We start from the raw sequence: 110,888 nt of genomic DNA, 5'->3' as shown, positions 1-110,888 counted from the left end.
CGAGTTCCTGCGCGCGCGCAACTTCGACTATGTGCGCGCCGCCAGGACGCTGGGCATGAGCGATGCCCGCATCATGGTCCGCCACGTCTTGCCCAACGCCATGGTGGCCACCGTGACCTTCATGCCGTTCATCCTGAATTCCTCCATCGTGTCGCTGACCGCGCTCGATTTCCTGGGCCTGGGCCTGCCGCCCGGCTCGGCCTCGCTGGGCGATTTGCTGCGCCAGGGCAAGGAGAACCTGCAGGCCCCCTGGCTGGGCCTGACCGGCTTCGTGGTGGTCGCTTGCCTGCTGTCGCTGCTGGTCTTCGTCGGCGAAGCGGTGCGCGACGCCTTTGATCCAAGGAAGACGACCTGATGAGTGAAAACGCCCCTCTCCTCGTCGTTGACGATCTGGCGGTCAATTTCGGCGCCAATCAGGCGGTCAAGGGCGTGTCCTTCACCCTTGCCAAGGGCGAGACTTTGGCCCTGGTGGGCGAAAGCGGCTCGGGCAAGTCGGTGACGGCGCTGTCCATCCTGCAATTGCTGCCCTATCCCCGCGCCTCGCACCCTAAGGGCTCCATCCGCCTGGACGGGACCGAGCTGGTGGGCGCGCCGGAGCCGGCATTGCGCAAGGTGCGCGGCGGCCGCATCGCCATGGTATTCCAGGAGCCCATGACCTCGCTCAACCCGTTGCACTCCATCGAACGGCAGGTGGGCGAGGTGCTGGAGCTGCATCTCGGCCTCAAGGTCGACGCCTTGCGGACCCGGGTGGTGGAACTGCTGACCCTGGTGGGCATTCCCGATGCGGAAAAGCGCCTGTCCGCCCTGCCCCACGAGTTGTCGGGCGGCCAGCGGCAAAGGGTGATGATCGCCATGGCGCTGGCCGGCGAGCCCGACATCCTCATCGCCGACGAGCCGACCACGGCGCTCGACGTCACCATCCAGGCCCAGATCCTGGCGCTGTTGAAGGATCTGCAGGCCCGGCTTGGCATGGCGCTGCTGTTCATCACCCACGATCTCGGCATCGTGCGTAAGATGGCCGACCGGGTCTCGGTCATGAACGGGGGCGAGATCGTCGAGGCCGGCCCCCTGCCCCAGGTGTTCGACGCCCCCCAACACCCCTACACCCAACGCCTGCTGGCCGCCGAGCCCAAGGGCAAGCCCCACCGGGCGGGCGACGGCGAGCCGGTGGTGATGGCGGCCCGCGACCTCAAGGTGTGGTTTCCCTTGAAGGCCGGAATCTGGCGCAAGACCGTCGGCCACGTCAAGGCGGTGGACGGCATCAGCCTGGAGTTGAAGCGCGGCCACACCATCGGCGTGGTGGGGGAATCGGGGTCGGGCAAGACCACGCTGGGCCTCGCTTTGCTGCGCCTGCTGGACTCGGACGGCGATATCGCCTTCGCCGGCACCCGGATCGATTCCATGAGCGCCGGCGAGTTGCGCCCGCTGCGCCGCCAGATGCAGATGGTGTTCCAGGACCCCTACGGCTCGCTGTCGCCCCGCATGTCGGTGGGCGACATCGTCGGCGAGGGTCTCGAGGTGCACGAGCCCGCCATGCCGAAATCCGAGCGCGACCGCCTGATCGCGGCCGCGCTCGATGAGGTGGGCCTCGACCCCGCCACCCGGGACCGCTACCCCCACGAATTCTCCGGCGGCCAGCGCCAGCGCATCGCCATCGCCCGCGCCCTGGTCCTGAAACCCAAATTCATCGTCCTGGACGAGCCCACCAGCGCGCTGGACGTCTCGGTCCAGGCCCAGATCGTCGACCTTTTGCGCGATCTCCAGGCCCGGCATTCCCTGGCCTATCTGTTCATCAGCCACGACCTGCGGGTGGTGCGCGCGCTCGCCGACGACCTGATCGTCATGAAGGACGGCAAGGTGGTGGAAGCCGGCCGGGCCGTGGACCTGTTCAAGGCACCCCAGACCGCCTATACCCGCGCCCTGATGGCGGCGGCCTTCGATCTGGAGGTGGCATGAGCGACGGGCGGCTCTGGCCGCCCGGAGTTGGCGCGTTGAGCGCGCGCGCCTTATGGCGCGAAAGCCAAGCCCTGCCGCAGGCGGGGCGCCCGGCGATTGAGGGACTAAAATGAATCAACGCCATACCCATCTCGACGCCCTGGCCATGACCCTGATGGTGGGCTTGTGCGCGCTGTGGGGCCTCAATCAGGTGGCGGCCAAGGTGGCCAATGCCGGCATCTCGCCGGTCTTGCAGGCCGGCTTGCGCTCGGGCGGCTCCGCCCTGCTGCTGGTGGGGTGGAGCCGGATGCGCGGCGTGCGCCTGTTCCAGCCCGACGGGTCGGGCAAGGCGGGCCTGGCCGCCGGCCTGCTGTTCGGCCTGGAATTCGCCCTGATCTACTGGGGCCTGGAATACACCCCGGCGTCGCGGGCCGTGGTGTTCCTTTATACCGCCCCCTTCGTGGTGGCCCTGGGGCTGCATTGGCTGGTCCCGGCCGAACGCCTGACCCGCAATCAGGTCCTGGGCCTCCTGTGCGCCTTCGGCGGCATCGTGCTGGCCTTCGGCGACAGCCTGTCGCTGCCCGACCGCCGCCAGCTGATCGGCGACCTGATGCTGCTGGCCTCGGCGGTGATGTGGGGGGCGACCACCGTGCTGGTGCGCACGTCCCGCCTGTCGAGCATCAGCCCCAACAAGACCCTGCTGTACCAGCTGGGGGTATCGGCGCTGGTGCTGCCGCCCGCCTCGGTCCTGCTGGGCGAGAAAGGCATCATCGGCGAGCCCTCCGCCCTGGTCTGGGCCTCGCTGGCCGGGCAGATCGTCATCGTCGCCTTCGCCTCCTACCTGACGTGGTTCTGGCTGATTTCGCGCTACCCCGCCACCCGGCTGTCGGCCTTCTCGTTCCTCACCCCCCTGTTCGGCATGATGTTCGGCGCCTTGCTGCTGGGCGAACGGCTGACCTGGGGCCTCGGCGGCGCCATGATCCTGGTGGCGGCGGGCATTTGGCTGGTGAACCGGAAATGATTCCATCCGCTTGCAATCATGGATCGCCCAAGCTATAAGCGTCCCCTTCCTGAGCGGACAAGGCTGTTAGGGCTGCCTTGCCGTTCCTCGTCGCTGAACCATTCAGACTAAGGATAAGCGCAAATGCCCAAGATGAAGACCAAGAGCTCCGCCAAGAAGCGGTTCAAGCTCACCGGCACCGGCAAGGTGAAGGGCAACGTGGCGTTCAAGCGTCACTGCCTCTCGGCGAAGTCCCAGAAGATGAAGCGCCAGGCGCGCGGCACCTTCATGCTGTTCAAGACGGACAGCGACAACGTCAAGAAGTACTTCCTGCCGAACGGAGGCTGATAAATGGCTCGCGTCAAGCGGGGCGTCACCACGCACGCCCGTCACAAGAAGATTCTCAAGCTCGCCAAGGGCTATCGCGGCCGGTCCAGCACCTGCTTCCGCGTTGCGATCCAAAAGGTCGAGAAGGCGCTCCGGTACGCCTACCGCGACCGCCGCGCCAAGAAGCGTAATTTCCGCGCCCTGTGGATTCAGCGCATCAACGCCGGCGCCCGTGCCAACGGCCTGCCGTACTCGCGTTTCATGGACGGCCTGAAGAAGGCCGGTATCGCGCTCGACCGCAAGGTGCTGTCCGATATCGCCATCCGCGAGCCCGATGCGTTTAAGTCGCTGGTGGAAAAGGCTCAGGCCGCCCTCCGGTAGGACTTCCCGCCGGGAAGCTAATGTGTTGGAGAGGGGCCGGCCCGATCGGGGCGGCCCCTTTTCCTGTCTTTGGGGAACGAGAGACATGCAGGACCTCGACAAACTCCGCGCGCAAGCCCTGGCCGATGTGGCCGCCGCCGCCACGCTCGAGCAGCTGGACGCCGCCCGCGTCGCGGCACTGGGCAAGAAGGGCGCCGTCACCGGCCTGATGAAGACTCTGGGCGCCATGGGCCCCGACGAGCGCAAGGCCGCAGGCGCGGCGCTGAACGCCGCCCGCGACGAGATCGAGGCGGCGCTCTCCGCCGCCAAGGCCAGCCTGGAGGCCAAGGCCCTGGACGAGCGCCTGGCGCGTGAACGCCTGGACGTCACCCTGCCGGCCCGGCCCGAATCCCTGGGGCGCATCCACCCCATCTCCCAGGTCATGGACGAGATGGCCGCCATCTTCGCCCAGATGGGCTTCGACGTGGCGGAAGGCCCGGACATCGAGGACGACTTCCACAATTTCAACGCGCTGAACATCCCCCCTGAGCATCCGGCGCGCCAGATGCACGACACATTCTATTTCGGCGAGAAGGCCGATGGCGGCCGCCACCTGCTGCGCACCCACACCAGCCCGGTGCAGATCCGCACCATGGTGGCCAACAAGCCCCCCATCCGCATCATCGCCCCGGGCCGCACCTATCGCTGCGACTCGGACATGACCCACACCCCGATGTTCCATCAGATCGAGGGTCTGGTCATCGACGAGATCACCCATATGGGCCACCTCAAGGGCTGCCTGCTGGAATTCGTCCGCGCCTTCTTCGAGGTGGACGACGTGCCGGTGCGGTTCCGTCCCAGCTTCTTCCCCTTCACCGAACCCTCGGCCGAGGTGGACATCGGCTGTTCGCGCGAAGGCGGCGAGCTGAAGATCGGCCCCGGCGCCGGCTGGCTGGAAATCGGCGGCTCGGGCATGGTCCATCCCAACGTGCTCAGGAATTGCGGCATCGACCCCGACCGCTACCAGGGCTTCGCCTTCGGCATGGGCGTCGAGCGCATGGCCATGCTGAAATACGGCATCCCCGATCTGCGCACCTTCTTCGATTCCGATCTCCGGTGGCTGAAGCATTACGGCTTCGTGCCCTTGGACGTTCCCACGCTGGCGGGAGGGCTGACCCGATGAAGTTCACGCTGGACTGGCTCCGGACCCATCTCGACACCACCGCCACTCTGGCCGAGATCGAAGTGGGCCTCACCGCCATCGGCCTCGAGGTCGAAGGAATCGACGATCCCTCCAAGCACCTGGGCGGCTTCGTGGTCGGCCATATTCTCGAGGCCGAGAAGCACCCCGACGCCGACAAGCTGAAGCTGTGCAAGGTGGACAGCGGCGCAGGGATTCTGCAGGTGGTGTGCGGCGCCCCCAACGCGCGCGCCGGCCTCAAGGTCATCCTGGCCCAGCCGGGCACCTATATCCCCATCACCGGCGAATTGCTGAAGAAGGGCAAGGTCCGGGGCGTGGAAAGCCAGGGCATGATGTGCTCGTGGCGCGAGCTGAAGCTGGGCGAGGACCACGAGGGCATCGCCGAGCTGGACGCGTCCGTCTCGGTCGGCGCCAAGCTGCTCGACATCATGAGCTTCGATCCCATGATCGAGATCTCGGTCACCCCCAACCGGGTCGACTGCCTGGGCGTGCGCGGCATCGCCCGCGATCTCGCCGCCTTCGGGCTGGGCAATCTCAAGCCGCTCAAGGTCGAGCCGGTGCCCGGTTCCTTCAAGAGCCCCATCGGCGTGCGCCTGGAATTCAGCCCCGAGACCGCCGACGCCTGCCCGCTGTTCGCCGGCCGCCTGATCCGGGGCGTCAGGAACGGCGATTCCCCGCAATGGCTGAAGGACCGCCTCACCGCCGTGGGCTTGCGTCCCATCTCGGCCCTGGTGGACATCACCAATTTCTTCGCCTACGACCTGTGCCGCCCGCTGCACGTCTTCGACGCCGCCAAGGTCAAGGGCGATATCCGCGCCCGGCTGGCGAAGGACGGCGAGACCCTGGCCGGCCTCAACGGCAAGACCTACACGCTGGATGCGGGCATGACGGTCATCGCCGACGAGAACGGCCCCGAGGCCCTGGCCGGCATCCTGGGCGGCGAGCATTCGGGCTGCACCGAATCCACCACCCAGGTCTTCCTGGAAGCCGCCTATTTCGATCCCATCCGCACCGCCGCCACGGGGCGCAAGCTGGACGTCCTCTCCGACGCCCGCTTCCGCTTCGAGCGCGGCGTCGATCCGGCCTTCGTGGTCGCCTCCATGGAACTGGCCACCCGCATGATCCTCGATCTGTGCGGCGGCGAGGCCTCGGAAGCGGTGATCGCCGGCACCGAGCCCGACTGGCAGAAGTCCATCGTGCTGCGCCCCAACCGCGTCTTCGAACTGGGCGGCGTCGAGGTCCCGGTCAGCCGCATGGAGACCATCCTCAACGATCTGGGCTGCGCCGTGGCCGAGCATGCCGACGGCCTGCTGGTCAATCCGCCGTCCTGGCGCGGCGACATCGCCGCCGAGCATGATCTGGTGGAGGAGGTCATCCGCATCAACGGCTACGACAACATCCCCGCCACCCCCATGCCGCGCCCGGCCATGCCCAAGCCCGTGCTGACGCCGGGCCAGCGCCGGTCCGGCTGGGTGCGCCGCCAGCTGGCGACGCGCGGGCTGGTGGAGACGGTGACCTGGTCGTTCCTGCCCGAGGCCCAGGCCGTGATGTTCGGTGGCGGCGCCCCGGAGATGCATCTGGCCAATCCCATCTCGTCGGACCTCGACGTCATGCGTCCCTCGGTGCTGCCCAATCTGGTGACGGCGGCGGGCCGCAACGCCGACCGCGGCATGAAGGATCTGGGCCTGTTCGAGCTGGGGCCGCAATTCGACGGCCCCGAGCCGGGCCAGCAGCGTCTGGTGGCCGCCGGCATCCGTGCCGGACGAGCGCGCGGCCGCCATTGGGCCGAGCCGGCGCGTGCCGTGGACGCCTTCGACGCCAAGGCCGACATCCTGGCCGCCGTGGCGGCCGCCGGGGCCAATCCCGACAGCTTGCAGGTGGTGGCCGAGGCCCCCGCCTGGTACCACCCCGGCCGCTCCGGCGCGCTGAAGCTGGGCAACAAGCCGGTGGGCTTCTTCGGCGAGATCCATCCCGGCATCCTGGGCCAGCTCGACGTCAAGGGACCGGTGGTCGGATTCGAGCTGTTCCTGGAAGCCCTGCCGCCGCAAAAGGCCAAGGCCACCAAGGCCAAGCCGCTGCTCAAGGCCTCGGCCCTGCAGCCCTTGGACCGCGACTTCGCCTTCACCCTGGATTCGGGCGTGGCGGCCGATGCGGTGGTGCGCGCCGCGAAGAACGCCGACAAGGCGCTGATCTCCGACGTGGCGGTGTTCGACCTCTACGAGGGCGACAAGATGGCCGCCGGCAAGAAGTCGCTGGCCATCACCGTGACGTTGCAGCCCAGCGACAAGACGCTGACCGACGAGGAGATCGAGGCGGTGGGCGCGAAGATCGTCGCGGCGGTGGCCAAGGCCACCGGCGGCGAGCTTCGGGGCTGACCAAAGGCGGTGCCGACCATCATCCTGGTCCGCCACGGGGAAACCCGCTGGAACCGCGAGGGCCGCGTCCAGGGCCACGGCGATTCGCCGCTGACGCCTGAGGGCGCGGCCCAGGCGCGGGCCTACGGACTGCGCCTGCGCGACATTCTCGGTGACCGGGGACAATGGCGGGTGGTGTCCAGCCCGCTGGGACGCTGCGTCCAGACCACCGGCATCCTGTGCGAGGTGGCCGACCTGGACTTCCGCGCCATCACCTTCGACCAGCGCCTGCGCGAGGTTCATACCGGCCAATGGTCGGGCCTTCCCAAGGCCGAACTGGCGGCCAAACATCCCGGCATGATGGACAACGAGGGCCTGGATCACTGGGTGTTCCGCTGCCCCGGCGGCGAAAGCCACCAGGCGGTGACGGCCCGGCTCGGCGACTGGCTGGCCGACTTGCAGCCCGGCGACAAGGTGGTGGCGGTCAGCCACGGCATCGCCGGGCGGGTGCTGCGCGGCCTCTATTCGGGTGACGACCCCGACCGGGCCATGCGCGGCGATTCGCCCCAGGATGCTTTGTTCCTTATGTCAAAAGGGTGCATCGAACGAATTAGCGTTCAATAACCTCTCGCTCCGTTGCGCCGCACAAATGCCCGTGCGATGATGAACTATGATGGATGGTAACACTCGGTTACGCTTCTCGGCCCGCGCGGCCGCCGAGGCCATGGCGCAGATCGTGCGGCTGGCCAACGGGGCGGCTTTCGCCGGCGGCCTGAACCCCGCCCAGTGGAGCGCCTTGCGCTATCTCTCCGACGCGGTCCCCGAATCCCGCACCGTCACCGCCTTCGCCCATTACCACGCCACCACCAGCGGCACCGCCAGCCAGACGGTGGCCGCCCTGGTGCGCAAGGGATTGGTGGATCGTCTGCCCGAACCGGGCGACCGCCGCCGCAACCGCCTGGAACTCACCTCGGCGGGCCATGAATTGCTGCACGACGATCCCCTGGGCGGCATCGCCGCCGCCATCGCCGCCCAACCGGCCGAGGTGCAGGCCGCCCTCGTCCTGGGTCTCGACGCGACGCTGCGCACCCTGATCCAGCCCGGAAACGGGCGGGGCTGAGACCCGCCCGCCCTTAATTCCCGTCCTCGATCACACCCCGTTGGCCTTGAACCAGGCCAGGGCCTTGGCCCAACCGTCCTTGGCCGGCGCCTCGCGGTAGGAGGGGCGGTAATCGGCGTGGAAGGCGTGCGGCGCGTCCGGGAAGACCACGATGTCCACCTTGACCCGCGCCGGCTTGACCGCCGCCCTCATCTTCTCGACGCTGTCCTGGGGAATGCCCTGGTCGGCGCCGCCGTAAAGACCCAACACCGGCGCCATCAGGCCGGCGGCCACATCGATCGGCTGCTTCGGCGTTTCGGGCGTGGGGTTGCCCACCAGCCTGCCGTACCAGGCCACCGCCGCCTTCAGTTTCGGGTTATGGGCGGCGTACAGCCAGACGGCGCGCCCGCCCCAGCAGAAGCCGGTGACGCCCAGCCTGTCCGCATCGCCGCCATTGGCCGCCGCCCAGGCGGCGGCGGCGTCCAGGTCCGAGATCACCTGGGCGTCGGGCACCCGCGCCACGATGGAGGACAAGATGGTGGGGATGTCGGTCAGCACCGAAGGATCGCCCTGGCGGAAATACAGTTCCGGCGCGATGGCCAGATAGCCCAGCTTGGCGAAGCGGCGGCAGACGTCGCGGATATGCTCGTGAACGCCGAAGATCTCCTGAATCACCAGAATAGTGGGAAACGGCCCCTTGCCCGCCGGCATGGCGGCATAGGCCGGCATGGGATGGCCGCCCGGGGTGGGGATCATCACCGCGCCGGCGGACAGGCCTTGCACGTCGGTGCTGATGGCCCCGGCCGCGGCGGGACTGACCGCCAGGGCGTAGCCGGTGGCCAGCACGGCGGCCGACACGAAGCCGCGTCGCGTCATGTCGGCGTTGGGCATCAGGCTCTTGACGTCGTCGTTCATGCTTACCCCTCCCTGAATAGAGTCCTTCCAAGATGGCATCGCCAGCCTTGCGCGACAAGGCCGCCTTGGATAGGTTTGGGCGCCATTGGAACCGCCCGCGCAGGTGCCGCCCATGCATGTGATCCTGAATACGCTGATCGAAGTCATTCTGATCGCGCTGAACCTGTACTGGTACGTCATCCTGGCGTCGGTGATCGTCAGCTGGCTGGTCGCCTTCGGGGTGATCAACACCTACAACTCGGCGGTCCGCACCATCCTGGACGTGATCTACCGCCTGACCGAACCGGCGCTGCGGCCGCTTCGCCGCGTCCTGCCCGATTTCGGCAATGTGGACCTGTCGCCCATCGCGCTGTGGCTGATCCTGTATTTCATCATCCGGGTGCTGGAGCAGGTGCGGTTCAGCCTTTGAGCCGCTCGCCCTTCACCCCTTGCGCCGGCGGCCTGAAGGTCGCCTTGCGCCTCACCCCCAAGGCGTCGCGCGACCGCATCATGGGTCCGGCGGACGAGGCGGACGGTTCGGTGGTACTGAAGGCGCAAGTGACCACGGTGCCCGAGGACGGCAAGGCCAACGCGGCGCTGTTGAAGCTTTTGTCCAAGGCTTGGAAGATCCCCAAGTCGGACATGGACATCGTCCTGGGCGCCACCGACCGGCGCAAGGTGATCATGATTTCCGGCGATTCCGAGGATCTGCGGCATCGCCTCGACGAGTGGATGGCAAGCAACCATGACTGACGCGAAGCTGATCGACGGCAACCTGTTTTCCGGCAAACTGCGCGAGACCATCGCCGCCCGCGTGGCCGAGATGAAGGAAAAGCACCGCATCACCCCCGGCCTCGCGGTGGTGCTGGTGGGCGAGGACCCGGCCAGCCAGGTCTATGTGCGCACCAAGGGCAAGCGCACGCTGGAAGCCGGCATGAACTCATTCGAGCACAAGCTGCCCGCCGACACGCCGGAAGACGCGCTGCTGCTCCTGATCGAAAGCCTGAACAAGGACCCGGCGGTCCACGGCATCCTGGTGCAGCTGCCGGTGCCGAAGCACATCGACACCCAGAAGGTGATCGAGGCCATCGACCCGGCCAAGGACGTGGACGGCTTCCATCCCGTCAACGTGGGCCGGCTGGCGGCGGGCATGGACGCCATGGTGCCCTGCACCCCCTTGGGCTCGCTGCTGCTGCTGAAGGACAATCTGGGCAAGCTGGGCGGCCTGGACGCCGTGGTGATCGGGCGCTCCAACATCGTCGGCAAGCCCATGGCCCAGCTGCTGATCAAGGAAAGCTGCACCGTCACGATCGCCCATTCCCAGACCAAGGACCTTCCTGACGTGGTGCGCCGCGCCGACATCGTCGTCGCCGCCGTGGGACGGCCCGAGATGGTCAAGGGCGACTGGATCAAGCCGGGCGCCACGGTGATCGATGTCGGCATCAACCGCATCGATCTGCCCGACGGCAAGACCAGGCTGGTGGGCGACGTGGACTTCGCCTCGGCGGTCAAGGTGGCGGGCGCCATCACTCCCGTTCCCGGCGGCGTCGGCCCCATGACCATCGCCTGCCTGCTCAGGAACACGGTGGTGGCCTGCGCCCGCCTGCACAACCTGCCCGAGGTGGAGTTCTAGCACCATGAGCCTGACCGGCGAGGTGGGCCATCTCATCCTGTCGGTGGCGGCATTCCTGGGGGCGCATTCGCTGTCCAACTGGAAGCCGGTGCGCGGGCCGATCGAGGCGAGGTACGGCCGCGCCGTCTTCTATGCCGGCTATTCGGTGGTCTCCACCATCCTGCTGGTCTGGGTGATCGCCGCCGCGCTTGCCTCCCCCACCGTTGTGGTGTGGGAGCAGCAGCCCTGGATGCGCTGGGTTCCCCCCCTGGCCATGCCCGCCGCGTGCCTGTTCTGGGTGCTGGGCCTGACCCAAAAGAACCCCTTCTCCATCGGCCCCGGCGGGGCGGGCTATGACCCGGCGCGGCCGGGCGTCGTGCGCCTGACGCGCCATCCCATCATCTGGGGATTGGGCATCTGGAGCGCCGCCCACATCGTGCCCAACGGCCATCTGGCCGGATTGCTGCTGTTCGTGCCCCTGTTCCTGCTGTGCCTGGTGGGGCCGCGCATTCTCGACGCCAAGCGCCGCAAATCCTTGGGCGAGGACCGCTGGCGGGAGATGGACGGACAAGCGGTGTTCGGCGCCCGCGCCCTGCTGGCCGAACTGGGCTGGGTCCGCATCCTGGGCGGGCTGGCGCTCTATCCCGTGCTGCTGTGGCTGCATCCCATGGTGATCGGGCTGTCGCCCCTGCCCTGATCCCCCCTTTACGCCGCTCCGGAATCAAGGCAGCCTGAATGCCCCCTTTTCGGAGCCGCCGCCATGTCCGGGATTGCCCCCCTCGATCTGCTGAGTGATCTGGTCGCCGACGCCCGCAAGGCCGGAGCCGAGGCCGCCGACGCCGTACTGATCGATTCCGCCTCGCTGTCGGTGGGATTGCGGCTTGGCGCGCTGGAGCGCCTCGAGCGGGCCGAATCCGGCGACGTCGGCCTGCGCGTGCTGATCGGCAAGCGCCAGGCCTTCGTCTCATCCTCGGACCGCTCGAAGGCCGCCCTGGCCGAACTGGTGGAACGCGCCGTGGCCATGGCGCGCTCGATCCCCGAGGACCCCTATTGCGGCCTGGCCGAGCCGGCCGAACTGGCCCGCGACTTTCCCGATCTCGACGTCTGCGACCCCGGGGAGCCTTCGGCGGAAAAGCTGATCGACATGGTGCGCGCCGCCGAGGATTCCGCCCGCTCGGTGACCGGCGTCACCAATTCCGAGGGCGCCGAGGCCGGCTGGGGCCGCTCGGGCGTCGCCATCGTCGCCTCCAACGGCTTTGCCCATTCCTATGCCGTGACCTCGTCGTCGCTGTCGGTGTCGGTGCTGGCCGGCACCAACGAACAGGGCATGGAGCGCGACTACGACTATTCCTCGGCGGTGTTCCTGGCCGACCTGCGGGAAGCCGAGGAAATCGGCTTCGAGGCGGGCCGCCGCGCCGTCCGCCGCTTAGGAGCCCGCAAGGTGGCGACCAAACAGGTGCCGGTGATCTTCGACCCCCGCGTGGCGCGCGGCCTGGTGTCCAGCCTAGCCGGAGCCATCAACGGCGCCGGGGTGGCGCGCGGCACCAGCTTCCTCAAGGACAAGCTGGGCCAGGCCATCTTCGCCCGCGGCGTGCGCGTGGTGGACGATCCCCACCGCCGGCGCGGCCTGCGCTCGCGCCCCTGCGACGGCGAGGGCATCGCCACCCAAACACGGGCCATCGTCGAGGACGGGGTGCTGACCACCTGGCTGCTGGATCTGCGCTCGGCCCGCCAACTGGGCATGCGCTCCACCGGCCACGCCAGCCGGGGCACCTCGTCGCCGCCCTCGCCGTCGGCCAGCAACTTCTATCTGGAAGCCGGCCACATCACGCCGGGCGAGATGATCCACGACATCTCGGAAGGCTTCTACGTCACCGACCTGTCGGGCCAGGGAGTCAACGGCGTCACCGGCGATTACTCGCGCGGGGCCTCGGGCTTCTGGATCAAGGGCGGCGAGCTGGTCTTCCCGGTCAACGAGGTGACGGTGGCGGGGAATCTCAAGGACATGTTCCTCAACCTCACCCCGGCCAGCGACCTCAGCTTGCGCCACGGCATCGACGCGCCGACCTGCCGCATCGACGGGCTGATGGTGGCGGGGCGGTAGAGCCTGGAGGGAGCCCCCCTCCACCCGTCATGGCCGGGCTTGACCCGGCCATCCATAGACCCCCGGATCAAGTCCGGGGGTGACGGTGAGGGAAGTGGGGTTCAGCCTAAGTCGGACAAACTTAGGCCCTTAAGGCTCCACCCCGATATTGTCGATCAGACGGGTGGCGCCCAGGCGGGCGGCGGCCAGGATGCGCAGGGGGCGGTCCAAGGTCTCGGCCGGGGCCAGCGAGGCGGCGTCCCGGACCTCGATGTAATCCACCGAATCGAAGCCGGCCTTCAGCAGGCCCGAGGCCGCCATGGGGCAGAGGTCCGAGGCCTTGGCCCCGGCGCGAAGGCCGTCGGCCACGCCGGTCAGCGCGCGGATCAGCCAGGGGGCGACGGCCCGCTGTTCGGGCGTCATGTAGGCGTTGCGCGACGACATGGCCAGGCCGTCGTCTTCCCGCAGCGTCGGCACGCCCTCGATGCGCACCGGAATATCCAGGTCGCGGGCGAAGCGGCGGATCACCGCCAGCTGCTGGTAGTCCTTCTCGCCGAACAGGGCGACGTCGGGCAGGCATTGCAGCAGCAGCTTGGTCACCACCGTGGCGACGCCGGCGAAATGGCCGGGGCGCACCGCGCCGCATAAGCCCTCCGACACGCCGGTGACACTGACCGTGGTGGCGAAGCCGTCGGGGTACATCTCGGGCACCGTGGGGGCGAACAGCACATGGCAGCCGGCCGAGGAGAGCGCGGCGGCGTCCTTCTCCTCCTGGCGGGGATAGCGGGCAAAATCCTCGTTGGGGCCGAACTGGGTGGGATTGACGAACACCGAGGCGACACAGCGGTCGGCCAGTTCCAGCCCGCGCCGCACCAGCGACAGATGGCCGTCATGCAGCGCCCCCATGGTGGGCACCAGGGCGACGGACAGCTTGGCGTCGCGCCAGTCGCCCACCTGGGCGCGCAAGGCCGCGACGGAGCGGACAATAACGACGGGAGCGCTCATTTCTTCGCCACCCCGAAGCAATGTTCCGGACCGGGGAAGGTGCGGGCCTTGACCTCGGCGGCGTAATCCTCGGCCGCCTTGGTGATGATGGGGCGCAGGTCGGCGTAGCGCTTGACGAATTTGGGGGTGAAGTCGTCGAACAGCCCGACCAGGTCGTCGATCACCAGCACCTGGCCGTCGCAGGCGGCGGACGCGCCGATGCCGATGGTGGGAATGCTGATTTCCGCCGAAAGGGCCTTGGCCACCGGCTCCACCGTGCCCTCGACCACCACCGAGAAGGCGCCGGCCTCGGTGATGGCGCGGGCGTCGGCGCGGATGGCCTCGGCCTCCGCATCCAGGCGGCCCTGGGCGCGGAAGCCGCCGGCGGCGTGCACCGCCTGGGGCTTCAGGCCGATATGGGCCATCACCGGAATGCCCCGGTCCACCAGAAAGCGGATGGTCTCGGCCAGTTCGCGGCCGCCTTCCAGCTTGACGGCGGCGCAGCCCGTTTCGGCCATCACCCGGGCGCAGTTGCGGAAGGCCTGCTCCTTGCTTTCCTGGTAGGAGCCGAACGGCATGTCCACCACCACGCAGGCCTTCGACGACGAGCGCACCACGGCGGCGCCATGGTTGATCATCATGTCCAGCGTCACGCCCAGGGTGGTCTCCATGCCGTAGACCACCATGCCGAGCGAATCACCCACCAGCAGGATGTCGCAGACGGGATCGAGCAGCCGGGCGATGGGCGCGGTATAGGCGGTCAGCACCACCAGCGGCTCGGCCCCCTTGCGGGCGCGGATGTCGCGCGTGGTGATGCGTTTGATCCTGACTTCGGTGCTCACCGGAGGGCCTCTTTCGCTTTGGGACGCTGATGGATAGATGGGGGCTCAGGCGCCTTCGGCCAGCTCTCTGAGCGCGTCCCAGTCATTGACGATGCAATGACCCGACGCCGGCAACCCGATGATGCCGTCGCGCTTGAGCTGGGTGAAGGTGCGGCTGACCGTCTCGATGGTCAGGCCGAGATAATCGGCGATGTCGGCGCGGCTCATGGGCAGCGCCACCGGGCTGGCCGAGCCGCCCGCCTGGGTCGAGCGCTGGGACAGGCGCAGCAGGAAGGTGGCGACCTTTTCGCGCGCCGTCTTGCGGCCCAGCAGCAGCATCTGGTCCTGGGCCGACACCAGGTCCTTGACCGCCATGGTGAACATGCGGCGCTCCAGCCGCGGAATCTCGCTGATCAGGCTGTCCAGCTTGCGATGGGTGAAGCGGCACAGATGGGTCGGCGTGATGGTCTCGGCCGTGTAGCAATAGCCGCCGTCGATGCCCAACCCGAACAGGTCGCCCGAGAACAGGAAGCCGATGATCTGGCGCCGTCCGTCGGGCATCAGCTTGTACAGCTTCACCGCGCCGTTGGAGATGGAATAGACGTTGTCCACCTCGTCGCCTTCGCGGAACACCGTGAAATTGGCGGGCAGCGCCGCGTGGCAGCGCACGGTGGCCAGGCGCTTGACCTCGTCGTGGGACAGGTCGGCGCAGAAGGCGATCTCGCGCACGATGTCGCAGTTGCGGCACTGGGGCGAGCGCAGATCGGCGATGTGCGGCGTCTTGTGGGCGTCGTAATCAAGGGGCGGCATGTGCAGGCTACCCATCCCCTCAGGCCCCGGTCTTGGGCTGTTCGTCGTCGTCAAAGAGGATGCGATGCGCCGCCCCGTCGAGGTCATCGAACTGACCCGACTTCAACGCCCACAGGAACCCTAGCAATCCCACGAAGCCCAAACCGAGGGCCACCGGGATCAGCATCAACAGATTGTCCACTACCCTCTCCGGCGCGATAGACGCAGAGCGTTCCCAATTACTACCAGCGACGAGGTGGACATGGCAATCGCGGCGATGAGGGGGGTGACCATTCCGGCTATGGCCAGCGGCACCGTGAACAGGTTGTAGCCGAGCGCCAGGACGAAATTCTGCTTCACCAGGACGCGCGACAGCCGCGCCACGTCCAGCGTTTCGGTGACGGGGGCGAGGCGGGCCCCCTGGAACACCACGTCGGCGGCGGTCTGGCTGACATCCACCGCGGTGGACGGCGACATGGAGACGTGGGCGGCGGCCAGCGCCGGGGCGTCGTTGAGGCCGTCGCCGATCATCAGCACCTTGCGGCCCTGGGCGGCCAGCTCGGCCAGACGGGCGCATTTCTCCGCCGGAGTGCAGCCGGCACGCCATTCGGAGATGCCCAGCGCCTCGGCCACCTTGGCGGCGGCGGCGGGGCGGTCGCCCGACAGTAATTCCACGGCAAGCCCCATGCGGCGCAGTTCCGCCACCACTGGAACGGCGTCGGCGCGCAGCGCGTCGGTGAAGCAAAACCGCACCGGCCCATGGCCGGGGCGCGACAGCCACAATTCCGGCCCGTCGCCGCTGGCATCGTCGGCAACGCCGACGAACTTGCGGCTGCCCAGGCGGATGCCCTGGGACGGACTCTCCAGGCCCATGCCCGGCACCTCGACCACGCCCTCGGCCACGGTGGCGGCGGGGCAGGCGGCGGTGACGGCGCGGGCCAGGGGATGGCGCGACGCGGGCGACAGGCCGGCGGCGACCATCAGGTCGTCCTTGGTCCAGCCCCCATCCTCGGCCAGGACGGGCTTGCCCAGGGTCAGGGTGCCGGTCTTGTCGAACACCACGGTATCGGCGTCGGCGAAGCGTTCCAGCGCGGTTGCCGACTTGACCAGCACACCCTGGCGCATCAGCCGGCCCGAGGCGATGACCTGCACCACCGGTACGGCCAGCGCCAGGGCGCAGGGGCAGGTGATGATCAGCACGGCGACGGCGTAAAGCAGCGCCTCCTGCCAGGCCGTCGCCGTGAAGAACGTCCAGCCGCAGAAGGTGGCCAGCGCCGCCACGTGCACCACGGGGGCGTACCAGCGCGACACCCGGTCGGCCAGGGCGACATAGCGGGCGCGGCCCTGTTCAGCCACCTCCATCATGCGCACGATCTCGGCCAGCAGGGTGCGCTCGCCCACCGCCGCCACCTCCAGGCGCAGCGGCGCCGACAGGTTGATGGTGCCGGCGAAGACCTGGGCGCCGGGCGCCACCTGGACCGGCAGGCTTTCCCCGGTCAGCAGGCTGGTGTCCACGTCGGAGCGGCCGTCAATGATGCGGCCATCGACGCCGATGCGCTCGCCCGCCGCCACCAGCACCTTCGCGCCGGGCGCCACCTTGTGGGGCGGCAGCATGCGCTGCGAGCCGTCGTCCTCCAGCACGGTGACCGCCACGGCGTCCAGCGCCAGCAGATGCTCCACCGTGGTGCGCGCCCGGCCCCGGGCCCGCGAATCCAGGTAGCGGCCGATCAGCAGGAAGAACAGCAGGGTGATGGCCGAATCGAAATAGGCGTATTCGCCCCCGTTGATGGTCTCCCACAGGCTCATCAGGCTGGCCAGCGTCACGCCGATGGTGATGGGCACGTCCATGTTGGTGCGCCCGGCCCGCAGCGCCGAGACGGCCGAACGGGCGAAGGGCCGCACGCACCACGCCACGGCGGGCAACACGATCAGGGCGGAGATCCAGTGCATCAGGCCGCGGGTCGCCGGCCCCATATAGGAAAAATGCCCGGCCCACACCGAGACCGACAGCAGCATGACGTTGCCGGCGGCGAAGCCGGCAATAGCCATGGCGCGCAGCAATTCCTTTTCCTGGCGATGGGTCTCGGCGCTCAGGCGCTCGGGATCATAGGGCACCAGGCGGTAGCCGACACTGATCACCGGGGCGAGCAGGGCGCCGGGCTCGGTCTCTTCGGGCTTCCAGCGCACCACCAGCCGGCGCGTGGTCATGTTGACCCGGGCCCAGGTGACGCCCTTCTGCTTGTTCAGAAGCGATTCGATCAGCCAGATGCAGGCGCCGCAATGCAGCCCCTCGATCATCAGGTGCAGGCTGGCCTCGCCCTTGTCGTCGACGCTCACATGGGCGGAAAAGTCGTGATAGCTCTCGGCGTCCTCGTCGGGCCTGAGCGGCCGCGCCGCCGGATCGGTGGTGCGCCGGGCGTAATACTGCTCCAGGCCCAGGCCTTCGACGAGATGGTAGGCCCCCTCGCAGCCCTTGCAGCAGAACGCGCCGCCCATCTCGGCCGGCACCGGACCTGCGCAATGGCGGCAGAGCGTGGCTGCGCTCACGGCACCACGATGCGGCGGTTGACCGAATAGGGCAGGTCCTTGCCCGTGGCCACCAGGCCCAGGTCCCAGACGCCGGCCATGGGCAGTTCCTGCAAGGTGGCGTAGGCGCCGGGGCCGATGGGGGCCAGCAGCACCTCGCGGTCATGGCCCTTGGCGGTGGGCCGCACGAACTGGGCCTTGACCTGCATGCCGTCCACCGGCTTGCCGGCGGCATCCTTGTAGGTGACGGTGACGTGGGCGCCGTGATTGGCGGCGGGGTCCACCTGCAGGTCCACGGACCAGTTCAGCGCTTCCTGCTTGCGGGCCGCCTCGATGGTCTGGTTGAAGGCCAGGCCCTTCTCGTAGGGACGCTCGGTGGACACACCGGAGAAGGTGGAATTGGCGAAGTACGCCATGGTGAAATTCACCGCCAGCACCACCATGAAGCCGCCGACGAAGATGTAGGGATACCACCAGCCGGGCTTGCGCTGTTCGGTCATGTGCATTTACCTCTCCGGTCCGGCGAACAGGGATTCGAGACGGTTGCTTCCGCCCTTGGCCGTCTCGCGCAGGGTAAAGTACAGCGGCGTGCGCTTGCTCTGCAACTTGTCGGCGGGGGCGGTGACGAAGACATTGTAGGTGCCCACCGCGTCGGGTTCGACCGGCAGCGAGGCCTTGGCCCCGCTGGCCTGGCCGCCCACCACGGCGAGGCCGACGCCGTCGATGCCCGACACGGAAAGCTCGAACTCGCGGTTCTCGCGCACCATGTTGAGGATCTTGACGGTATAGCCGTTGCGGATGCTGCCGTCGGACAACTGGACGAACAGGGGCGAGCGCTCGTGCTGCACGGCGAGGTCGAAGCTCTTGCGCGACGACAGGCCGAACACCATCAGCCCGCTCACCGCGGTGATGATCGCCACGTAGACGATGGTCCGGGCGCGGACCAGCTTGATGCTGGTCTTCTCGCCCTTCTCGCGCGCGGCGAGATTGGCCGAGGAATCCCAGGTGATCAGGCCGCGCGGCAGGTTGAACTTGTCCATCATGGTGTTGCAGGCGTCGATGCACAGCGCGCAGCCGATGCAGCCCATCTGCATGCCGTCGCGGATGTCGATGCCGGTGGGGCACGAGGTGACGCACATCTTGCAGTCGATGCAGTGGCCGCGATCCTCGAAGCCCTCGCCCTTGCGGGCGGGCTTCCTGGGCTCGCCGCGCCATTCCTCGTAGGTGACGATCAGCGAATGCTCGTCGAACATGGCCGACTGGAAGCGCGAATAGGGGCACATGTAGAGGCAGACCTGCTCGCGGGCATAGCCGGCCAGCAGGAAGCAGCAGCCGCCCACCACGGCGATGGTGCCGTAGACGGCGCTGTCTTCACGCCCCAGGAAGATGTCCTTCAGCATGGTCGGCGCGTCGCCGAAATACAGCGTGAAGCCGATGCCGCACGAGGCCGAGATCACCAGCCAGATGATGTTGACCACGGCCTTCTTGACCAGCTTGTCGCCGGTCCACTTGGCGCGGTCCAGCGCCATGCGCTTGGCGCGGTCACCCACCACCAGGCGCTCCACGTACATGAACAGGTCGGTATAGACGGTCTGGAAGCAGAAGAAGCCGCACCAGATGCGCCCCGCCAGCGAGCTCATGAAGAACAGGGCGATGGCGGCCAGGAACAAGAGGCCGGTGATGTAGTAGACCTCCTGCGGCCAGATCTCCAGGAAGAAGAAATAGCCGCGCCGCCCGGTCATGTCGGCCAGGATGGCCTGGCTGGGGGCGTCCGGGCCACGGTCCCAGCGCAGGAACGGCGCGATGTGATAGATGGCCAGCAGGACGATCAGCGCCGCCCATTTCCAATTGCGGAAGGTGCCCTTCACCGTGCGCGGGTGAATCATCACGGTCTCGGCGTAAAGCGGACCATCACCGTCGCCGGCGGGCTTCTTCAGGGTCGGGTCAATCTTCGGGGTGGCCATGATTTGCGGACGCTCTGCTGCGAAAGGGGGCCAAAAACCAAGGCGGGGAGCCGTCCCCGCCGTGCCGGCTGTGATACTCCAAAATCGACGAATCTAGAATGCTTCTTTCGTCGTGCCCGCCCTGCATGGGAACAAGGGAGGGTTGATGGATCGGGGGGCTTGAAATCGGCCCCAGATATGCCGATGGGGTGCGCCCCTGTCGCCAGGCACGCACCCCACCGGGTCCCCCCACTTACACTCTTACTTGCCGCCGCCCAGATTGTGGACGTAGACGGCCAGCATCTTGACGGTGCTCGCGTCCAGACGCTCGGACCAGGCCGGCATGGAGCCGTGCTTGGGCTTGGCGACCTGGGCGGCGATGGCGTCCTTGGTGCCCTTGTACAGCCAGATCTGGTTGTTCAGGGCCGGAGCGCCGAGGTCCTTGTTGCCGGCGCCGTCGTCGGCGTGGCAAGCCGCGCAGTTCTCGGCGTAGACGGTCTCGCCCGCCGAACCCTTGGCCGGAGCCTTGGAGGCCAGCGACACCACGTAGTCGGAGACCGCGGCGATCTGCTCGGGCTTGAGCAGGCCGTCGGCGCCGAACTTCGGCATCTCGCTGGCGCGCGAGTTGGCGTTGGCGTTACGGACACCGAACTTGATGCTCTGCTCGATGTCGGCCAGCGCACCGCCCCACAGCCATTCGTCGTCGGCCAGGCTGGGATAGCCGAAGGCGCCGACGCCGCCCACACCGTGGCAAGGAGCGCAGTTCTCGTTGAACGCGATCTTGCCGCCGGCCATGGCATAGCGCAGCAGGTCCTTGTCCTTCTCGATGGCGGCCACGTCGGACGCCTCGATCTTGGACAGCCAGGCCGAACGGGCCTTCTTCTGGGCGGCCAGCTCGTTGTCCAGCTCCCCGCGGGACGAATAGCCCAGGCTGCCCTTGGTGTAACCGTTGACCAGCGGCCACGCCGGATACGCGATCCAGTAGCCGATTGCCCACAGGGTGGTGGCCCAGAAAACGTAGACCCACCACTTCGGCAGAGGAGTATTCAGCTCCTTGATGCCGTCCCACTCGTGACCGGTAGTGTTCTGACCGGACACCGAGTCCTTTTCAATGGTCGCCATTGTTAGCGCTCCTCATTGTCGTCCCTCAGCGGGATGTTTCCGTAGTCTTCCAGCCGCGACTTGTTCTTGGGCCAGTAGGCGTAGAAAACGACCCCGGTGAAGATCATCATCACCCACAGAACCCAGAAGGGCCGGAGTACACTGTCGACGAAGGCGACGAACATACTCCGTACTCCTTCTAGCGGCGGATCGCTTCGGGCTTCACGGTCGAGAAGTCGACCATGGTTCCCAGCACCTGCAGATAGGCGACCAGGGCATCCATTTCGGTGACCTTGTCCTTGCCCGACGCCGAGCCGACATGGGCCTTGGGATAGCTGGCGGCGACGGCCGGCTTGGCAGCCGGATCACCGAACACCTGCTCTTCCAGGTCCTTCTTGGCATTGGCGATCTGCGCATCCGTGTAGGGCACGCCGACAACCTTGAGGGCCTTCATGTTGGCCTGGATGTCGGAGTAGTCCAGCGGACGCAACAGGTGCTTGTAGCCCGGCATGATGGATCCGGGGACCACGTCACGCGGGTTGACGAGGTGGCGAACCTGCCAATCGTCGGTGTACTTGCCACCCACGCGGGCCAGGTCGGGACCGGTACGCTTCGAGCCCCACTGGAAGGGGTGATCGTACTTGGACTCGGCCGCGAGGCTGTAATGGCCATAGCGCTCGACCTCGTCCTTGAAGGGACGGATCATCTGGCTGTGGCAGTTGTAGCAGCCTTCGCGGATGTAGATGTCGCGGCCCTTCTGCTCCAGCGGAGAATAGGGACGGACGCCATCCACCTTCTCGATCGTCGATTCGATCGAGAACAGCGGCACGACTTCCACCAGGCCACCGACGACGATCGTGAGAAGGATGCCGACGGCCAGGAAGAAGATGTTGGTTTCGAGCTTAGCGTGATGCTTGAACATGGGTCGGTCTCCTTAGCGCGCCGCGCCAGCTGCGGGAGCCATGGCCTCGTCAGCGACGTCGCCCTTGATGGTCTTCCACACGTTGTAGACCATCACCAGCGAGCCGAGGACGAAGAGGAAGCCGCCCAGAGCACGGATCATGTAGTACGGACGCATGGCCTCGACAGTCTCGATGAACGAGTACTGCAGGAAGCCCAGGCTGTCGTACGCGCGCCACATGAGGCCCTGCATGATGCCGGAGATCCACATGGCGGTGATGTAGAAGACGATACCCACGGTGGCGATCCAGAAATGGACGCCCACCAGCTTCAGCGAGTACAGCTCCTTGCGGCCCCACAGCTTGGGAACCAGGTAGTACAGAGCGCCGAAGGAGACGAAGGCCACCCAGCCCAGAGCGCCGGAGTGAACGTGGCCGATACCCCAGTCGGTGTAGTGCGACAGCGAGTTCACCGCCTTGATCGACATCATCGGACCTTCGAAGGTCGACATGCCGTAGAACGCCACCGACGAGACCAGGAAGCGCATGACCGGGTCGGTCCGGAGCTTGTCCCAGGCGCCCGACAGGGTCATCAGGCCGTTGATCATGCCGCCCCAGGACGGCATCCACAGCATCACCGAGAAGGTCATGCCCAGCGTCTGCGCCCAATCCGGCAGAGCGGTGTAGTGCAGGTGGTGCGGACCGGCCCAGATGTACAGGAAGATCAGCGCCCAGAAGTGCACGATCGACAGACGGTAGGAGTACACCGGACGCTCGGCCCGCTTCGGCACGAAGTAGTACATGATGCCGAGGAAGCCGGCGGTCAGGAAGAAGCCCACCGCGTTGTGGCCGTACCACCACTGGGTCATGGCGTTCTGCACGCCGCCGAACACGTTGTAGCTCTTCATCCAGCTGCCGCCGAAGAAGGCGGCCGGCACGGCAATGTTGTTGCCGAGATGCAGCATCGCGATGGTCAGGATCATGGCGAAGAAGAACCAGTTGGCCACATAGATGTGGGGTTCCTTACGCTTCATGATGGTACCGGCGAAGGCGATCAGATAGGCCACCCAGATGACGGTGAGCCACAGATCGATCCACCATTCCGGCTCCGCGTATTCCTGGCCCTGGGAGAAGCCCAGGACGTAGGACAGCGCGGCGACGACGATCAGCGCCTGGAAGTTCCAGAAGATGAAGCCGCCCAGGCCCGAGCCGCCGAACAGGCTGGCACGGCTGGTGCGCTGCACGATGTACAGCGACGTGGAGAAAAGAACGTTGCCGCCGAACGCGAAGATCACCGCGGAGGTGTGAACGGGACGCAGGCGCCCGAACGAAGTCCACTCGAGATCGAGGTTCAGAACGGGAAAGGCCAACTGCAGGGCGATGAAGTCGCCCGCCAGGAAGCCCACGACGCCCCAGAAAATCGCGGCGATCGTGAACTTCTTGATCACGTCTTCGCAATAGGGCGTGGCTTCGGTGTTGATGCTCATGCCGAACTCCTGTTTCGACCGGAAAAGGGTCCACCTGAAGCATCCGGCCGGATCCATGGCGACACCATGCCCCCGGGGCCGATGGCGGCCGGGTGGTTCTTTGCTTCAAGTGTGGGCACTATGACGAGCGCGTGGATCGCCGCCATTGATATATATCAAAGTATGAGGATTTTTAAGCGTTTCAGGCCCTTGGCGGGAGCGATTCCCGGACGTAGAGTGCCCGGCATGACACAGATTCATCCCGACACGCCCGCCGCCCGCCCCGTGATCCGCCTGGCCAAGGGGCGCTCGAAGCGCCTTCGCGCCGGCCATCCCTGGGTCTTTTCCAACGAGATCGAGATGGGGGCCGAAGCCAAGGCGTTGCCGCCGGGCAGTCTGGTTACCCTTATGGATGCTGGCGACGAGCGCCTGGGGGTCGCCACCTTCAATCCCCATTCGCTGATCGCCGCCCGCGTCCTGTCGCGCCGGGCCGCCGACACGGTGGACGCGGATTTCCTGGCCGAGCGCCTGCGCGCCGCCCTTTCCCTGCGCGACGCGCTGTTCCCCACCCCCCATTACCGTCTGGTCCATTCCGAGGCCGACCGGCTGCCCGGCCTGATCGTCGACCGCTACGGCGACGTGCTGGCGGTGCAGACCAACACGGCGGGCATGGAGCGTCTGCTGCCCGTCCTGCTCGACGCGCTGAAGGCTGTGCTGGACCCGCGGGCGGTGGTGCTGGTCAACGACAGCCCGGTGCGCAAGCTGGAGGGCCTGGAGCAACGCCACGAAACCGTCCTCGGCCAAGTGGACGGGCCGGTGGAGCTGGTGGAAAACGCCACCCGCTTCGTCGCCGACCTGACCGGCGGCCAGAAGACCGGCTGGTTCTTCGACCAGCGCGACAACCGCGCCTTCGTGGCGCGTCTGGCCAAGGGACGCCGTGTCCTCGACGTCTACACCTATGCCGGCGGCTTCGCCGTGCAGGCCGCCTTGGCCGGCGCCGCCGAGACCTGGGCGGTGGACCGCTCGGAACATTCCCTGGCCCTGGCGGACCGGGCGGCGGAACTGAACGGCGTCGCCGTGCGCACGGTCCGGGCCGAAGCCTTCGCCGAAATGGAGCGCCTGGCCCTGGCCGGCGAGCGCTTCGGCGTGGTGGTCGCCGACCCGCCGGCCTTCGTCAAGTCCCGGAAGGATTTGGGCGCCGGCGCCAAGGGCTACCGCAAGATGGCCCGCCTGGCCGCCGCCCTGGTGGAGCCCGGCGGGTTCCTGCTGTGCGCGTCGTGCTCCCATCACATGCCCGCCGATACCTTCGCCGAGGAGATCGGCCACGGCCTGCATCTGGCCGGACGTTCGGGGCGCATCCTCAGAAGCGCGGGCGCCGCTCCCGACCATCCGGTCCATCCCTGGCTGCCGGAAAGCGCCTATCTCAAGGCCCTGGTCTTCCAGCTGGATTGAATTCCAGCGACACAAAGCAAATATCGCTACAGACCTAACCTTTAGAGCAATTCGCGATCACACTGGTTCATATCCGGCAGCCTTGAAGAAATTTCGGCACTCTTGAGGTTCGTAGAGATCGCAGATTCGGCCGATGGCGTCCCATAGGTCCTGAATGGTCCTGGCAGCCGTTTTTCTGAGGTGTGCCTTGAGCTTCGAGAAGGCCATTTCGATGGGATTGAGGTCGGGGGAATACGGCGGCAAGAACAGCATGAAGGCACCACGATCTTGGATGATCCGTTCTGCCCGAGGACTTTTGTGAGCTGAGAGATTGTCGAGGATCACGACGTCGCCCGGCTCCAGGGTTGGGGCCAGTTGGGTCTCGATATAGGCCTCGAACATCTTCCGGTTCATCGGGCAATTGATGACAAAGGGCGCCACCAAGCCATCATGACGCAGCCCGGCGATGAATGTTTCCGTCTTCCAATGTCCGAAGGGCACAGCGGCTTTCAACCGCGCCCCTTTGGGTGAGCGGCCCCGCAGACGGGTCATTTTGGTATTGGTTCCGGTCTCGTCGAGGAACACCAGGCGATGGGCCTGACGCCGCATCAGCGGTTGGCGGCCTTTAATCCACTCCTCGCGCAGCAACCGGACGTCCGGCCTCATCTGCTCGGACGCGACCAAAGTTTTTTTTATAGGTCAGCCCCTGTGCCCGGAGAAACCGGGCAAGGTTGGAAAGATGGATTTGAACGCCCCGCTCGGCCAGTTCTTTGGTTAAATCGGCCAGCGAGATATCCGGAACCTGCTTAACACGCAGCAGCACATAGGCCCGATGGTCGCCCAATTTACTGCGCCGATCACCGCCTTGCCGCTTTGGCGCCACCGTCCCACTCGACAGATATTGCGCCACATAGCGTACCGCCGAGCTCACCGAGATATTGAAGACACTGGCCGCCTGTCGGCGCGAATGGCCAGCCAGAACATATCGCGCAACACGGTCGCGCAGATCTACGGATAAAGGTCGAGTCATCGTGGGCCACCTCCACAGGAAGTGAATCACGATTAGCCGCGCCTGTGAATCCCCTGCGATTCCGTTAGATCGCGAACCGCTCTAGCTTGTTGATGTGTCTGTTCCATTGAATGTCTGCCATTTGCGTTTTCCTCCCAATGCGTTTTCAGTTGAAACGCTGGGGCGGCCTGGAAAACGCTGATGAAAGAGGCTGTCACTGTTCCCGTCGGATGCAGTTAAGCCCCAGCGTTGTATTTATCCCGATCAGCGGCGCTGCGAATGCGATTTGGGAAAGAATTTTTTTCGGCTTGTCACGTCACGCCATATTGCTGCACGGCAGCAATCACGTCATTTGCAAGCCATTGACTATATTGATAAAATTCAGCGGATTATCGCGTTGTCGTGTTACACGACACCCGTGTCCGTAGGTTTAACCTACGCATGGCCCACTTCGCTCCTGGCCATGCCGTCCATTTGTCGGCTTTCCAACAACAGCGACCTGTCGTGTAACACGACATGTATGTCGCCGAGTGCGGCGCAACAATACGTCATAAATTGAAAAACTCTGTGGGTGTCCACGCCTTGCAGATGAGGTGCAAAGTGATCATAGAAGGCACGCAAAGTCGGAATTCATCCGTCTGGTAAATGCCCGAGGTGAACATGGCATTTGGCACTGAACGGCGCGAACGCCATTGCATCGCCAAAAGAGTAGCGGCGATGGTCAGTTTGCAGCGGTCATCGAGCAACCCGCTGCTACAGGAACTCGTTGATGTTGGCTGCCGTTGCGCCGACCTGCACCACTGCGAATTGGCCGATGCTTGCGGGGCAATTCATCGTGCATTTGCCCCGATAAATGCAGCATCTCATGCCCAACCAAATGTCGTGTAACACGACAGCCAGCGGCCATTGGCTATTCGCCTTCGTCCAATAAGGCATTTAGCTTTGCAATTGTATCGGCTTGAAGGAACCCAGTGTTTCTCACCGCCTCAATCGATGTCCTATATGCATCATCGGCCTGCTCGAGTAAGGCTCGGCAGGTTGGCGTTAATTTACCTGCGGTCTGAAGTCGGTCACGTAGCAAAATAATACCTCGCCGAGCTTCGGCAAGCTTGTTCAGGAGGGTTTCGCTGCTTTTGGCGACTTTCTCCATAGGGCTAATGTCATTCATATCCATGAGATGGCCCATTTAGCGCCCGCAATACCAAAGCCATAATCTTTCTGTGGTGAAAGACATTCAATCCCTATTTGTGGCCGACCTCGAATTTTTGGTCTGCGTCGCTCCTGGCCACGTCGTCCCATGCCCATAAATAGCGTCGGAAAAACCGACAGCAGGGAGGCGGCAAATGCGGGCATGGGAATTCATGAGAGAAGATGCGACGGCCAACAGCTTCGCGGACAATCTGAAACGACAGGCCGACGCCAAGGCCGATCAGGCCAAAAAGCTAAAGCAAGCCGCATCCGTGCAGAAAAAGCGCGAACAGGTGAACAGCGCCAGAGCGTCCTTGACGAAGAAGCAAGGTGAATTAAGCAAGCTCGCCACCGTATGAGCAAAACATAAGAAAATCAACATTTCATTATGTTTGCCGTTAACCGCTTGATTATCAACGCAAATAATTGCGGTCGGCTCTTTTGCGCTTTTGATCATATAATGATTTGCCTAATGCGATAACTTTTCATTAGGTAAAGCGATGAAACAGGCCAAGGTACTCAGCGAAGCGGAACTCAAGCGCGTGCTGTCCGTTGTCGCAAATCAGCGTCATGCAGCACGTAACCGCGTTGCGCTCATGCTCAGCTTCTATGCTGGGATGCGCGTTGGCGAGATTGCCCATTTGAAACTTGGCGATGTGATTGACGGCGATGGTCGCGTGAAGGACCAAATCGTGCTGCCTGCCAGCTACACCAAAACAGCGGAGGCCAGGACGGTGTTCGTTAGCGGCAAGCTGCGCCGCGAACTGGAACGCTTCCTGTCGTGTAACACGACAACTGATCGCGCCGCGCCGTTCCTCGTGACGCAAAAGGCCACGGCGTTCTCGGCTAACACCCTCTGCCAGCTATTCGGACAGATATATGCTCTGGCAGGCATTGATGGAGCGAGCAGCCACAGCGGTCGGCGCTGGTTTATCACGCAGATGGCTCACAAGGGCGTTTCGGCCAAGGTCATCATGACGCTGGCTGGTCATCGCCACCTGTCCACCACGCAGCGCTATATCGAGGTCAACGACCAGATGATGACGGCTGCGGTTGAAGATCTTTAGCATGTAGAAAAGCTACACTTCAAGTTCATTGCCATCTTCATCAGACAGATAAATTAAGGGCCGACTATCTACATTTTCGTTTGTCAGATACCCGCAGTATTGCTTGTCAATTGTTTGAATATGCCCCACGATCCATCGCTCGACGAGGCCGCTTATTGTTCCTGCAATATCCTTATTTCCACCTCTGTAATCTTGTGCGATTTGATGTGCTTTCGCGGCAAAAGCTTCATGCGCAGCAAGATGTTCGCCCAAAAAGGGGTAGTTCACGGCGGCCATTGCCATCTCTTCACGTAGGAAATGGCCTTCTACGTATTCTTCAAGTACGTTAATCGCCGTTTCGATCAGGTAATCATTCCCTTCCTCTGGACCTTCAATAACATCGCGGAGCAGTTCGGCCAGTCTAAAGAAGGCTTGGTGGTCCTCGTCAATGATGTCCACTCCAACAGACAGGTCTGGGGACCACCCATTGGGTGTAGTTTCCTTTTCAGTGCCTTCAGTCATATGCGCCACCTTGAAGATCAGAAAACAAATAGAAATTCATGCAACCTGTTTTCGGTCAAGCTGGCCCAAGAATTTTGACTATTCCAGAATGAAGTTTTTTGATCGAAAAAGGCTTTTCTAGGAACAAGTCCACTCCTGCCCCGTATGCCCTTTTTTCAGCATCTGTGCCCACCATCCCAGTCAGTAGGACGATTGGAATTTTTTGATCAATGCCATCAATCCCTGAGCGAATGCGTTGAGTGCATTCAAGCCCGTCCATCACGTCCATCTTCCAGTCCATAATGACTAAGTGCGGAGACGTTTCACGGATCTTGGCAATCGCATCTTCGCCATTGATTGCCTGGACGATATCCTTGATGCCGATACCTTTAAGGACCTCGAAAATCAAAGTGCGTGTGGGCGGATTGTCGTCAACAATCACCGCAGTCTTTACCTTGTTCATCTGCCGCCCTCGAAAAATTGCGGGAGCCAAAAATGCCCGCTCTGTGGTCATTGATTCGCGCAAACTCTAAAAGATTTTTGCTGTCTTTTCCACACCAAGGCATAGACGCAAGCGCATCGCCGTGATGTCCAGCTTCTAAGCTGGAATGCGCGTCGGTGAGATCGCAACTTGAAGGGCAAAGACCAGATGATGGAAGCTGCGGTTGAAGTGCTGTAGCTGGCGATGAGTAAATGCGGTCAAATCTGATGTTTTAGAGCTAAACGAAATTATATTGCGGTTCATTCGCAATAATTGTTCTTTGATTACCCCCCCTGTTCGTGTAAGAAGATGTGACAAAACCACGCATAATGTATGGGTATTTGAGAGGCGGGAATGCTGGCAAGCAACGTGGCGGGAACCAAGGCGGCAGCAATGGCGCCGATGGTCGGAAAGACAGTGGCCGTTGGAATTGGTGCGACCGTCGGATGGGGTGTTTTATCCGTCCTGGCCGTGGCCGCTGTGGGCAGCGTCTATTTCGCGAGGAAATTCGCAGGCCCAATTGATGTGCCTGTTACCGATCTTGAGGCATAGGCCGTCGCCTTTTCGCTCGGCCACGCTGTGCGTGACGATGATCTGGCCGAACTCGCCAAACAAATTGCTCAAGCTTGGGCACGCGGTAACGGTCGATCTGAAATTCAGGGACAGGCGGCCGTAGCGTCTATTTTCATGACGCTCCGCGAAATCCACGATCATGGCCATCCGCAAAATGTGTCCTTCGTTGAAAATCCCAAGCCCAAACAGTCAGTCAAGCTTGTCTGCTGCCCCGATTGCGAACGGGTGATGCGCGACTATTCTGCACTCGGACGTCACGGCAAGTTCTGCACGGCCAATCTGCGCAATTTCCGCATAAAGTGAGCCAGACAGCTTGTCGTGTTACACGACAGCCGCCTTCTCCACCAGCAAGTCAGCTTCCATGGCCGCCGCAATCACAGCATCGCCCATTGGCCCACGCACCTCGTCGGGCAATGTGACAGCGGTTCGCCATGAACCGTCTGGCGCTCGGTAATTGGGAAGGGTAATTTCAGTCTTGCTGGCATCGGCGCGAACCTGAACGCCATGGATGACCAGAGACACGCCGTCGAGGATCAACTCCACGTCGGCCAACGCCAGCACGCGGCCAGCATTGATGGGAGTGACCTGTAGGACGCTGATGGTGGCCGTGCTGGTTTCCATTTCGGCAGCATAGCATGTTGAATTTGCGGCAGTCAGCCAGCGCGGCGTGAACTTGTCGGGTTTCCCGACAAGTTGAGCAGTCTCAACATACAGCATGTATGTTCATCTGGCTGTCGTGTTACACGACACCGCATCAGTCGGTTTATCCCACATGAGCCTCTTGTCGGGAAACCCGACAAGTTATGCACGTCCCTCTGTCGTGTAACACGACACGGCCTTCCGTAGGTTAAACCTACACCTGCCTTTCGGTTGTCCTGTTCGGCCATCAGGCCATAGCATGTTCGTCATGTGTTCCTATTGGAGGATGTGATGATGAGTGCATTGGACAAGCTGAAGCTGAGCGAAAAGACCCGACGCGCTGTTGCGGCAAGCCGAAGAAGACGGCCATTGAGATCGGCGACGTGGCGGAACTGGTGCCCACGCTGACACTGGTGCGCGACGCGGTGGTCGCTGGCGAACTGGACAAGCAATTGGCCGCGATGAAGGGACGCTTCGGCAAGAAGCTCGCTTAAACGCCAAACAGCCCCGTACAAGCGGGGCTGTTTCCATGAGTGCCGTACTGCTGGGCGCTAAAATTGGCGGAGTGTACGACGCGCAAAGGGCCAAAGCGGCGGCGGCCTATATATGGCGGCCTATATATAAGGTGCGCCTGTCGTGTAACACGACACTCACTCGGGGTCTGTCGGGTGTTGTCGAACTCACCGTAAGGCATAGCCGATGAGGCCAAAAATTTATCAAAAATTTTCGCGCTCCAATCCCATTTGGGAGTGATGCTGGGCCTTTATATAGCTCTATATTTATTGATGGGGAGTGGCGTTCTGCGAACCATATTATGGAATGCTACAATGGACAAAATTAAAAAGTTTGATGAGAACTATGTGTGCGCCCTTGTTATCGATGATGATGTAACCACGCGAACAATACTCAGTAAGTTGCTCTCAGCAATGGGCGCGGCTCGGGTTTTAGAGGCCGCAGATGGCCTAGAAGGGTTGAGAATTGCCTTCGGCGACTTAACCCCTGATTTGATAATTTGCGATTTGTCTATGGAGCCCCTAGACGGCCTAGCAGTGATTGGCGCAATCCGCTGCACCAGCAAGCCGCAAGTTGCCAAAATTCCGCTGGTCGTATTCACAGCGTCCCGCGATGAGGCAATTTTACGAGCTACGCTTGCTGCTGGTGCTACAGGAGCCATCCCAAAGCCGCATAATCCCGGGGATATGTCTGAGTATCTATGTGCGATTGCGCAGAAGCACCCTCGTGCTGCCGACAAGTTAAATGAATTTCGCGCTGCCGCGCAAATTAAACAATAGCCAATATATTTTTTGATTGGAGGTGCGTTCGTCTGTGAGATATTAAGTCGCGCGACAACTCACTGCTTCTTGCCTTCCTGTTCGCTTGCGTCATCGCCTTTCCCTTTCTTTGACTTATGCGGGAATAGGGCGTGATGAAAAACAAACAAGGCAATGAGTGGGATCAGCATGTAGAGCGCTTTGAAGCGCGGCTCCAGATACTCGTCGAATAGCCAACTTGTGGCGAACATCACCGACAGTGCCAGAACGATAAAGCGGACCTTCGTCAATTATGCGCTCCGATGGTATCCTGCCCATCCCATCCTTGCTGCCGATCAGCTTAACATACTGCGCTGAAGGTGCGCCCGTCGTGTAACACGACAGGTCAGGGCTTCTTTTTCGGATCGCGCTGTCGCTTGACCTTCTTCAACTTCTCCCCATCCAGCGTCAGCCAGTCAATGTCTGTGTTGAATTCGTTGGCCCTGCTTACCGACGTGTCGTGCCCGTAATAAAGGTGGATCATGTCGGGGCTGGTGCCCATGTTGATACCGACCAACCGCTCTGGAACGCCCTCGTTCAGCTTTAGCGTGGCATAGGTATGGCGCAAGCTGTACGGCGTGAAGTGGTCGCCATGCACGTCAGTTTCCATGTCCAGCGCCTTCAACATGGTGTTGAACTGCCGCTTGAACGACGCAACCGCCTCGCCCGTTTCCTGATTGGCCAAGACGAAATCCTCTTCGCCATTGAACTTGCTGACATAGCGAAAGCCCGACAGCATCGGCCAAACAAAGCTGTCGCAGCGCACTGGCCTCGATCCCGTTTTCGTATTTTTCACGATGGTCAAATAGGCGTGTTCCACGCCCTCAACGACCTTGACGGAAAAGTGCTTCCACTTGATCGGTTGATGCTCTTTCCCTGGCCGAAGCCCCGTGCCGAGAACGAGGTGAATGAACGCGCTGAACACCATCCGCTCGTTGGTCAGCTTTTCCGAAGGATCGTCGGGGAAGCTGTTGCAGTAATCCAAGATGGCCTTGGCCTGCTCCTTCGTGAACGCTGGGCGTCGGTTCACAGCGCCATTATCGCCCCGTGTCGTCTTTTGCCCGATGATCGGCATTCGCGAACCATCAAGGTAGTCGTTGGCGACGGCAAATTTGAAGATTTGCCTCAGCACGGTGTCTTCCGCGTCGCCCTTGCCCTTGCTCGTGACCGTCTTTTCCCGCGTGTATGATGTGCCGTCGCGCTTGCGGATTGTCTCTTCGCGCTGCTCAGCACCAGGACCAGTCTGCCAAAACGCCGTTCGCCAAATCTCGTATTCGCCCAAGGTCTTTTGCGTGATCTGCGTGATCTTGTGCTTGCCGAAATATGGGATGTGGTAGCGCTTCACGATCTTCGTGTAGTCGCTGATCTTGCGAGGCTTGTTGGACGGATCGCGGCCAATCGCAGCAAGCCAAAGCTCGGCCACCGATTTGAAGGACTTGGTGTTGGGATCAAGCCCTTGCTCCGTCAGCACCTCGGCCCGCATCTTCTCCTTGCGTGCCCAAGCCAAAGCCTTGTCAAAATTGCGCTCGCCTGTGCTGCGGACAAATGCCTTGCCGTCTTCTTTGACGATCCGCGTCTGCCACAAGGTGCTGTTTGGCCGCTGGTAGAGCGCTATCGCCTTGTCATCATAGTAGAAATATTCTGTCTTTTTTTCTCGGGGCATTTCGCACCAAAACAACTATTAATTGTAGCAATTCCATTCTCACTCGCTCTGAGCTTATGTGAAAAGAGTGTGAAATGCAAAAGGCCGCTTTTCAGCGACCCTGCATCATTGATTTTATTGGGAAAAATGGTGCCGGCGAGAGGACTCGAACCCCCGGCCCGCGCATTACGAATGAACGGGCATGTCTTACAATAAATTGATTATAAAGCATTATATTTTAGACGAATCAACCATGTGAGTACTGTGTGAGTCAAATTCGGCTACGCGACCCTCGCATTTTTAATGCGATGCTCGACCCGTTCGTGGATCGTGAGGAGGTCTATTCGACCTTAATCCCCACTGCCGCCAGTGATGCCGCGATATCAGCGATAGACCGGAATAGCACCAACTGATCGTCCTTCGAAGGAAGGAATCCTCGTCGCCGCCAGAACGATGCTGCATCGGGGTCAATGGCATTCACTATCAATGCACGACCACCGATCAGCCGTGCCCCCTGAACACAGCGGGTCAGGGCGTGGGCCAGAAGCCCGGTGCCGATGCCCTGACCGGCCCATTCCAGATCGGTCGCCAGTTGCCCCAAGAGTAGACAGGGTACCGGGTTCGGTGGTTGCCCGGTCTTGATCGACCTGGGCATGGCGGTCGGGACCACCGCCGTGGGGGCTAATCCATAATAGCCAATCATGTCAACGCCGGAGAGAAAGGGAGCCACCACGCCGGAGCAAAAGGGAGCCACCCGGTGGTTGGGATGGGGGAAATGCGAAGGGGGGCCGATCGGCCCCCCTTCGCATTTTCGGCCGCTGATTTCGCGTGGTGGTCAGGGGGTGATGATCTCGCCGGTGTCTGGATTGATGATGTCCGGTGGTGTGGTTGATCCGGGCGAAGCGGCCTTCCGTCGCCGTGCCTTGGAATGCGCAAGACGGTAGCTCTCGCCGTTCATCTCCAGAATGTGGACGTGATGGGTGAGACGGTCGAGCAGTGCGCCGGTCAGACGTTCCGAGCCAAACACCGAAGTCCACTCGTCGAATGGCAGGTTCGAGGTGACGATGGTGGAGCCGCGTTCGTAGCGTTGGCTGAACGCCTCGAACAGCAGTTCGGCGCCGGTGGGCGACAGTGGCACGTAGCCCAGTTCATCAATGATGAGCAGCTTGTATGCTTGGATCTGGCTCTGGAGCTTGAGCAGACGCTTCTCATCGCGGGCCTCCATCATCTGGCTGACCAGTCCGGCCGCAGTGGTGAAGCCGACCGAGAAGCCGTGTTGGCAGGCCGCCAGCCCAAGGGCTAGGGCCGTGTGCGTCTTGCCGGTGCCGGAATTGCCCAGCGCGATGACGTTTTCGCGCCGGGTGATGTAGTCGCAACGCGCCAGATCGAGCACCAGCATCTTGTTGAGCGACGGGATGGCGGTGAAGTCGAAGCTGTCGAGCGATTTGACCGCTGGGAACCGGGCCTCTCGGATGCGGCGCTCGACCGTCCGTCGTTCCCGCTCGATCAGCTCCAGTTCAGCCAGCCGCAGCAGATAGCGGGGATGGTCGACGCCCTCGGCGGCGCAGAGCTGGGCCAGCTTGTCGTATTCGCGCAGAAAGGTCGGCAGCTTGAGGGTTTTCAGGTGATGGGCCAGCAGAACCTGCGGCAGAGCCGTCTCGGCGGATGTCGTCATGCCGCTTCTCCCAGCAAGGCCATGTAATCGGCGGCGGCCGTGGTCTTGACCTCCGTGCCAGGCAGGAAGGGATAGGCCGACAGATCCAGTCGCGGCGGACGCCGCTCGATCCGGCATAAGGTCAGGTGCTTGATGGCATCGAAGGCGATGGCGCCGCGCTCGATGGCATCCCTGATCGCCGCCGTCACCGGCGCCAGCGGGAAGACCTCCAGCAGTCGCAGAACCTGAACGAACTCCCGTCGGCCACGTTTGTCCATGCGGGCTTCCAGCAGGCGGCGCAACTCGGCGAACACATCGGGCAATTGCCATCCTTGGAGTGGAGCGGCTTGGTCCAGTGCGCCGGTCTTCTGCTCCAGCAGGGCGAGATAATGCAGGGGATCGAACACGAAGTCGGCACTGTCGTATGACCGGGGATGACGGGCGATCACCTCGTTGCCGTGGGCAATCACCACCTCATCGACAAACCCCTTCACCAGCACCTCGCGGTGACCGAACTGGGTCGGCACCGAATAGTCGTTACAGCGGTAGCGCACCAGGCTGAGCGAACTGACCCGGCCGGGGCGTTTGTCGCACGGCTCGAAGGGGGCGGCAGGCAATGGACGGAAGACAGCAAGATCAGCGGCCAGCCGCTCACCTATGGTCTGGTGGTGGCCCCGCAGCACATCGCCGTGGTGCTCCAGACTGCGAGCCAGCAACATGGCATTGAACGCGTCAAAATCAGCGGCCACCGGCTTGGGCACCATCCAGTTACGCCGGGCGTAGCCCACCAACCCCTCGACCTTGCCTTTGTCATTGCCCTTGCCGGGACGGCCGAAGCGATCCGTGAACAGGTAGTGGGACTGCAGCTCGGTGAAGGCCCTCGTCCGCTTCCGCTTGCCGTCGCCGAGAATCTTGGCCACCGCCAGCGTCGTGTTGTCGTAGAGGATCGACACCGGCAGGCCGCCGAAACGGTCGAACGCGGCCACGTGACCATCCAGAAACGCCTCGGTGGTCTCCGCCGGATACGCCTTTACGAAGGTCGCATCAGAGTGCGGCAGGTCCATGCAGAAGAAGTGGATCTTGCACTCCACCCCGCCGATTACGGCCAGCGCCTCGCCGAAATCCACCTGCGCATGGCCGGGCGGATGGTATAGCGGCACGAACATCTCCTTCGATCGAAGCCGCTGCTCGGCCACATATTCCTTGATGATGGTGTAGCCGCCGGTGAACCCGTGCTCGGCCTTGAGACGCTCGAAGATCCGCTTTGCCGTATGTCGCTGCTTCACCGGCATCTTGGGGTCATTGGCCAGAATTTGGTCGATGATCCCGGTGAACCTGTCCAGCTTCGGCCGTGCGGCTGGCTCCTTCCGCCGATACCCCGGCGGCACCGAAAACGCGCACATCTTGTCTACCGTCTTGCGCGCAATGCCGAATAAACGCGCAGTCTCTCGCCGGGACCGGCCTTCAACGAAGACCGATTGCCGCACCAACAGATAAAGATCCACGGGCTTCATGCTCCCGCCCTTCGTCATCATCAGAAACGAAGGGCATATCACTGGCCGACTTTTACGCCGCCCTCAGCACCACAACGGCGCCGATCCGTGGCCTACTTTCTCTCCGGCGCGCACACAATCACCCGGCCAGCATCATGGACGACCATGACAACGGTGAATCCCTTCTCCTGATTGGACAAGGCCCGAGTCTTGAGCCAATGATCCAAGGCGGGTTTGCCACAGGAAAATTGCGATACGTCGCGGCCTGCGTTTAAAGGCTCTGGAGCGGACAAAGCCATGGCAGCTATCAACCCTGCCCCTTGCCTTGCTCCCAAGGTGCTGGACGCCGTAAAATCTCTACCATGGGTGCCACTGCGGTAGCCGGTGCGGATAACACCACCATGAATTCGGCGAACCCTTCCTCGGACATTCGCACCAACCCCGACTCCATCAGGACTTCTTCCGCCGCACGAACCGCTGCGTCACGGACAAAATCAGTCCGTGATCGACCGCGTAGAGCGGCAGCCCGGTCAATCAGGGCGATGTCGCTGTCTGGCATACGCATGGACAGCGGATGATCTTTGCGATGAGCGGTGGCGGACATGATCAGACTCCTGTGGACCGATCACCAAAATGATCCAATGTAGTGCATTTTGCAATACACCACTGCGTTCAACTGCCTACGTCGCCGCGTCAAGCACGTACAAAATCAGAAGTCACCAAATATATTTTGTAACTTATTCTTAAGTGTAGCCTTGGAAAATGGCTTAACTATATAATCACTAACTCCGCTCTTGACGGTCTCAATAATGCTATTTCGATCAGACTCCGCAGATATCATAATAAATGGCAACTGATTTAATTTTTTATCACGCCGAATCCATCTCAATAGATCAAGTCCGCTGATAGGCTCCATCCTCCAGTCTGAAATCACAAGAGAATACTCATGCAAATAAAGCTCCTCCATCGCAGACTTACCATTTACGGCGACGGAGACGCTTGAAAAGCCAAGCATTACAAGAATATTGCAGATTATTCTCCGCATGGTTGCGGAATCGTCAACAACCAGTATTTTCATTTTCATATCAATCATTTCAGGCCAGCCACATCGGCAGTTAAAACGTGAACATCACGCAAAAACCGCAAAATTAAATTTGATTGAATGAGCTATGAATATGGCTACAAGCATGCCCTAACGAACAATACTGCCTGTTCTCACACAATGAACTTTCAGAAATAATATCATCAATAAGCTCACGTCCACCGCCACATGCCAGAATGCGGACCATTTCCCGCACTCTTATTGGCAGACAATCGCTTGGTGGAATCACGCGTAGCTCAACCATTTTGTCCCCTTGCAAACTTTTACAGTTTGCGAATCAAGAAATCATGGTCTCAGCTTGCATGTCTTGAAGCCTGGGAATACCCCCAAATGGGATGGGATTTAAAAAAACCGCGATTCTTGATGTTCCATAGATCCAAAGCGATGGCAGGTATGACTTTAAAGAAATTCTAAAAACCTACTATTTGGCACCACCCAAAGCCTTCGCCATCGACAGAACCTGATCCCGCACCTTGGGGTCACTGATGCTGAAATAGGCTCGGACCAATTCAAGAGTTTCCCGCCGAGTCATGGGATTGTCGTCAGCGACATCGATTGCCTTGGTGACATTGCCACGGATCACCTCGACCGGCGATGCTGCCTGGGCAGTCGAAGAGATTTCCTCAAAAAAGTAGCCAACCCGGACATCCAGAACACGGGATAGATCGAACAGCCTGGATGCTCCGACCCGATTGGCTCCACGTTCGTATTTTTGCACCTGCTGGAAGGTCAGCCCCAGGCATTCGCCAAGCTTCTCCTGGCTCATGCCAAGCAGGGTCCGACGAAGCCGAATGCGGGCACCAACATGAACATCAATGGGATTGGCACTGCCGTCGTCCAATCGGCCACGGGTGGACCGGCCAGCCTTCTTGGCGACCTTGGCAGGCTTGGGGGCGGTTCCGGGCTTGGCACTCTTACGTGGCGGCATGGTGGTCTTTTCCTTACGAGGATGGCTTCGCCCATCTTGATGTCGGATAAACATGAGCAGGAGCCGCTTCATGAGCGACGCCCGTGTCGCTACTGGCATCGGGAATCGTTTCTGATTTTGGTTTATGCCGAGAAATTCCAAGCCCAAATTTTACGGCCATTCTTGATCGGTGAGCAGCATAGTTTGGAGCAACCATGGGATAATCAGCAGGCAAATCCCACTTCATGCGGTATCCCTCTATGGATAATCCATGCCCCCGATTCAGGTGACGCTTCATCAATTTTTGATGACTTCCACATTCAAGGCAGATCACAGATTCCTCCGTTACCGACCTTTTAATCGATACGGCAGGCTTCTGGCTTACAGTCGGTGCAGCAACCGGTGTGATGGTTGCTTTCAAAGACGAATAAACGGACTTGATCAGGCTTGGGATTTCAGTGGCAGCCAAGGTGCTGCTGCCCAGGTAGGCAGAAACGATCTTGGTGGTCAGTGCCTTGATGTCATCGGCCATTGATGGTGTCCTTGAGGCTCTTTCCGGCGGTGAATTTGGCTGACTTGCTGGCCGCGATGGTGAGGGTCTTGCCAGTTTGCGGATTCCTGCCTTGACGGGCAGGACGGGCAGAAACCGAGAAGGTTCCAAAGCCAACAAGACGCACGTCATCGCCCGATTTCATGGCGGCGGTGATGGCTTCGAATACGGCGTCGATAGCACTTGCCGCGTCGGCCTTGGTCATGTTGGCACCATCGGCGACGGCGGCGATCAATTCGGACTTGTTCATGTGCCCCTCCCTACCAAACAAAAACGGAATGACTAACAGCCATCATTTATCAAACGGATTCACTCAGGCGTCGGCAAGGTAAACAGGAAAGTCGAGCCGCCTGAAGGTGATTGCTCGACCCAAATCTCGCCCCCGTGCCGCTCGACAATCTTCTTGCAGACAGAAAGACCGATCCCTGTTCCCTCGTATATCTCTCGGGTATGAAGTCGCTTGAAAAGCAGAAAAATTCGGTCGAAGTATTCTGGTGCGATCCCGATACCATTATCTTGAACAGAGAAGGTCGCCTTCTCATTATCGAGATGAACAGACACGACAACGTGTGGTCTTATCCCCTCTTTTCGATATTTGATGGCATTCCCAATTAGGTTTTGGAAAAGCCGATCTAATTGGTGGCCATCCCCAACCACCATGAGCGAAGCATCCACATCGACGACCACGTGTGCATCACACTCGGAAATGGCTGTCCCAAGATTTCTCACGGCACGGGAAATGGCATCACCGATCCGCATCGGAACCAGTGGTTCTCCCTGTCTATCAATTCTGGAGAATGCAAGCAGGTCCAGAACCATCGCATCCATTCGCCGGGCACCGTCGCGGACGAAGCCAATAAATTCATGCCCATCTGCGTCAAAGTGATGTCCGTAGCGGCGTTCAATCAGGTCAACATAGCTGCTGATCATACGGAGTGGCTCACGAAGATCATGGGATGCGACGTAGGCAAATTGCTCAAGTTCAGCGTTGGATGCCGCCAAATCCTTACAGGCAATTCCCAGTTTTTCTTCGCTCTCCCGTCTGACAGAGACATCAAAACAATAGCCGACATACCCGAGAAATTCGCCGGACTGGTTTTGAATTGGGATTCCGTAATCTACGATCCAACCGTATTCGCCACAGGCACGCTTGATGCGGTATTCCATGTCGAACGGCTGACGAAGTGCGAAGGCATCAAGATAAATTTTCAAGCAGCGATCAAAATCATCAGGATGGACACCTTCCGCCCATCCGTTCCCCATCTCTTGCTCCATTGTCCTGCCGGTATAGGCGAGCCAAGCGGGGTTGAACCAATTGCATTTGGCATCAAGACCAGCACGCCAGATCAGAATCGGGGCAGCTTTTAGGAGTTCGAGATCAGGCCAGCCTGTGTTTGCAACAATCATGGCCGTCCTCCGCCTTCACGCCGATCAAATGCTACCAAAGATTTATATCTTTCATCAACCTCAAGCAAAATGGTCCGGAGATTTAGCACCTTCCATTGTGCACCGATCCCCAACGGACTCCTCCTTCAACCGGAGGATTCCTGCCTCCAATCCCGCAGCAATCACCGTATCCGAAATGGCATCCTTGATTTCATCAGGCAGAATTATTGCGGCCCTCCATGAGCCATCTGGTGCCCGATATGTTGGCAAGGAAACCTCGGTACTTTTGTCATCAGCCCTCACCTTGACTCCTTGGATGATCATCTCGATGCCATCAAAGACGACCTCAACATCAGCCAAGGCACGTAGCTTACCGGCATTCTTCACTTCGGTGATGCCGATTGCCGATACAGTAATCGATGCAGTGTCCATGGTCGGATTTACCTTCATCATCTCCGCCTTGATGGCATAAGCCGAATGCGATAACCTTTTCTGGTGGCATCCCCCCGATGCGGCCACATCTGGATAGATCACCCCCGTAAACTTGATCCATCCAGCACGATCCGGCGGTGGAGTTCTTACCAGTTCTCCACCGCCGACCTGTTTTACGGCTCGTTCCGAATCACAGGCACAGCCACAAAGTACTCCGGGTCTTCCAGGGTGCGAATCGACACCATTAGTGTCTCGTGCCGGTTCACCATCCGGGCATGCGGAACCCCATCAACGGCCGTCCAAAGCCGTGACACCTCCCACACCTTTCTGGTCGGATCGTTGGCTTTCATGAACAAGTCACCGACTTGGATGGGGGGAGGTTTTCGTCCGAATATTGCCATGTTCGCCCAACCTGCCTGCCCGAAATTATACCGCCGTGTCGCGAACTGCCTGGATGTGCCCAAAGAACTTTCGATCTTCGGACAGCATGTGCTTTGCCACCACGTCATAGGCCAGAAAATTGAACAGGTCGCCCAAGGCCAGTTCGCCGGATGTGAAAATCGCCACCAATTCCCCGGCACGGTCGATTAGACCCTGGTGGGTTTGGGCATGTTCATCAGCACCGGAATATCCTATCGAGCGGAAAACTGCTTCTTCATCCCGGAAATGATCCAGAAGGTCCGAAACAAGTGCTTCGATCTGAGGTGCCACCTCATCGGTTGGTCGCTCTCCGATGACTGCTATCAGCAAATTATTTGCGTGTTCGAATAGATTTCGGTGCTGCGTATCGAGCAAAGCATGGCCGGACTCGTAGGTGCTCCTCCAGACCAGACGTAGAAACGAGAGATCGAGAAGCTCTGCCTCATCGGCTTCATCAGCCTCGCAGGCATCGGTTACGACTCGGTTCCTCCCACCTTCCTTTGCCGCGTAAAGGGCTGCATCAGAACGGCATAGCCAAGATTCCCATGTTTCATCTTCACGGTATTCGGCGACGCCGAAGCTGGCGGTAACACGGCCAACACCAGGAAAATCGTAGGCCATAACCGCCTTGCGGATTCGTTCTGCAAGCAGGATTGCTATCATCAGCCCACTGTTGGGGGTAACGATCACAAACTCTTCACCGCCCCAACGTCCCAGTAGATCGGTGGAACGCATACATTTTTGGGCGATATCGCAAAATGACTTGAGAACTTCATCGCCGACAGCATGTCCGTAGCCGTCATTGACCCTCTTGAAGTGGTCCAGATCGATGAAGATCAATGAGACAGGGTGCCCATATCGCGAATTTCGGAGCATTTCCTGTTGGACAGATTCTTCGATTCTGATGCGGCTCCAAGCTCCCGTCAGAGCGTCATGTCGGGCCAAATGCTCCAGTTTCTCGCGTGCCTCAACAAGTTCGGCATTTGAGGCTGCAAGGGCTGCGACAGTGTTGGTAAGTTCCTGGTTAAGAATTTCAAGTTCGCCACTGCGTTCGGCCAAATGCTGTTCCGCAATTTTGCGTTCAGTGATGTCGGAGAGCACGCAGACCAGACCAGCACGTCCGTCTTTGTATGCTGGCATGTGGCGGGCCGTCAGTTGGCCCCAGAACGCCGTGCCGTTTGAACGCCAATAATGGCGTTCCAAACTTACATTTTGTTGCCCCGATGCCAAATGTTCCGCCACATTCCGCCGGGCAATGTCCTGATCGACGGGATCGACCAGATCGACATACTCCTTGCCAATCAGCGTCTCCACAGGAATCAGAAATAATTCGGCCATCCGTTGGTTCGCGGTCCCAATTCGACCACTGGAATCTATGCTGAAGATGGCGACACTGGAATTGTTAAAGACAAGCCGAAGCAGACCTTCCTGCTCACGAAATGTTGCTTCAGGAATCCGCCGTTCGGTCATGTCAGATCCATGCCAACAACTTCTATCGTGATTATCTCCATGATTCTCGCCCATCACGGTTTCCAGCCATGAGTCGTGTTCACACAAAAACTATCAAAAGGATTATAACTCTGGGGCCTGAAGGTCAATCCGTAGCGATCTCCGACAACGGAAAAATTACAAATCGTTGAAATGTAAAACAACAATGTAAACAGCTTGCGGGCTATGCGTCTCGCTGCCAGAACACATTTTAAATATAAATTACTTGAAATCATGTAGTTTTTAATTAAAAATTACAAATATTCTACATTTCTTAATACTTATTGATTGTTTATACGATGACTCCACGTCGTGCTGCACATTAAAAACATGTTTTCTTTGCCAGTCTAGCGTCTCTGTCGTTGTGATGTTAGTGCGACAATCTCGCCACGCCAAAACATTCTTGAGATATGTATGATTTGACACCCGCATCTAATTCTTATGAAATTAGGGCTCACCCAATTTTGGGGAAACCGTCATGGGTCTTTTGAAAAATTTCAAAGAAAATAACGTTTGCCTAATGCGGCAGCCTGCGTCACCTCAGATGATTTTGTTGGAAAGCTGCCATTTGCAGCATCTATTTTCGTCGATGACCTTAGCATCCAGGGGTAGTCGCCTTTTTCACGAGGGCGATCAAATTACTGGTGTATTTAAACTAGTTGGGGGCTTGGTTGCTCTTGAGCGTGTGGATGAAGATGGAAACCTGATCATCCTCAAAATCCTCAGACCGGGGGCTCTTTTTCCATGCTCGGGCTTGCTTTGTGACGGCCTCCACAATTTAGCCGCTCGGGCAATCACTGACATCTCAACTCAGTTCATTCCAATGGATCGCATTGTGGAAGCAATTAGAAATGACCCTTCAATAGGTTTGGGGTTAATCAAACTTAGTGCCACTGAAATACAGGAAAATGAGAATGCTATTTTCAGAATGTGTACCGTGGGTTTGTCTGAACGGGTTCTGGATATACTAACTATTCTGGCTGAGGAATTGGGAGACCGAGATTCAGATGGCGACTTACATCTCACGCTACCTATGGCTTGGAGCGACGTTGCCGCTATGGTCGGTAGTGGGCCTGAAGTAATGTCACGCATACTACGAGTTTTAGCAAAAGGCGGTCGCTTATCGTTCAAAAGACGGCATATTATTATTTATCAAACTCCAAGACATTCTGGTGCCGAGAATGCAAACGCTGCCGCCATCACTTAAGAGTTAACGCAAGCGTTGCTACAGCACACGAAAAATAAGTTGTTTATTGGTGAATAATTCCGCCTATGACAGCGACATAGCTTTCCAGTGACGGCAACAAAATGACCGCATACAGCCGCTAAGGCAGACGTATGACATTTGGTATTGAATGGCATTTGACGCCAAAACTTCGCATGTTACCATCAGGAACGATTTGCCCGTCTTGGTGGTGACGTGAGGTGCGGCGATGCGGACAACTACCTATTTTCGTGGCCCATTTGAAGAAACCATGGCTCTGCTTGATGAAGCACGGACCTTCATGATGGAGACCGAATGGCGGGATCGGCAAAAAGTCGATGGTGTTAAGGGGCTTCGGATAACCAATGAGGCTTTTCGGCTAACAAGCCGCCTGACACAAGTTATGTCGTGGTTGATGTTCCAGCGTGCAGTTTATGACGGCGAGATTTCCGCAGAATACGCGATGGAAGAACGATTTAGGCTATCTGGGCACGATGTGTGCTTGGACACATCGCATTGTAATGATTCCGTGATTTCTGATGATTTACGATCACTGTTGAATCGTTCGCACAAACTTTTTCTGCGGATCGAGCGGCTTGAATCAAGTTTTGTTCGTACTGCATTGCGTCAATACACATCATCTAACAACGACGAAGTAGGCGATGCCCTATCTGGTCAGTAACCTTCGTGAACCGGCCACCGACTTGGCGTCGGAGTTTTTCGTCCGAATATCGCCATGTTCGCCTGATCAGCCTACCTGCGTTCATTCCGCTGTATCGTGGAACGCCCGGAGATCATAAATCAACTTTTCAACGCTGAAGCCAAGGCCGTGTCCTCCTGGTGCAGCCGGATGATCATGTCGGGAATCAACCCGTCCAGAATAGTCCGAGCTTCGCTCAGATCAGCGTTATCGCAGATCGCAGTATGCAGCCGCATAAAGGTTCGGCGAGCTTCATTGTGGGTGTTCAAATGGCGGGAAGAATCATGGAATTCAGCCACGCGGTCGAACAGACTTTCTTCGCTGGCAAGGTGCTGTAACGCTGCCTCCAGAAATTCACCCGCTGAAATTTGAGCAGCCTCCAGCATCCGAGCTTCAACAGCAGCCGCAACGGCATCGAGCAGATGAAATAGGTGCCGGTGACCGGCATCTATCTCGGCCACGCCCAGGTTCATCGTGTCCTGCCAACGTAATCGCATGGCATTGTGCCCTTAGAAATTCTATCGAAAGTATAATAGACCTGCTGATCAACGGGTCAATCGGTCGAACACTGGATATTGCCCGATCCCGTGCCCACGGTGTAATGTTCTTGCCATGTTCTCGCAGAATCAAAATACGCCGCTACCCCCAGGCACATGTCAGCCATCGTCCCGTGGCTTCGCACCATCGGATGCCACGGCCCCCATTTATTCCGCCCTGGTGGCCGCTGGGTTTCCGTCCCCCGCCGACGACCACCTGGAGGGCAAGCTCGATCTCCATGAGTTGATGGTCAAGCGGCCAGCAGCGACGTTCTTCTGCAAGGCCGATGGCGACAGCATGACCGGTGCAGGCATCCACAGTGGCGACCTGCTGGTGGTAGATCGTTCTGTTCAGCCCCATGACGGGGATATTGTCGTCGCCACCCTGGACGGCGGCTTGACGGTGAAGACCCTACGAAAGACCGAGGATGGTTGGGAACTTGCTTCGGCCAACCCGGACTATCCCAGCTTCCCGGTTAACGATGAAGAAGGTGTTCAGATATGGGGGGTCGTCACCTTCGCCGTGTCGTCCCTGACCAAGCGGTGATCGGTCATGGCGGTCTACGCCCTGGTGGACTGCAACAATTTTTACGTCTCGTGCGAGCGGGCATTCAACCCTGCTCTTGAAGGCAAGCCGGTCATCGTCATGTCCAACAATGATGGCTGTGCCGTGGCTCGTTCCGCCGAAGCCAAGGCCATTGGCGTCGGCATGGGCGAACCTGCCTTCAAATTGAGGCATCTGGTCGATAGCCATGGCTTGATCATGTTGTCGTCCAACTATGCCCTGTACGGGGACATGTCGGAACGGGTCATGTCTGTGCTGGCAACCTTTTCGCCGGGGGCAGAGGTCTATTCCATCGACGAATGCTTCCTTGATCTGGACGGTCTGCCGGTAAACGACTTGACCGCATGGAGCCAGCAAATTCGAGCCACCGTTCGGCGATGGACCGGCATTCCGGTGTCGGTCGGGATCGGCACCACCAAGACCTTGGCAAAACTGGCCAACAGACTCGCAAAGAAGTCCAAGAAGGCAAACGGCGTGCTCGATCTGAGCCGTGATGCTCGATGGATAGAGGCCGCTCTCAAGCAAACGCCGGTCGGGGATGTTTGGGGGATTGGCCGCCAGTATGCAGCCCACTGTGGCGTGAATGGCATCCGAACCGCCTATGACCTGACTTTGCAGTCAGATGGATGGATCAAGAAGACCATGGGAGCGGTCGGCCTTCGCACCGTGATGGAACTGCGAGGAACGCCGGTTCACACCCTGGACACCGCCCCATCGGACAAACACACCACCTGCTGCTCCAGGTCATTTGGAGATTCCGTCACCGAATTCCAGCAGGTACATGATGCTGTGCTGACCTTCGCCAGCCGGGCAGCAGAGAAAATTCGTGGAGAAGGGCTGGTGGCAGGTGCTGTGCAGGTATTCGCCTATACCGACAGGTTCCGTCCCGACCAGCCACAATTTTCCCTGAATGCCATGATCCGTCTTTCGCCGCCGACTTCATCCACGCCGCACATCATTGGGGCAGCACTGAAGGGATTGAAATCGGCATGGAGGGATGGCTATGGCTACAAAAAGGCCGGGGTGATCATGCTGGATTTGATCCGACCCGAGGACATTCCACGTGACCTATTTTCACCACCGCCTGAGTCAGATGTACGGCCAAAAGCATTGATGGCTGCGGTGGATGGGATCAACAGCAAGTTGGGCAAAGGGGCTGTTGGGTTTGGGGTGGTTCCCGGTGATGCACCATGGAAGATGCGATGTGGGAACCGAACCCCGAGCTACACGACCAGTTGGGACGACATCCCGGTGGTGAAAGCTTGAACCCAGATGTTACCTGGGATGACCATAATGACTCCACTACCGGACGGACAGCCCCCCGCCACCTAATGAACCACCCACCACACTTCCAATTGCAGTCGGGTCAGGCCAACCATTGGCCGATACCGCTCCACGCAAAATCTAGCTCCCTCGCAGCAACGCCACCAAGCAACTTGCTGATGGATTTGTGAACCATAATCATTCCCTGGAACCCATATTCAGCGTTAATGTCTTCACCAACCTTCTTGGCTTCCTCTCGCTTCTTGCCTCTGACCAGGAATAAGGAGCCACGCTCTTCGGTCCAAGGCTGCCACCCATTGTTTATTGTCAGAAGCCTCATAACGAACGGCGTTAAGTCCGCTATAAAATTTCCGTCATCTCCTTCCCATATGAACACGCCACTTGATGGGTTTTCATTCATGATTTCGCACACGAGTTCCTTGCTCATTTTCCAATGCTCCTGCTTTTAGCGATTAGCTTGATCAACTGGGTTGGCCGCATCACCTGGGTACTGATGCCAGATTTGACCGTCCAGAACTGGGGGGTAAGGGGTCTGCGTCTTGGGTCTGACGCCGCTCCACTGCTTGAAAAAGAACGCCACACCGTACCGCTGGCAGTCGTCCTTGATCTTCTTCACCCATGAAATCTTCAGCCGATGCTGGGGGGCCGTCGCACCGCTCTGGCCGCCGACCACGACCCATTGCAGAGTTCCGTCCGCCAGCCACGGCGAAAGGTCCAATTCCTCAAGGAGCGGTTCAACCGACACCCATCTGGTTTTGGCATTCACCCGACGAAGGTCATCAAGACGGTATAGTGAAGCCTTGCAGCCGCAGGTAACCCCCATCCAGATGTTCTTGTGCACGGGGATGTTCATTTCGGCCATTCGAGCAGAACGCTTCGTCAAAATCTGGAAGATCACATCTGGGCGGCTGTTCATACCGTCAAAAAGCTTGGTGAGTTCATCAGATGGCACTTCCTTATGAAAGGTGTCGCTCATCGAGTTGACAAACACCATCATGCCGGATTTGAACTTCCTGATTTTCCCATACTCTTTTGGCACGACATTTACGCGGCCCGTGAACTCAGAAACACCCGTGATCGCGTTCCGTGTCACAACGTTTTCATACCCATCTGTGCCCATGCATGTATGTCGCCAAGCCCAGAGTGGCGAGTAGCAGCCACCTTTCTTCCCTACAGGCCCGCATTCTGGGCTGCACTTTGTGCAGCCTTTCATTGGATTGAGACGGCATTCTGACCATGCAATTGAATTTACATGGTCAACATTATTCAATGCGGCTTCATAGGCATATTCTGGGTCGGAACTCATTTTGAAATCCCCTTACCATTTTTATTGCTGGAATAAACTCCAGGCAAGATTGCAACGTCACATATGGTAAGAAGCTAATTGCACATTCGTCAAACAAAAAACGACAATGTAAAACATTGTTATAATCAAGACGATTAATACAAAATCTGCCGCTTGATCATGAAAATATTTTTATACAAACAGCCTTTGAGATCGCCCATTGCAACCTGAATGATATGTGCGGCATATAGTTAAGCAGTATTTGCGGCTTGAAAAAATATTTTCAAGCCGAAATTCTAGATTGCTTGTCGTGATGGCGGTGCGGCAGACCGCCGCATCATGAATGAAAACATGACTTTCCGTGCAATCTTCCGACATTTTCTCTGAATTACTAGATCGCACAATTTAATGCGACAAATGCCCCGAGCTAAACATGATTGAAATGCGTTAACGCACCCTGATATGTTTTGAATGAAGATTGCGTATTAATTTATGTCGCAGGCGTATCATGGAAAGCCACTACGAAGCACACAAACCATCAGTTGCCTCGAAACAAAGCTCCAAAATGTCTCCCGGTAGACATTTTGAAGAAGACCCGCCACGCATCGATAACGATGAAGAATGGGAAGAACTGATTGAAGATATGGTGCTTCAGTTTGAGCCGTTTTATGAGGCCAAAACAAACACCGATGAAAACGCGATTAATCGCGTCATGTCAGCCTATCGCATCGTGTTGAAGGCGTTGAGCGACCCGGAAGGATTTGATGCTCGCTGCACCCATATCAAGGTCAAGGTTCCGAAGGCGGATGTTCAGAACCCCGTCTTTCACCGAGCCATCGAGTTCAACCTTGCCACCATTGCCAAACGCAAGAGCGTCCCCTTCAACAAGCGGGCGGTCAAAGACACCATCACCTGTTATTCGCGGGTGTGCCACTGGCTCCACACCCGGCAGCCGCCGTTGCTGGAAAACTCAGCACGGGACCAACTCACAACCATCGGCATCAACGCGATTGAAAAGCTGTGGCTCCAAGAGAACAAGAAGGCCGACGCCCCTAAGCCCAGGAAGCCCACCTTGCCCAAGAAGGTGGTTCAAGAGGTATGGGATGCGATCAAGGATTTGCCACCGCCCAGCCCTGGTCATCGGTCCATCAGCTTTGCCGCCAAGCAAGCTGTGCGGAATTATCTCGACGGGGTAGCCAGCGACGAAGAGACAATCGGTGAGGAAGGGAAGCCGAATGAAGTGGCTGGCGAAGTTTTCTTCGTGCCAATTGGAAATCCGCCGCCGTCAGGTGGTGAGGATGTCCCGACCGATGATCACCAGGAAGGCGACGGGGATACCGTAGACGGTCAGTCGGACGAATTCACCCTGACCATGGTGGCCGTCCATCAATTGAACGACCTTCTGGAAATGCAGATAGCCGAGATTCACCAGTTGGACCTGCGAGACGCTTCACCCAAGTTGGTCATGTCGATCCGTGACCGGATCACCAATGAGACGGACGAACTTCTTCACAAGAAGCTTGAGACGCTGTGGGTGATGATCCAGGCCCAGCAGAAGACTGCTGACGACGATACTGACCCTGATGACGATCCGCCGCCGTCAGGTGGTGAACCTGTTCCGGCTGATGACGTTGGGTCGGATGGCTACCACCAGGAAGCCGATACGGAAGCCACCGAAGCGGAAGCGGCGGCGGCGGCGGTCTGTGCCGACGATGCGATCTACGCCCCCCCAATCCCGACCACTCAGGAAGCGATTGACGCACTTGCCGATGCCTACACCACGGTTGCCGTTCCAGGCGGCGAGAACCGGACTTGGTTCGTCCATAGTGGCATGCGGGGACCAGATAGCGATAATCGCTATATCGGTGCGTTTCATATGTTCACCCGCAAATCCGAAGCTAATGATTATTTCAATAAACTAATTGCCACTAATTCTATGTGGGAAGGAGCCGTCTACAAAAAGAAGAAAGTCGGCGGATGCAAGCCGCTTGGCAAATATAAAGACATTGTTGAGTATGACGATGGAGTGCCAACAACGCATTATGCTTATGATCAGTGGCTTGACGAAAACTATGAACAGTTTGACGCGTGGGTTAGGCCAAGTTAAACCTTATCGGCATCCGCCATAAGCCTCTGACAACGATTGTTGCCCGTATATCTCGTTCTTGCGATGCGAGATATCAACAAGGTACTGGACGGAAAACGCCGCGTTGCGGCCAGAAATAAATTGAAAAATATGGGAAATCTGATTGTCCTTAACCGTGATATCGGCATAGCTGAAGCGGTTGATCAGATTTTACGCCACGCCGTTTCTTGCTAAACAAGATGTGTGGGCAAAAATCAGATACATAGTCGCCGCTTGTTTCGAATGCCTTGGCTGCGTTAAAGTGCGTCACGAGATTCGCGTCCATTAAGAACGCCGCATCTAGGAGTTAATTCATGTCGTTTCTGGACAAACTGAAAGCCGCACCGGCCCCGACCCGCGTCCCTACCGCTTCAAAAAGCACCCCCGTCACGCGGTTTGTCAAAAAGGTGCGTGAGCAGCAGGAGGCGGTCCAGGCTGCCATTGACGGTGGTGAGATCAATTCCCGCACCGCTTGGTTCGTGAGGTCCGGTGAAGGCTACAAGTTCAAGATTTTGCGGTCCCCCCTGATTATCAATGACACAGAATGGTTCGAAGCTGCGAACCTCGCCGATTTGAAGGCCATCTATCAGGGGCTGATCGACGCTGCTAATGGCGGCGACGAAAAGTTGGTCAAGTTGATCTACGAGCGTTCTGAGCTTGATAAAGTGGCCGCTGAAAAGAAGGGAATCGGTCGCAAAAAGAAGTAATTGGCCAATTCACAAATTAGCCCCGGCGGAGAAATTCGCCGGGGTTTTTTCATGCGTGGCATTCACGCGGTTTAAAAACAGAATCACGCCATCAAACTGATAAATACCAGTTTGATGGTGACATTTGATGGCAATTTTTCGATATCCAGGTGGCAAAGAGAGAGGCAAGCAGACAATTATTTCCTTCATCCCTGATGACGTGGATGAAGTTTGCTCTCCCTTCCTCGGGGGTGGTGCCGTCGAACTGGACTTGGGTCAACGCGGCATCCGAGTGCATGGATACGATCTGTTTGAACCACTGGTGAACTGCTGGCAGCAGATTGGGATTGATGCAGGTGCTGTCGCCGATGCTGCCCGCCAATATCATCCATTGGATCGGGATGGGTTCTATCGGTTCCAGCAGTCGTACTTCGACATCCCCGACCCTGTGACCCAGGCCGCCGCATTCTTCGCACTCAATCGATCATCGTTCAGCGGCCTAACCTTCAGCGGTGGATATTCCGGCACCGACAATCGGTTCACCCTGTCATCCATCGACAAACTGGCAAGAACCGCGATCCCCAACATCATCGTCGAGGAGGCCGACTTCGCAACCAGCCTATCGCGGCACCCCGGCACCTTCGTATACGCCGATCCGCCCTACCTTCTACCCCCTGCGAAGGCCACACTCTATGGATTCAAAGGTGATGCCCATAGGGATTTCGACCATCGTCGGCTGGCTGATGTCCTTCGGTCGCGACCAGGGTGCTGGCTGTTGTCATATAACGACGCCCCGGCAGTACGTCGTCTCTATGAAGGGTTCGCAATGGTCGCTGCTTCCTGGACCTATGGAACCGGCAAGGTCGGTGCCGAATTGCTGATCTTCTCGAACGAACTGGCCGATGCAGTTGGCATGACCCCATTGGGCCGCCGGTTCGGAAGTTCATGGCAACGTGACGATGACCAGATAATCCAGGTCGCATGAAGTCGCGTCGATGATGTGCATTCCAGCATCTGTGGTTTCGCCCCAGGGCAATAAAACGAGATCGGAAAAATCGACAGAATACGAACTCATCATGAAATAGGTATTTCATGATGAGTTGCTATTTACTGCATATTTTTCAATGGGGTGGCATTGGCCGATTTATTCGCGGATGCTATACTCGTTTTAAAGTTATCTACTGCTTTAATTTTATGATGAGTTGGCGATCATGGCAGGCAAGCAGGCGAAGGTTCTTACAGCGACCCAAATCTCGACCGTTTTGCTTCACCTCGGATCAACCCGTCATGGCGTCCGTGATCGGGTCATGTTCTTGTTGTCGGCCAAGGCCGGGATGAGGGCCAAGGAAATTGCGTGCGTTCGCTGGTCGATGCTGCTGACCGCTACCGGCGAAGTGGGCGACATGATCCACCTGGAGGATAAAGCCACCAAAAGGTCGTCTGGCCGTTCGATCCCAATAAACCGCGAATTAAGGTCGGCACTGGTCGAACTGCATGCCCGAGGAATTCGCAGTGCAGACCATCCCGTAATCTTTTCCGAACGCGGTGTGGGGATGACGGCGAACACCGTCGTCGCGTGGTTCGCTCGTCTCTATAGCCGACTTGGGTTCCAGGGTTGCTCATCGCATAGTGGACGAAGGACGTTCGTCACCAACGCTGCGAGGAAGGTCGGACAGGCCGGTGGCTCTCTCCGTGATGTCCAGCAGCTTGCCGGGCATCGCAGCCTGACTATGACCGCCCGATACATCGAATCCGATTCCGATTCACAGCGGCGTCTGGTCAACATGATCTGACAGCCTTTGTCGGCACCACGGAAGTGTGCAGGAAAGGTTGATCTCCAATCAGCCTGCTGAGCCACGAGACAGAACCCGATTTGGGCGTGTCCCCCTCCAAAAACCTGACGCAACAGAGTGATATTGCTTTGGTGCAGGAAAAATTTGGCGTGTTGGCGAGATAAACTCAATGCGACAAAATTTAGTTTTCCCAACGACTAATCCCATATGGGCCTACCAAGGCAGTGGATTGCGATGCGAAACTTTTCACGCATAGAGTGTCCTGTTTGCCTTAAACACTCCAAATATAAATATCACTGACCATCACCATCGCTCAAACTTTGCGACCCAGCTACGTTATTTTCAGCCCTACGAACAGTCAGTTTTTAATACAGAACCAAAACAGCCGCTTGGTACTGCCGATGGAGATTTGGCAATGAAATACGAATACTTCGTGTGGACAGACAGCTTGCTAATTGGGAACGAAACAATTGATAACGACCATAAGGTATTTTTCGACATAGCCAATCTCATTGTAGATTTGGCCAACTCCGGCGAAGCAGATGCACGATCCTTCAGAGACTCCGTAAAGCTTCTAAAAAATTACGCCAGAGCACACTTTGATCGTGAAGAGCTATTCATGAGGCGGATTGGATACGCTCAATGGATAGATAACCATATTGAAAGACATAAACAATTTGTTGCAATTATTAATGAACAAGCACTAAGCGTTTGCGTCGATGATCGGAAGGCTATTTATTTTCTTGCCAATACAATTAAAGATTGGATAAATTCGCACATCAAAGAAGAAGATCAAAAACTAAAAAAATACATTGATGAGATGGGGATTGATGACGGCACAATCGCTAATTATATGAAATTTGATTAGCCTAACTATTTAGCATTTACATAACTTGTTGAAAAATTAACAAGACAAGCATGCGTGAATGCACGGGTGAGCAGAGTGGGCTCAAGATTCCAGCCAATAAAATTATGCCACGTCATAGTCGAGCCACAAAGGCATGAGATAGATTGTGATGCTTAAAGCTTGATCATAAATTTAAGGCAAATTATATAAACACTAACTGCATTGACCAACTGCGTAAAATTTAGCGATTTTGATGCTGTCAAAAGAAAGCCTTGGCTCCTCTGGCACCCATCGTGTTCTGAGTGAATCCCAACGTGAGCAGAAAAATTGGGCAGGCCGATGAATCATTGCGGAGGGTTAAGCGATTTGCTGGTCATCGCATTTTGCCGATGACATCCCCCTAATTGATCACCAACCTGCCCCGGTAACGCAATCCGATGATGATCTGCTACTCGGACTTGCCGCGACGATGCTTCGCCTTGATGCGGGCAGCCTCCAGAGGTTCATCGAGTTCCCCGGCCTTCACGGCAGTAGCGATCTGCTCCAGCACTTTGATTGCATCCGCCGGGGTCTTGCCCGCAATCACGGTGTTGGCCATCCCCTGTCCCTGGAGTTCGACAGGCGTCCTGCCGTAACGAATTTCCAGCAGCAGGTTACCGTCTTTAGCCGACCGCCAGAACCAGGGCTGGGGCGGACGACTGATGCTCTGCCGCGTGTTGCCGTTTTCGGCACCCTTGGAATAGCGAACCCGTTCGACGGTGAAGCCGGGATTCTTCAGCAGTTCGACCTGATTCTGGATGCCATCCAGCACAACCTGCCGGGGGGTCTTTTTCCGGGCTTCGGAAACCAGAATCTTCTTTTCGTCGGAAAACTTAAGCTGCAACATAATAGCCTCCATACGTTAACCTTGAAAGCATGATAAGGCCGTAATTAATAAAGGCCAATATAGCGGCATTAATATATTTCATGATATGGCCGCACGGCCACATGATGCCAATTAATCAAATCACACATACAGACATACGGCGATGCGTTGCTGCATTGACGCATCAGTGCTGGACTTCGCTGGAGATTGTTAGGTCTGACAGGTGACCGCATTTAGCGTCACATTAAGATGATGACAAGCCACGTGCAGTAAATTGCCAGATTAATCTGACATCAATCATGATGGATATAAGCTGGATATTCAGGGGACTACTTGCTATCAGCAAATAACAAACAAATTGCCGATTCATGTTAGCCCATTCGAAAATGGCTTCGTCGAGGCCATGAAACGCCTTCGGCTACTCCATATGAACCGGCTTGAGCCGCCATAGGCGTAGTCGATCTGATCCCCTGCCGGGGGCAGGGTGGTGTTGTGACGGAACGAAGTGACGAGTTGTCGGTGTTGGACCTGAACCACATGAGTTGAAATCCATGATGACGCCGAAGGCGTCTTGGTTTTGGGACCAACGAAGGAAATGAGTTGTTCATTTTGTCATGACGCCGCAGGCGTCTTGGTCTTGGACAGACGAAAGGAGTGAGTTGTCGGTGTTGGATATGGCTAATCCGTGATTAGCTAAAGTGCGACTTAGTCTATATTGGATACCAACATAGACTAAGTCTAACTTTTTAGTCAACAATATAGACTAACTCAGGAGAGAACCAGAAACAAAGGACACATCATAACCATGTTTGAACTCGACTATTTTTGCGTATTTCGGGAAGAACCAAGAGATATCCCGAAAAAAGGACATAAATCACTGGCATTCAGTTCAAGATACCAGTTCAGCGGACTTATCGAAATTGATGGCGTTGAATACACCGTCAAATTCAGCAGCTACGATGACCTCCATAAACTGATAGACGGAACCTACAAATCAAAGGCATCATTTGTGGAAATATATAGAATATACACAAAAGCTATCAGCCTGAATGCCAGAACATATTTCAGCCCAGTTATCACCAAGCCCAAGGGTCGCTGTGGAAATTGGACCTTGCTTGGTCAAGACGATACTGCTTGCGTGCCCTATTTAGTTATGTCGATCCCAAGCCCAGGTCGGATCGAGGTGGATTTGATGGCGATGGACGTCAATGGAGAATTCACCCTCATCAAGACCCTCACCACCAAGCCGGGGGGAATCGTAATGCGAATGGGGTCGAAGATGCGTTGGGTCTGGCGTCGGGCCAAGGCGGTTCCAGAGACCAGTACTACGCCGGAAGCTGCGTGATCATGGTGTGGTGTGGCAGGGTGGGGTGCTTCCTGCCACATTACGCATCACCTCACCCGACGCCAGATTTCGGTCCATGCTTCATTCTCAAGAATCTTGAGTGCCTTGATACCTTCTTGAAATTCCATGATTTGGCTTTTATCTGAACAAAGAACTGATGCTTCATTTGTCGAATCAATCACCTCAGACACATTTGAAACCAACGCCAAAAGTGCTTCTGTCGAAATTCGTCTGCCTCTTGATTTTGAGCTACTAAGGTAGCTTTCGCTTCTGTTTAACCATTCACCAAATTCGCGGCCAGAAGTTACAATTCCCAACAAATGAATCTCTTTATATATCTCTTCTAATTTTCGCATGAACGACTCCTGCTGTTGCAGGTGTATTTATCCAAGCTGCGAACGCCTTCATATGGGAGCACTTATTTTGATCGCCCAAATTGGCCGACACATTCAAACCTGATATTGTTCACGGCCATGAACAGGGGGAGCATCATGACCAAGGGAAAATTGCCATTCATGATGTCGATCTGCGGACTGGACGAACTGGCTGACGAGTTGGAATCGCTTCGCCCGTCGCACGTCATCTCGATACTCGACCCTGGCGATGACCAAGACGATCCACTGGTTTTCCCTGGATCGATCAAGGTGCTGAGCCTCAGATTTTTCGACCTGCATGCCATGGGGGGAGCCGTCGGAAGGTCTCTTGATCGACAGGGACGGAACGAACACCCCAGCGTGGACCATGCCCAGGCCATCATCGATTTTGGTCGTGAGATACCCAGCGGTGGCCGGGTTTTGTGCCATTGTTGGGCTGGGATCAGCAGGTCAACGTCAGCGGCATATGTACTGGCTTGCATGCACGTACCTGCGGCAGAAGCCATGGAACTGATCATGGAGCTACGGCCCGGAGCGATGCCAAACAGGCTCATCGTAAAATTCGCAGACCGGATTCTTCGTGCTGAAGGCCGAATGGTTGCTGCGGTTGACGGTCACAAACGCGATGTTGGAACTCGGTCAATCAAGTCGAGAAGACGTTGAGCATCATGTAAAGCACCTCGGAGTAGGTCAAGGACGGCCATCACCTCAAATCTAACGAGATTTTCATCATAAACCGGCGGCAATCGTCCCGGAGCAACAGAAACAGCATTTTCTGGAGAAATCGTAAAGTCATTTAATCGCATAGCTTACCCCGCATATATTGATACTATGTATTTATGTGGTTATATTGTAACAAGCACAAACATCAGATTGCTTGGAGGGCATTATGCGTTCGCAAGTCATGCTGCTATCAGTCTGCTTGCTGTTAACTGCGACATTTGCCGCAAATGCACAGGAAGGCGTCTTCTATATGACGGACAAAGGTGTTGCCGGTGTGGTTAAGGCCGCTCCTCCGCCGATCTATCCACGCGATCCTGGCCTGCCGAATTATTACTCCCTCGGCTCGAAGCCATCGCCGCCACCTCTCACATATGACGAGATCAACATCCCAGGTTACTGGCAAATGGAGCAAGCGGCTGTCCTTGGACGAGACAGCAACGGCATGACCTTGCATGATCGTGGGGTGTACTGCTCAAACCTTGAGAGAAAGATCAGCCGGTATGCAGAGATTTCGATGGCATGGTTGAACGATCATGATCTGTGGTTCGCCCCATCGGTCGGCTTCATATCTCATGGTATCGTGATGTCTGAGTCGCGTGACATTTTGACCTACGCACAGGTTGCATTCCGCGACATGCGATATGTGAAAAACAATGGGTCGCTTATTCAGCATTGTGATGACATCGCAAATTTTGCGATCAGTCGGATGTCGAAATTGCTGGAAAAATATCCGGAAGACCCCGGCTGGTTGGAGCGGGTCCGAAACTGACGGACATTGTTTCCCTCTGCCCCATGCAGAACTACACTATGGCCATGACCACCGATCTCGACAATCTGAAGACCCGGCTCCAGGCACTTCGGGCCAAGACCATCGCGAATGGCTGCACCGAGGAAGAAGCCTTGGCGGCGGCGGCGAAAGTGGCCGAGCTATTGGATCGCCATGACCTGTCCATGACGGACCTGGAAATCCGTGAAGAGCAGTGTGAAAAGTCCACCATCGAAACCAACCGCAAGCAGCGACAGCCGATCTCCGCCTGCATCCCGGCCATCGCCGAATATTGCGATTGCAAGGTCTGGCGGGAGAAGGACGACAAGGGCATCCGGTACGTCTTCTTCGGACTTCGTCCCAGCATCGAGATGACCCATTACGTCTACGACGTGATCGCCACCGCCATGCAGACTGCCTGGGTCCAGTATGCGGTCAGTAAGCGGATCATTCGCTACGGCAAGGACGAAAAGGGATCGTTCTTGTTCGGTATGGCGGTGTCGATTGGTGAGAAGCTGGTCGCCATGAAGGCCGAACGCGACGAAGCCAATCGGGTCGGCAGTGGCCGTGATCTGGTGGTGGTCCGCCACGCCATCGTGGAATCTGAATTCGCCAAGCTGGACCTGAATCTGCGTCGTGGCCGGGCATCAGGGAAGAAGGTCGCGGCTGATGCATTTGAAGCCGGTCATGCCGCAGGCCAAAGCCTTGCCTTACATCCTGGCGTTGTCGGCAAATAGATTGCGAGAATTCGATAATTTCCTGCCTACGTCGCCTACACGTCCGTCAGCGAAGAAGAATTTTACAACCTTCATTCACGTACATTATGAAGTCATTTGTATCGGAAAAATAGTTTCTAAACGCAACTCTAATATCTTCAGAGGTGTCAGCCCTGACGAGAACTATATCCGTGAGAGTCCCTGCGTATTCTTTCTCTAGCTGCTCGTAGCGAGATATGGCCTTATTTACGCTTTCAAAAGTTTCCACAGAGAGACTTTCAGCATCATCAACAACGTCTCCTTTGAAAATTAGTATTGTGTTCATTTTAAATGATATTCTGTCCTTTGATTGCTTTAGATTTTCAAATGTCAGCATTAGGCCGATTCTCCGGTCAACCTGATTAAATTCCATCACCACGTCGCGATCGGACATATCAGGCAAACATGATTTCCGACCTTCTTGCGACCTTGCAATTATCTCACTTGCAAGCTGAAAGAATCTTTTGTGGTTGAAATCGGCATCGCTAAATTTAATTCTCGATGTAGAAATTAGGTCGGCCACCTCAACCGCAGTAGCCCAAGCATGCTGATATTTTGTTCTGTACTGTATCTCAATATGTAGCCCGTTCCACTTAACACCCTGAACGCTTCTTACATCGTATTCATATACATCATGTATTCCACGATACCCGCTATCCTTGGGATGAGCTATATAATTGTATCTATCATCATCTTTGCTGTTGCACTTGTGCCGGAATGAAGCTTTATGCATCTTCCGCCGAAACGCCATAAGCTGATTTTCATCATCAAAAATCAGCCTGCACCCCGCAATATCATGCATGGTTGGTAACTGCATGTGCGGCTCTCGTCTGAGCTTATCGAATATCGTATGTCGTCGTTTTAAACGTTGAGCAACAACTATATTTGTTCCACGCGTGCGTTTCCTCAAGTTAGCCTGGAATGTGTTGAGTACATAAGAGTGGCAAGCTCGCCAATTTTCGACAACAACTAGATCGTCAACATCCTCACTCCCATCTCTAATACTCTTTCCTGCGTTCCTCACGCGTGTTTTTGAATTTTGTGGCTCGATCCAATTGACCATCAAACACGCTCCAACCTTTAGCCAAGGATAGCTGATCTATCTTTCACCCTGCCAGCTTGCATTGTCCATCTGCTGGCATGAATCGCTTGATCAGGTCGTCACACCGAGTTCACCTGCCTCGACCATTATAGGCGTCTGGCTCCCCAGCTTACTGATCTCCAAAGCTCATGTAGCGTGTGTCGTCCTGGACGAAGCCGCCAGCCATCTTCATGAAGGCTTCTGCCGTCAGAAGGGCATCGAGTAGAGCACCATGATGCTCGAATCTATCGGATCGGTCGATCCACAGCCGGTCGCACAGAACGTCCAACGATCCCGGCACGCCAGGGAAAAATTGCCGTGATAGCTCTTGGGTGCAGACGAAATCATTGTCCGAGAAAATGACTTCATCGAAGCCGCACCGGCCTACCCTGGCGTACTCGAAATTCAGAAACTCGATCTCATTTTCGGCACTGTGGGCGAGCAGAACGTCCTGACCAATGAACGTCTCGAACTCGTCCAGCACATCGCGGAACTGGGGGGCGTCTTTCAGGTCGGCGGGGTTGATCCCATGAACCGCGATGGAGGCTTTGGCGATTGGGCCGCCCGGCTGAATGCGGCGGTGCCAGCTTTCACCGGTTTTCCACCCGTCTTCACCACGCAGCAATTCGATGCAGCCAATTTCGATCATGATGCCGGGCAACCGCAGCCCCTTGGGCATCTTCTTGATCTCGGCAGCGGTTGGCACCCGAAAGCCCGTGGTTTCCGCATCAATGGCAACCAGACGACCAACATCGGATAGATCATCAAGGGTGTCGTCTTCCTGGGATTTGGAATAGACGCAGGCCGACATGGCGGCGGCCTGATCGTGGGCATCGGATTCCGACAGCCCCTGGTTGATCAGATCATCGGCGATCACCGCGTCCATGGCCTGCTTGTAAAGGATCACCGCTTCGCGGTCGAACGCCACGATCTGGGCCTTGAATCCATCGGGCAAGGCATAGGCTTTGAAGTGGGTCCAGATGTCATAGGCGATCAATCCAATCCGGCGGGGGTGCTTGACCAGATCGGCCATGGTGACGCCGCGTTTCTTCAACTCGGCCAGTTTGTCGTCGGGCAGGTCGGCGAACCAGTTGTCGAACAGGATATCGATCTTGGCATCGTCGATGTGCCAATCGGTCTTCCGCCCGGTGTAGTGAATTGGGACCGTCGCCCCATCGGCCACGGCGTCGTCGATGCCGTATTTGTCGAGGTAACCTTCACCCTCGATCCCAAAATTGGCGTAGGTGTCCTTGTCGTTCTTTTTTACCGGTGTGCCGGTGAACCCGAAGAAGCGGGCATCGGGCAGGGTGGCACGCAGGTACGCCCCCAAATCTTTTTCCTGGGTGCGATGGCATTCGTCCACCATCACGATCCAAGACCCTGAATCCGGAATGGCCTGCTGTGATCCGGCGAACTTGAAAATGGTGGACAGCACCGTCAGTCCGTTCAGCCCCTTGCCAATGACTGACCGAAGATCACCCATGGATTCGATCCGCACCGGATTGGGCAGGCCGCAAGCCTGGAAGGTGCGGCTGATCTGATCATCCAGATCGATGCGGTCGGTCAGCACCATGATATTGGGATTGGTAAGTGCCGGATCGTTGACCGTCAGATGGGTTTTCAGCTTCAACGCGGCGAACACCATGGTCAGCGATTTACCCGACCCTTGGGTGTGCCAGATCAGGCCACGGCGGTGCTTTCCATCGACGATGCGATTGACGATCTTGTTGACCGCCCGGAACTGCTGATAGCGGCAGACCTTCTTGACCTTGCCGGATCGGGTCGCCTCGAACACCACGAAGTGGGCGATCAGATCGAGCAGACGCCCCGGCTCCAGCAGGCTCCACATTCCCTTGGAAAGTTCATCGGTGAACTCATCGGCCTTTCGCGGCCAAGGGTCGCCCCAAGAGCCATAGAACTTCGAGGGGCTGCCGGTGGCCCCATACAGGCAGTTGGTGCCGTCGCTGACGATGTTGAACACATTGGAGAAAAACAGCCGGGGAATGTCCCGTTCGTATTGCCTGATTTGGTCGAACGCCTCGCCGGTCTTGTCCTTGTTGTTCAAGGGAGACTTAAGCTCGATCACCACCAGCGGGATACCGTTAACGTGGACCACCACGTCGGGGATGCGGGATTTCTCGGCCTTGACGTAAAGCTGGTTGGTGACGGTGAAGACGTTATTGGCGGGGTTCTGGAAGTCGATGACCCGAAGGGTCTGCTTGGTCGTCTTGCCCTGGACCGTGCGGCTGTAATTGCCGCGAAGGATGCCCAGCCAGTCCTCGTTGTCGTCCTTCGCCAGCAGTTCCACATAGACCGCCCGAGCATCGGCCTCGTTCAGACCATTGATGCGGCGGATGGCATCGACCAGAAGGGGGCGGAACAAGACGTGGTTTTCGCCGTCACGCAGCGATGGGTGATCGGCGGGTGAAATGAAGCGATAGCCCATCCCCTGAAGGCACTCGATTGTTGGCCTTTCCGCCAGTGTCCATTCCGATCCCATCACCCCCCCCGGTTCGCTCGTTGCTCTTCATGTCGCCACTCGAACGTGACCAGTAAGGAGGTCAAACATAAGGGCTGACTTAACGTTTCTAAGATGATTTAAGTGGAGAAGATTTTCATTATCCGCTTCATTGATTGACCGAAACGCGGATGCAATTTTTTCTTGCTCAACGAAGTCTGGAAGCCCGATTTTTTGCCCTGTAATTTCTGATTTGTGAACATGTAGGAGGCTGTCTTTGAACCCATGAGCCTTTGATTCAATCATTGAAGTTACAAACTTTAACGCAAGAAACAGCCACTCTTTCTCGACATTGCAAGCAGGGTGAACCTTGAAAATATGTTGGTTCAGAACCCCCCGAGGACCATTCCAGAGGCATGGTCCGAACGATACGCCCCGAACCCCAGCCCAGGAGAAAAGCAAGTCCCCAGGCTCAATAATCCATTTATTCTGTGGCGTTCCAGCAAAATAGTTAAAGTTTTTTGAGCCATTTAAGTTCTGTATTCTGATAATTGGCAAGCCATGATCTGACCAGTCCGGCGGACGGAATCCATTGCCGTTGGTTAGGCTGCAAAGATCTCCAATTGAAACAACTCTCCATCTATCCGGGATTTCTCCAATCTCCGTGTGCTTGAACCGGCTGTGACCGATGCCTTTGGTCAGCAGGTGCTTCAAAACCCCCTGCTTGACGGTGCGGGTCTGATCGATGACCGCCTGCGTGGCAGCAATGGCTTCATCCACGCTGGACAGAATTTCAGCAATGCGGCGTTGTTCGCGGAGCGGTGGAAGGAGAATTTGTAACTGTTTATATGCGGCGTAGTCTAAATTACGGATTCCTGTTGTGGCCTTCTGAAGTGCTTCTGTCCCACCATTTATGTAGATGAAATCTAAAGTGAGCAGCAGGAAATCCCCGCAGACCACATCATCATTTGCCCTAAGAATCTGCATGAAGTTTGACGCAGAATAAATGCCATTGGCGTCAAATTTCCGAACTCGACCAACTGGTTGGGTTGGGCTCCCGCCTGACCTCTCAAGCAAGATGTCTCCCGGGACAAGCCGCTTCTGATCTATCTTTCTAGGAGGAAAGAGTCTTGATGCTGCAGTATCATAATTTAGTCCAGATTTCACAAAGTTAGTTGAACGTAATACGTTGACATTTCCTTCATCGCCTTCGGGCGTTTCGCCCCAAAATCCAGGGGTGTCGATGGAAAGCAGCCCCCCAATCGTATTCGTTTGCCACCCTTCAGGCACCTTCTGGGACATAGCCAAGCTCCTTCAGAAACCCCATCATCTTGGCTTCGGATTCTTCACGCTGCTTTCGAAGTTCGATCAGCTTTTCCACCTCCTCCGCCACATCCAATTCCACTTCGTCCTCGTTCAGATGGACATAACGGGTGATGTTCAAGTTGTGGTCGTTAGCGGCGATTTCTGTCATCGGCACCACCCGAGATAGGCGGTCGATGTCGGCATAGTCATGGAACGCCTTGGCAAGGGCGGCGACATTGGCATCAGACAGGTGGTTCTGGGCCTTGCCCTCGACAAACTGCTCTGCACCGTTGATGAACAGCACCTTACCCTTGTGGGCGGCGGGCTTGGATTTCCGCAGGATCAGAATGCAGGCAGGAATACCCGCACCATAGAATAGGTTGGGGGCCAACCCGATCACCGCCTCGATCAGATCATCCTTCAACATGCCTTCGCGGATTTTGCCCTCGGTACCACTGCGAAAAAGGACACCATGGGGCAGGACGACCCCCAGCACACCGTCGCCCTTCAAGCTGGCAATCATGTGTTGGACAAAGGCCAGATCACCGTAGGACTTGGGCGGGCAGCCGTATTTATCCCGACCGAACTTGTCGCCGCTGCTCCATTCCTCATGGCCCCAATTTTTCAGTGAAAACGGCGGGTTCGCCAGCACCCGGTCAAAGGTGCGGATGGCCTTCACGCCATCACCAACCAGATGCTTGGGATCAATCAGGGTGTCGCCACGTTCGATGAAGGCGTCGTCGATGTCGTGCAGGAACAGATTCATCTGGGCAATGGCCCAGGTGTTGAGGTTCCTTTCCTGCCCATACAGCGACAGGGTCTTGGGGTTCTTGCCCTGGCGTTCCAGGTAATGGATCGCTTCCAGCAGCATGCCGCCGCTGCCGCATGTGGGATCGTAGATGCTCATGCCCTCGTCGGGTCGCAGGCATTCCACGATCAACCGCACCACCATCTTTGGGGTATAAAATTCTCCGCCTTTCTTGCCTGCATCATCAGCAAACTGGCTGATCAGGTATTCATAGGCGTTGCCCAACATGTCGGGTTCCACATCCGACCGGCGGAGGCGATATGCCTCGAAATGCTGGAGCAGCTTCTCCAGCATGGCGTCGGGGAACCGTTCCTTGTTGTTGAAGTCCACGTCCTGGAACACACCGCGAAGGCGGGTGTTGGAATCTTCGATGGCGTGGAAGGCGGTATTCAGGTGTTCGCCGATGTTGGTGGCGTGCTTTCGCACATCCTTCCAGAAATGACCTTCGGGGATATGGAACCGATGTTCGTCGCGGTGGGCGGCGAGCTTGGTGTCCTTATAGGTCGCCATCCGCTCGTCGAACTCCTCCTCCCACACATCGCACAGCCGTTTGTAGAACAGCAGCCCAAAGATGTAGTGCTTGTAATCCGCCGCATCGATGGACCCACGCAGGATATCTGCGGCCCCCCACAGGTGGCTCTCAAGCTGCTGAAGCGTCAGAACTGACATGTCTTCCCCTGAACAATGGACGCAACAGCCTATCCATCAACGAGCGAATGGGCAACCTGGAGTCAGGCAGGAATCACAGAGATTTCAGGATGGGTGACCGAAGCTGTCACTGAAGCATGGCAGGCGATCAGATCGAACGCTACCGGAAGCCCATGAAGTCCGTTTTGCGGACAATTGGTTCTCACATCAAGTGACGACGAACGGGCTGATGATGCAGGCACCGAAATCTATTGTTTATGCACCATTTCCGATGGCCAGAACGCAGGACTGCACTCGCAGCATAAATAGATATGAAAGCGAGGTGCATTATGGCAGAACAATTGAATAACGTAATTTTGTTTCCAGAAACTCAGGAAAACGACCCAGACCACTATGCAAAGCCGTGTCAAAATTGTGGAGGAATATTTTACTTCATATCGCTAACAGACAAGATTATATGCGAAAACTGCTTTGTGCCTGCTGAGTTTCATGATGATGAGGTCTGAAGCCGAGAAAACTCTGGTTGCCGCCATCGAGCGTCGATTAGAGGAACTGTCTTCCCGATACCCATCATCGATCATGCTGGCGGTCGATGACGAGGGCCGTTCCTACCTGGAATCAGCCCTGATTGGGCGGCATGGGGATGTGCTGTTCACCGATAACGGCGGCGGCGATCTGACCGAGATTCATTGGCAAACGGTCCTGCACCATATCGGCTACGTAGCCGTCATCGTATGGTTGAGCGATCCCCGTGACTTGGCATTGGTCAGGAAGGCATGTCGTGATGTGGAGGGCAATTGCCAATAGGAATATACGGGAGAAAATGCCGATCAAAGTTCAAATGGAGGCAGGCCAAATAGGTCGTTTATGTTGTCCATCAACTTATCTGAAGCTGAATTTCGATGCACACGCTTCAATTCGTCTTTGCGATGGAGCGGTTCCAGATGGCCATAATATTTTTCTATCATCTGCACGCTGGTTCCCATGTTCTGGGCAAGCAAATAGACGTCATTAACGCCGCCATAAACAATTCTAAAATGGGCATATGTGTGCCTGAGTGAATAAATTGTTATTTTTCCATTTTGGTGTTCGTCATGTGTTATTCCGCAATATGCGAGTAGCTCATTGAAGCTTCTTTTGAAATCGTGAATCGGCTCATCCTTTTGATAATCCCTCCACAGATAATCCGTTGGCCTTGGAAATGGATTTTCTTCTTCATCACTAACATCTCTCCCATATAGTGCTTGATGGACATCGTGAAGAAAGGAAATAATCCCGCTGAAACCGGCTACGCCGACAACCTTTCTTACTTTTGTTTTGCTTTCTTGAAGGACAACGTATCCGTCCTTTATGTCCATAAACCGTAATCGCCGTGCCTCGCCAGGGCGAAGACCGGTCATCACCAAGAACTGTATATAGACGGCTAAAAGTTGGCGGTAGTATAGGGTCTGGCCATTTGGGACAAGCATGCTTCGCTCCCATGATGCTGCGACCAGTTTTTGGTACTGCTCGCGGGATAAAGCACCACGGGATTTCCCATCAGGGCGGACTGATTTGAACTGAAGAATTTCGTGGTTGTTGGCGTAACCCATTGAGAGGGCTGACTGAAGCACACCACGAAGGACTACATCCTCACGTGCCAATGTGGCTGCACTGGGAATGCACCGCTTAACGGGCCTTTTAAATGTCCGATCACCACGCTGATAAACGATGTGGGTAATATCTTTGCCAGGGCCATCAGTCCAATATGAAATCCTCCATTTTCGATATTCCGCTATATCTTTGAGTTTAATAAGGGAGACTGATTTCTGTCCAAAGAACGGGACTAAATAACGGTCGAGGATAGCCCGAAAATCGCTTTTATTTTTGTCGCATATCGATTTACCAAGAACCTCCGCATACCAGTGATCTGAGACCTGCTTGAAGTTCTTTTGATCGAGTGGGATTCCGAACTCCTCCGCAAATCGGAGGCGATCAAAATGGCGTTCTGCCACACGACCAGCTTCAACCGGGTCAGGGGTTTTGGTTGAGAATCTGTCTACCTTCCGATCCGGGCGGGTGACAGATGCGTGCCAAATTTCAGATTTGCTATCGCCACGCCTATAAAGACGTATAGCCCCGCCCTTGATCGAAAAACCGTCACGCTCAAACTTGCCCATGATGCCGTTCCAAGTGCGGATTTAGACGGTCCATCGTGTGAGTCTGTGAGTGAGATGTGAGTCACGCCACGCCGTCTACAGACGATATTCATGGATTGTACTCAGATTCGCCCCCTTTGGGAAGGCGTGTGAGTGGCTGTGAGTCGTCCAAAACGCAGCCGCCCAGCCATTGCTGGTTGGCTTAGTACGTTGATTTTACTGGAGAAAAATGGTGCCGGCGAGAGGAGTCGAACCCCCGACCTTCGCATTACGAATGCGCTGCTCTACCAACTGAGCTACGCCGGCACTTGGCGTTCGGCCGGCCCCAACGGGCGGCCGCGGGGCGGAAAGTAGCGCCGCGTCCGGGGATTTGCAAGACCCTGTCGCCGGTCTCGCTTTTCGGTCAGGCGTGGACCGGCAGGACGGCGAAGCGGGCCATGGCGCCGCGCTCGATGGCGGCGGCCGCCAAGCGGTCGATGTCCAGGCGGTGGCGGAACAGTTCCAAAAGGCGCATGACCTCCTTATGGGGGTCGCCATCGGCGGCGGCCACGTCGCAGGCCAGGGCGTAGGCGGTCTCGCGCAGCTTGATGGGAAGCGACGCCTTGATCACGTCCAGGATGCGGTTCAGCCCGTCGTCGGAATCGAGGATTTCGGCGCAGGCGGCGGTGGTCCGCGTCAGCAGGTCGGGGTCGTAGTCGCGGAAGATGGGCAGGAAATTGACGATCTCGCCAATCATGCGCAATTCGGGGTCGGTCATGTCGCCGTCGGCGGCCGAGACCATGACCATGACGTAGATAAGGGCCGCGTGGTGGCTGATCATCATTTCATTCTCCCGCGCCAAGCCTTGACCAGGACTTTACCCTTGCGGCGCGGCAAGGCGTCAAGCATAGATTTGTAAGACCCCCTCGCGTCTCTTGCCGGAGTACAGTCATGACGAGCCGCAGCGTGCTACTGGTTGACGACAGCCGGGTCGCCCGCATGATGACCCGTTCGGTGGTCGAGAAATTCTGTCCCGGCTGGACCATCCAGGAAGCCGCCACCGGCGAGGAGGCGCTGGACATGGCCGCCGCCGCCGCCCCCGATTTCGTCCTGATGGACGTCAACATGCCCGGCATGGGCGGGCTGGAGACCGCCCGGCTGTTCCGCGAGCGTTTTCCCGCGGCGGCCTTGTCGCTGCTGACCGCCAACATCCAGGATTCCGTCCGCGAGGACGCGGCGCGCCTGGGCATCGGCTATATCGCCAAGCCGCTCAGGGACGAGCTTCTGGTGCGCTTCCTGACCGGCGGAGGCAGGGCGCCATGACGGAGATCATCGGCGCGCTGGAACGCGACGCCGTCGAGGAAATCCTGAATGTCGCCATCGGCCAGGCGGCGGCCTCGCTGTCGCGCATGGTGCGCGACCAGATTTCGCTGTCCGTGCCGTTCGTGGAGTTCCTGTCGCCGGCGACGGCGGGGGAGCGGCTGGACGGGACGACCGGCGGCGCCGATTCCGTCGCGGTGCGCCAGCATTTTTCCAGCAGCTTCTCCGGCGACATCCTGCTGATCTTCCCCGAACGCCGCAGCCTGGATCTGGTGCGGTCCATGCTGGGCGACACGGTCTCCATGGATTCGCTCACCGAGCTGGAGCAGGAGGCGCTGCTGGAGGTGGGCAACGTCATCCTCAATGCCTGCCTGGGCAGCCTGGCCAACCAGCTGGGGCTCGCCATCGAAAGCTCGCTGCCCATCTATCTGCGCGGTCGGGGGGCCCAGATCCTGGCCACCAAGCATCCCGACACCGAACTGGTGATGTTCCTGCAGGTCGACTTCTCGCTGGCCGCCAAGGGGGTTAAGGGTTACCTCGCCTTCGTCATGGACATCGTCTCGGCGCGGCAATTCTCCGATGCGGTCTCGGCCTATGTCTCCAGGGTCATCGGGGGCTAGATGGGCAAGGAGCTCTCCGACGCCTTCCTGAAATCCCTGACCGACGCCACCGAGATGGGCTTCGTCCTGCTGGACGGGGACGGCCGGACGGTCCTGTGGAACGCCTGGGTCGTGGAGGCGTCGGGCATCGCGGCGGCCGAGGCGCTGGGCCGGACCATTGCCGAGATCTTTCCCGCCCTGGCCGATAGCCGCATCGCCGAGGCCATCGACCAGGCGCTGAACGGCGGCCTCTCGGCCATGCTGTCGTCGTCCCTGAACCGCGCCCTGTTCCCCCTGGAGCGCAAGGGCAGCCGCCCCGGCCGGCGTGAGGCCATGCACCAGATCGTGGTGATCAAGCCCCTGGATTACGGCGGGCGGCGCACCGGCCTGATCCAGATCTTCGACGTCACGTCCATGGCATCGCGCGAGGCGCTGCTGCGCCAGCAGGCCCGCACCATGGAAGCGCTGGCCGAGAATTACCGCCTGTCCGAGCTGCACAACCGGGCCATCGTCGACAACACCGCCGACGCCATCGTCACCTTCGGCGACGACGGGGCCATCGGCACCTACAACCCTTCGGCCGAGCGCATCTTCGGCTACGCGCCGCCCGAGATCGTGGGCAAGCCGGTGACCCTGCTGATCCCCGAGCTGACCGAGCCCGATTCCTATCTCGACCACCGCACCGAGGTGACGGGGGTGCGCAAGATCCGCGCCCGCTTCCCGCTGGAACTGTCGCTGGCGGCCATGGAGTTGGGCGGCCAGCGCCTGTTCGTCGCCATCGGCCACGACATCACGCTGCGCAAGGCCAACGAGGCGGAGCTGCGCAATCAGAAGGAATGGCTGACCACCCTGATCAACGCCATGCCCGACCTGATCTGTTTCAAGGACGGCAAGGGGCGCTGGCTGGTGGCCAACCAGTTCTACCTGGATCTGGTGGGGCTGTCGGGGGTGGATTACGTCGGGCGCACCGGCCAGGAGCTGGCGCGGCTGTCGCACAATTTCCAGGAATTCCTCACCACCGCCAAGGAGACCGACGAGCGCGCCTGGAAGGACGGCAAGCCGCTCAGCTACGAGAAGGCCATGGAGACCCCGTCTCGGGGCACCAAGGTCTTCGACATGCTGAAGATTCCTCTGTTCAACGCCGATGGCGGCCGCCGGGGTCTGGTGCTGGTCGGCCGCGACGTCACCGAGCGCAAGCTGGCCGCCGCCCGCATCCAGCATCTGGCCCACCACGATTCGCTGACCGACCTGCCCAACCGGGTGCTGTTCCAGGAGCGCCTGCGCCAGAACCTGGCCCAGGCCAAGCGCTCGGGCTGGAAGCTGGCGCTGATGTTCCTCGACCTCGACAAGTTCAAGGACATCAACGACACGCTGGGCCACCATGTGGGCGACATGCTGTTGCGCGCCGTGGCCAAGCGCCTGACCCGCTGCGTGCGCGAGACCGACACGGTGGCGCGCCTGGGCGGCGACGAATTCGCGGTGATCCTGACCAATCTCGACGATCTGGAAGGGGCGTCGCGGGTGGCGGAAAGCATCATCGCCGGCATCGCCGACCCCTTCGGCCTGGACGAGCACGAGGTGCGCACCAGCACCTCCATCGGCATCACCTTGTTCCCCGACGACGCTTCCGACGCCGACCAGCTGCTGAAGAACGCCGACCTCGCCATGTTCCGCTCCAAGGCCGAGGGCCGGAACAACTACCATTTCTACGTGGCGCAGATGGACGCCGAGGTCCGCGCCCGCAAGATCATCGAGCACGATTTGCGCCAGGCGCTGGGTACCGACCAGCTGGAGCTGCACTACCAGCCGCTGATCGAGATGACCACCCGGCGCATCGTCGGCTGCGAGGCGCTGTTGCGCTGGAACCACCCGACACGGGGCTGGGTGCCTCCGGGCGAGTTCATCCCCATCATCGAGCGCTCGGACCTGATCGGCCCCTTGGGCCGTTGGATCTTGCACCGCGCCTGTCTTCAGGGCCGCGAGTGGCTCAAAGACGGGCTGGAGCCCATGAAGATCGCCGTCAACCTGTCGCCGGCCCAGTTCAAGCAGACCCAGAGCATCATGAGCATGGTGGCCGACATCCTGGCCCAGACCGGCCTGCCGGCCGACCAGCTGCAGCTGGAGATCACCGAGGGCATCGCCATGCAGAACGTGGACGCCACCATCGAGGTGCTGCAGTCCCTGCGCGCCATGGGGGTGGTGATCTCCATCGACGATTTCGGCACCGGCTATTCCTCGCTCAACTACCTGAAGCGCTTCCCGGTGGACAAGCTGAAGATCGACCGCTCCTTCGTGGTGGATATAGGCCTGCACCCCGATAACGCCGCCGTGGTCGAAGCCATCGTCAACCTGGGCCACTCGCTGGGAACCCGGGTCAACGTGGAAGGCATCGAGACCCAGGAGCAGCTGGACTTCCTCGAGGCCCACAACGTCGACGAGGCCCAGGGCTTCTACTTCAGCAAGGCGGTTCCCGGCGACCAGTTCGCCGAACTGGTCCGCACCAAGAGCCCCTGGCCGCGGTAAACGACCACATTCCATCCGTCCGTCATGGCCGGGCTTGACCCGGCCATCCATGGACCCTCGGGTCAAGCCCGAGGGTGACGAAGATGAAATGCTGATTCCACCAAACTCAGGCGGGCATCAAACCAGCGGCTCTACTCCGCCTTGTGGTTCAGCGCCTTCCGCAATCGCCGCACCCCCAGCCATACCGCGCCGGCCACCACCGGCAGGCCGATCAGCCCGGCCAGGTCGTAATCCACCGGCAGGCCCACCGATTTCAGCCCCTTGGCGAGATAGCCGATCAGGCCCAGCAGGTAGTAGCTGATGGCCACCACCGACAGGCCCTCCACCGTCTCCTGCAGGCGCAGCTGCAACTCGGCGCGGCGGTTCATGGAGGCCAGCACGTCGCGGTTCTTCTCCTCCAGGGCGATGTCGACCCTTGTGCGCAGCAGGTCGCCGGCCCGCGACACGCGGGTGGCCAGCAATTGCTGGCGATCCGACACCGATTCGCAGGTCTTCATGGCGGGGCCCAATCGCCGGTCGATGAACTCGGCGAAGGTCTGCAGGCCGGGGATGCGGTCTTCGCGCAATTCCTCGATGCGGCGGCAGACGATGGCGTAATAGGCCTTGGCCGCCGACAGGCGGAAGCTGGTGGCGGCGTCCAGACGCTCGGCCTCGGCGGCCAGGCGGGTCAGGTGCTCCAGCAGCTCGCGGTCGTTCTGCTCGACCTTGGGATCGGCCAACTGGCTGACGATGCCGGCCAGCTCACGATCGATGCGGGCGATCTCGGGCGCCGACTGGCGGGCCAGGGGAAAGGCCAGCAGCGCCATCATGCGATAGGTCTCGATCTCCAAGAGGCGCTGGACCAGCCGTCCGGTCTGGCCCCGGCTGAGGCCGCAATCCTTGAGCACCACGCGGGAAAAGCCGTCGGCGTGCAGGCGGAAATCGGTCCAGGCCTCGCCGGCGCCCCACAGCACCTTGGACCCCACCAGGGAATTGCCGTCGAACAGCGGGCCCAGGTCGGCGGGCAGCTCCCTGGCCACCAGCACGTGAACGGCGGTCATGGCCTCGCCCGGCATGGCTTCCAGCCAGTCGGCGGGAATGAGGTCCAGCGCGGTGGCGGCGAAACCGTCGTCGAACGGGTCGAAGCGCATCACCGTGTAGGTGGAGAACTCGGAATGCCGCTCCCAGCGTAGGCGGAAGCCGCCCAGGTCGCGGATGAAGTACCCCGCGCCGTCGCCCGGCGGCTCGGCGCCGTGGCTGGCCAGCAGGCGGGCCAGATGCTCGCGCTCGGCCGTCGGGTCGGCATGGACCATGGCCAGCTGCGAGGCCCGCACCGGGGCGGACAGCATCTCGTAGGGCCGGGCATGGACCTCGCCGGCCAGGCCGCGACGCTGGGCGTGTTCGTTGAGCCGGATTGGCAAGCCTTCGGCCATTGCCCATATGTCTCCGATAAGAGATGCTTGGGTTTCAAGGTTTACACCAACCCGTCCCCTTCCGTCAGGAGCCTTTATGTCCAACCTCGCCGTGGCCCAGGACCTGTTCTTCACCCAAACCGGGCTCGACGCGGACGGGTTGCGCCGCATCGTCGCCGAGGCGCTGGAGGGTGCCGACGACGGGGAATTGTTCCTGGAATACCGCCAGTCGGAATCCCTGGTCCTCGACGACGGCCAGATCAAGAGCGCCAGCTTCGACACCACCCAGGGCTTCGGCCTGCGCGCCGTGGCGGGCGAGGCCCACGGCTATGCCCACGGCTCCGAACTGTCCGAGGCGGCCATCCGCCGCGCCGCCGGGACGGTGCGCGCCGTGCGCTCCGGCCATTCGGGCGTCATGGCGGCCCCGCCGGTGGCCGGCACCCGGGCGCTCTACACCGAAATCAATCCGCTGGCCCAGGTGCCCTTCGAGGACAAGGTGCGGCTGCTCGAAGAGATCGATTCCTACACCCGCGCCAAGGACAACCGGGTGCGCCAGGTGACCGCCTCGCTGGCCGGGTCGTGGCAGGCGGTGACCATCCTCAGGGCCGACGGCACGCTTGCCGCCGACATCCGCCCCATGGTGCGGCTCGGCGTCAACGTGGTGCTGGGCGATGGCGAGCGCATGGAGACCGGCGGCCACGGCATGGGCGGTCGCATCGGCTATGGCGGGGTGATGGGGCTGGCCGACTGGCATCACTGCGCCGACGAGGCGTTGCGCCAGGCCTCGGTCAACCTGGGCTCGGTGCCCGCCCCGGCCGGCGAGATGCCGGTGGTGCTGGGCAACGGCTGGCCCGGCGTCATGCTGCACGAGGCGGTGGGCCATGGGCTGGAAGGCGACTTCAACCGCAAGGCCACCTCGGCCTTCACCGGCAAGATCGGCGCCCGCGTCGCCTCGCCCGGCGTCACCGTGGTGGACGACGGCACCATTCCCGACCGGCGCGGCTCGCTGTCCATCGACGACGAGGGCACGCCCACGTCGCGCACCGTGCTGATCGAGGACGGCATCCTGGTGGGCTACCTCCAGGACCGCATGAACGCGCGGCTGATGGGCGTGGCGGCCACCGGCAACGGACGGCGGCAATCCTACGCCCACGCCCCCATCCCGCGCATGACCAACACCTTCATGCTGGCCGGGACTTTGGACCCGGCCGAGATCATCGCCTCGGTGCCCAGGGGCATTTATGCCGTCAATTTCGGCGGCGGCCAGGTGGACATCACCAACGGCAAGTTCGTGTTCTCGGCGTCAGAGGCCTATCTGATCGAGAACGGCAAGCTCGGCCCGGCGGTCAAGGGCGCCACCCTGATCGGCAACGGTCCCGACGCGCTGACCCGCGTGACCATGATCGGCAACGATCTGGCGCTCGATCCCGGCATCGGCACCTGCGGCAAGGACGGCCAGGGCGTGCCGGTGGGCGTGGGCCAGCCGACGCTGCGCATGGACGGCCTGACGGTGGGCGGCACGGCGGCCTAGGGTGCGGACACTAACCCTTCCGTCGAAGAACCGATTGTAAATGGCCGTTCTCAATGCATTTTTCATATACGCATGCCCCAATGCCCATATCATTTTCATGGGATAACCTGAACTGGGTGGAAGAGAAGGGGAGGCGCCATTGGCGGTCTCCCCTTTATTGTCCGGTGAGGTTGTTTGATGGTCAAAATCGGCCCCAAAGAAGGCCCCTGCGGTTGGGAACGGCGTCCGGTCCCACTCGACGTCGATGAGCTGCATCAGGTGTTGAACTGCGCCGCGGCGCGCGGCTGCAATCAGTGCGTGAAGTGCAGCGAGCTGGCTTTGGAGCAGATGTTGAGGCAGGCCCGCCAGAAGGGCCGCCCCGTGGTGACCGGCCTCGAGCGGCTGGAAGCCGACATGGAATTCGTTGGCGCCTTCGGGCTATGACCGGGCGGCCATGAGCTCGCGCAGCTTGTCCAGGCACTGGGCGCGGTCCGGGCGGTAATCCAGATCCTCCCACCAGGCGTCCAGGGCGGCCAGAAGGCCGCCGATTTCGGGGCCGTGCGGCACCCCCATTTCCATCAGATCGCGTCCCTTGACCGGCAGGTCCACCGGCACCCAGTCGCGGGCGGCGTCCAGCATGGCGGTCCAGCGCTCCGACTCGGCGGCGTCGGGCCGCGCATCGAGCGCGCGCCGCGCCGCCCAGGCCACCATGACCAGATCGCGGAACTCGTCCGCGCCCACCTTGCGCAGCGCCCGGCGGATGGCGGGGCCGTCCATGTCGGAATCCACCTGGACTCTGGGCGCCGCCACCGCCGCCACCCGCTTGGCCTGAAGGCTCGACAGCTTGAGCCGTTCGCCAAGCGCCAGGGCGCCGGGACGGTCGGCGATGATCAGGGCGGCCAGGCGGCGGATGGCGTCGGGGTGGATCTCGGGCCGCGCCAGTCCCCGGCGCTCCAGCCAGGCCAGGGTGCGCAGCCGTCCGAACTCCTTCGCCTCGGGCAGGATGTGGGCCAGGATGCCGTGGCTGTGCATGACCAGCAGCGACGGCGTGGGGTCGTCGGCCAGCAGCAGGCGCACCAATTCGCCCGCCACCCGCTCGCCCGACAGGTTTTCCAGGCGGCCCGCCATGCGGCGGCAGGCGTTGAGCGCCCGGGCCTCCATGGCGGTGCCCCGGCCGTAATGGGCGTGGAAGCGGAAGAAGCGAAGCAGGCGCAGCGCATCCTCCTCGATGCGCTTTTCCGGTTCGCCCACGAAACGCACCCGTCCGGCCGCCATGTCGGCGATGCCGTCGAAGGGGTCGTAGACGTTGCCCTCGGGGTCGGCGGACAGGGCGTTCATGGTGAAGTCGCGGCGCGACGCGTCGGCCCGCCAGTCATCGGTGTATTCGATGCGGGCGTGGCGGCCGAAGGTCTCCACGTCGACCCTGAGCGTGGTGATCTCGTAATGGGCCTTGCCGATCACCGCCGTCACCGTGCCGTGGTCGATGCCGGTGGGAATGGCGTGGATGCCCGCGTCGTCCAAGAGGGCCAGCACCCGTTCGGGCGGGTCGGGGGTGGCGATGTCGATGTCGCGGATGGGCCGCTTCAGAAGCGCGTCGCGCACGCAGCCGCCGACGAAGCGCACCTGGGCGCCGTCGGCCTGGAGCGCGGCCACCACGGCACGGGTCTCGGGCGCGTCCATCCAGTCTTGTGGTCCCAAAAGGCCGATGGGATCGCCGGGATTGAGGTGGAGGCGGGTGCTACTCATATCGGGACCCGGCGGCCAAGCTCGCGGAGGCGAGCGCCCGGCGAGGGACAATGATGTCCCTCATTCCGGCGATACGCCGGAATGAGGGGAAACCAGCACTTCGAACAGGTTGACCAGGATGCCGGCGGTGGCGCCCCAGATCAGCCTCTCCTGCCAGGTCAGCGCCCAGAAGGGCCGCTGCATGCCCCGAACCTCGCGGCTTTGCAGCTGGTGGTTGGCCTGGTCGAGGATGAAGGAAAGCGGCACCTCGAACACCTCGGCCACCTCGAAGGAATCGGGCGACAGGGTGAAGGGCGGGTCGATGATTCCCACCAGCGGCGTGATGACGAAGCCGGTGCCGGTGACGTAATCGTCCAGGCGGCCCAGCAGACGCACCTTGCGCCGCTCCAGGCCGGTCTCCTCCTCGGTCTCGCGCAGCGCGCAGGTGGCGAAGTCGCCCTTGTCCTCGGGTTCGAGGCGTCCGCCGGGAAAGCTGATCTGGCCGGGATGGTGGGCCAGATGGGCGGTGCGCTTGGTCAGCATCACCGTCATTCCCCCGTCGCGCTCGACCAGGGGCACCAGCACCGCCGCCGGGGTCAGGGTGTCGTCGTCGATGGGGGCGCCGGGGCGGACGGCGCCGCCCTGGACCAGGGCTTCCAGGGCCGAATCCCCCCGTCCGCGCGGGTTGAACCCGTCGGCCAGCTTGCGCGCGATCACCTCGCGCGTCATTGGGGAAGGTCCAGCCTCCCCAAGGGAAAAAAGCTCCCGCTGCTCCATAGGCCGTAAACCGTTTCTCCCTTTCCCGATTCGCCCGGGAGCTCTTCCTCCCAGCCCAGGGCGACCAGTTCGTAATAGACCGAGCGGCTGAGGCGCGCCTCGATCCCATCCCGCACGGTGACGTAGGGCGACGGCTCCCCCGAGCCCTCGGCCTCCGCGATGCGGAGCGGATGGTCCCTGTCCACCGTGACCATCTCGTCCATGTTGGTGCGGAAGCTGACCACCATCTCGCGGCCCGATCCGCACGTATACATCTCCACCGCCAGGAAGGGGACGTCGTCGACCTCGATGCGGCCCATCTCGCCCGGCGTGATCAGGAGATAGCCGCCGTCCTTGGCGCGGTACAACACCGAGGCGAACAGGCAGACCATCTCTTTGCGGTTGATCGGCGAGCCATGGTAGAACCAACGTCCCTGCCGGTCGATGCGGATACCCAGGTCGCCGCAATATTGGGGCAACCGCCCCGGGTAATCCACGTCGGGAGGGGCATCGGTCAAAGGCTGGTTCACTCGGCCGCTCCTGCGTTCTTTATCCCGTGCGAGGCGCCACCCCATGACACCCCACACCAGCTCTGCCGCCCCGCCCGACGACATCGCCGTCCTCGACGCCCGTCTGTCCGAGGCCCGCGCCGCCATCGGCCGCGTCATCTTCGGTCAGGACGAGGTCATAGATCAGAGTCTTATCACGCTGCTGGCGGGGGGTCACGCCCTGTTGATCGGCCTGCCCGGACTGGCCAAGACCCGGCTGGTCCACACGCTGGGCGTGGTGCTGGGCCTGGACGACAAGCGGGTGCAGTTCACCCCCGACCTGATGCCCGCCGACATCCTGGGCTCCGAGGTGCTGGAGGAGGGCGCAGGCGGCGCGCGCGCCTTCCGCTTCATCCAGGGCCCGGTGTTCTGCCAGCTGCTGATGGCCGACGAGATCAACCGCGCGGGACCGCGCACCCAGTCGGCGCTGCTGCAAGCCATGCAGGAGCATCACGTCAGCGTGGCCGGCGCCCGCCTCGACCTGCCCCGGCCGTTCCACGTGCTGGCCACCCAGAATCCGCTGGAGCAGGAGGGCACCTACCCCCTGCCCGAGGCGCAGCTGGACCGCTTTTTGATGCAGATCGACGTGGGCTATCCCGATCTGGCCGCCGAGCGCCGCATGCTGATCGACACCACCGGGGCGCAATCGGCCGAGCCGGTGCGCGTCATGACCGCCGCCGACCTGCTGGCCGCCCAGGCGCTGGTGCGGCGCATTCCGGTGGGTGACGCGGTGGTGGATGCCATCCTCAATCTGGTGCGCCAGGGCCGCCCGGAAAGCACGTCGCTGGATCTGGTGCGGCGCGCCGTGGCCTGGGGACCGGGGCCGCGCGCCGCCCAGGCGCTGATGCTGGCCACCAGGGCGCGGGCCCTGCTGCAGGGCCGCCTCGCCCCTTCGGTGGACGACATCCGGGCGCTGGCCGCGCCGGTGCTGCGCCACCGCATGGCGCTGGGCTTCGCGGCGCGGGCCGACGGAATCACCCTGGCCCAGGTGATCGAGGCCCTGGAAGGCACTCTATGACGGAGGCTTCGGCCCTTTCCCAGGACGCCGACCGGCGCCAGCGCCGCGCCGCCGACGCGACGGCCAGCGTCTGGGTGGCGGCCAGCGCCGGCACCGGCAAGACCAAGGTGCTGACCGACCGGGTGCTGACCCTGCTGCTGGCCGGCACGCCCCCTCACAAGATCCTGTGCCTGACCTTCACCAAGGCCGCCGCCGCCGAGATGTCCAACCGCATCGCCGGGCGGCTGGGCCAGTGGGCGACGGCGCGCGACCAGGATCTGGCCGCCGATCTGGAGCGCCTGCTGGGTCGCCTGCCCTCGGGCCAAGAGATGACCGGGGCGCGCCGCCTGTTCGCCGCCCTGCTGGACGCGCCCGGCGGCATGCACATGGAGACCATCCACGCCTTCTGCCAGTCGCTACTGCGCCGCTTTCCCCTGGAGGCGGGCATCGCGCCCCACTTCCAGGTGATGGACGACCGCGACGCGGGCGAATTGCTGGAGGCCGCCAAGCTGGACGTCCTGGCCCGCGCACGGCAAGGCGATGGCGAGCTGGGCCGCGCCCTGGCCCTGGTGACCGGTCGGGTCCACGAAACGGCCTTTCCCGAGCTGATGGGTGAGCTGACCGCCGAGCGCGGCCGGCTGGAGCGGCTGCTGGACCGCCACGGCGGGGTGGAGGGCGCGCTGGCGGCGCTCGGCGCCCGGCTGGGGCTGGAGGAGGGCGACACTCCGGAAACCCTGCTGGAATGGGCGGCGGACGAGGCCCATTTCGACGGCGAGGCCTTGCGCGCCGCCGTGTCCGCCCTGCTCACCGGCTCGGAGTCCGACGCCAAGCGGGGCGAGGCCATGGCCCGCTGGCTGGCCGACCCGGCGGGGCGGCAAGACGGCTTCGCCCTGTGGTCCGCCCAGTTCCTGACGGCCGAGGGCTCGATCCGCAAGACCCTGGCCACCAAGGCGGTGCGCGACGGCTTTGCCGGTGTGGAGGCGGCCATGCTGGCCGAGGCCGAGCGGCTGCTCCGCCTGGGCGAGAAGCTCAAGGCCGCCCGCATCCTGGAGGCCACGGGAGCGCTGCTGACGCTGGGCGGCGCCCTGCTGGATTCCTATCGCCGGGCCAAGGGTAGCCGCGCCCTGATGGATTACGACGACCTGATCTTGAGCGCCCGCGACCTGCTGGCCCGGCCCGGCGTGGCGCCCTGGGTGCTCTTCAAGCTGGACGGCGGCATCGACCACGTGCTGATCGACGAGGCCCAGGACACCAATCCCGACCAGTGGGCGGTGGTGGAGAAGCTGACCGAGGAATTCTTCGCCGGACGGGGCGCGCGGGACACCTTGCGCACCGTCTTCGCGGTGGGCGACGCCAAGCAGTCCATCTATTCCTTCCAGCGCGCCGACCCGCGCGAGTTCGAGCGCATGCGCGAAGCCTTCGCCGCCCACGTGCCCGCCAGCGGCGGCATCTGGGACGAGGTGGCGCTCAACCTGTCGTTCCGCTCGGCGCCCGCCGTGCTCGACGCGGTCAACGCCGTGTTCGCGCCCGGACGGCCGGGTCGCGACGGGGTGGCCGGCGACGAGGACATCACCCATCTGGCCCACCGTTCCGGCCAGGGCGGGCGGGTGGAGGTGTGGCCCGCCGTGGAGCCGCGCCCGGCCGACGAGGTCCCCGCCTGGAAGCCGCCGGTGGAGCGCATCCGGGGCGATTCGCCCCGCACCCGGCTGGCCCGTCTGGTGGCGGCGCGCATCCGCGCCATGATCGACGGCGAGATTCTGGAGTCCAAGGGCCGCCCGGTGCGGGCCGGCGACGTGCTGGTGCTGGTGCGCCGCCGGGGCGGCTTCGTCGAGGATCTGGTGCGTGAACTCAAGACCCGCAAGGTCGAGGTGGCGGGCGCCGACCGCATGGTGCTGACCGAGCAGATGGCGGTGATGGACCTGATGGCGCTGGGGCAGTTTCTGCTGCTGCCCGACGACGATTTGACGCTGGCCACCGTGCTGAAGGGGCCGCTGGTGGGCTTGACCGAGGAGCAGCTGTTCACCCTGGCCCATCATCGCGGCAAGGACGTGGGGCTGTGGGAGGCGCTGCGCCAGGGCGTGGCCGACGAGGGCGGCGCGTTCGAAGCCGCTTTCCGCCAGCTCTCCGACCTGCTGGCCCAGGCCGACCGCGTTTCGCCCCACACCCTTTACGCCCGCATCCTGGGGCCGCTGGGCGGGCGCAAGCGGCTGCTGGCCCGCCTGGGGCTCGAGGCCGAGGATGCCATCGACGAGTTCATGGCGCTGTCGCTGGCCTTCGAGCGCGCCCATCCACCGTCGCTGCAGGGCTTCCTCCACTGGCTGGAGGCGGGCGCGCTGGAGATCAAGCGCGACCTGGAGCAAGGGGGGCGCGACGCCGTGCGCATCATGACCGTGCATGGCTCCAAGGGATTGCAGGCCCCCATCGTCTTCCTGCCCGACACCATGCAGGTTCCCACCCGTTCGTCCCGGCTGCTGTGGCTGGGCGACGGCGAGGACGAACTGCCGGCCTGGCCGCCCCGGGCCGAGGACATGGATTCCGTCTGCCGCCAGGGCGCCGAGGCGCGCAAGCTGGCGCGCGAGCGGGAATACCGCCGCCTGCTTTACGTCGCCATGACCAGGGCGGAGGACCGGCTGGTCGTCTGCGGCTGGCGGGGCCTGAAGGCGGCGCCCGAGACCTGCTGGCACGCTTTGGTGCAGGACGCCCTGGCCCCCATCGCCGCCGAGTTCGCCGATCCCTTCCTGGCCGGAACCGGCGAGACGGCGGACGGGCCGGTGCTGGTCCTGGCCAATGCCCAGGGCGCTCCCACCGAAAAGAGCCGGGCCGCCGGGCCGGGCGAGCGTCCGCCCTCGCCGCTGCCCGACTGGGCGCTGGTCGCCGCCGAGGCCGAGCCGGTGCCGCCCCGGCCGCTGGCGCCGTCCCGGCCCGAGGGCGAGGAGCCGACCGTGCGCTCGCCCCTGGCCGAGTTGGACGGAAAGCCGCGCTGGCAGCGGGGCAAGCTGATCCACCGTCTGCTGCAGACCATGCCCGACCTGCCGCAATCGGAGCGCTCGCGTTCCATGCTGCGCTTCCTGTCGCGCCCGGCCTTCGGCCTGGAGACCGCCGAGCGGCTGGACATCGCCAACGAGGTCTCGGACATCCTCGACCATCCCGGCCTGACCAGCCTGTTCGGCCCCGGCTCGCGCGCCGAGGTGCCGCTGGTCGGGCGGATCGGCAACCGGGTGGTCTCGGGCCGGGTCGACCGGCTGAGCGTGAGCGAGACCGAGGTGATCGTCGCCGATTACAAGACCAACCGCCGCCCCCCCGCTAGCGCAGACGAGGTGCCGGAGCTTTATGTGCGGCAGATGGCCGCCTACCGTCTGGCCCTGGCCTGCATCTATCCCCGCCATCGGGTGCGCTGCGTGCTGGTGTGGACCGACGGCCCCCGCCTCACCGAGATCGAACCCGCCCGCCTGGACGACGCCCTGGCCGGGCTGGTGGAATAGCCCCAAGTTTTTCCTTCCCAAAACTGAACCGGGTGGTTTAGTTTTTCCCCATGGAAGCCACCGTGACCAAAACCCGGACCCGATCCAAGCCCTCGGCCAAGCGCGAGGCCATCCTCGACGCCGCCCAGCGCCTGTTCCTGGACGAGGGCTACGCCGCCACCAGCATGGATGCGGTGGCCGCCCGCGCCGGCGTGTCCAAGGCGACCATCTACGCCCATTTCGAGGGCAAGGACCAGCTGTTCGCCGCCATCATGCACCGCCGATGCGAGGCGTCCTTCGTCTTCGCCACGCCCGACGACAGCTTCGACGCGGCCAAGACCTTCACCACCTATGGCGAGCGCCTGCTGACCCTGCTGATGACGCCCGACGCCCTGGCGCTGTACCGGGTGGTGGTGGCGGAATCGGTCCGTACGCCGGAACTGGCCCAGGCCTTCTACGATACCGGCCCGACCCGGGGCAAGGCGGCCATCTCCGCTTCGGTGGTCCGGCTGCAGGACCGGGGCGAACTGGTGGCCGAGGTGGAACCCATGGTGATCGCCGACCAGTTCATCGGCATGCTGCGGGCCGAAACCTATCACCGCGCCCTGCTGGGCCTGCCGGTGGGCCGCCCCCTGGCCGAGACCGTCGCCGCGGCGGTCCAGACCCTGCTGCGCGCCTACGGCACGCGGTAAAACTCCCTATTCCATTCGACGTGATACACCCTCCAAAGAATAGTGCGTGACATTATTGTTGTTATAAACAACAGTTATATGTAACAACATATGCAACGATGCCGCCCGGATCAACCAGGGACGGCCGAAGAGAACAAACGGGAATCAGGCTTCATGGCCCGCCGGCGCGTCCGGGTGGGCAGGGGAGGAGTCATGCGTCTGGCAGATGTGAGAATCGGCGTGCGTCTGTTCGCCGGGTTCGGGCTGATGATCGCCGTCACCGGGGCGCTCGGCCTGTTTTCGAGCCTGCAGCTGCGGTCCATTTCCGGGCATACCGAGCTGCTGTACCGCCATCCCTTCACCGTCTCGACGGCCTTGTCCGAGGCCGACGGCGGCATCATCGCCATGCACCGGGCCATGAAGGACCTGGCCCTGGCCTTCGAGGACAGCGACATCGCCAAGGCCGAAGCCGCCATCGACGCGGCGGAAGGCCGCGTGGTGAAGAAGCTGGAGGCGGCGCGCGAGCGCTTCCTGGCTGACCGCGCCGTCTTCGACCAGCTGGGCAAGGCCCTGGCGGCGTGGAAGCCGATCCGCGCCGAGATCGTCGAGATGATGAAGCAGGGCCGCAGCGTCGAGGCCGCCGACCTGACCAAGGGCGCGGCGGCCAAGCAGGCCGAGGTGATCCAGGGCCTGATGGCCTCGGCCATCGCGCTGGCCGCCGAGGACGCCGCCCGCTTCCGCGAGCGCGCCGAAAGCGAGCAGCGCAGCGCCGGCTTTTCCCTGCTGGCGTCGTTCCTGGCCTGCGCGGTGTTCGGCCTGTGGCTGGCCTTTTGGGTGACCCGCTCGCTGACCCGGCCGCTGGAGGCCTTGCGGGCCTGCATGGCCACCATGGCCACCGGCGATTACGGGGTCATGGTGCCGGGCGGCGAGCGCAAGGACGAGATCGGCGCCATGGCCCGCACGCTGGACGTCTTCGCCGAGAACGGCCGCCAGATGGGGCAATTGGCCGAGGAGCGCCGGCAGGCCGATTCCCGCGCCTCGGTGGAGCGCCGCGAATCCCGCCTGGCGCTCGCCTCCGAGTTCGAGGAGAAGGTCACCACCGTCATGACCCGGCTGTCCGAGGCGGCGGCCGAGATGAGCCGCGCCGCCCAATCCATGTCGGGCGTGGCCACCGAGGCCTCGGGGCAGGCCGGCTCGGCCCAAAGCGCCGCCGGCACCGCCTCGGACAACGTGCGGCAGGTGGCCGAGGCGGCCGAGGACCTGTCCCACTCCATCGCCGCCATCGAGCGGCAGGTGGCGGCCTCGTCCACCACCACCGCCGAGGCGGTGGGCAAGGCCGAGCGCGCCTCGGCCAACGTCGCCGGGCTGGCCAGCGCCGCCGGGCGCATCGGCCAGGTGGTGGAACTGATCACCACCATCGCCAAGCAGACCAACCTGCTGGCCTTGAACGCCACCATCGAGGCGGCCCGCGCCGGCGAGGCGGGCAAGGGCTTCGCCGTCGTGGCGGGCGAGGTCAAGAACCTCGCCAACCAGACGGCCAGGGCCACCGACGAGATCTCGTCGCAGATCGCCCAGGTCCAGGCGGCTACCGACGAGGCGGTGGGGGCCATCGGCGACATCGTGCGCACCATCGGCGAGATCAGCCGGGCGGTCGAATCCATCACCCAGGCGGTGGCCGAGCAGCAAAGCGCCACCCATCGCATCGCCGACAGCGTCGGACGGGCGGTGGGTGGCACCGAGGAGGTGGTGGGCAGCGTCGGCCGCGTCTCCGCCGCCGCCGCCCAGGCCGGCGACGCCGCCGCCCTGGTGCTGGGTCAGGCCGACGGCGTGGCGCGCCGCACCGACGACCTGATGGGCGAGGTGGGAGCCTTCATCGCCGGAATACGGAAGGGATGAGCCCGGGCGGCCTCTCCAGCCGCCTCTCGCCGTCACGCGCCTCCTCGGGATCGCTCCGGGGAGGCGGCCGTGCTTGATGGAAATCAACTGATAAATATCAAGAAATATGCCGGATCGACTCGTCTATGCCGGGGCGTGGCCGGGCTCTGTCGATTCCAGGCCGTGGCGTTATGATGTTAGTCAATATGGAATAACTGGAATTATACAAAATTACTTGCGCAGCACTTGGTTGAATATTGACGTTTGTCATTTGATGTTCATCAAATACTTATCGTTTGCTTGATTCATTCCCACATGGCGAATATGGTCTCCCCCGCCGGGATTGCCGGTGACGATGATTTGCCCAGGGGAAACCGATGAAGGCAGCGACTTGGATGATGGCGGCACTGGCGGCCGCCTGGGCCGGAACGGCCGTGGCGGCGGAGAAGCCCGCCCATGGTGCCGGCGAGCATTACGAAACCAGCGGCGACCAGCTCCGCGGCGCCCCCATGACCCAGCCTGGGGCCCAGCCCGGGCCGCAGCTGACCGCGGACGAGTTCGCCAAGGCCAAGCAGATCTATTTCGAGCGCTGCGCCGGCTGCCATGGCGTGCTGCGCAAGGGCGCCACCGGCAAGCCGCTGACCACCGACATCACCCGCGAGCGGGGCTTCGACGCGCTCAAGGCCTTCATCACCTACGGTTCCGCCGCCGGCATGCCCAACTGGGGTTCGTCGGGCCAGCTGTCCGAGGCCGAAGTTGACCTGATGGCCAAGTACCTGCTGAACGAGCCGCCCCAGCCGCCGGAATTCGGCATGGACGAGATCAAGGGCACCTGGAAGCTGGTGATCCCGGCCGACAAGCGTCCCACCAAGAAGATGAACAATCTGGACCTGTCGAACCTGTTCTCGGTGACGCTGCGCGATTCGGGCGAGATCGCCCTGATCGACGGCGCGTCCAAGAACATCGTCAGCATCATCAAGACCGGCTACGCGGTCCACATCTCGCGCATTTCGGCCTCGGGCCGCTATCTCTACGTCATCGGCCGCGACGCCAAGATCAACCTGATCGATCTGTGGATGGAAAAGCCCGAGACCGTGGCCGAGATCAAGATCGGCATGGAGGCCCGCTCGGTGGAGACCTCCAAGTTCAAGGGCTTCGAGGACAAGTACGCCATCGCCGGCGCCTACTGGCCGCCCCAGTTCGTGATCATGGACGGCAACACGCTCGAGCCGAAGAAGATCGTGTCGACCCGTGGCATGACCTCGGACAAGCAGGAATATCACCCCGAGCCGCGCGTCGCCTCCATCGTGGCGTCGCACTACAAGCCGGAATTCGTGGTCAACGTGAAGGAAACCGGCCTGATCCTGCTGGTGGACTATTCCGACATCAAGAACCTGAAGGTCACCTCCATCGAGGCCGAGCGGTTCTTGCATGACGGCGGCTTCGACGCCTCCAAGCGCTACTTCCTGGTGGCCGCCAACGCGCGCAACAAGATCGCCGTGGTCGACACCAAGGAAGACAAGCTGGTTGGTCTGGTCGACGTGGGTGCCACGCCGCACCCGGGCCGCGGCACCAACTTCGTCCATCCCAAGTTCGGTCCCGTCTGGGCCACCGGCCATCTGGGCGACGACAGCGTGGCGCTGATCGGCACCGATCCCAAGGGCCATCCCAAGCAGGCCTGGACCAAGGTGGCCTCGCTCACCGGCCAGGGCGGCGGCTCGCTGTTCCTGAAGACCCACCCCAAGTCCAAGAACCTGTGGGTCGACACCACCTTGAACCCCGATGCCGACGTGGCGGCCTCCATCGCCGTGTTCGACATCAACAACCTGGACAAGCCCGCCGAGGTGCTGCCCATCGCCAAGTGGGCCGGCATCACCGACGGCGCGCCCCGCGTCGTGCAGCCGGAATACAACAAGGCCGGCGACGAGGTGTGGATCTCGGTGTGGAACGCCAAGGACAAGGTCTCGGCCATCGTGGTGGTCGACGACAAGACCCGCAAGCTGAAGTCGGTGATCAAGGACCAGCGCCTGATCACGCCGACCGGCAAGTTCAACGTCACCAACACGCTTCACGACGTGTACTAGGTTTATGTTTGTCCCTCGGCCTAAGCGCGCGCTTCCAGCGCGCTTGGCCGCCGCCTCAATGGCGGCTGTCGCGGCGCACCTCATAATTGAGGTGCGCCGCTCCAAAAGTCCCTTGAAACAGGATGGGGCGGCTCTCCAAATGGGGGGAGCCGCCCTTTGCCGTTTCAGGGGAGAGAACCATGCCCGCCTATCTGATCGTCGACACCCAGCTGGACGATCCCGACGCTTACGAGGAATACAAGGCCAAGGCCCGCCCCCACATCGAGCGCTGGGGCGGCGAATATCTGGCCCGGGGGGGTGAGTTGACGCTCCGCGAGAGCGATCTGTGGTCGCCCACCCGCATGGTGCTGATGCGCTTTCCCGACGTCGAGACGGCCAAGGCGTGCCTGGACAGCCCGGAATACCAGGAGATCGTCAAGATCAGCCGGGCCTCGGCCCGGCGTACGGTGGTGATCCTGGACGGGCTGTGAGCTACTCCGCCCCGGCGGCGGCCTTCATGCGGAAGGGATGCCGGGGATAGACGCCCAGGATGCGGACCTCGTGGCTGAAGAAGTCCAGCTCCTCCAGGGCCAGGCGCAGGTTGCGCTGGGTGGGGTGGCCCTCCACGTCGGCGAAGAACTGGGTGGCGGCAAACTCGCCGCCCACCATGTAGCTTTCCAGCCGGGTCATGTTGATGCCGTTGGTGGCGAAGCCGCCCATGGCCTTGTACAGCGCTGCCGGACGGTTGCGCACCCTGAAGACGAAGGTGGTGACGCAAGGCAGGTTGGGGTTGGGCTCGAGCGCCTCGCGCGCCAGCACCACGAAGCGGGTGGTGTTGTGCTCGGCGTCCTCGATCCCCGCCTTGAGCGACACCAGGCCATAGGCCTCGGCCGCCAGTTCCGAGGCGATGGCGGCCAGCGTCGGGTCGCCCTTCTGGGCCACCTCGGCGGCGGCGCCGGCGGTGTCGGAGCCGACAATCACCTTAAGCCCCATCTGGCCGATCAGGTTGCGGCACTGGCCCAGGGCGTGGACATGGCTTTTGACCGACTTGATGGTCTCGAGCGTGGCGCCCTTGACCGCCAGCAGGTGGTGGCTGATGCGCTCGAAATGCTCGGCGATGATGTGCAGGCCGGCATAGGGCATCAGGTGATGCACGTCGGCCACGCGGCCCGCCACCGAGTTCTCGATGGGGATCATGGCGTAGCGGGCGCGGCCCTCGCGCACGGCGGCGAAGGTGTCCTCGAAGGTGGCGCAAGGCAGCGGCTGCATGCCGGGATAGGCGTTGCGGCAGGCCAGATGCGAATAGGCGCCGGGCTCGCCCTGGAAGGCGATGGCGGTTTCGGGATGCGGAGCGTCGGTCATGGCGGGCTTCAGGCTTTCAGGAGGGCGCGCGCCCGTTCCAGGTCGGCGGGAGTATCGACACCCAGCGGAACCGTGTCAACCAAGGCGCAGTCGATGCGCATGCCGTTTTCCAGGGCGCGCAGCTGCTCCAGCTTCTCGCGCCGCTCCAACACGCCCTGGGGCAGGCTGACGAAACGCTCCAGCGCCGCCCGGCGATAGGCGTAGAGCCCGATATGATGGTAGTGCGGACCCTCGTTGGCCGGCACGGTGGCGCGGCTGAAATACAGCGCCCGGCCGACCCTCTGGCCCGGCTCCAGGCCCACCACCGCCTTGACCACGTTGGGGTTGGTCCGCTCCTCCTCCACCGTAATCTCGGCGATCAGGGTGGAAAGGTCGACACCCGGCTCGGCCAGGGGGGCGAAGACGTCGCGCACCACCGCCGGATCCAGGGTGGGCAGGTCGCCCTGGACGTTGACCACCGCGTCGTACTTGCCCGCCGGGTCCACCTTGCGCACCGCCTCCCACACCCGGTCCGAGCCGGACGGGTGGTCGGGGTCGGTCAGCACCGCCTTGCCGCCATGGGCCTCGACCGCATCGAGAATCTCCTTCTCGGCGCAGGCCACCACCACCGGCCCCAGCCCCGCCTCCATGGAGCGCCGCCACACCTGGACGATCATCGGCAGGCCATGGATGTCGGCCAGCGGCTTGCCGGGCAGGCGGGTGGCGTGCATGCGGGCGGGAATGACGATGATGGGGTTCAGCGCGGCCATGGCGGGGTTCCATAAGGAAGATTGCGCCTACACCCTATCCACAACGGCCGTTTCGCGCCACACTCGGGCGGCTTCAACGGGACGGAAAAAAGAGACCATGACCGCCTGCGCCCCCGAATTCATCGCCCTGGCCGAGAAACTGGCCGACGCCGCCCGCCCGGTGGTAGCCAAGTACTTCCGCACCCCCGTCGCGGTGGACGACAAGGCCGATGCCAGCCCGGTGACCATCGCCGACCGCGAGGTGGAGGCCGCCATGCGCGCCATCCTGGCCGCCGAGGCGCCCGCCCACGGCATCCTGGGCGAGGAGCACGGGCGGGAGAATTGCGACGCCGAATACGTCTGGGTGCTGGACCCCATCGACGGCACGGCGGCCTTCATCACCGGCAAGCCCAGCTTTGGTACCCTGATCAGCCTGGCCCGGAATGGAACGCCGATCCTGGGCGTGATCGACCAGGCCTTCACCGACGAGCGCTGGCTGGGCGCTGCGGGCCGCCCCACCACCTTGAACGGCCGGCCGGCGCGGGTGCGCGCCTGTCCCGATCTGGCCCACGCTTACGCCTTCACCACCGCGCCGGAACTGTTCTGCGAGAAGACCCGCCCGGCCTGGGACCGCATCGCGGCTTCGTGCAAGCGGCCCCGTTACGGCTGCGACTGCTACGCCTATGCCCTGCTGTCGTCGGGCTTCTGCGATCTCGTGGTGGAGGCGGGGCTCAAGCCCTACGACTTCTCCGCCCTGGTGCCGGTGATCGAGGGAGCGGGTGGAATTATGACCGACTGGTCGGGTAAGCCGCTCACCATTCATTCCGACGGCAAGGTCTGCGCCGCCGGCGACAAGCGGCTGCACGCCGAGGCGCTGCGGGTTCTCAACCAATGACGCCCAAGCAGGCCGACCGCTTCTACGCCCTTTTGGCCGAGCGCAATCCCGATCCCAAGAGCGATCTGGAATATTCCGATCCCTACACCCTGCTGGTGGCGGTGGTGCTGTCCGCCCAGGCCACCGACGCGGGCGTCAACAAGGCGACGCGGCCGCTGTTCGCCAAGGTGAATACCCCCCAGGCCATGGTGGCACTGGGCGAGGAAGGGCTGGCCGAAGCCATCCGCACCATCGGCCTCTACAAGACCAAGGCGAAGAACGTCATCGAACTGTCGCGCCGGCTGCTGAACCTGCATGGCGGCCGGGTTCCCCATGACCGCGAGGCGCTGGAGGCGCTGCCCGGCGTGGGGCGCAAGACCGCCAACGTGGTGCTCAACATCGCCTTCAATGAGCCCACCATCGCGGTGGACACCCATTGCTTCCGCGTCGCCAACCGCACCGGTCTGGCGCCGGGTAAGACGGTCGAGGCGGTGGAGCAGGGATTGATGAAGGCGACGCCGGCCAAGTGGCTGCAGCATGCCCACCACTGGCTGATCCTGCACGGCCGCTACGTCTGCAAGGCCAGGAAGCCCGACTGCCCGTCCTGCGTGGTGCGCGATCTGTGTGCCTTCGAGGGCAAGGACGCCCTTTAGCCGGCCGTCGCCACGTAGGGCTTGAATTCCATGTCGTTGTTGACGATGTGGCTGACCAGCCAGGTGGCCAGCGAATCGCCCAGGGTGCGCACGATGCCGGTCCGCACCTCGTCGCCGCCCTCGGAATAATGGGCCAGCACGGAATCGAGGCGCTTCAGCAGCATGTCGTGGGCGGTGCGATGGGCCTCGGTTTCGGGAAAGCCGACGGCCTGCTGCAAGGCCTCCTCGCGGGCGAAGTGCTCGCGGCACAGGGCGGCCAGGTCCCGCAAGGTCCGGCCGATTGCGGCGCAGTCGATCTCTCCGCCCGCCGCTGCCTCGAGCTCGGCGATCAGCACGATCATCCGCCGGTGGTCGGCATCGATGCTCGGATCGCCGACCGCCAGCGCCTCGTCCCAGGCGATTGACATCTGACCCCTCCCGGCCGATATCCGAACCCCGCCGGGACTCTACCCGAGGTGGGCCTGGGGGAAAAGCCGGATGATGGTCGTATCCCGGGCGGCTTTGCCCCGGCTACAGATGAATCAGGGTCGGCGCCAGCCAGCCCAACAATCCGAAGGCGATACCCACCGCGCCCAGGCCGCCCGCCACGAAGGACAGGGCCAGCATGCCGGTCACCACCGAGGCCGAGGCCAGGACGATGGCGATCTGCAGGGCGGCGGCGCCGTATTCGAACATGTGATAGGCCGACAGGGCCTTGTCGCGCTTGGCTTCCTCGGCCTTGGCCTTGGCGGCCAGCTCCTTGCGGCCCTCGCCGGTCTCCGGCTCGGAATCGTAGCGGGCCGCGGTGGCGCGCCAGTCGCCGGCCTTCTTGGCGATGGCCTCGGACGGGGGCGCCGCCAGTTCCAGCATGTCCGCCGAAGTCCGCAGCATGGTCGAGCGGATGTGCTTGGCCTGGTAGAAGGCCCACAGGTCGTTGGCGTGGATATTGGCGGCCAGCGAGGTGTTCTGGGCGCTCTTGCCGCTGGCCTCGATGATGGCCAGCAGGGCGGCGAGAACGCTGATCAGCACCGCGATCTTCTTGTTGCGGCTGGTCTTGCCCTCCTTGTGGGCGTGTTCCGCATGATGCTCGTGGTGCGCCACCTCGTGGATGGTCTCGTGCGTCTCGTGGGCTTCCATGATCGACCTTTTTTCCGTTACCCTGGCGGCTTTCTATCCGAATCCGGAGTGCCAGAGTATGTTCATGGTCCAGTGTAAGGACAAGCCCGGTCATCTTCAGACCCGCCTCGACAACCGTCCCGCCCATCTGGAATACGTGAAGGGCTTTCTCGACAAGATCGTGGTCGGCGGCCCGCTGCTGTCCGACGACGGCCAGGCCATGATCGGCAGCGCCTTCGTCATCGACTTCGACGACCGCGCCGAGCTGGACGCCTTCCTGGCCAATGACCCTTATGCCAAGGCCGGCCTGTTCGAGAGCGTCATCGTCAACCGCTACAAGAAGGTCCTGCCCTGATGGCCTTCTGGCTGGTCAAGTCCGAGCCCGGCGCCTGGTCGTGGGACGATCAGGTGCGCGACGGCGTGACCGCCTGGACCGGAGTGCGCAACTTCCAGGCCTGCAACAACCTGAAGGCCATGAAGCTGGGCGACCGGGCGTTCTTCTACCACTCGGTGGACGAGAAGCGCATCGTCGGCATCGTCGAGGTGGCGCGCGAAGCCTATCCCGACCCCACCGCCGAGGATCCCCGCTGGATGTGCCCCGATTTGAAGGCGGTGACGCCCCTGGTCCGGCCGGTGACCCTGGCCGAGATCAAGGCCGACCCCCGTCTGGCCGACCTGGCCCTGGTGCGCCAGAGCCGGCTGTCGGTGACGCCGGTGGACGAAACCTCCTGGGGCATTCTCTGCGGCCTGGGCGGGGTAAAGGCGTGACCGTTCTCTGCCCCCTGGACGCCATCCCCGACCCCGGGGCGCGGGAGTTCCGCGCCATGGTGGACGGGGAGGCGCGCCGGGTCTTCGTGGTCAGGAAGGACGGGCAGGTGTTCGGCTACGTCAATTCCTGCCCACATGTGGGGGCGCCGCTCAACCTGGAGGACGACAAGTTCCTGGACCTGTTCCAGACCTCCATCCTGTGCGCCAATCATTTCGCCCTGTTCGACATCGAGAGCGGGGCCTGCACCCGCGGCCCCTGCCAGGGGCGCTCGCTCCAGCCGTTTCCCGTCGAGGTTCGGGACGGCGACGTGGTGCGAAAGGCTTAATTGCAATTCGGCGCAGGCATGGCACCTACCCCTTTGAGCGGGCTTGTGTCGCCATGGCGAGTCGAACATAATCGTTGCCTGCTTTACCGGGGAAACATCCCGCGCCAACCAAAAAATGGACGCGGGTCAATCAGAAAAGGGAGACACCCCCAAGATGTCCGAGGTCTATCCTGTTCCCGCTGAGACGGCGAAAAACGCTCTCATCGACGACAAGAAGTACAATGAGTGGTACGAGCGCTCGGTGAAGGACCCCGACGGGTTCTGGGGCGAGCACGGCAAGCGTATCGACTGGATCAAGCCCTTCACCAAGGTGAAGAACGTCTCCTATTCCGGCGACGTCAGCATCAAGTGGTTCGAGGACGGCACGCTGAACGTGGCCGCCAACTGCCTGGACCGCCACCTGGCGACCCGCAAGGACCAGACCGCCATCATCTGGGAGGGCGACGACCCGGGCGAGTCCGCCCACATCACCTATGGCGACCTGCATGAACGGGTGTGCCGCCTGTCCAACGCCATGACCGACCTGGGCGTCAAGAAGGGTGACCGCGTCACCATCTACCTGCCCATGATCCCCGAGGCCGCCGTCGCCATGCTGGCCTGTGCCCGCATCGGCGCCGTCCATTCCATCGTGTTCGGCGGCTTCTCGCCCGACGCCCTGGGCGGCCGCATCCAGGATTGCGATTCCTCGCTGCTGATCACCGCCGACGAAGGTCTGCGCGGCGGCCGCAAGGTGCCGCTGAAGGCCAATGCCGACAAGGCGCTGGAGACCTGCTGGTCGTGCAAGAACGTCATCGTCGTCAAGCGCACCGGCGGCAACGTCCACATGGTCTCGGGCCGTGACCACTGGTACCACGAACTGGTGGAGAAGGCCGCTCCGACCCACACCCCGGTGGAGATGAGCGCCGAGGATCCGCTGTTCATCCTCTACACCTCGGGCTCCACCGGCAAGCCCAAGGGCGTGCTGCACACCTCGGGCGGCTACCTGGTGTACGCCTCCATGACCCACCAGTACGTCTTCGACTACCACGAGGGCGAGATCTACTGGTGCACCGCCGACGTGGGCTGGGTGACCGGCCACTCCTACATCGTCTACGGCCCGCTGGCCAACGGCGCCATCACCCTGATGTTCGAGGGCATCCCCAACTACCCGACCGTGTCGCGGTTCTGGGACGTGGTGGACAAGCACAAGGTCAACATCTTCTACACCGCGCCGACCGCCATCCGCTCGCTGATGCGCGAAGGCGAGGAGCCGGTGAAGAAGACCAGCCGCAAGTCGCTGCGCCTGCTGGGTTCGGTGGGCGAGCCCATCAACCCCGAGGCCTGGACCTGGTATCACCGCGTGGTGGGTGACGGCCGTTGCCCCATCGTCGACACCTGGTGGCAGACCGAGACCGGCGGCATCCTGATCACTCCGCTGCCGGGCGCCACGCCGCTGAAGCCCGGTTCGGCCACCCGTCCGTTCTTCGGCGTCAAGCCGGTGATGGTCGACGCCGAGGGCAAGGTCCTGGAAGGCAAGGTCGAGGGCAACCTCTGCCTGGCCGAGCCCGGCTGGCCCGGCCAGATGCGTACCGTCTACGGCGACCACGAGCGTTTCATCCAGACGTACTTCGCCACCTACAAGGGCATGTACTTCACCGGTGACGGCGCGCGACGCGACGAGGACGGCTATTACTGGATCACCGGCCGCGTGGACGACGTGATCAACGTCTCCGGTCACCGCATGGGCACCGCCGAGGTGGAATCCGCCCTGGTCGCCCATCCCAAGGTGGCCGAGGCCGCCGTGGTCGGCTATCCGCACGACATCAAGGGCCAGGGCATCTACGCCTACGTCACCCTGGTGTCGGGCGAAGAGCCCTCCGAGGATCTGCGCAAGGAACTGGTCAACTGGGTCCGCAAGGAAATCGGCCCCATCGCCAGCCCCGACCTGATCCAGTGGTCGCCGGGCCTGCCCAAGACCCGTTCGGGCAAGATCATGCGCCGCATCCTGCGCAAGATCGCCGAGAACGACTTCGGCTCGCTGGGCGACACCTCGACGCTGGCCGATCCCAGCGTGGTCGACGACCTCATCGACAGCCGCATGAATCGCGGTTAAGACTCCCAGCCAAGTGGGAAGACCGGGGCCCGCGGAGCAATTCGCGGGCCCCACCCTTTTGGAAAGGATCGTTTCCGTGCTGATGATCATGGCCAAGACGGTGCTGGGCCTGGGCGGGGTGTACCTGCTTCTGGTCGGTTTCGTCGCCCTGACCCAGCGCGGCATGATCTATCACCCCGATTCCACCCGCGTGCGGCCGGACGAGGCGGGCCTGCCCGAAATGGTGCCGGTGCCCATCAAGTCGGCCGACGGCTGGATCGCCACCAGCTGGTATGCGCCGCCCAAGGGCGCCAACCGGCCGACCATCGTGTTCTTTCACGGCAATTCCGGCGCCCAGGCCGACCGCGCCCATAAGGCCCGCGCCTTCCTCGACGCCGGGTTCGGCGTGCTGATGGCCGGCTATCGGGGCTTTGGCGGCAATGGCGGCCGCCCCAGCGAGAAAGGCCTCTACGCCGACGCCGAGGCGGTGGTCCGTTGGCTGACCGGCCAGGGCTTGGCTTCGCGCCGCCTGGTGCTCTACGGCGAATCGCTGGGCTCGGGGATAGCCATGGAAATGGCCATCCGCCACGAGGTGATGATGGTGGTGCTGGAAAGCCCGTTCACCTCGCTGGCCGACCTGGCGCCCGCCTATGTGCTGCCGCCGCTCGCCCAGTTGCTGACGCGCGACCGCTACGACAACCTGATCAAGGCGCCCAGCCTGCGGGTGCCGCTCCTGGTGGTTCACGGTGACAAGGACGGCCTGGTGCCGGTCACCATGGGCCACGCGGTGCTCAACGCCGCCGATACCGTCAAGGAAGGCCTGTTCCTGCCCGAGGCCCATCACAACGACCTGTGGGAGCACGGCGCCGGCAAGCGGATCATCGACTTCATCACGCGGCGGCTGTTGTAACGGTTTGAGGCCCTTGCCCCGAAACGCCTTCGGCTGTATGAGTTTCCCCCATGCATATCCTTGAATTCGAAAAGCCCATCGCCGAGCTCGAGGGCAAGATTGAGGAGCTGCGGCACCTGTCCGATGGCGGCGACGTCAACATCGCCGACGAGGTGTCCAAGCTTCAGGCCAAGGTCGACAAGCTGCTGCGTTCGACCTACGCCAAGCTCACGCCGTGGCAGAAGACGCAGGTGGCCCGCCACCCCGAGCGTCCGCACACGCTGGCCTACATCTCTGCGCTGGTCGAGGACTTCACGCCGCTGGCCGGCGACCGCGCCTTCGCCGAGGATCAGGCGATCATCGGCGGCCTGGGCCGGTTCCGGGGCCGCTCGGTGATGGTCATCGGCCACGAGAAGGGCCACGACACCGAAAGCCGCCTGAAGCATAATTTCGGCATGGCCAAGCCCGAGGGCTACCGCAAGGCGCGTCGCCTGATGGAGATGGCCGACCATTTCCAGGTGCCGATCCTCACCCTGGTGGACACCGCCGGCGCCTATCCCGGCGTCGACGCCGAGGCCCGCGGCCAGGCCGAGGCCATCGCGCGCTCCATCGAGACCTGCCTGGACGTGCGCGTCCCGCTGGTTTCGGTGATCATCGGCGAGGGCGGTTCGGGCGGCGCCATCGCGCTGGCCACCGGCAACACCGTTCTGATGCTCGAACACGCCATCTATTCGGTGATCAGCCCCGAGGGCTGCGCCTCGATCCTGTGGCGCTCGGCCGAGAACGCCAAGGACGCCGCCGAGCAGCTGCGCCTCACCGCCCAGGACCTGCACAAGCTGGGCATCATCGATTCCGTGGTGCCCGAGCCCATGGGCGGAGCGCACCGCAATACCGACCTGATGATGCAGACCCTGGCCATGGCCGTGGATTCGGCGCTGCGCGACCTTGCGGGCGTGGAAGGCGGCATCCTGCGGGCCCGCCGGCGCGAGAAATTCCTGGAGATGGGGCGGGCGGGCCTGTCGTGACCAGCCTTGCCGTTCCTGAGCTGTCGGTGGTCGTCCCGGTCAAGAACGAGGCCGAGAACATCCGTCCGCTGCTGGACGAGATCCACATGGCGCTTCAGGGCAAGGTGGAGTTCGAGGTCGTCTACGTCGACGACGGTTCCGACGACGACACTCCGGCCGCTCTGGAACAGGCCCGGGTCATCCACCCCCGCCTTCGGGTGGTCCGCCACAAGGCCAGCTGCGGCCAGAGCCAGGCGGTCGCCACCGGTGTGCGCCATGCCGCCGGCAAGCTGATCGCCACCCTGGACGGCGACGGCCAGAACGATCCCGCCGACCTTCCCGCCATGCTGGACCACTGGCGCTCGCAGCCCGACGACGTCCGGCCCCGGCTGATGATCACCGGCTGGCGCGCCAACCGCCGCGACGACGGAATCCGCCGGCTGTCCTCGAAAGTGGCCAATTCCATCCGTTCCAAGCTGCTTCGCGACCGGACCCCGGATTCGGGCAGCGGCATCAAGCTGTTGCCGCGCGAGCTGTTCCTGGACCTGCCCCGCTTCGACCACATGCACCGCTTCATGGCCGCCCTGGTGATCCGGGCCGGCGGCTCGGTCGAGGTGGTCAAGGTCAACCACCGCCCGCGCGAGCGCGGCACCTCCAAGTACGGAGTGTGGAACCGCCTGTGGGTGGGCATCGTCGATCTGTTCGGCGTCATGTGGCTGATGCGCCGGGCCCGGAACCCGGTCGTCGAGAGCAAAGAGTGACGGCCCGCCATCACCCTTTTCTCAATCCCCGGGCCATGGCCAAGGGGCTGGTGCTGATCATCACCTTCGTCGCCATCGGCTTTCTGCTGGAAGGCCTCGGCCTCAAGGACGCGCTCGACACCCATTGGATCGATTCCGAGGTCCGGGGCAAGGGCCTGAGTGGCGACGCCCTGTTTGTCCTGATCGGGGCGCTGGCGGTCTGCGTCGGCCTGCCGCGTCAGGGGGTGTGCTTCCTGGCCGGCTACGCCTTCGGCTTCGCCGAGGGGCTTTTGTGGTCCACCCTGGCCTCCATGCTGGGCTGCGTCGCCACGTTCTTCTACGCCCGCTTCATGGGGCGCAGCTTCATCGTCAGGCGCTTTCCCGAGCGCATTGCCCGCATCGACGCCTTCCTGGCCGGCAACACCTTCGCCATGACCTTGCTGATCCGCCTGTTGCCGGTGGGCAGCAACGTCATCACCAATCTGGCGGCCGGCGTGTCGGGCAGCCGGGCGTTGCCGTTCTTCGCCGGCTCCCTGCTGGGCTATCTGCCGCAAAGCATCGTCTTTGCGCTGCTGGGCAGCGGCATTCAGGTTGATCCGGTCTTTCGCATCGGCGCCAGCGTGGTATTGTTCGTCGCCTCCGGGGCGATGGGCGTGTGGCTGTTCCGCCGCTTCCGCCACGGCCGGCATCTGGACGCCGCCACCGAGGCGGTCATCGAAGAAGACGGCGACGAAAATCATGAAGAGATCCGCTAAAGCCCTCTGCCTTTGCCTCGCTTTGCTCGGCCTGGCCGCCTGCGCGCCCGACCAGTCGGCGCCGACGCTCACCGCTCCGCCGCGCGCCAAGGATTTGAGCTTCGACGACCAGGGCCGCGTGGTCCGTGCGCGGGGCGAGCGCAATTGGGACGACGCGGTGGGCAAGCGGGCCCAGGCCATGCTGATCCAGGCCGACCGCGAGGCCTTCAAGGGGGTCTCCGTCCGCGCCTGGGATGGCGGCGTCCTGCTGACCGGCGCCGTCACCAAGCCGGAATTGCGCCGCCGCGCCGGCGAGATCGTCCAGACCGTCGAAGGGGTGACCCAGGTGTTCGACGATCTGGCGCTGTCCGAGAATCCCGCCCATCCCATGTATCTGCCCGACGCCCATCTGGAACAGCGGATCTATGCCGGTCTGCTGGGCAACGATCTGGTCAACGGCGCCTATGTGGTGCGCGTGGTCAACGGCGTCGCCTACCTGCAGGGCACCACCCGCACCAAGGCCGACGTGGAGAAGGCGGCCGAATTCGCGCGCAGCTTCGACGGCGTGAAGTGGGTGGTGGACCGGGTCTCCGTCCGCTGACCATGGTTTAGCCGCATTCCGGGTCCAGGGTTGGCTGACTAGCCCTGGAGTCCCGGTTCATGTCCTCGCGCCTTGCCCTGCTGATTCTGCTGGCCGTGCCCGCCGCCGCGGCCGCCGGCGAGATTTCCGTTCCCGCCGACACCCGCTCCGCCCTGTCGCTCACCCTGCACCAGGACGGCCCGGCCCTGATCCGCGACCGCCGTCCGGCGATTCTGGACAAGGGCGTCACCTCCCTCAGCCTGGACGGCATTCCCCGCACCATCCGCCCCGGCAGCGCCGCCCTCGATGGCGCGGGGCTGAACGTGGCCGAACGCTGGGTCGATGCCGGGCTTCTGTCGGCGGACCGGCAACTGGCCGCCCATCTCGGCCGCACCGTCTCGGTGGTGTGGGATGCCGGCGCCTCGGCGCAGAAGGCCAAGGTGCTGGCCGCCGAGGGCACGCCGCTGTTCGAGGCCGACGGCAAGGTGGTGGCGGGCCAGCCGTCGCGCATCGTCTACGATTCCCTGGCGCCGGGACTGGCGCCGCGCCCGTCCTTCCGGGCGCAGGTGGAGGCGGAGAGCGCCGGACGGCGCGAACTGGAGCTGTCCTATGCCGCCGATGGCCTGGCCTGGACGTCGCTGGCCAGCGGCGAGCTCAGGGGCGACACCCTGGCGCTCGCGGTCTGGGCCGATGTCAGCAATGCCAGCGGCGCCGATTTCACCGACGCTACGGTGCGCTTGGTGGCCGGCGCCACCCAGGCCGGGGGCGGAGCCCCCAAGATGATGATGGCGGCCCGTTCCGGCATGGCCGATTCCGCCGCGCCGCCACAGCGCGAGGCGGTGGGGCTTTACCACGTCTACACCCTGCCTCGGCCGGTGACCCTGCGCGACGGGGAAAGCCGGCAGGTGCCGCTGCTGCCGCCCGCCCAGGTGTCGGTGAGCCGGGAACTGGCCCTCGATCCCCAGGGGGTTCACCTCTTCTTGTCGCGGGTCCAGGATTTTCGGCCGCAGCATCCGGTGCTGCGCCTCGTCTTCGCCAATACCGCCAAGGCGGGACTGGGCAAGCCGCTGCCTGCCGGCCCCATCCGGGTGACCATGCGCGGCCCGGGCGGCGAGCCCGTCCTGCTGGGCGAGGATCATCTGCCCTCCCTGCCCGAAGGCGCCGAGGCCCGGTTGACCCTGGGCCAGTCCTTCGACGTCACCGCCCGGCGGGTGCAGACCGATTTCCAGAAGGTCTCGGCCGAGGTCAGCGAATCCGCCTGGGAGGTTCGCCTCGCCAATGGCGGCGAGCAGCCGGCCGTGGTCACCGTGCGCGAAGCCTTCCGCTCCGACTGGCTGGTGCTGGAGGAAAGCGTCGCCCACGCCAAGGAGAGCGCCACCCAGGTCCGCTGGACGGTTCCGGTCCCGGCCAAGGGCGAGGCAATCCTACGCTACCGCGTGCGGATGAAGTAGGAGAGGATAGGGGAAGGAGGCTCAGGCCACCTGCTGGCGGAGCGCGTCCAATTGCTCGCGGATCTCGTCGAGCCGCATCACGATGGTGACGATGCCCAGCTGTTCCTCGACCTGATTGCGCTCGTCCATCAAGGCCTGGCGGGCGGCGGGGTCGGCGGTCTGCCAGCGGACGTTCATGCCTTCCTCGTATTCAGCGAAGGTATGCAGCGCCGCGTCCAGCTCGAAGTCGAGCCGGTTCTTTTCTTCGGTCAGAGTCTCGATCATGGCTTTGATATCATCCACGAAACCACCGTCGCCGTTCTTTAGGCGGCGAGCCTCTGTCTGGGATCAAGCGCCTCGACCTCGGCCCGGGCGGCGGAATCCTCCACCCCGGTGACGGCCGCCAGCAGCATGGCCGCCGCGGTCAATCCTTCCGCATGGGCGACGCCGTCGCCGCGTCCGGCTGCCAGGGCATCCTGAACCGTTTCGTCGTAGGCGGTCAACACCATCTCCAACGTCGCTGCGTCCATGTGGCTTCCCCTTCAGGTCCGCTGCCTTATCCCAGTGACAAGGGCCTTAATAGGGCGATGGTATGTCCTCGAGTCATTGCTTCGCAACCAAATAATGTCTGCATTACAAATATGTGTATTGTAATACTTCGCCCGTTATTGCGTTCACTTATTAAATGGCATGTAAACAGGATGTAACTTTGGAATTTGCATAATCGACGTTTCGCCCGCAAGTTATCATTGCGAAGGTATGTGCTCGCAAAGGCTGTCATGGGCGGGAAGGGGGAGGGGCGAAGGGGCGGGCCCCTTCGCTTTTAGTGCGCGGCGTCCCAGCTGTCGGCGACGCCGGCTTCCACCAGCAGGGGGACGGACAGGGCGGCGGCGGATTCCATGACGCTTTTCACCACCTGGACGGTGGCCTCGGCCTCGGCCTCGGGGGCTTCGAGGACCAGTTCGTCATGGACCTGGAGCAGCAGGCGGGCCGCCAGGCCGGCATCGGCCAGGGCGGCGGGCAGGCGGATCATGGCGCGCTTGATGATGTCGGCGGCGCCGCCCTGGATCGGGCCGTTGATGGCGGCGCGCTCGGCGAAGGCGCGCATGGCGCCGTTCTTGTCCTTGATGCCCGGCGTGAAGACCTTGCGTCCGAACAAGGTGGTGACGAAGCCGTTTTCCCGCGCCTCCTCCTTGGTCCGCTCCATATAGGCGCGGATTTCGGGATAGCGGGCGAAATAGGCCTCGATATAGGCCTTGGCCTCGCCCTGGGGGATGCCCAGCTGGGCGGCCAGGCCAAAGGCGCTGATGCCGTAGATGATGCCGAAATTGATGGCCTTGGCCCGGCGGCGCAAGCCCGGATCGATGCCGTCCAGCGGCACGCCGAACACCTGGGACGCGGTGATGGCGTGGATGTCCTGGTTACGGGCGAAGGCGTCGCGCAGGCCCTCGATCTCCGCCACATGGGCGACCAGGCGCAGCTCGATCTGCGAATAGTCGGCGCTGATCAGCTTCTTGCCCGGTTCGGCCACGAAGGCGTGGCGAATCTTGCGCCCTTCCTCGGTGCGGATGGGGATGTTCTGCAGATTGGGGTCGGAAGACGACAGCCGTCCGGTGGTGGTGGCGGCCAGCGCGTAGGAGGTGTGGACGCGTCCCGTGGCCGGATTGATCTGGGCCACCAGGGCGTCGGTGTAGGTGCCCTTCAGCTTGGACAGCATGCGCCAGTCCAGCAGGCGGGCGGGCAGGGGATGCAAGGGCGCCAGTTCCTCCAGCACGTCGGCGCCGGTGGCCCACTGGCCGGTCTTGGTCTTCTTGCCGCCGGGGAGGTTCAGGGTTTCGAACAGCACCTTGCCCAATTGCTGCGGCGAACCCAGGTTGAAGGCCTCGCCGTTGTTCAAGGCCACCACCTCGGTCTCCAGCTCGCCCAGGCGGCGGCCGAAATCCTCGGAAAGCGCCATCAGCTGGGCGCGGTCCACCTTGATGCCGTCCCGCTCCATGGCGCTGATCACCGGCACCAGCGGGCGTTCCAGCGTCTCGTAGACGCTGACCATGCGTTCGGCCAACAGGCGGGGTTTCAGCAGGCCATGCAGGCGCAGCGTCATGTCCGCGTCCTCGGCGGCGTAGGCGCAGGCCTTGTCCAGCGGCACGCGGTCGAAGGTCACCTGGTTGCGGCCCGTGCCGCAGACCTCGGAGAAGGGAATGTTGGTGTGGCCGAGATGGAGCAGGCACAGCTCGTCCAGCCCATGGCCGTGGCTGGCCCCGTCCAGCACGTAGGACAGCAGCATGGTGTCGTCGAAGGCCTGGACGGCAAGGCCCAGTCCGGTCATCACCTGCATGTCGTACTTGATGTTGTGTCCGACCTTCAGCACCGAAGGATCGGCCAGCAGCGGAGCAAGCCGCGCCAGGGTCTGGGCGGCGGGCAGGATCTTCGGGGCGTCGGCCGATGGCCCGCCCAGAAGGTCACCCTGGGCCTGGGCCGGGGAATGCATCACCGGGATGTAGCAGGCCCGGCCCGGCGCCACGGCCAGGGAGATGCCCACCAGCTTGGCGCGCAAGGGGTCGAGGCCGGTGGTCTCGGTGTCGAAGCCCACCAATCCTGTCTCGGTGGCCTTGGTGATCCAGCGATCCAGGGCGGCCAGATCGGTGACCAGCTCGTAGGCGGTCTCCACCGTCGGCGGCAGGGAGGGGGCTTCGGCCGGAGCGGCGGCGACGATGGCCCGCGTGGCGGTGGGGGCGGTGGGAATCTTGGCGTTGAGGCGGCCCATCAGGGACCGGAAGCCCTGGGCGGCGCAGAAGGCGGCCAGCTTTTCCGGGGCCGGCGGCTTGACGTCCAGGTCGGCCAGCGGCACCGGCACCGGCGCGTCGGCGCGCAGGCGGACCAATTCGCGCGAGATGCGGGCCAGATCGGCGTTCTGTTGCAGGGTCTCGCGGCGCTTGGGCTGCTTGATCTCGCCGGCGCGGGCCAGCAGGGTGTCGAGATCGCCGTATTCCTCGATCAGCTGGGCGGCGGTCTTGACGCCGATGCCCGGCACGCCCGGCACGTTGTCGGACGAATCGCCGCACAGCGCCTGGACGTCCACCACCTTATCCGGCGGCACGCCGAACTTTTCTCTGACCTCGGCCTCGCCGATGGCGCGGTTCTTCATGGGGTCGTACATCTCGACCCCCGGCCCCACCAGCTGCATCAGGTCCTTGTCGGACGAGACGATGGTGACCCTGGCCCCGGCCTCGACGGCCAGACGGGCATAGGTGGCGATCAGGTCGTCGGCCTCGAATCCTTCCAGCTCGACGGCCGGCAGGTCGAAGGCCCGCGTGGCTTCGCGCACCAGGGGGAACTGGGGCACCAGCTCCTCGGGCGCCGGCGGGCGGTGGGCCTTGTATTCGGGGTAGATGTCGCTGCGGAAGGTCTTGCGCGAGGAATCGAAGATCACCGCCACGTGGTCGGCGTCGCTGTCGGACAGCAGCTTCATCAGCATGGTGGTGAAGCCGTAGACGGCGTTCACCGGCGTGCCGTCGGCCCGCGTCATGGGCGGCAGGCCGTGGAAGGCCCGGAAGATGAAGCCCGAGCCGTCGATCAGAGTGACGTGGCGGGGTGCGGCCACCTCAGTGGTGGCCGACCTTGGCGCCTTCGGCCAGCACGTAGGTGCGCGAGCAATAGGGGCACACGATCTTGCCCTCGGCGGTCAGGTCGAGGAAGACGCGGGGATGGCCGAGACCCTTGGCCACGTCGCCGTCGCAGGCGACGGAGGCGGTGGACACGGTGACGGTTTCGAAGGCGGCGGCGGGCTGGGTGGAAGCGGACGACATGGGTGCTCCGTTGACCGGGGTGTTGGCCGGATGATACCCATTGGCGGCCATGGTTCAATCACTCTCTCACGCCACCCTGCCCGAATCGGCGGTTGAAGCCCACTCCCTGGTCAAGGTCTATCGCGGCCGGGGCGTGGAAAAGCGGGCGCTCGACGCGGTCAGCCTGTCGGTCCCCCGCGGCTCGTTCTTCGGCCTGCTCGGCCCCAACGGGGCGGGCAAGAGCACCTTCATCAACATCCTGGCCGGTCTGGTGCTGAAGACCGAGGGCCGGGTCACGATCTGGGACCGCGACATCGACGTGGACGGGCGCGGCGCCAAGGCCGCCATCGGCGTGGTGCCGCAGGAACTGAACCTGGACCCCTTCTTCACGCCGCGGGAACTGCTCGACGTGCAGGCCGGCATGTACGGTGTGCCGAAGCCTGAGCGCCGCACCATGGAGATCCTGGAAGCGGTGGGGCTGGCCGACAAGGCCGGCGCCTACGCCCGCACGCTGTCGGGCGGCATGCGCCGCCGCCTGCTGGTGGCCAAGGCCATGGTCCACACGCCGCCGGTGCTGATCCTCGACGAACCCACCGCCGGCGTCGACATCGAGCTGCGCCAGCAATTGTGGGCCTATGTGCGCGAGCTGAACGCGCGCGGCACCACCGTCATCCTCACCACCCACTACCTGGAGGAGGCGGAGGAGCTGTGCGACCGCATCGCCATCATCAACCATGGCAAGCTGGTGGCCTGCGATTCCACGCCCAACCTCTTGAAGCGCATCGACGGCAAGGCGCTGACCATCACGCTGGAAGCCGATCTGGCCGAGATTCCGCCGGCGCTGGCGCCGTTCGGGCCCGAGCGCCTGGATGCCCGGCGTCTGCTGCTGCGCTACCGCCCCTCGGCCACCCCCATGGGCCGCATCCTCGGCGCCTTCGCCGCCGCCAATCTCGCCATTGCCGACCTGTCCACCGAGGAAACCGACCTCGAGGACATCTTCCTGCAACTGACCTCGTCGAAATGATCCGTGGACTGGGAGGGCTGCTGATGAGTCTGCTGCTCTCCGCCTGCGCCGCCGCCACCCATCCCGCCGGCCCCGAAATCCAGGCGCCGGTCCTGGAGACCGATGCCATCGTCACCGCCGACGGGGCGCGGCTGCCACTACGCTCGTGGTTGCCGGCGGCCGGGCCCAAGGCGGTGGTGGTCGCCATCCACGGCATGAACGACTATTCCAACGCCTTCCTTGGTCCGGGCAAGGCGCTGGCGGCCAAGGGCATCGCCGTCTACGCCTATGACCAGCGGGGCTTCGGCCAGGGCCCCCATCCCGGCTGGTGGTCGTCGACCGCGACCATGGCCGCCGACCTCAGCACCGCCGCCCGCCTGCTCGCCGCCCGTCATCCGGGGACGCCGCTCTACCTGCTGGGCGAGAGCATGGGGGGTGCGGTGACCATCGAAGCCGCCGCCCATGCCCCCATGCCCGAGGTGAGAGGCGTGATCCTGTCGGCCCCGGCGGTGTGGGGGCGGGGCAGCATGCCCTGGTACCAGCGGGCCGCCCTGTGGCTGGCCTATCAGGTGGCGCCGGGTTGGACGCTGACCGGACGGGGACTGAAGATCCAGCCCTCCGACAACATCGAGATGCTGCGCGCCTTGTCCAAGGACCCCCTGGTCATCAAGCAGACCCGGGTGGACGCCATCCACGGAATGGTGGACCTGATGGATGCGGCGCAGGCCGACGCTCACCGCCTGGACCTGCCCACCTTGCTGCTCTATGGCGCGCGTGACGAGATCATCCCGCCCGAGCCCACCTGGGAGGCGGTGGCGGCCCTGCCCCGCTTGGGGAGCGGCCAGCGGGCCGCCCTTTACGCCAACGGCTGGCACATGCTGTTGCGCGACCTTCAGGCCCAGGTGGTGATCGACGACATCGCCGCCTGGATCGCCGACCCTTCCGCGCCGCTGCCGTCGGGCGCTGACAGGGCGGCGTCAGAAAAGCTTGCGACCCTTGCGTCTGAGAGCCGGTGACGGGGTGCCGTCCCCCATGCCATACTTCGCAGTCGCGAAATGATCGGGTGAGCGCGCATGACGGTTCGATCTCGGTTCTGGACACTGGCGGCGGCGGCGATTGCCGCTTCGGGACCCGCTTGGGCCGACCAGAAGGTGGTCCGCGCCCTGGGCGACGGGCTGCCCCAGCCCGGCATGGTCTTCGAGGACGTGCGCGCCATGAAGCTGGCGCCCGGCCGGCGCATCGTCTGCGAATCCGACACCGACAAGCCCCGGCTGGCCAATCCCGGCCTGATGAAGGTCCAGCGTTCGCGTGGCGCCGACCATGTCAGGCGTTGCGCGGTGTTCGCCGACGACGGAACCGACACCTGGTCCATCGCCGGCGTGCCCACCGCGCTCGGCGAGGCGCGGCTGTGGCTGATCTTCGTCGAGCAGGGCGCCCAGGGGCGCTATCGCCTGGCCCAGTTCAGCCTGTGGGGCCGCAATGCCGAATGGGACAAGGCGGCCGGACTGCTGGGCGCCATGCTGGGCGAGCCCTCGACTCGTGGCCACCAGCTTCTCGGCTGGCAGGACGAGCAGCACGAGACCCTGATGTTCGTCGACGAGAAATATCCCGATGAATTCGCCGTCGCGGTGGGCGATGTCCGCCTGCGCAAGCTGATGAGATCCCCCGGAACCGCCATCCGCGAGTAGTCGCCATGCGTCTTGCCGTTGTTGTTTGCCTGCTGTTGCTGTCCGCCCTGCCGGCTTGGGCTGCCGACACCACCCGGCCGTTGGAATTGGGGCCGGCTCAATTGGGCATGCGCGCCAACCAGCTGCGCTTCTCCGCCCTGCCCGCCAATACCAAGATGGTGTGCGGCTGGGATGCCGAGAAGCCGCCGGGGGTCGAGAAGACTCCGCTGATGATGGTCGGCGCCATGGTCACCGCCAAGGTGGACCGTTGCGCCCTGTTCCAGGACGACGGCAAGAACAACTGGAGCCCGCGTCCCACCCAGGTGGGCGGCGTGCCCACCGAATTATGGTTCATGACCATCGAGGACGAGGCGGGCACCCAGCGCATCTTCCAGATCGTCGGGCGCCAGGAGCCGGACAAGTTCCCGACCACCTTCACCTTCCTGGCTGACCGCTGGGGCGCGCCGGTGCAGAAGGTGCCCTATTTCGTCCGCTGGCTGAACGGCACCAACGAAGGCCAGATGAAGGAAAGCGAAGACGGCGTCATGATCTGGCTGTTCGATACCAAGCTGCATGCGCTGATGGAATCGCGCATGCCCAAGGGCAAGAGCAAGAAATAGCCATTCCCCTCAGGGGCAGCCGCGCAGCGAGCTTTGCCGGTTGATGGACATCAGCCGCTTTTCGCCCAGGTCCAGCGCCTTGGCCGTGGCGCGCCGGTGGTCGAGCAATTCGCATTCGGCGGCGACCAGCGCCTTCTGGTCCGATTTGGTGAGAATGGCGTGGTAGCGCCTGGCGGCCGGATCGCCGTTCCGCTTGGCTGCCAGATAGGCCTGATGCCAGCGGGCGTACTGGCCGTTGCCCACCAGCGACATCACCACCTCGGCGGCGGACAGGTTGCCCGGCTTCAAGGGAAACCGGATATAGCCGCCCGGCGTGTCGGGCGAGGTCATGGTGTAGATGCCGATCGTGTTGTCGGCGACCGCGTTGGTCCGGCTTTCGTCCGGCATGGGGAGGCAGCGCAGGTCCTTGACCTCGGCGGCGAGCGAGCGCTCCTTGGGCTGCAGTTCGGCGGTCATGTCGATGGCCTTGCGGAGCAGGGTCACGCATTCCGCGCTCCGCTCGCCGTCGCCCATCTGGATCTTCCGCCCCTTGTAGTCGATGGATTGCGGCGCCGCCGCCGCGCCCGACGCCATCAGGGCGGCGAAGGCGGCCGCCAGAATTGGAAGTCTCATTTTCCCTCCGCCAAGACGCCGCCGCGATCAGATCGGGCAGCCGCGAACATCCATCCGCTTGCCGATATAGGCGGCGCGGTCGACCCCCAGACCAAGCGCCATGATCGCGGCATGGTCGTTTTCCAGCATCTCGCATTCGGCCATCAGCAGCGCCTTGACGTCGCTCTTGGTCAGGAGGGTGTGATACTTGCGGGCGACCGGGTCGCCGCTGCCTCCCCTCTGCTTGGCCGCCAGATAGGTCCGGTGCCAGCGGGCGTAAGTGCCGTTGCCCAGCAGCGACAGGACCGTGTCCGCCGCCGAGGCTTCGCCCGGCTTCAGGGGGAAGCGGATGTAGCCGCCCGGAACATCCGGCGATTCCATGGTGTAGACGCCGACGGTGTTGTGGGCGACGGCGTTGGTCCGGTTTTCCTTGGGGATGGGCGAGCAGCGCAGATCCCTGATTTCCGCCGTCAGGGCACGCAGCCTGGGCGGCAGTTCGGCGGTCATGTCGATGGCCCGGCGCAACAGGGCCATGCATTCGGAGCCGGAACCGTCGGCGGCGTATTGAATCTGGCGGCCCTTGTATTCCTGAACCTGAATCGGGGCGGCCATGCCCGACCCCGCCTGGGCGACAAGCCCGGCGGCAATCAACAGAACCCGCAGCTTCATGTCCCCCCCTCCCCGGCGGAACGCCCCGGCCCCCCGGCCGGCGCGGCATTGCAACCAAATGGTGACAAATGCTGATTGGGAGATCAATCCATACCAATGATCAATTGGTAATTGTCCAGGCGGCATAGTCGCGCCTTGAGTCCGCCGCAATCGGTCCCCATCATCAGGGGCATGTCCAAGGAAGCCGCCCTTTTCGCCCTGACCCGTTTCGGTATGGGAGTCGCCCCCGGCGAGGTCGCCGGCCTTAGTGCCGACCCGCGCGGCTGGGTGCTGGAACAGCTCGACCGCCCGGCGGCGCCGCCGGAATTGGCCGGCCTGCCCGACCATGCCTCGACCCTTCGCCGCATGGCCGAGATCAAGAAGGCGCGCAAGCGCGATCCCGATTTGGGCCCCGATTCGGGCAAGGACGAGATGCGCCGCCTGGCCGTCGCCGAGGCCGCCGCCCGCACCCGCGCCGCCATCACTTCGCCCACCCCCCTGGTGGAGCGCCTGGTGCGGTTCTGGAGCAACCATTTCACCGTTTCGGCACAGCGCCATCAGGTGGCGCCCATCGCCGGCACCTTCGAGCGCGAAGCAATCCGCCCCCATGTCCTTGGCCGCTTCCACGACATGCTGCGCGCCGTGACCCGTCATCCCGCCATGCTGGCCTATCTCGACAACGCCCAATCCATCGGCCCCAACTCGCCCGCCGGGCAGAAGCGGGGCAAGGGATTGAACGAAAACCTGGCCCGCGAGATCCTCGAACTTCACACGCTCGGGGTCGAAGGCGGCTATGGCCAGGGCGACGTGGAGGCCTTCGCCGGCATCCTCACCGGATGGACCATCGATCCCGAGGGCGGCTTCTTCCGCTACGTCCCCAACCGCCACGAGCCGGGAGCCAAGATGCTGCTGGGCCAGCGTTTCGAAGGCGGAGAGGTCGAGGCCGAGCGCGCCCTGCTGACGCTGTCGCGCCATCCGTCCACCGCCCGCTTCGTGGCAGCCAAGCTGGCCCGGCATTTTGCCGCCGACGACCCGCCGCCGGCCCTGGTGGAGGTGCTGGCCCGCACCTTCCTCGACACCGACGGCGACCTGCTGGCGGTGACGCGCCTCCTGGCCACCCGGGCCGAGAGCTGGAGCCAGCCGTTGGCCAAGATGCGCAGTCCCGACGATCTGGTCATCGCCACCGGGCGGCTGATCGGGTTGGATGCGGGCGAGGATTCCGACCGTCGTCTGGTGCAGTCCCTGGCCGTTCTCGGCCAGCCCGTGTGGTCGGCCCCGTCCCCGGCCGGCTGGCCCGACCGGGCGGAAAGCTGGATGGCGCCCGAAGCCCTGATGCGCCGCCTGGAATGGGCCAGGACCCTGGCCGACCGCAGGGGACGGAACTTCGCCGCCCAAGGCGCCCAGCAGGTGATCGCCGCCGGCCCGGCCACCCGTCAGGCCCTGGAGGGCGCCAAGGGGGCGGAGGCGCTGTTCCTGCTGCTGGCCAGCCGCGAATTCCAGAGGAGATGAGCATGCATCTCTCCCGCCGCACCTTCCTTGGCTGCTCCGCCGCTTTCGGGATCATTCCCGGCGCCCTGGCCGCCCCGCCCGGTGACCGCCGGCTGGTGGTGGTGGTCCTGCGCGGTGGCATGGACGGGCTGCACGCGGTACCGCCGCTGGGCGACCCCGACTATGCTTCGGCGCGGGGCGGGCTGGCGCTTGATCCCGGCGGTGGGGCGATCCGCCTGGATTCCACCTTCGCCCTGCATCCCGCCCTGGCTCCGTTGCAGCCCCTGTGGCAGGACCGCGAACTCGCCGTGGTGCATGCGGTGGCCTCGCCCTATCGCGAACGCTCCCATTTCGACGGGCAGGACGTGCTGGAAAGCGGCGGCATCCGTCCCCATGCCCTCAACGACGGCTGGCTCAACCGCGCCGTGGCGGCGAAGGGCAATCCCTCCGCCCTGGCGGTGGGCCAGGCGGTGCCGCTGCTGCTGCGCGGCGCGGCCAAGGTCGCGTCCTGGGCGCCGTCGCCGCTGCCCGGCCTGCCGCAATCCCGTGTCGCGGCGCTCCGTGCGCTCTATGACGGCGATCCCCTGCTCGCCATGGCCTTCGAGGAAGGGATGCAGATGGAGGCCTTCGCCGATTCGGCGCTGACGGCGGAGCCGGAGATGGCGGGAAACAAGCGCAAGGGCGCGTCCGCCTTTCCCGCCCTGGCCGGAGCTGCTGGCAGCCTGATGGCCGCCGCCGAGGGTCCCCGCCTGATGGTCATGGAATTGGGCGGCTGGGACACCCACAGCGGCCAGTTGGGCCGCATGAGCCAGCCCTTGGGCCAACTGGCGGAGGGCATCAACGCCCTGGCCCGCGCTCTGGGTCCCGCCTGGAAGACCACCCTGGTGGTCGCCGTCTCGGAATTCGGCCGCACCGTGGCCGAGAACGGCACCGGCGGCAGCGACCACGGCACCGGCGGAGCCATGATCCTGGCGGGCGGCGCGGTGGCGGGCGCAAAGGTGTTCGCCGACTGGCCGGGGCTGGCCAGGGCGCGGCTTCACCAGGGCCGCGACCTGCGCCCCACCCTGGACGGCCGCGCCGTGTTCAAGACCATCCTGCGCGACCATCTGGGCGTTCCGTCCAAGGCACTGGACGGAACGATCTTTCCCGACAGCGCCGGGGTGCGTCCGGTGGAGGGATTGGTCAGGGGCTGATGTTATTACCAGTCATAAACGAAGGCATCCAGCAACGCGGCACGGGCATCCCATAACTGTGCCTCGATAAGGTCCGTCCCCGGCGGCCGGGGGCCTTTCCACCAATCGCGAGTCTGAATTTCCGTCAGTAGAGTGGCGTAATTGCTCCCATCCTTCAGATTCACCTTTTTGCCAGGGAAGAAGAGGTGAGCTAAGCCCTTTCTGGATTTGGTGTTGCTCGACACGCAGACATCTGGCCGGGTCAAGGTCAGCAGGCGGGATGACAGGGCCGGGACAATCTTGAA

General features: G+C 62.0%; 118 protein-coding genes, 1 tRNA gene and 2 pseudogenes (2 of these 121 only partly in view). 63 read left to right on the top strand and 58 right to left on the bottom strand.

All coding sequences use genetic code 11. The features are described 5' to 3' along the window. The 9 genes from XM1_RS02435 to XM1_RS02395 form a co-directional block, all read left to right on the top strand. Positions 1-355: the 3' portion of an ABC transporter permease gene (locus tag XM1_RS02435; protein WP_068429156.1), read on the top strand. The gene continues 674 nt to the left of window position 1, outside the view; only the last 355 of its 1,029 coding nucleotides appear in the window; its start codon lies off the left edge, out of view; it ends in the stop codon at positions 353-355. Beyond that, positions 355-1,956: an ABC transporter ATP-binding protein gene (locus XM1_RS02430; protein WP_068429153.1), complete on the top strand. Its 1,602-nt coding sequence runs from the start codon at positions 355-357 to the stop codon at positions 1,954-1,956. The genes XM1_RS02435 and XM1_RS02430 overlap by 1 nt, the downstream gene beginning before the upstream one ends. Positions 1,957-2,065: 109 nt before the next feature. Beyond that, positions 2,066-2,956 (top strand): DMT family transporter, encoded by an 891-nt coding sequence (locus XM1_RS02425; RefSeq protein WP_068429151.1) that lies wholly within the window; start codon positions 2,066-2,068, stop codon positions 2,954-2,956. A 123-nt stretch (positions 2,957-3,079) separates the two neighbouring features. Further along, a complete protein-coding gene (gene rpmI / locus XM1_RS02420; RefSeq protein ID WP_009869561.1) occupies positions 3,080-3,283 on the top strand; it encodes a 50S ribosomal protein L35 in 204 nt (67 codons plus the stop codon). A gap of 3 nt (positions 3,284-3,286) precedes the next feature. Further along, positions 3,287-3,643, top strand: coding sequence for a 50S ribosomal protein L20 (gene rplT / locus XM1_RS02415; protein ID WP_068429145.1), 357 nt, complete (start codon positions 3,287-3,289; stop codon positions 3,641-3,643). Positions 3,644-3,728: 85 nt separating this feature from the next. Beyond that, the gene (gene pheS / locus XM1_RS02410) at positions 3,729-4,805 is read left to right on the top strand and encodes a phenylalanine--tRNA ligase subunit alpha (RefSeq protein ID WP_068429142.1); all 1,077 of its coding nucleotides are present in this window, start codon (positions 3,729-3,731) and stop codon (positions 4,803-4,805) included. Next, positions 4,802-7,198: a phenylalanine--tRNA ligase subunit beta gene (gene pheT / locus XM1_RS02405; protein ID WP_068429140.1), complete on the top strand. Its 2,397-nt coding sequence runs from the start codon at positions 4,802-4,804 to the stop codon at positions 7,196-7,198. Before pheS ends, pheT begins: the two co-directional genes overlap by 4 nt. Before the next feature lie 9 nt (positions 7,199-7,207). Then, complete coding sequence (locus XM1_RS02400; protein ID WP_068429133.1) at positions 7,208-7,801, top strand: histidine phosphatase family protein; 594 nt, start codon at positions 7,208-7,210, stop codon at positions 7,799-7,801. Positions 7,802-7,850: 49 nt separating this feature from the next. Then, entirely contained in the window at positions 7,851-8,297 is a 447-nt protein-coding gene (locus tag XM1_RS02395; RefSeq protein ID WP_231920670.1) for a MarR family winged helix-turn-helix transcriptional regulator, read from the top strand. Between the two features lie 30 nt (positions 8,298-8,327). Here the strand turns inward: XM1_RS02395 and XM1_RS02390 are convergent, their stop codons facing one another. Next, positions 8,328-9,191 (bottom strand): dienelactone hydrolase family protein, encoded by an 864-nt coding sequence (locus XM1_RS02390; RefSeq protein ID WP_068429127.1) that lies wholly within the window; start codon positions 9,189-9,191, stop codon positions 8,328-8,330. A gap of 112 nt (positions 9,192-9,303) precedes the next feature. Here XM1_RS02390 and XM1_RS02385 point away from each other — a divergent pair, with 112 nt between their 5' ends. The 5 genes from XM1_RS02385 (at position 9,304) to XM1_RS23820 (ending at position 12,886) form a co-directional block, all read left to right on the top strand. Then, entirely contained in the window at positions 9,304-9,600 is a 297-nt protein-coding gene (locus XM1_RS02385) for a YggT family protein (RefSeq protein WP_068429121.1), read from the top strand. Then, positions 9,597-9,923, top strand: coding sequence for a DUF167 family protein (locus XM1_RS02380; protein ID WP_068429118.1), 327 nt, complete (start codon positions 9,597-9,599; stop codon positions 9,921-9,923). Before XM1_RS02385 ends, XM1_RS02380 begins: the two co-directional genes overlap by 4 nt. Then, positions 9,916-10,803: a bifunctional methylenetetrahydrofolate dehydrogenase/methenyltetrahydrofolate cyclohydrolase FolD gene (folD, locus tag XM1_RS02375; RefSeq protein WP_068429115.1), complete on the top strand. Its 888-nt coding sequence runs from the start codon at positions 9,916-9,918 to the stop codon at positions 10,801-10,803. The genes XM1_RS02380 and folD overlap by 8 nt, the downstream gene beginning before the upstream one ends. Before the next feature lie 4 nt (positions 10,804-10,807). Beyond that, positions 10,808-11,479: an NnrU family protein gene (locus XM1_RS23825; RefSeq protein WP_068429111.1), complete on the top strand. Its 672-nt coding sequence runs from the start codon at positions 10,808-10,810 to the stop codon at positions 11,477-11,479. Between the two features lie 63 nt (positions 11,480-11,542). After that, a complete protein-coding gene (locus XM1_RS23820; RefSeq protein ID WP_068429108.1) occupies positions 11,543-12,886 on the top strand; it encodes a TldD/PmbA family protein in 1,344 nt (447 codons plus the stop codon). Between the two features lie 129 nt (positions 12,887-13,015). Here XM1_RS23820 and panC read toward each other — a convergent pair whose 3' ends face one another. The 11 genes from panC to ccoN form a co-directional block, all read right to left on the bottom strand. After that, positions 13,016-13,870: a pantoate--beta-alanine ligase gene (gene panC, locus XM1_RS02360; RefSeq protein ID WP_068429105.1), complete on the bottom strand. Its 855-nt coding sequence runs from the start codon at positions 13,868-13,870 to the stop codon at positions 13,016-13,018. Next, complete coding sequence (panB, locus tag XM1_RS02355; protein WP_068429103.1) at positions 13,867-14,691, bottom strand: 3-methyl-2-oxobutanoate hydroxymethyltransferase; 825 nt, start codon at positions 14,689-14,691, stop codon at positions 13,867-13,869. Before panB ends, panC begins: the two co-directional genes overlap by 4 nt. A 45-nt stretch (positions 14,692-14,736) precedes the next feature. Continuing rightward, complete coding sequence (locus XM1_RS02350; protein ID WP_068429099.1) at positions 14,737-15,480, bottom strand: helix-turn-helix domain-containing protein; 744 nt, start codon at positions 15,478-15,480, stop codon at positions 14,737-14,739. 19 nt (positions 15,481-15,499) lie between these two features. Beyond that, positions 15,500-15,661 carry a cbb3-type cytochrome oxidase assembly protein CcoS gene (gene ccoS / locus XM1_RS02345; RefSeq protein ID WP_009870367.1) on the bottom strand — a complete coding sequence of 54 codons (162 nt, stop codon included), beginning with the start codon at positions 15,659-15,661 and terminating at the stop codon, positions 15,500-15,502. Further along, complete coding sequence (locus XM1_RS02340; RefSeq protein ID WP_068429096.1) at positions 15,661-18,006, bottom strand: heavy metal translocating P-type ATPase metal-binding domain-containing protein; 2,346 nt, start codon at positions 18,004-18,006, stop codon at positions 15,661-15,663. The genes ccoS and XM1_RS02340 overlap by 1 nt, the downstream gene beginning before the upstream one ends. Further along, on the bottom strand, positions 18,003-18,491 hold the full coding sequence (locus XM1_RS02335) for a FixH family protein (RefSeq protein ID WP_068429093.1): 489 nt from the start codon (positions 18,489-18,491) through the stop codon (positions 18,003-18,005). Before XM1_RS02335 ends, XM1_RS02340 begins: the two co-directional genes overlap by 4 nt. Next, on the bottom strand, positions 18,492-19,949 hold the full coding sequence (ccoG, locus tag XM1_RS02330) for a cytochrome c oxidase accessory protein CcoG (protein WP_068429089.1): 1,458 nt from the start codon (positions 19,947-19,949) through the stop codon (positions 18,492-18,494). It lies immediately after the preceding gene. Between the two features lie 240 nt (positions 19,950-20,189). After that, positions 20,190-21,050: a cytochrome-c oxidase, cbb3-type subunit III gene (ccoP, locus tag XM1_RS02325; RefSeq protein ID WP_068429087.1), complete on the bottom strand. Its 861-nt coding sequence runs from the start codon at positions 21,048-21,050 to the stop codon at positions 20,190-20,192. Between the two features lie 2 nt (positions 21,051-21,052). After that, a complete protein-coding gene (locus tag XM1_RS23060) occupies positions 21,053-21,214 on the bottom strand; it encodes a cbb3-type cytochrome c oxidase subunit 3 (protein ID WP_082700341.1) in 162 nt (53 codons plus the stop codon). 14 nt (positions 21,215-21,228) lie between these two features. Next, a complete protein-coding gene (gene ccoO / locus XM1_RS02320) occupies positions 21,229-21,951 on the bottom strand; it encodes a cytochrome-c oxidase, cbb3-type subunit II (RefSeq protein ID WP_068429085.1) in 723 nt (240 codons plus the stop codon). A gap of 12 nt (positions 21,952-21,963) precedes the next feature. After that, entirely contained in the window at positions 21,964-23,415 is a 1,452-nt protein-coding gene (ccoN, locus tag XM1_RS02315) for a cytochrome-c oxidase, cbb3-type subunit I (RefSeq protein WP_068429082.1), read from the bottom strand. A 225-nt stretch (positions 23,416-23,640) separates the two neighbouring features. Here ccoN and XM1_RS02310 point away from each other — a divergent pair, with 225 nt between their 5' ends. Beyond that, positions 23,641-24,846 (top strand): class I SAM-dependent rRNA methyltransferase, encoded by a 1,206-nt coding sequence (locus tag XM1_RS02310; RefSeq protein WP_068429079.1) that lies wholly within the window; start codon positions 23,641-23,643, stop codon positions 24,844-24,846. A 57-nt stretch (positions 24,847-24,903) separates the two neighbouring features. Here the strand turns inward: XM1_RS02310 and XM1_RS23055 are convergent. Then, positions 24,904-25,855 (bottom strand): IS630 family transposase gene (locus XM1_RS23055; protein WP_156428594.1). Its coding sequence is split into 2 segments (ribosomal slippage): positions 24,904-25,519 and positions 25,518-25,855, totalling 954 coding nucleotides; the frame shifts between segments, so codons are not numbered across the junction. Positions 25,856-26,744: 889 nt separating this feature from the next. Then, a complete protein-coding gene (locus XM1_RS23815; protein WP_156428618.1) occupies positions 26,745-27,008 on the bottom strand; it encodes a hypothetical protein in 264 nt (87 codons plus the stop codon). A gap of 169 nt (positions 27,009-27,177) precedes the next feature. Here XM1_RS23815 and XM1_RS02300 point away from each other — a divergent pair, with 169 nt between their 5' ends. Together XM1_RS02300 and XM1_RS02295 are read left to right on the top strand one after the other, a co-directional pair. Then, entirely contained in the window at positions 27,178-27,381 is a 204-nt protein-coding gene (locus XM1_RS02300) for a hypothetical protein (RefSeq protein ID WP_068429071.1), read from the top strand. 141 nt (positions 27,382-27,522) lie between these two features. Beyond that, on the top strand, positions 27,523-28,089 hold the full coding sequence (locus XM1_RS02295; protein WP_068429070.1) for a site-specific integrase: 567 nt from the start codon (positions 27,523-27,525) through the stop codon (positions 28,087-28,089). A gap of 12 nt (positions 28,090-28,101) precedes the next feature. Here the strand turns inward: XM1_RS02295 and XM1_RS23050 are convergent, their stop codons facing one another. Then, positions 28,102-28,590, bottom strand: a complete 489-nt coding sequence (locus XM1_RS23050) for a bacteriohemerythrin (RefSeq protein ID WP_082700340.1) — start codon at positions 28,588-28,590, stop codon at positions 28,102-28,104. A 55-nt stretch (positions 28,591-28,645) separates the two neighbouring features. After that, positions 28,646-29,032 carry a response regulator gene (locus XM1_RS02285; RefSeq protein ID WP_068429066.1) on the bottom strand — a complete coding sequence of 129 codons (387 nt, stop codon included), beginning with the start codon at positions 29,030-29,032 and terminating at the stop codon, positions 28,646-28,648. A gap of 372 nt (positions 29,033-29,404) precedes the next feature. Here XM1_RS02285 and XM1_RS23810 point away from each other — a divergent pair, with 372 nt between their 5' ends. Together XM1_RS23810 and XM1_RS23045 are read left to right on the top strand one after the other, a co-directional pair. After that, positions 29,405-29,602 (top strand): hypothetical protein, encoded by a 198-nt coding sequence (locus XM1_RS23810; protein ID WP_156428616.1) that lies wholly within the window; start codon positions 29,405-29,407, stop codon positions 29,600-29,602. Positions 29,603-29,629: 27 nt separating this feature from the next. After that, complete coding sequence (locus tag XM1_RS23045; RefSeq protein ID WP_082700338.1) at positions 29,630-29,926, top strand: hypothetical protein; 297 nt, start codon at positions 29,630-29,632, stop codon at positions 29,924-29,926. Positions 29,927-29,944: 18 nt separating this feature from the next. Here the strand turns inward: XM1_RS23045 and XM1_RS02275 are convergent, their stop codons facing one another. Next, positions 29,945-30,340 (bottom strand): hypothetical protein, encoded by a 396-nt coding sequence (locus XM1_RS02275; RefSeq protein ID WP_231920669.1) that lies wholly within the window; start codon positions 30,338-30,340, stop codon positions 29,945-29,947. A 749-nt stretch (positions 30,341-31,089) separates the two neighbouring features. Between XM1_RS02275 and XM1_RS23040 the strand changes: the two genes are divergently transcribed. Continuing rightward, positions 31,090-31,554, top strand: coding sequence for a response regulator (locus tag XM1_RS23040; protein WP_172821877.1), 465 nt, complete (start codon positions 31,090-31,092; stop codon positions 31,552-31,554). Positions 31,555-31,613: 59 nt separating this feature from the next. On the opposite strand, the gene XM1_RS02270 is transcribed toward XM1_RS23040, so the two are convergent. The 14 genes and pseudogenes from XM1_RS02270 to XM1_RS23000 all read right to left on the bottom strand — a co-directional run bounded on the left by XM1_RS02270 (position 31,614) and on the right by XM1_RS23000 (position 42,628). After that, positions 31,614-31,823: a hypothetical protein gene (locus XM1_RS02270; RefSeq protein ID WP_068429059.1), complete on the bottom strand. Its 210-nt coding sequence runs from the start codon at positions 31,821-31,823 to the stop codon at positions 31,614-31,616. A gap of 95 nt (positions 31,824-31,918) precedes the next feature. After that, the gene (locus tag XM1_RS02265) at positions 31,919-33,235 is read right to left on the bottom strand and encodes a tyrosine-type recombinase/integrase (protein ID WP_068429056.1); all 1,317 of its coding nucleotides are present in this window, start codon (positions 33,233-33,235) and stop codon (positions 31,919-31,921) included. Positions 33,236-33,554: 319 nt separating this feature from the next. Further along, a pseudogene (locus tag XM1_RS24790) lies at positions 33,555-33,917 on the bottom strand (GNAT family N-acetyltransferase); the annotation flags it as partial. 132 nt (positions 33,918-34,049) lie between these two features. Beyond that, positions 34,050-34,889, bottom strand: coding sequence for an IS21-like element helper ATPase IstB (gene istB, locus XM1_RS02260; RefSeq protein WP_068429053.1), 840 nt, complete (start codon positions 34,887-34,889; stop codon positions 34,050-34,052). After that, on the bottom strand, positions 34,886-36,382 hold the full coding sequence (gene istA / locus XM1_RS02255) for an IS21 family transposase (protein WP_082700336.1): 1,497 nt from the start codon (positions 36,380-36,382) through the stop codon (positions 34,886-34,888). Before istA ends, istB begins: the two co-directional genes overlap by 4 nt. A gap of 116 nt (positions 36,383-36,498) precedes the next feature. Beyond that, positions 36,499-36,660 (bottom strand): annotated as a pseudogene (locus XM1_RS24785) (N-acetyltransferase); the annotation flags it as partial. Positions 36,661-36,668: 8 nt separating this feature from the next. Beyond that, positions 36,669-36,965, bottom strand: a complete 297-nt coding sequence (locus XM1_RS23025; protein WP_082700335.1) for a DUF1778 domain-containing protein — start codon at positions 36,963-36,965, stop codon at positions 36,669-36,671. A gap of 105 nt (positions 36,966-37,070) precedes the next feature. Next, positions 37,071-37,439 (bottom strand): response regulator, encoded by a 369-nt coding sequence (locus tag XM1_RS23020; RefSeq protein WP_197603101.1) that lies wholly within the window; start codon positions 37,437-37,439, stop codon positions 37,071-37,073. Positions 37,440-37,884: 445 nt separating this feature from the next. Next, positions 37,885-38,391, bottom strand: a complete 507-nt coding sequence (locus tag XM1_RS02250) for a helix-turn-helix domain-containing protein (protein ID WP_231920667.1) — start codon at positions 38,389-38,391, stop codon at positions 37,885-37,887. A gap of 13 nt (positions 38,392-38,404) precedes the next feature. Further along, positions 38,405-38,902, bottom strand: a complete 498-nt coding sequence (locus tag XM1_RS23015; RefSeq protein WP_082700333.1) for a MucR family transcriptional regulator — start codon at positions 38,900-38,902, stop codon at positions 38,405-38,407. After that, positions 38,892-39,170 carry an HU family DNA-binding protein gene (locus XM1_RS02245; protein WP_068429047.1) on the bottom strand — a complete coding sequence of 93 codons (279 nt, stop codon included), beginning with the start codon at positions 39,168-39,170 and terminating at the stop codon, positions 38,892-38,894. Before XM1_RS02245 ends, XM1_RS23015 begins: the two co-directional genes overlap by 11 nt. Positions 39,171-39,229: 59 nt before the next feature. Beyond that, a complete protein-coding gene (locus XM1_RS23010; protein WP_082700332.1) occupies positions 39,230-40,327 on the bottom strand; it encodes an ATP-binding protein in 1,098 nt (365 codons plus the stop codon). Positions 40,328-40,387: 60 nt separating this feature from the next. Continuing rightward, positions 40,388-40,759, bottom strand: a complete 372-nt coding sequence (locus XM1_RS02235) for a hypothetical protein (RefSeq protein WP_231920666.1) — start codon at positions 40,757-40,759, stop codon at positions 40,388-40,390. Between the two features lie 405 nt (positions 40,760-41,164). Beyond that, positions 41,165-42,628: a diguanylate cyclase gene (locus XM1_RS23000; RefSeq protein WP_082700330.1), complete on the bottom strand. Its 1,464-nt coding sequence runs from the start codon at positions 42,626-42,628 to the stop codon at positions 41,165-41,167. Between the two features lie 496 nt (positions 42,629-43,124). Here XM1_RS23000 and XM1_RS22995 point away from each other — a divergent pair, with 496 nt between their 5' ends. Together XM1_RS22995 and XM1_RS22990 are read left to right on the top strand one after the other, a co-directional pair. Continuing rightward, positions 43,125-43,853, top strand: a complete 729-nt coding sequence (locus XM1_RS22995) for a Crp/Fnr family transcriptional regulator (RefSeq protein ID WP_156428615.1) — start codon at positions 43,125-43,127, stop codon at positions 43,851-43,853. A gap of 226 nt (positions 43,854-44,079) precedes the next feature. Next, on the top strand, positions 44,080-44,532 hold the full coding sequence (locus tag XM1_RS22990) for a DUF1465 family protein (RefSeq protein ID WP_082700329.1): 453 nt from the start codon (positions 44,080-44,082) through the stop codon (positions 44,530-44,532). Between the two features lie 119 nt (positions 44,533-44,651). Here XM1_RS22990 and XM1_RS02225 read toward each other — a convergent pair whose 3' ends face one another. Continuing rightward, a complete protein-coding gene (locus tag XM1_RS02225) occupies positions 44,652-45,023 on the bottom strand; it encodes a hemerythrin domain-containing protein (RefSeq protein ID WP_156428614.1) in 372 nt (123 codons plus the stop codon). A 139-nt stretch (positions 45,024-45,162) separates the two neighbouring features. On the opposite strand from XM1_RS02225, the gene XM1_RS02220 reads away from it, so the two are divergent. Together XM1_RS02220 and XM1_RS02215 are read left to right on the top strand one after the other, a co-directional pair. Continuing rightward, positions 45,163-45,633 carry a LexA family transcriptional regulator gene (locus XM1_RS02220; RefSeq protein WP_082700328.1) on the top strand — a complete coding sequence of 157 codons (471 nt, stop codon included), beginning with the start codon at positions 45,163-45,165 and terminating at the stop codon, positions 45,631-45,633. A 6-nt stretch (positions 45,634-45,639) separates the two neighbouring features. Further along, the gene (locus XM1_RS02215; RefSeq protein ID WP_068429027.1) at positions 45,640-46,917 is read left to right on the top strand and encodes a Y-family DNA polymerase; all 1,278 of its coding nucleotides are present in this window, start codon (positions 45,640-45,642) and stop codon (positions 46,915-46,917) included. A 100-nt stretch (positions 46,918-47,017) separates the two neighbouring features. Here XM1_RS02215 and XM1_RS02210 read toward each other — a convergent pair whose 3' ends face one another. Further along, positions 47,018-47,362, bottom strand: a complete 345-nt coding sequence (locus XM1_RS02210; protein WP_068429018.1) for a hypothetical protein — start codon at positions 47,360-47,362, stop codon at positions 47,018-47,020. An 18-nt stretch (positions 47,363-47,380) separates the two neighbouring features. Then, complete coding sequence (locus tag XM1_RS02205) at positions 47,381-48,241, bottom strand: DUF5131 family protein (protein ID WP_082700327.1); 861 nt, start codon at positions 48,239-48,241, stop codon at positions 47,381-47,383. Between the two features lie 487 nt (positions 48,242-48,728). On the opposite strand from XM1_RS02205, the gene XM1_RS02200 reads away from it, so the two are divergent. The 5 genes from XM1_RS02200 (at position 48,729) to XM1_RS22985 (ending at position 53,692) form a co-directional block, all read left to right on the top strand. Beyond that, positions 48,729-50,327 (top strand): hypothetical protein, encoded by a 1,599-nt coding sequence (locus tag XM1_RS02200; RefSeq protein ID WP_156428613.1) that lies wholly within the window; start codon positions 48,729-48,731, stop codon positions 50,325-50,327. A 332-nt stretch (positions 50,328-50,659) separates the two neighbouring features. After that, positions 50,660-51,052, top strand: a complete 393-nt coding sequence (locus tag XM1_RS02195) for a hypothetical protein (RefSeq protein WP_068429011.1) — start codon at positions 50,660-50,662, stop codon at positions 51,050-51,052. 127 nt (positions 51,053-51,179) lie between these two features. Next, positions 51,180-52,016 carry a DNA adenine methylase gene (locus XM1_RS02190; RefSeq protein ID WP_082700326.1) on the top strand — a complete coding sequence of 279 codons (837 nt, stop codon included), beginning with the start codon at positions 51,180-51,182 and terminating at the stop codon, positions 52,014-52,016. Positions 52,017-52,242: 226 nt separating this feature from the next. After that, the gene (locus XM1_RS02185; protein ID WP_068429009.1) at positions 52,243-52,824 is read left to right on the top strand and encodes a site-specific integrase; all 582 of its coding nucleotides are present in this window, start codon (positions 52,243-52,245) and stop codon (positions 52,822-52,824) included. Between the two features lie 415 nt (positions 52,825-53,239). Continuing rightward, positions 53,240-53,692, top strand: a complete 453-nt coding sequence (locus XM1_RS22985; protein ID WP_082700325.1) for a bacteriohemerythrin — start codon at positions 53,240-53,242, stop codon at positions 53,690-53,692. A gap of 427 nt (positions 53,693-54,119) precedes the next feature. Here XM1_RS22985 and XM1_RS02180 read toward each other — a convergent pair whose 3' ends face one another. Next, entirely contained in the window at positions 54,120-54,557 is a 438-nt protein-coding gene (locus XM1_RS02180) for a hypothetical protein (protein ID WP_231920664.1), read from the bottom strand. A 784-nt stretch (positions 54,558-55,341) separates the two neighbouring features. Between XM1_RS02180 and XM1_RS23800 the strand changes: the two genes are divergently transcribed. Next, complete coding sequence (locus tag XM1_RS23800) at positions 55,342-55,881, top strand: hypothetical protein (protein ID WP_156428612.1); 540 nt, start codon at positions 55,342-55,344, stop codon at positions 55,879-55,881. A gap of 47 nt (positions 55,882-55,928) precedes the next feature. Here the strand turns inward: XM1_RS23800 and XM1_RS23795 are convergent, their stop codons facing one another. Then, on the bottom strand, positions 55,929-56,237 hold the full coding sequence (locus tag XM1_RS23795; protein WP_156428611.1) for a DUF6626 family protein: 309 nt from the start codon (positions 56,235-56,237) through the stop codon (positions 55,929-55,931). Between the two features lie 135 nt (positions 56,238-56,372). Between XM1_RS23795 and XM1_RS22980 the strand changes: the two genes are divergently transcribed. The 3 genes from XM1_RS22980 (at position 56,373) to XM1_RS02165 (ending at position 58,481) form a co-directional block, all read left to right on the top strand. Then, a complete protein-coding gene (locus XM1_RS22980) occupies positions 56,373-56,918 on the top strand; it encodes a tyrosine phosphatase family protein (RefSeq protein WP_082700684.1) in 546 nt (181 codons plus the stop codon). A 226-nt stretch (positions 56,919-57,144) separates the two neighbouring features. After that, positions 57,145-57,747, top strand: a complete 603-nt coding sequence (locus XM1_RS02170) for a hypothetical protein (RefSeq protein WP_068429000.1) — start codon at positions 57,145-57,147, stop codon at positions 57,745-57,747. 44 nt (positions 57,748-57,791) lie between these two features. Next, entirely contained in the window at positions 57,792-58,481 is a 690-nt protein-coding gene (locus tag XM1_RS02165; RefSeq protein WP_068437415.1) for a DUF2786 domain-containing protein, read from the top strand. Positions 58,482-58,527: 46 nt separating this feature from the next. Here the strand turns inward: XM1_RS02165 and XM1_RS22975 are convergent, their stop codons facing one another. The 4 genes from XM1_RS22975 to XM1_RS02150 form a co-directional block, all read right to left on the bottom strand. Beyond that, a complete protein-coding gene (locus XM1_RS22975) occupies positions 58,528-59,562 on the bottom strand; it encodes a RelA/SpoT domain-containing protein (RefSeq protein ID WP_082700324.1) in 1,035 nt (344 codons plus the stop codon). 148 nt (positions 59,563-59,710) lie between these two features. Continuing rightward, on the bottom strand, positions 59,711-62,080 hold the full coding sequence (locus XM1_RS02155) for an HsdR family type I site-specific deoxyribonuclease (protein WP_082700323.1): 2,370 nt from the start codon (positions 62,078-62,080) through the stop codon (positions 59,711-59,713). 27 nt (positions 62,081-62,107) lie between these two features. Next, positions 62,108-63,340: a restriction endonuclease subunit S gene (locus tag XM1_RS22970; RefSeq protein WP_082700322.1), complete on the bottom strand. Its 1,233-nt coding sequence runs from the start codon at positions 63,338-63,340 to the stop codon at positions 62,108-62,110. After that, positions 63,321-64,820, bottom strand: coding sequence for a type I restriction-modification system subunit M (locus XM1_RS02150; protein ID WP_068428994.1), 1,500 nt, complete (start codon positions 64,818-64,820; stop codon positions 63,321-63,323). Before XM1_RS02150 ends, XM1_RS22970 begins: the two co-directional genes overlap by 20 nt. A gap of 468 nt (positions 64,821-65,288) precedes the next feature. Here XM1_RS02150 and XM1_RS02145 point away from each other — a divergent pair, with 468 nt between their 5' ends. Next, entirely contained in the window at positions 65,289-65,606 is a 318-nt protein-coding gene (locus XM1_RS02145; protein ID WP_231920662.1) for a hypothetical protein, read from the top strand. Between the two features lie 23 nt (positions 65,607-65,629). Here XM1_RS02145 and XM1_RS22965 read toward each other — a convergent pair whose 3' ends face one another. The 3 genes from XM1_RS22965 to XM1_RS02135 form a co-directional block, all read right to left on the bottom strand. Then, on the bottom strand, positions 65,630-66,958 hold the full coding sequence (locus XM1_RS22965; protein ID WP_082700321.1) for a tyrosine-type recombinase/integrase: 1,329 nt from the start codon (positions 66,956-66,958) through the stop codon (positions 65,630-65,632). Positions 66,959-67,167: 209 nt separating this feature from the next. Beyond that, positions 67,168-67,243 (bottom strand) — tRNA-Thr (locus XM1_RS02140). Positions 67,244-67,340: 97 nt separating this feature from the next. After that, complete coding sequence (locus XM1_RS02135; protein ID WP_068428991.1) at positions 67,341-67,760, bottom strand: tellurite resistance TerB family protein; 420 nt, start codon at positions 67,758-67,760, stop codon at positions 67,341-67,343. A gap of 107 nt (positions 67,761-67,867) precedes the next feature. Between XM1_RS02135 and XM1_RS02130 the strand changes: the two genes are divergently transcribed. The 3 genes from XM1_RS02130 to XM1_RS02120 are packed head-to-tail and all read left to right on the top strand — an operon-like array spanning position 67,868 to position 71,358. Beyond that, complete coding sequence (locus tag XM1_RS02130) at positions 67,868-68,239, top strand: response regulator (protein ID WP_068428987.1); 372 nt, start codon at positions 67,868-67,870, stop codon at positions 68,237-68,239. Continuing rightward, on the top strand, positions 68,236-68,856 hold the full coding sequence (locus XM1_RS02125; RefSeq protein ID WP_068428984.1) for a chemotaxis protein CheC: 621 nt from the start codon (positions 68,236-68,238) through the stop codon (positions 68,854-68,856). Before XM1_RS02130 ends, XM1_RS02125 begins: the two co-directional genes overlap by 4 nt. Continuing rightward, entirely contained in the window at positions 68,857-71,358 is a 2,502-nt protein-coding gene (locus XM1_RS02120) for an EAL domain-containing protein (protein WP_068428981.1), read from the top strand. 131 nt (positions 71,359-71,489) lie between these two features. Here the strand turns inward: XM1_RS02120 and XM1_RS02115 are convergent, their stop codons facing one another. Then, positions 71,490-72,770, bottom strand: a complete 1,281-nt coding sequence (locus XM1_RS02115; RefSeq protein ID WP_068428978.1) for a DUF3422 family protein — start codon at positions 72,768-72,770, stop codon at positions 71,490-71,492. Between the two features lie 76 nt (positions 72,771-72,846). Between XM1_RS02115 and tldD the strand changes: the two genes are divergently transcribed. Together tldD and XM1_RS02105 are read left to right on the top strand one after the other, a co-directional pair. Beyond that, positions 72,847-74,280: a metalloprotease TldD gene (tldD, locus tag XM1_RS02110; protein WP_068428975.1), complete on the top strand. Its 1,434-nt coding sequence runs from the start codon at positions 72,847-72,849 to the stop codon at positions 74,278-74,280. A 177-nt stretch (positions 74,281-74,457) separates the two neighbouring features. Continuing rightward, entirely contained in the window at positions 74,458-74,703 is a 246-nt protein-coding gene (locus XM1_RS02105) for a hypothetical protein (RefSeq protein WP_068428971.1), read from the top strand. Here the strand turns inward: XM1_RS02105 and XM1_RS02100 are convergent. Genes XM1_RS02100 through XM1_RS02090 form a run of 3 tightly spaced genes read right to left on the bottom strand, consistent with a single transcriptional unit; the run spans position 74,698 to position 77,315 of the window. Next, complete coding sequence (locus XM1_RS02100; RefSeq protein ID WP_068428969.1) at positions 74,698-76,005, bottom strand: CCA tRNA nucleotidyltransferase; 1,308 nt, start codon at positions 76,003-76,005, stop codon at positions 74,698-74,700. The two genes, XM1_RS02105 and XM1_RS02100, sit on opposite strands and share 6 nt — an antisense overlap. A gap of 60 nt (positions 76,006-76,065) precedes the next feature. Then, positions 76,066-76,713 (bottom strand): CoA pyrophosphatase, encoded by a 648-nt coding sequence (locus XM1_RS02095; protein ID WP_231920661.1) that lies wholly within the window; start codon positions 76,711-76,713, stop codon positions 76,066-76,068. Beyond that, entirely contained in the window at positions 76,710-77,315 is a 606-nt protein-coding gene (locus XM1_RS02090) for a DUF1285 domain-containing protein (RefSeq protein ID WP_068428961.1), read from the bottom strand. The genes XM1_RS02095 and XM1_RS02090 overlap by 4 nt, the downstream gene beginning before the upstream one ends. On the opposite strand from XM1_RS02090, the gene XM1_RS02085 reads away from it, so the two are divergent. From XM1_RS02085 to XM1_RS02060, 6 genes are all read left to right on the top strand, one after another. Further along, complete coding sequence (locus XM1_RS02085; protein ID WP_068428959.1) at positions 77,314-78,306, top strand: MoxR family ATPase; 993 nt, start codon at positions 77,314-77,316, stop codon at positions 78,304-78,306. The genes XM1_RS02090 and XM1_RS02085 overlap by 2 nt on opposite strands. Further along, a complete protein-coding gene (gene addA, locus XM1_RS02080; protein WP_068428956.1) occupies positions 78,303-81,767 on the top strand; it encodes a double-strand break repair helicase AddA in 3,465 nt (1,154 codons plus the stop codon). The genes XM1_RS02085 and addA overlap by 4 nt, the downstream gene beginning before the upstream one ends. 62 nt (positions 81,768-81,829) lie before the next feature. Continuing rightward, positions 81,830-82,438, top strand: coding sequence for a TetR/AcrR family transcriptional regulator (locus tag XM1_RS02075; protein ID WP_068437407.1), 609 nt, complete (start codon positions 81,830-81,832; stop codon positions 82,436-82,438). A 192-nt stretch (positions 82,439-82,630) separates the two neighbouring features. Further along, positions 82,631-84,313, top strand: coding sequence for a methyl-accepting chemotaxis protein (locus XM1_RS25190; RefSeq protein ID WP_082700320.1), 1,683 nt, complete (start codon positions 82,631-82,633; stop codon positions 84,311-84,313). Positions 84,314-84,669: 356 nt separating this feature from the next. Beyond that, positions 84,670-86,376 carry a nitrite reductase gene (locus XM1_RS02065; protein WP_068428947.1) on the top strand — a complete coding sequence of 569 codons (1,707 nt, stop codon included), beginning with the start codon at positions 84,670-84,672 and terminating at the stop codon, positions 86,374-86,376. 179 nt (positions 86,377-86,555) lie between these two features. Next, positions 86,556-86,846, top strand: coding sequence for a DUF1330 domain-containing protein (locus tag XM1_RS02060; protein ID WP_068428945.1), 291 nt, complete (start codon positions 86,556-86,558; stop codon positions 86,844-86,846). 1 nt (position 86,847) lies between these two features. Here XM1_RS02060 and XM1_RS02055 read toward each other — a convergent pair whose 3' ends face one another. Beyond that, positions 86,848-87,717 carry a prephenate dehydratase gene (locus XM1_RS02055; RefSeq protein WP_068428942.1) on the bottom strand — a complete coding sequence of 290 codons (870 nt, stop codon included), beginning with the start codon at positions 87,715-87,717 and terminating at the stop codon, positions 86,848-86,850. Between the two features lie 8 nt (positions 87,718-87,725). Then, a complete protein-coding gene (locus tag XM1_RS02050) occupies positions 87,726-88,466 on the bottom strand; it encodes a 3-deoxy-manno-octulosonate cytidylyltransferase (protein ID WP_068428939.1) in 741 nt (246 codons plus the stop codon). Positions 88,467-88,563: 97 nt separating this feature from the next. On the opposite strand from XM1_RS02050, the gene hisN reads away from it, so the two are divergent. Together hisN and nth are read left to right on the top strand one after the other, a co-directional pair. After that, positions 88,564-89,340 (top strand): histidinol-phosphatase, encoded by a 777-nt coding sequence (gene hisN / locus XM1_RS02045; protein ID WP_068428937.1) that lies wholly within the window; start codon positions 88,564-88,566, stop codon positions 89,338-89,340. Next, entirely contained in the window at positions 89,337-89,972 is a 636-nt protein-coding gene (gene nth / locus XM1_RS02040) for an endonuclease III (protein WP_068428928.1), read from the top strand. Before hisN ends, nth begins: the two co-directional genes overlap by 4 nt. Here nth and XM1_RS02035 read toward each other — a convergent pair. Then, positions 89,969-90,379, bottom strand: coding sequence for a bacteriohemerythrin (locus XM1_RS02035; protein ID WP_068428925.1), 411 nt, complete (start codon positions 90,377-90,379; stop codon positions 89,969-89,971). The two genes, nth and XM1_RS02035, sit on opposite strands and share 4 nt — an antisense overlap. 103 nt (positions 90,380-90,482) lie before the next feature. Then, positions 90,483-91,088: a DUF4337 domain-containing protein gene (locus XM1_RS02030; RefSeq protein ID WP_068428919.1), complete on the bottom strand. Its 606-nt coding sequence runs from the start codon at positions 91,086-91,088 to the stop codon at positions 90,483-90,485. Positions 91,089-91,146: 58 nt separating this feature from the next. On the opposite strand from XM1_RS02030, the gene XM1_RS02025 reads away from it, so the two are divergent. The 10 genes from XM1_RS02025 to XM1_RS01980 all read left to right on the top strand — a co-directional run bounded on the left by XM1_RS02025 (position 91,147) and on the right by XM1_RS01980 (position 99,630). Continuing rightward, the gene (locus tag XM1_RS02025; RefSeq protein ID WP_068437404.1) at positions 91,147-91,422 is read left to right on the top strand and encodes a YciI family protein; all 276 of its coding nucleotides are present in this window, start codon (positions 91,147-91,149) and stop codon (positions 91,420-91,422) included. After that, complete coding sequence (locus XM1_RS02020; protein WP_068428915.1) at positions 91,422-91,835, top strand: EVE domain-containing protein; 414 nt, start codon at positions 91,422-91,424, stop codon at positions 91,833-91,835. The genes XM1_RS02025 and XM1_RS02020 overlap by 1 nt, the downstream gene beginning before the upstream one ends. Beyond that, positions 91,832-92,161, top strand: coding sequence for a Rieske (2Fe-2S) protein (locus tag XM1_RS02015; RefSeq protein ID WP_231920660.1), 330 nt, complete (start codon positions 91,832-91,834; stop codon positions 92,159-92,161). Before XM1_RS02020 ends, XM1_RS02015 begins: the two co-directional genes overlap by 4 nt. A 154-nt stretch (positions 92,162-92,315) precedes the next feature. Continuing rightward, positions 92,316-94,253, top strand: coding sequence for an acetate--CoA ligase (gene acs, locus XM1_RS02010; RefSeq protein WP_068428912.1), 1,938 nt, complete (start codon positions 92,316-92,318; stop codon positions 94,251-94,253). Positions 94,254-94,335: 82 nt separating this feature from the next. Beyond that, positions 94,336-95,142, top strand: coding sequence for an alpha/beta hydrolase (locus XM1_RS02005; RefSeq protein ID WP_231920782.1), 807 nt, complete (start codon positions 94,336-94,338; stop codon positions 95,140-95,142). A 50-nt stretch (positions 95,143-95,192) separates the two neighbouring features. Beyond that, positions 95,193-96,146, top strand: a complete 954-nt coding sequence (locus XM1_RS02000) for an acetyl-CoA carboxylase carboxyltransferase subunit alpha (protein WP_068428908.1) — start codon at positions 95,193-95,195, stop codon at positions 96,144-96,146. Beyond that, positions 96,143-96,886 carry a glycosyltransferase family 2 protein gene (locus tag XM1_RS01995; RefSeq protein ID WP_068428905.1) on the top strand — a complete coding sequence of 248 codons (744 nt, stop codon included), beginning with the start codon at positions 96,143-96,145 and terminating at the stop codon, positions 96,884-96,886. Before XM1_RS02000 ends, XM1_RS01995 begins: the two co-directional genes overlap by 4 nt. Further along, positions 96,883-97,620, top strand: coding sequence for a TVP38/TMEM64 family protein (locus XM1_RS01990; RefSeq protein ID WP_231920659.1), 738 nt, complete (start codon positions 96,883-96,885; stop codon positions 97,618-97,620). The genes XM1_RS01995 and XM1_RS01990 overlap by 4 nt, the downstream gene beginning before the upstream one ends. After that, positions 97,604-98,200 carry a BON domain-containing protein gene (locus XM1_RS01985; RefSeq protein WP_068428903.1) on the top strand — a complete coding sequence of 199 codons (597 nt, stop codon included), beginning with the start codon at positions 97,604-97,606 and terminating at the stop codon, positions 98,198-98,200. The genes XM1_RS01990 and XM1_RS01985 overlap by 17 nt, the downstream gene beginning before the upstream one ends. 59 nt (positions 98,201-98,259) lie before the next feature. Further along, complete coding sequence (locus tag XM1_RS01980) at positions 98,260-99,630, top strand: DUF4139 domain-containing protein (protein ID WP_068428898.1); 1,371 nt, start codon at positions 98,260-98,262, stop codon at positions 99,628-99,630. 21 nt (positions 99,631-99,651) lie between these two features. Here XM1_RS01980 and XM1_RS01975 read toward each other — a convergent pair whose 3' ends face one another. The 4 genes from XM1_RS01975 to XM1_RS01960 all read right to left on the bottom strand — a co-directional run bounded on the left by XM1_RS01975 (position 99,652) and on the right by XM1_RS01960 (position 103,466). Continuing rightward, a complete protein-coding gene (locus XM1_RS01975; protein WP_068428895.1) occupies positions 99,652-99,894 on the bottom strand; it encodes a hypothetical protein in 243 nt (80 codons plus the stop codon). 38 nt (positions 99,895-99,932) lie between these two features. Beyond that, positions 99,933-100,139 (bottom strand): hypothetical protein, encoded by a 207-nt coding sequence (locus tag XM1_RS01970; RefSeq protein WP_068428892.1) that lies wholly within the window; start codon positions 100,137-100,139, stop codon positions 99,933-99,935. A gap of 293 nt (positions 100,140-100,432) precedes the next feature. Then, positions 100,433-103,210 carry a DNA polymerase I gene (polA, locus tag XM1_RS01965; RefSeq protein ID WP_068428890.1) on the bottom strand — a complete coding sequence of 926 codons (2,778 nt, stop codon included), beginning with the start codon at positions 103,208-103,210 and terminating at the stop codon, positions 100,433-100,435. A 1-nt stretch (position 103,211) separates the two neighbouring features. After that, entirely contained in the window at positions 103,212-103,466 is a 255-nt protein-coding gene (locus tag XM1_RS01960; protein ID WP_369816031.1) for a zinc-finger domain-containing protein, read from the bottom strand. Here XM1_RS01960 and XM1_RS01955 point away from each other — a divergent pair. Genes XM1_RS01955 through XM1_RS01940 form a run of 4 tightly spaced genes read left to right on the top strand, consistent with a single transcriptional unit; the run spans position 103,465 to position 106,684 of the window. After that, positions 103,465-104,418, top strand: a complete 954-nt coding sequence (locus XM1_RS01955; protein WP_068437396.1) for an ABC transporter ATP-binding protein — start codon at positions 103,465-103,467, stop codon at positions 104,416-104,418. The two genes, XM1_RS01960 and XM1_RS01955, sit on opposite strands and share 2 nt — an antisense overlap. A 23-nt stretch (positions 104,419-104,441) precedes the next feature. After that, a complete protein-coding gene (locus tag XM1_RS01950; RefSeq protein ID WP_231920658.1) occupies positions 104,442-105,413 on the top strand; it encodes an alpha/beta hydrolase in 972 nt (323 codons plus the stop codon). Between the two features lie 57 nt (positions 105,414-105,470). After that, complete coding sequence (locus tag XM1_RS01945; protein ID WP_068428883.1) at positions 105,471-106,085, top strand: hypothetical protein; 615 nt, start codon at positions 105,471-105,473, stop codon at positions 106,083-106,085. Between the two features lie 5 nt (positions 106,086-106,090). Then, the gene (locus XM1_RS01940; RefSeq protein ID WP_068428880.1) at positions 106,091-106,684 is read left to right on the top strand and encodes a hypothetical protein; all 594 of its coding nucleotides are present in this window, start codon (positions 106,091-106,093) and stop codon (positions 106,682-106,684) included. 9 nt (positions 106,685-106,693) lie between these two features. On the opposite strand, the gene XM1_RS01935 is transcribed toward XM1_RS01940, so the two are convergent. Both XM1_RS01935 and XM1_RS01930 read right to left on the bottom strand, forming a co-directional pair. Further along, positions 106,694-107,296, bottom strand: coding sequence for a hypothetical protein (locus XM1_RS01935; RefSeq protein ID WP_231920657.1), 603 nt, complete (start codon positions 107,294-107,296; stop codon positions 106,694-106,696). A gap of 27 nt (positions 107,297-107,323) precedes the next feature. Beyond that, positions 107,324-107,944: a hypothetical protein gene (locus XM1_RS01930; protein ID WP_231920656.1), complete on the bottom strand. Its 621-nt coding sequence runs from the start codon at positions 107,942-107,944 to the stop codon at positions 107,324-107,326. A gap of 171 nt (positions 107,945-108,115) precedes the next feature. On the opposite strand from XM1_RS01930, the gene XM1_RS01925 reads away from it, so the two are divergent. Together XM1_RS01925 and XM1_RS01920 are read left to right on the top strand one after the other, a co-directional pair. Further along, positions 108,116-109,432 (top strand): DUF1800 family protein, encoded by a 1,317-nt coding sequence (locus XM1_RS01925; protein WP_068428876.1) that lies wholly within the window; start codon positions 108,116-108,118, stop codon positions 109,430-109,432. A gap of 2 nt (positions 109,433-109,434) precedes the next feature. Continuing rightward, positions 109,435-110,604, top strand: a complete 1,170-nt coding sequence (locus XM1_RS01920) for a DUF1501 domain-containing protein (protein WP_068428873.1) — start codon at positions 109,435-109,437, stop codon at positions 110,602-110,604. Positions 110,605-110,609: 5 nt separating this feature from the next. Here the strand turns inward: XM1_RS01920 and XM1_RS01915 are convergent, their stop codons facing one another. After that, a protein-coding gene (locus tag XM1_RS01915; RefSeq protein WP_068428870.1) for a phospholipase D-like domain-containing protein crosses the window boundary here: on the bottom strand, positions 110,610-110,888 show its 3' end. The gene runs 963 nt beyond the window's last position; only the last 279 of its 1,242 coding nucleotides appear in the window; its start codon lies off the right edge, out of view; it ends in the stop codon at positions 110,610-110,612.

Source organism: Magnetospirillum sp. XM-1, assembly GCF_001511835.1.
In the GTDB taxonomy this organism is placed as follows: Bacteria; Pseudomonadota; Alphaproteobacteria; order Rhodospirillales; family Magnetospirillaceae; genus Phaeospirillum.
This window is presented reverse-complemented; position numbering and strand designations above follow the sequence as displayed.

What these genes read in the sequence shown, in the direction of transcription:
- XM1_RS02430 (WP_068429153.1), top strand. Translation starts at nt 355, where the DNA reads ATGAGTGAAAACGCCCCTCTCCTCGTCGTTGACGATCTGGCGGTCAAT.
- XM1_RS02425 (WP_068429151.1), top strand. Translation starts at nt 2,066, where the DNA reads ATGAATCAACGCCATACCCATCTCGACGCCCTGGCCATGACCCTGATG.
- rpmI (WP_009869561.1), top strand. Translation starts at nt 3,080, where the DNA reads ATGCCCAAGATGAAGACCAAGAGCTCCGCCAAGAAGCGGTTCAAGCTC.
- rplT (WP_068429145.1), top strand. Translation starts at nt 3,287, where the DNA reads ATGGCTCGCGTCAAGCGGGGCGTCACCACGCACGCCCGTCACAAGAAG.
- pheS (WP_068429142.1), top strand. Translation starts at nt 3,729, where the DNA reads ATGCAGGACCTCGACAAACTCCGCGCGCAAGCCCTGGCCGATGTGGCC.
- pheT (WP_068429140.1), top strand. Translation starts at nt 4,802, where the DNA reads ATGAAGTTCACGCTGGACTGGCTCCGGACCCATCTCGACACCACCGCC.
- XM1_RS02395 (WP_231920670.1), top strand. Translation starts at nt 7,851, where the DNA reads ATGGATGGTAACACTCGGTTACGCTTCTCGGCCCGCGCGGCCGCCGAG.
- XM1_RS02390 (WP_068429127.1), bottom strand. Translation starts at nt 9,191, where the DNA reads ATGAACGACGACGTCAAGAGCCTGATGCCCAACGCCGACATGACGCGA.
- XM1_RS02385 (WP_068429121.1), top strand. Translation starts at nt 9,304, where the DNA reads ATGCATGTGATCCTGAATACGCTGATCGAAGTCATTCTGATCGCGCTG.
- folD (WP_068429115.1), top strand. Translation starts at nt 9,916, where the DNA reads ATGACTGACGCGAAGCTGATCGACGGCAACCTGTTTTCCGGCAAACTG.
- XM1_RS23825 (WP_068429111.1), top strand. Translation starts at nt 10,808, where the DNA reads ATGAGCCTGACCGGCGAGGTGGGCCATCTCATCCTGTCGGTGGCGGCA.
- XM1_RS23820 (WP_068429108.1), top strand. Translation starts at nt 11,543, where the DNA reads ATGTCCGGGATTGCCCCCCTCGATCTGCTGAGTGATCTGGTCGCCGAC.
- panC (WP_068429105.1), bottom strand. Translation starts at nt 13,870, where the DNA reads ATGAGCGCTCCCGTCGTTATTGTCCGCTCCGTCGCGGCCTTGCGCGCC.
- XM1_RS02350 (WP_068429099.1), bottom strand. Translation starts at nt 15,480, where the DNA reads ATGCCGCCCCTTGATTACGACGCCCACAAGACGCCGCACATCGCCGAT.
- XM1_RS02335 (WP_068429093.1), bottom strand. Translation starts at nt 18,491, where the DNA reads ATGCACATGACCGAACAGCGCAAGCCCGGCTGGTGGTATCCCTACATC.
- ccoG (WP_068429089.1), bottom strand. Translation starts at nt 19,949, where the DNA reads ATGGCCACCCCGAAGATTGACCCGACCCTGAAGAAGCCCGCCGGCGAC.
- ccoP (WP_068429087.1), bottom strand. Translation starts at nt 21,050, where the DNA reads ATGGCGACCATTGAAAAGGACTCGGTGTCCGGTCAGAACACTACCGGT.
- XM1_RS23060 (WP_082700341.1), bottom strand. Translation starts at nt 21,214, where the DNA reads ATGTTCGTCGCCTTCGTCGACAGTGTACTCCGGCCCTTCTGGGTTCTG.
- ccoO (WP_068429085.1), bottom strand. Translation starts at nt 21,951, where the DNA reads ATGTTCAAGCATCACGCTAAGCTCGAAACCAACATCTTCTTCCTGGCC.
- ccoN (WP_068429082.1), bottom strand. Translation starts at nt 23,415, where the DNA reads ATGAGCATCAACACCGAAGCCACGCCCTATTGCGAAGACGTGATCAAG.
- XM1_RS02310 (WP_068429079.1), top strand. Translation starts at nt 23,641, where the DNA reads ATGACACAGATTCATCCCGACACGCCCGCCGCCCGCCCCGTGATCCGC.
- XM1_RS23815 (WP_156428618.1), bottom strand. Translation starts at nt 27,008, where the DNA reads ATGGATATGAATGACATTAGCCCTATGGAGAAAGTCGCCAAAAGCAGC.
- XM1_RS02300 (WP_068429071.1), top strand. Translation starts at nt 27,178, where the DNA reads ATGCGGGCATGGGAATTCATGAGAGAAGATGCGACGGCCAACAGCTTC.
- XM1_RS02295 (WP_068429070.1), top strand. Translation starts at nt 27,523, where the DNA reads ATGAAACAGGCCAAGGTACTCAGCGAAGCGGAACTCAAGCGCGTGCTG.
- XM1_RS23050 (WP_082700340.1), bottom strand. Translation starts at nt 28,590, where the DNA reads ATGACTGAAGGCACTGAAAAGGAAACTACACCCAATGGGTGGTCCCCA.
- XM1_RS02285 (WP_068429066.1), bottom strand. Translation starts at nt 29,032, where the DNA reads ATGAACAAGGTAAAGACTGCGGTGATTGTTGACGACAATCCGCCCACA.
- XM1_RS23810 (WP_156428616.1), top strand. Translation starts at nt 29,405, where the DNA reads ATGCTGGCAAGCAACGTGGCGGGAACCAAGGCGGCAGCAATGGCGCCG.
- XM1_RS02275 (WP_231920669.1), bottom strand. Translation starts at nt 30,340, where the DNA reads ATGCTGTATGTTGAGACTGCTCAACTTGTCGGGAAACCCGACAAGTTC.
- XM1_RS23040 (WP_172821877.1), top strand. Translation starts at nt 31,090, where the DNA reads ATGGACAAAATTAAAAAGTTTGATGAGAACTATGTGTGCGCCCTTGTT.
- XM1_RS02265 (WP_068429056.1), bottom strand. Translation starts at nt 33,235, where the DNA reads ATGCCCCGAGAAAAAAAGACAGAATATTTCTACTATGATGACAAGGCG.
- istB (WP_068429053.1), bottom strand. Translation starts at nt 34,889, where the DNA reads ATGACGACATCCGCCGAGACGGCTCTGCCGCAGGTTCTGCTGGCCCAT.
- istA (WP_082700336.1), bottom strand. Translation starts at nt 36,382, where the DNA reads ATGAAGCCCGTGGATCTTTATCTGTTGGTGCGGCAATCGGTCTTCGTT.
- XM1_RS23025 (WP_082700335.1), bottom strand. Translation starts at nt 36,965, where the DNA reads ATGTCCGCCACCGCTCATCGCAAAGATCATCCGCTGTCCATGCGTATG.
- XM1_RS23020 (WP_197603101.1), bottom strand. Translation starts at nt 37,439, where the DNA reads ATGAAAATACTGGTTGTTGACGATTCCGCAACCATGCGGAGAATAATC.
- XM1_RS02250 (WP_231920667.1), bottom strand. Translation starts at nt 38,391, where the DNA reads ATGCCGCCACGTAAGAGTGCCAAGCCCGGAACCGCCCCCAAGCCTGCC.
- XM1_RS23015 (WP_082700333.1), bottom strand. Translation starts at nt 38,902, where the DNA reads ATGGCCGATGACATCAAGGCACTGACCACCAAGATCGTTTCTGCCTAC.
- XM1_RS02245 (WP_068429047.1), bottom strand. Translation starts at nt 39,170, where the DNA reads ATGAACAAGTCCGAATTGATCGCCGCCGTCGCCGATGGTGCCAACATG.
- XM1_RS23010 (WP_082700332.1), bottom strand. Translation starts at nt 40,327, where the DNA reads ATGATTGTTGCAAACACAGGCTGGCCTGATCTCGAACTCCTAAAAGCT.
- XM1_RS02235 (WP_231920666.1), bottom strand. Translation starts at nt 40,759, where the DNA reads ATGATGAAGGTAAATCCGACCATGGACACTGCATCGATTACTGTATCG.
- XM1_RS23000 (WP_082700330.1), bottom strand. Translation starts at nt 42,628, where the DNA reads ATGACCGAACGGCGGATTCCTGAAGCAACATTTCGTGAGCAGGAAGGT.
- XM1_RS22995 (WP_156428615.1), top strand. Translation starts at nt 43,125, where the DNA reads ATGGGTCTTTTGAAAAATTTCAAAGAAAATAACGTTTGCCTAATGCGG.
- XM1_RS22990 (WP_082700329.1), top strand. Translation starts at nt 44,080, where the DNA reads ATGCGGACAACTACCTATTTTCGTGGCCCATTTGAAGAAACCATGGCT.
- XM1_RS02225 (WP_156428614.1), bottom strand. Translation starts at nt 45,023, where the DNA reads ATGAACCTGGGCGTGGCCGAGATAGATGCCGGTCACCGGCACCTATTT.
- XM1_RS02220 (WP_082700328.1), top strand. Translation starts at nt 45,163, where the DNA reads ATGTTCTCGCAGAATCAAAATACGCCGCTACCCCCAGGCACATGTCAG.
- XM1_RS02215 (WP_068429027.1), top strand. Translation starts at nt 45,640, where the DNA reads ATGGCGGTCTACGCCCTGGTGGACTGCAACAATTTTTACGTCTCGTGC.
- XM1_RS02210 (WP_068429018.1), bottom strand. Translation starts at nt 47,362, where the DNA reads ATGAGCAAGGAACTCGTGTGCGAAATCATGAATGAAAACCCATCAAGT.
- XM1_RS02205 (WP_082700327.1), bottom strand. Translation starts at nt 48,241, where the DNA reads ATGAGTTCCGACCCAGAATATGCCTATGAAGCCGCATTGAATAATGTT.
- XM1_RS02200 (WP_156428613.1), top strand. Translation starts at nt 48,729, where the DNA reads ATGGAAAGCCACTACGAAGCACACAAACCATCAGTTGCCTCGAAACAA.
- XM1_RS02195 (WP_068429011.1), top strand. Translation starts at nt 50,660, where the DNA reads ATGTCGTTTCTGGACAAACTGAAAGCCGCACCGGCCCCGACCCGCGTC.
- XM1_RS02190 (WP_082700326.1), top strand. Translation starts at nt 51,180, where the DNA reads ATGGCAATTTTTCGATATCCAGGTGGCAAAGAGAGAGGCAAGCAGACA.
- XM1_RS02185 (WP_068429009.1), top strand. Translation starts at nt 52,243, where the DNA reads ATGGCAGGCAAGCAGGCGAAGGTTCTTACAGCGACCCAAATCTCGACC.
- XM1_RS22985 (WP_082700325.1), top strand. Translation starts at nt 53,240, where the DNA reads ATGAAATACGAATACTTCGTGTGGACAGACAGCTTGCTAATTGGGAAC.
- XM1_RS02180 (WP_231920664.1), bottom strand. Translation starts at nt 54,557, where the DNA reads ATGTTGCAGCTTAAGTTTTCCGACGAAAAGAAGATTCTGGTTTCCGAA.
- XM1_RS23800 (WP_156428612.1), top strand. Translation starts at nt 55,342, where the DNA reads ATGTTTGAACTCGACTATTTTTGCGTATTTCGGGAAGAACCAAGAGAT.
- XM1_RS23795 (WP_156428611.1), bottom strand. Translation starts at nt 56,237, where the DNA reads ATGCGAAAATTAGAAGAGATATATAAAGAGATTCATTTGTTGGGAATT.
- XM1_RS22980 (WP_082700684.1), top strand. Translation starts at nt 56,373, where the DNA reads ATGACCAAGGGAAAATTGCCATTCATGATGTCGATCTGCGGACTGGAC.
- XM1_RS02170 (WP_068429000.1), top strand. Translation starts at nt 57,145, where the DNA reads ATGCGTTCGCAAGTCATGCTGCTATCAGTCTGCTTGCTGTTAACTGCG.
- XM1_RS02165 (WP_068437415.1), top strand. Translation starts at nt 57,792, where the DNA reads ATGACCACCGATCTCGACAATCTGAAGACCCGGCTCCAGGCACTTCGG.
- XM1_RS22975 (WP_082700324.1), bottom strand. Translation starts at nt 59,562, where the DNA reads ATGGTCAATTGGATCGAGCCACAAAATTCAAAAACACGCGTGAGGAAC.
- XM1_RS02155 (WP_082700323.1), bottom strand. Translation starts at nt 62,080, where the DNA reads ATGGGATCGGAATGGACACTGGCGGAAAGGCCAACAATCGAGTGCCTT.
- XM1_RS22970 (WP_082700322.1), bottom strand. Translation starts at nt 63,340, where the DNA reads ATGTCCCAGAAGGTGCCTGAAGGGTGGCAAACGAATACGATTGGGGGG.
- XM1_RS02150 (WP_068428994.1), bottom strand. Translation starts at nt 64,820, where the DNA reads ATGTCAGTTCTGACGCTTCAGCAGCTTGAGAGCCACCTGTGGGGGGCC.
- XM1_RS02145 (WP_231920662.1), top strand. Translation starts at nt 65,289, where the DNA reads ATGATGATGAGGTCTGAAGCCGAGAAAACTCTGGTTGCCGCCATCGAG.
- XM1_RS22965 (WP_082700321.1), bottom strand. Translation starts at nt 66,958, where the DNA reads ATGGGCAAGTTTGAGCGTGACGGTTTTTCGATCAAGGGCGGGGCTATA.
- XM1_RS02135 (WP_068428991.1), bottom strand. Translation starts at nt 67,760, where the DNA reads ATGATGATCAGCCACCACGCGGCCCTTATCTACGTCATGGTCATGGTC.
- XM1_RS02130 (WP_068428987.1), top strand. Translation starts at nt 67,868, where the DNA reads ATGACGAGCCGCAGCGTGCTACTGGTTGACGACAGCCGGGTCGCCCGC.
- XM1_RS02125 (WP_068428984.1), top strand. Translation starts at nt 68,236, where the DNA reads ATGACGGAGATCATCGGCGCGCTGGAACGCGACGCCGTCGAGGAAATC.
- XM1_RS02120 (WP_068428981.1), top strand. Translation starts at nt 68,857, where the DNA reads ATGGGCAAGGAGCTCTCCGACGCCTTCCTGAAATCCCTGACCGACGCC.
- XM1_RS02115 (WP_068428978.1), bottom strand. Translation starts at nt 72,770, where the DNA reads ATGGCCGAAGGCTTGCCAATCCGGCTCAACGAACACGCCCAGCGTCGC.
- tldD (WP_068428975.1), top strand. Translation starts at nt 72,847, where the DNA reads ATGTCCAACCTCGCCGTGGCCCAGGACCTGTTCTTCACCCAAACCGGG.
- XM1_RS02105 (WP_068428971.1), top strand. Translation starts at nt 74,458, where the DNA reads ATGGTCAAAATCGGCCCCAAAGAAGGCCCCTGCGGTTGGGAACGGCGT.
- XM1_RS02100 (WP_068428969.1), bottom strand. Translation starts at nt 76,005, where the DNA reads ATGAGTAGCACCCGCCTCCACCTCAATCCCGGCGATCCCATCGGCCTT.
- XM1_RS02095 (WP_231920661.1), bottom strand. Translation starts at nt 76,713, where the DNA reads ATGACGCGCGAGGTGATCGCGCGCAAGCTGGCCGACGGGTTCAACCCG.
- XM1_RS02085 (WP_068428959.1), top strand. Translation starts at nt 77,314, where the DNA reads ATGACACCCCACACCAGCTCTGCCGCCCCGCCCGACGACATCGCCGTC.
- XM1_RS02090 (WP_068428961.1), bottom strand. Translation starts at nt 77,315, where the DNA reads ATGGGGTGGCGCCTCGCACGGGATAAAGAACGCAGGAGCGGCCGAGTG.
- addA (WP_068428956.1), top strand. Translation starts at nt 78,303, where the DNA reads ATGACGGAGGCTTCGGCCCTTTCCCAGGACGCCGACCGGCGCCAGCGC.
- XM1_RS25190 (WP_082700320.1), top strand. Translation starts at nt 82,631, where the DNA reads ATGCGTCTGGCAGATGTGAGAATCGGCGTGCGTCTGTTCGCCGGGTTC.
- XM1_RS02065 (WP_068428947.1), top strand. Translation starts at nt 84,670, where the DNA reads ATGAAGGCAGCGACTTGGATGATGGCGGCACTGGCGGCCGCCTGGGCC.
- XM1_RS02060 (WP_068428945.1), top strand. Translation starts at nt 86,556, where the DNA reads ATGCCCGCCTATCTGATCGTCGACACCCAGCTGGACGATCCCGACGCT.
- XM1_RS02055 (WP_068428942.1), bottom strand. Translation starts at nt 87,717, where the DNA reads ATGACCGACGCTCCGCATCCCGAAACCGCCATCGCCTTCCAGGGCGAG.
- XM1_RS02050 (WP_068428939.1), bottom strand. Translation starts at nt 88,466, where the DNA reads ATGGCCGCGCTGAACCCCATCATCGTCATTCCCGCCCGCATGCACGCC.
- hisN (WP_068428937.1), top strand. Translation starts at nt 88,564, where the DNA reads ATGACCGCCTGCGCCCCCGAATTCATCGCCCTGGCCGAGAAACTGGCC.
- nth (WP_068428928.1), top strand. Translation starts at nt 89,337, where the DNA reads ATGACGCCCAAGCAGGCCGACCGCTTCTACGCCCTTTTGGCCGAGCGC.
- XM1_RS02035 (WP_068428925.1), bottom strand. Translation starts at nt 90,379, where the DNA reads ATGTCAATCGCCTGGGACGAGGCGCTGGCGGTCGGCGATCCGAGCATC.
- XM1_RS02030 (WP_068428919.1), bottom strand. Translation starts at nt 91,088, where the DNA reads ATGGAAGCCCACGAGACGCACGAGACCATCCACGAGGTGGCGCACCAC.
- XM1_RS02025 (WP_068437404.1), top strand. Translation starts at nt 91,147, where the DNA reads ATGTTCATGGTCCAGTGTAAGGACAAGCCCGGTCATCTTCAGACCCGC.
- XM1_RS02020 (WP_068428915.1), top strand. Translation starts at nt 91,422, where the DNA reads ATGGCCTTCTGGCTGGTCAAGTCCGAGCCCGGCGCCTGGTCGTGGGAC.
- acs (WP_068428912.1), top strand. Translation starts at nt 92,316, where the DNA reads ATGTCCGAGGTCTATCCTGTTCCCGCTGAGACGGCGAAAAACGCTCTC.
- XM1_RS02005 (WP_231920782.1), top strand. Translation starts at nt 94,336, where the DNA reads ATGATCATGGCCAAGACGGTGCTGGGCCTGGGCGGGGTGTACCTGCTT.
- XM1_RS02000 (WP_068428908.1), top strand. Translation starts at nt 95,193, where the DNA reads ATGCATATCCTTGAATTCGAAAAGCCCATCGCCGAGCTCGAGGGCAAG.
- XM1_RS01985 (WP_068428903.1), top strand. Translation starts at nt 97,604, where the DNA reads ATGAAGAGATCCGCTAAAGCCCTCTGCCTTTGCCTCGCTTTGCTCGGC.
- XM1_RS01980 (WP_068428898.1), top strand. Translation starts at nt 98,260, where the DNA reads ATGTCCTCGCGCCTTGCCCTGCTGATTCTGCTGGCCGTGCCCGCCGCC.
- XM1_RS01975 (WP_068428895.1), bottom strand. Translation starts at nt 99,894, where the DNA reads ATGATCGAGACTCTGACCGAAGAAAAGAACCGGCTCGACTTCGAGCTG.
- XM1_RS01970 (WP_068428892.1), bottom strand. Translation starts at nt 100,139, where the DNA reads ATGGACGCAGCGACGTTGGAGATGGTGTTGACCGCCTACGACGAAACG.
- XM1_RS01955 (WP_068437396.1), top strand. Translation starts at nt 103,465, where the DNA reads ATGGTTCAATCACTCTCTCACGCCACCCTGCCCGAATCGGCGGTTGAA.
- XM1_RS01960 (WP_369816031.1), bottom strand. Translation starts at nt 103,466, where the DNA reads ATGGCCGCCAATGGGTATCATCCGGCCAACACCCCGGTCAACGGAGCA.
- XM1_RS01950 (WP_231920658.1), top strand. Translation starts at nt 104,442, where the DNA reads ATGAGTCTGCTGCTCTCCGCCTGCGCCGCCGCCACCCATCCCGCCGGC.
- XM1_RS01945 (WP_068428883.1), top strand. Translation starts at nt 105,471, where the DNA reads ATGACGGTTCGATCTCGGTTCTGGACACTGGCGGCGGCGGCGATTGCC.
- XM1_RS01940 (WP_068428880.1), top strand. Translation starts at nt 106,091, where the DNA reads ATGCGTCTTGCCGTTGTTGTTTGCCTGCTGTTGCTGTCCGCCCTGCCG.
- XM1_RS01935 (WP_231920657.1), bottom strand. Translation starts at nt 107,296, where the DNA reads ATGAGACTTCCAATTCTGGCGGCCGCCTTCGCCGCCCTGATGGCGTCG.
- XM1_RS01930 (WP_231920656.1), bottom strand. Translation starts at nt 107,944, where the DNA reads ATGAAGCTGCGGGTTCTGTTGATTGCCGCCGGGCTTGTCGCCCAGGCG.
- XM1_RS01925 (WP_068428876.1), top strand. Translation starts at nt 108,116, where the DNA reads ATGTCCAAGGAAGCCGCCCTTTTCGCCCTGACCCGTTTCGGTATGGGA.
- XM1_RS01920 (WP_068428873.1), top strand. Translation starts at nt 109,435, where the DNA reads ATGCATCTCTCCCGCCGCACCTTCCTTGGCTGCTCCGCCGCTTTCGGG.